We start from the raw sequence: 115343 nt of genomic DNA on the forward strand, positions 1-115343 counted from the left end.
CCAGGCCACAATAGGCCACACCGACACCGGCCAGAACCCAGGCCACCGGGTAACCGGTGAACAGCAGCGCGATGAAGGTCAGGAACATCGCGATGACCAGCTTTTCCTCGGTCGTTTCGACCAGGAAGGTCAGGCCGACGCAGACGGCGGCAAACACGGCCAGCACCAGCAGGATACGGCGCAGCGGAGCGCCTTCGCGCTCGGACTCCGGTCCGTACAGCAACGCGTGTCCGTCGTGGATCAACCGCGCCAGCGCAGCCAGTGCCAGCAGGATGAAGCTGATCGGAATGACCGCCTTAAAGGCCCAGCGTGCAGGCAGACCGGTGGGGCTGTCCGACCGTTCGTTGACGCGGAAACTTTCGTAGAAATAGTCATATCCCTGATCCACCATCAGATAGATGAACGGGGTCAGCAGGGTCAGGATACCGATCACCTCGATAACCCGCTGCGCGCGGCGTGAAAGCTGCATATGCAGCACGTCAACGCGCACATGGCTGTCCGTGATCAAAGCATAGGAAATACCGATCATCGTAACGATGCCGTAGAAGTGCCACTGGATCTCATCCAGCTTTGGATAGTTCTGGCTGAACAGGTAGCGCAGCGAGACCTGAGAGAAAATCGCTCCCATCAGGAGCACATTTGCCCACATGACCACATGGCCTACCGCCTTGACGCCAGTGTCGATGGCGACAGCAATCTTCTGGCGGTCTGTCTCGGGGTGCTCCAGGATGCCTTCATAGGCTTCGACCGGATCGTTGAGGTTCTTTTGGCTGTCCATGGTCATTCCTCGCTCAGCAGCCCGGAGTGCGGGCAGTGATTGGTTAGAAATTCCGAGTAATAAGGATAAGGGCCGGAGCAGCGGTCAAAGCCGCCCCGGCATCGTCAGTGAGGGAGATTACTGACGAGGGAGGAAGGCGTTGGTCTTCCAAAGATCATAGCCGTCACGGAACTCGTTCATGTCGGCCAGAACCTGTGCAAAGAAGGCGTCATTGGCGGCTTCTTCAGCAGCAACCTCTTCCCAGGTTGTGCGGAACGTGTCCAGCATCTCGGGCGACCACTGCTTGATGGTGACGCCGTTGTTTTCAACGTTGTCGATCAGAGCCGCGTGCTGAATGGCTTCGCCTTCGGCAAAGCTGTCCGCCATCGAGGCCTTACAGGCGTTTTCGATGATCGCTTTGTGCTGATCGGTGGATTCGTTCCAGACGTCCTTGTTGATCAGCAGTTCGAATACGGTCGCTTGCTGGTGCCAGCCGGGGAAGTAGTTGAATTTCACCAGTTTGTGGAAGCCCAGACGCGCGTCGATGGCAGGCATCGAGAACTCGGTCGCATCGATCGCGCCTTTTTCCAGCGCGGGGAAGATTTCACCGCCCGGCAGCAGCGAGGTTGCAACGCCCAGTTTTTGCATGACCTTGCCACCCAGACCGAAGAAACGCATCTTCAGACCGTTCAGGTCTTCGGGCGAGTTGATCTCGGTTGCGAACCAGCCCGAGGTTTCGGGCGCGATGATGGCACAGGGCAGAACTTTAACGTTGTAGCCGGCCTGATCATACATTTCCTGATACAGGGTCATACCGTTGCCGTAATACATCCACGCCATGTATTCGCCAGCCTCGGGGCCAAACGGAACGGCCGAAAACAGCGGCGCGGCCGGGATTTTACCAGCCCAGTAACCGGCAGTGGTGTAGCCCGAATTGATCTTGCCGGTGGAAACGGCGTCCAGAATCTCGAACGGGGGAACCAGTTTGCCCGGCTCGTAGACTTTCATCTTCAGCGTACCGCCCGACATCAGGTCCAGCTGCTCGGCCACGCGCGGGATCGGCGAACCCAGGCCCGGCAGTTCGGTCGAGAAGGCGATCGGGGTTTTCAGCAACAGCTTGTCAGCGGCAACCGCGGGTGCGGCCAGCAGGCTGGCGGCCACGGCGAGGCTCGTCAGGGTCTTTTTCATAAAATCTCCTCCAGGTTGGTCAGGGCGTCTACCCCAATCAGTGGCGCAGGCTCTTCCAGCGCCTCTCCGGTGGTAAACTAACTTTACCAGTCCAAACCAGTCAACAATTTTATTTACCACTGGCTTTTTTCACCTTCACCCATTTCTGAACTAAATTCGCGCCATTCCGGGACATTTCAACGACATCAGGTTTCAGGAATTGCTCATTAATCGTTCAAATACATAAGGCTGCGCTCAATTATCCTGCCCAATACGGTCGCTTGAATTTTTGCCTGATATGGTTATATTTATTTACCAGTAACTCCTAATCTGACACTTAGCGGAGGCACAGCGCCATGAGCCCCACAGCGATTTTTGAACCGGTCGGACACGAATCGCTGGCCGAAGCCGTCGTTGCCCAGATTGAGGATCTGATTGCGTCCGGCATCCTGAAACAGGGCCGCAAACTGCCTTCAGAACGGGATCTTGCCGAGATGCTGCGGGTATCGCGGCCAAAACTGCGCGAGGCTCTGGCGGTTCTCGAAGAACGCGGTCTGGTCACCACGCAGCATGGTGAAGGCACGTTTGTGGCCGCTCTGACCGGTCAAGCAATGATGCCCGCTTTGCTTGCGCTCTACGAACGGCACGAACCTGCCTTTTTTGATTATCTCGAATACCGGCGCGAACAAGAGGCCTTTGCCGCCCGCCTTGCGGCACGACGCGCGACCAAGGCGGATAAAGAGCGGATCGCAGAAATTCTGGCCGAGAATGAACGGGCCTGGCAGGCAAAGGACACCAAGGCCTCGCAAGAGGCGGATTTCGCGCTGCATTCGGCAATCGTGGATGCCAGTCAGAATGCGACTCTGATCCACATGATGGCGTCGATCTATGAACTCACGCGCAAGGGCGTTTTTTATAACCGCGATTTTCTGAAAACAATTGACGGCACCGGAGAGAAACTGCTGGCCCAGCATCTGGAACTGGGCAAGGCCGTGATCGACGGAGATGAGGCGCGCGCCGCAAAAGCCGCAACAGACCATATCGATTTTGTCGAAGCGTCCTTCAGATTGGGGATCGAACGCAATCGCCGCGAGGCAATGGCTGAAAAACGCAGGATGCTGTCAGGGCAGTAACGGCCATACTTGCGCGGGACCGTGTCTGGTCGTCATCCCGGTTGCGGTATGACTCGGAATATCTCGATCTCCTGCCCCAACCCATTGACCTGATGCTTTCCGATTGTCTGGACCAACGGCCGGACATGTCCTGCTACGTTTGACGACACCAGAAGGGACTCACCCGGTTCCTTGCACAGACCCTGCACACGGCTGGCGATGTTGACAGCGGTGCCGACAACGGTGAAGTCCAGTCGGTCGGGGCTGCCGATATTGCAAAAAGTCACCGCGCCATAGTCGATACCGATGACAAACTCGATTGCGTCCTTACCCCTGCCGCCAGCGGCAGCGTTATAGTCCCGCAAATTGTCCAGCGACTGTGTTGCCGCCCTCAGCACGTTCGGTATAGACCTCATGCTGCGATTTCAGGTCCAGATCCGATATCCGTTTGCGCAGGCAGGTTCTGGTATCGACAACATGTTCAAACGGGCTGCTTTAGCAGGAGCTTGTAGTCGAAACCGCTGCGGGCACGGTGTATTTCCGTGCCCCGTCCGGTATCCAGATCATCCCCCAGCGCTGATCAAAGGGTTGGCGTAGCTTTGCCCGATCCGAACCCTGGACAAGGGCACGTCCAGTTCCGTCAAGGCAGGGCAATAGCGTGAGATGATCCGGGTATTGTCACCCAGCATCCTTCCGTCCGAAACCAACCACGCGGTCAGCTGCGCGACATTGGGCATGGGTTACCCTCTGGCACAGACACCAGCCCGGATCACGCGCTCCGCAAATGACCGGCCCATCAGGGTAGAAGATCAGACACTTTGCTGAATCCGGCCAGATCAAACCCGAAGGAAATCGGGTCTCCGACCCTGTTTTTGCCTTCGATCGTCAACTGATCACCGGCCCGCATTGCTGACATCCAGTCCGATGAGACAGGAGAGCGGGCAAAGCAGCCTTGCGCTTCGCAGGTCAGGAATTCTAGGCGCGCAACCTCGGCACCATCGACCTTGGCGACCAACCCTTCGGAAAACAGCAGACCAAACGGCAGGGTCAGTACGGTTTCAGCCTCGTCTTTCCCCGCCGGTTTCACGAAAGCGATAGAGGTAAGCCTTTGGTTGTTCTCGGTCAAAACAATGCTTTGGGTCATTTCGCAGATCAGCTCGGTGCCGTTGACCAGATTGCTGCAATTGACCGACCAAAGCGGCGCGTCGTTTTCCTGCGCGGCAAGTGGAAGTGCCAGGCCCAGTGCGGCCCCCAATGCGCAAATCCAAGTTTTCATACTGCTGTCCCTCATTGATTAGAATTGTACACCAAGACCAAGACCGACCTGCAGGGCCTCGGTCGAGTCTCCGAACATATGATCAAGGCTCAGGTTGATAAAGCTGCTGTCGTCCAGTGCGAACAGTCCCAGCCGGGCCGAGACCAGCCCATGGGTGTCGCCGATATAGCTGGTGTTCGAGAACCCTCCGTCCGCGGCGCTGGCCCCTGCAAACCCGGCGCTGACCGACACGGTGGCATCGGATGAGATGATGGCACCGGCCCGCAAGCTTGCGCGCAGTTTCTGCTTGGCGCTCAGGACCTGTTCCGTTCCGATCTCCAGCGACGGGGTCAGCGCATAGATCATTTCGCTGTCGTCCTGCAGGACAATCCCCGACAAGGTCGCGTCGCCGTTGGCGTCGGTCGCCAGACGCATGGCATCTACGGCGATCTCGGGCCGCAGATAAGAGCTGCCACCGGCAAACCTGTGGTCATAAGCAAAGCTCAGCCGCAGGTTCTGGTGGTTCATCTTGTGCTTGATCGCGCTGACGCCAGCGGTGTCAACGATGCCGCCACCGGGCAACATGCCAATGATCCCGCCCGCCCGGAGCGTGTCATAGTCGGACCATCCGGCAGACAGCATGGCGGCAAACTCCCACGCGCCGGTGTATTTGGTCAGCGACGCGCCCAGATTGAACCGGTCGCCGGTCGCATTGTACTGCGATCCGTTCCGCAGGCTGATCCGGTCATGGCCCACCGCGAACCCGGCATAAAGCTCATCCCCGACCGGCAGACGGACACCGGCAGTGAGGTTTGTGGCGTTGATGTCCAGCTCATCGTAGATGCCGGTCTGATCCCGGTCGTAGAAGGACCTTCCTCCGGTAAACCAGATACAATTGCGCGGATCATCACCCGCCTGATAGTCGGTAAAGCGCTCGCAATTGTGCAGAGTGTCAGCGAATACCCGAGTGCCATAATAAGCGTCCACCGCATCCGAGGCGTAGTCCCCTACGGTGAGGCTGTCGATTGCGGCGATGACATCAGCCTCGGACATCATGTTGCCGATCAACGCGAACAACTCGCCTTGCGCGGCAGACCCCTGCCCGTTCAACACCTGGTTGATGTAATCCCCAACGGCTGCCTGGTTCGCGTTCATATTGGTGGTCGAGTAATCCGGCGTGATCACCAAATCAATCGAGCTGCCGTCCGAGGTCGAACCGTTCAGGCCAATCGAGTAATCCAGCACCACGGTGTCCTGAATCGTTGTTCCCGCATCCGCCGCCACGCCATCGGGGTTGACGATAACCAGCGGCAAGGCCCGTTCCAGCGTGTTCAGTTGCGGTAACAGGGTGCCTCCCATCGTGGCATCGCCGGTAACATTGATCAGATCGCTGTCACCACCCGCAGCCCCCGAGGTCAGGAAATACACGTCAAAGACCGAGCTTGCCGTTGTGCCAAAGGCCAGGCTGCCGGTCAGGTTCGTGGTCTGGCTGACGTTTCCGGCAAAGACAAAGTCACCCGCCTGAACATTCGACGTAAACTCCGTGTTCAAGCCCCAGTTCGCCCCCAGAACGAAGTCGCCATTCACCTGCATCACCCCGGCCGCGCCCAGATTGATCGTATCCAGCGCATAGAAGGCGCCGCCATCCTCGACCGTCAGGCCATTGGTGCCCGCGCCCAGATCGATGTTGCCAAGGGCTGCGCCCGCAAGCGAGACCTGCTCATTGCCGTCGCCGCCGTTCACCAGTTGGTTGTTCCCGGCAAGCACCACCGTGTTTTCCGACAGCGTCAGCACATTGTTCGCGCCACCGTCCACAACGATTGAGGCAACAGAGTCCGCCTGCCCTGTGCCACCCATGACGACACCATCGAACCCCAACGTAATGGCCCCCGCCCCGTCGCGCCCTTCGGATTGCGCCAGAACACCGATACCGCCTTCGCCGACCGACAGGATATTGCCGGTCAGGGCCATATCGATGGCACCGCCGGACCCCGCTCCACCCGCAGTCCCGCGGAAGACCGAGTCCACCATGCCGCCACCGCCGCCCAGCGACTGCGCGACAACGCCAATCGCGTTCTCTCCGGTGGTGACGATTGTCCCGGTTTGGGTAAAGCCAATATCTCCGCCGTCACCGCCATTGTTGGTCGACAGATCCACGGTGACCCGGCTGGCCTCCATGTCGGTCGAAACCAGACCGCCGCCGCCGCCGATGCTCTGAATGACGAAGCCGTGCGATCCGGTGCCGCTGGTGGTCACGTCACCGACATTGGCGAAATCGACATCACCACCGTCACCGGTCGAGCCGTCCTGCGCGCCCAACGTCACGTCAGCCTGTCCAAGGCCCGAGATGACGACCTCGCCACCGCCTGCGCCGATGCTTTGGATGCTCTGGCCAAAGGAGCGGTCACCGCTGGTGAACACGTCGCCGTCCAGCGACAGGGTGATATTGCCACCGTCATTGTCAAAGCTGGGGTCCGACCCCAGGATCACCGACGCGACCTTGTTCGTATCGACGGCTCCGGTGCTGTTCAGCACCAGTTTTCCGCCGCCGCCGCCGATGGATTGCGCCGAGCCCGCAGACGAGAACGCGCCATCGGTACCCACATCGCCCGTGCGGCTGCCATTCACATCTCCGCCGCCGGCGTCATCGGTGTCAATCGCACCCAGACGCGCGGTGATGTCGATACCGTCGCCGTCCTGCACATCGACATTGGTTGCCGAGGTGCCGCCGCCGCCGCCGACACTCTGCAGCATCATCGCCGTCGATCTGTCACTCGTTGTGGCGATATTGCCCGTATGCGACTGCGCAACCTGACTGCCTGCCATGCCCGAAACGTCGTCACCACCCAGCGCGATATCGCTGCTGACAACGCTGCCGGTTGCGCCACTGGTCGTGGTGGTGAAATCGACGGAGGTATTGGTATTGCCACCGCCGCCGTTCACGGACTGGGCAAAAACCGCTTGGCTGCCTTCACCATTTACAAGGATGTCCCCGGTTGTGTTGACCGTCACGGTTCCCACCGACCCGGTGGAGCCTTCGCGCGCACCAAGCACCTGCGAAATCGTGTAGTCCAGCGCCGAGACCAGCGGAGAGGACACAGAATACCCGGCATTGCCGCCACCGCCGCCAACGGATTGCGCATAGATACCGAACCCGTTTGTGGCATTCACCACAATCGCACCCGTGTGGTTGACCGTGACGTCGCCGCCATCCGCACCATCGCCTCCGGAGCCGCCAATGGCGATCTTGGAATAGGATTTGCCGGTCATGGTGTTCTTGAGGTCATTCACATCCATCGCGACGGCCAGACCGCCATTGCCGCCGCCACCGCCGACGGATTGCGCCATGATGCCATAGGCCCCGGCGCCATCGACCTGGATGTCGCCGCTGTTGGTGACCACCACGTTGCCCGCAACATTGCCGCTGCCGCCCGAGCCGCCGATGTTCAGCTGCGCGGTCGGAGAGCTGCTGTCCCCGGTCTTGAGCCGCACCGTCCCCGTGATCGAGCTGCCGCCATTACCGCCGCCGCCGCCAATGGACTGCGCAAAGATACCGTGCGCTCCGGCGCCGGTGGTCACGATGGTCCCGGCATTGGTCACCGATACGGCGCCGCCAATACCACCAGTTCCACCCGAGCCACCCAGGCCGAATTGCAGCGCCCGCCGTGTGCTGGCCTCGGCCCCGCCATAGCGTCCATCGACCGAAATGGTCGATCCGCCATTGCCGCCACCACCGCCGACCGATTGCGCAAAGATACCATGGCTTTCCGCGCCGGTGGTCAGGATCGTTCCGTCAGTTTCGTTGACAACGGTCACGGTGCTGCCAGCCCCACCAGTGCCGCCGGTGCCTCCGATCAGGATGGCGTTGGTGGTGGACCCGTCAGAGGACCGGCCCAGAATGATGTTGCGCACCTGTTGCGCGTCACCGCCGCCGCCGCCAACCGACTGCGCATAAATACCAATGGATTTGTCGCCCGTGGTCTGGATCAGGTCACGGTTGGTCACGGAAACAGCTGCCGACATTGCCCCGGTGCCACCGTTGCCACCGATAGACAGGGTCGCGGTGTTGCCGATCTCCTTACGCAGGCTGATGATGCGGTTTTCGACCACACCCCCCATACCGCCGCCGCCGCCAACTGACTGGGCGTAGATGCCGTGCGACATGGTGCCTTCGGTCGTGATGATCCCGTTACTGACCACGGTTACGGTGTCCGAGGTCATGCCGTCTCCACCGGTGCCGCCGATATTGATCGATGCGGTCGTGCCCACAGATGAGGGATTGACCACCGCCTTGATCGTGTCGAGGTTCGACTGACCGGCCTGTACCATCCCGCCGGTGCCACCTGCCCCGCCGATGGACTGCGCCATCAGACCGACCGAGCGGTCTCCGAACGTGGCGATCTGTGCAGTGTTGGTCACGTCGACCTTGCCTCCGACGCCGCCGCTGCCGCCGGTACCGCCAATGGACAATGCCACCGAAATACCCTTACCGGCCGAGTTGCTGGCCTTACCACCAGTGCCGCCACCACCGCCAACCGACTGTGCAAACACGCCATGCGCGTCGGTGCCTTGCGTGACAACTGTGCCCGCCACCACCGAGGTCACATCGCCCGCAGCACCGCCGGTGCCGCCTTCCAGACCTACTGACAGGCTGGCTTTGTTGCCTTTGCTGTCTCCGGTTTTTGGCGTGCCGATGCTGACCGAGGTCGAAGACGAGTTGCCGCCGCCATTGCCGATGGACTGCGCGAAGAACCCATAGGACCCATTGCCAGCCGTGCTGATGATCCCGTTCGAGCTGGCATAGACATCACCACCGCTGCCGCCGGTGCCGCCGGTCCGGCCGATCTGAATGTTGACGTTGCCGCCATCCACCGAGGTCGAGGCCGAGTTATAGCCCGCATTACCGCCACCGCCGCCGACGGATTGCGCGAACAGGCCATGAGAATTCGCCCCGACAGTAGTGATGTTCCCGGTATTGCGAACATCGACCGAGCCGCCGATACCGCCTTCACCCGTGCCACCGCCGATGGCCAGACCAAAGCCCTTGTTGGTCGCATCCGAGGCCAACTCATAGGTCATGCCAAGGTTCAGGGCCGCGTTGCCGCCGCCGCCGCCGATGGACTGACCAAAGACGCCGTGACTGCTGTCCTGCAGCGTGACGATATCGCCGTAGTGGTCGATATCCACCGTACCGCCATCGCCTGCGGTTCCGGCATCACCGCCGATGGCGACCACAGCCGACACACCGGTTTTGTTGCCGGAAGAATCCGCCGGGTTGGTTTTGCCTTCCAACTCGTCCAGCACCTTGTTGTAATTGGCGATGACCGAGTCATCGACGCCCGAATTGGTCGGCGTCTTGCGGTCGGTTGAATCGCCGGTGCCGCCATTGCTCTGGTTGCCGGTGGTCTTGCTGATGCCCACAACCGCATTGATCCCGGCGTCGCCGCCGCCGCCGCCAATACTTGACGCCTCGATCCCGTGCGAGCCGACGCCATCGGTCACGATAGTCCCCGCCGCCAGCGCAGCCGTGCCGCGCGCGACGGTCACGTCGCCTGCGTCGCCGCCGCCGCCGCCAAAGCCGCCAATGCCCATGGCAATGGGTGAGCTGTCCTTGGTGCCGACGAATGTCGCATTGATGCCGCCGGTGCCACCACCGCCGCCGATGCTTTGGGCAAAGATCCCGCGGGCGTGATAGCCGTTGGTCGCGATATTGCCGGTTTGTGTGACCGACACGTTCCCCGCATCCGCCCCGATACCGCCGTGGCCACCCAGACCACCGACAATGCTCAGATCGGTCTTGCCGTTGGAATTGTTGGAATCGCCATAGTTCAGTTGCCCGGTCACGTTCAGCGCACCATTGCCGCCGCCACCCGCGATGGATTGGGCCAGAACACCGTGTTTCCAGTTGCCGGCAACCGATACGGTGCCAGCGTGATCCACTGTCACATCGCCCGAGATATTGCCATCGCCACCGAAACCGCCGACCCCGAAAGTGACCGACGGAATCTTGCCGTCCTTGCTGAGCGCAATCCCGCCCGAGACGTTCAGGCCGCCATTGCCGCCACCGCCGCCGATGGACTGCGCCATCAGACCGGCCGAGCCATCGGTGTCCGGTTTTTCTTCGTTGAAGACACCCATGTCGATGAACAGCCGCTCCAACCCGAAGGTCGAGGCCAGTTCTTCGGTCTCATCCACAATCGTGTCGCCAAGGAAGTCGCGCAGCTTGTCCTCGAACGTGGTGGTGTCGGGGATCGAGATATCGTCCGGGTTCGTCGTCACCGTGATATCCGCCTGCGACGTGACCGTGACGTTGCCCGCCTTGCCACCGTCGCCCGCAAACCCTCCGACACCCACGATCAGAGAGCTGTCGGACACGATCCCGCCCGAGACGTTCAGACCACCATTGCCGCCGCCGCCGCCAAGCGATTGCGCCAGCAGGCCGGATTGCCCGGTGCCATGCGCCATGATCGTGCTGCCTGCGCCGATGTTCACATCGACATTCCCGGCATCACCGCCACCGCCACCAAAACCGCCGACACCCACGACCACGGCATAAGACTTGCTGCTGTCTGTCTGACCTGCCCCGGGTTTACCACTGATCGCGATGCCGCCGGACACATTGGTGCCGCCATTGCCGCCGCCGCCACCCAGCGATTGCGCAATAATACCGCTGGCGCCCTTGCTTTCATCCACGGCGAACGAGCCGTCGGATTGCTGCACCATCGGCACCGCCTGCAGGTTGCCGGTGTAATCCAGATCAACGTCGCTGGCGTCTCCGCCCGACCCGCCAAAGCCGCCAACACCCGCCGCAACCGAGAAGATCGTGTCCGAGCCGGATGGCTTGGTCAGCGCCAGAGAGCCCGAGATGTTCACGCCACCGGTGCCTCCACCGCCGCCAAGGCTTTGGGCGAACAGGCCATGCGACCCGTCGCCCGCCGTCACAACGTCGCTTTGAACATCCAGCGTCACCGCCCCGGCATTGCCGCCGCCGCCGCCAAAGCCACCAAGGCCCAAGGCAACCGCCGCACCGGATTTCCCTGTCAGGTTCACTGCGCCCGAGACGTTCAGGCCACCATTACCGCCACCACCGCCAACGGATTGCGCCATGACACCGATACTGTCCGTGCCAGTGGTGACCACCGAGGTCGTGCCGCTGCCATCCGTCGAGGATTGCAACGTGCTGATCACATCACCCGCATTGCCCGCGCCGCCGCCGAAACCGCCAACACCCAGGCTGATCGATCCGCCGTTTTCTTGGCTGATGCCCAGCGAGGCCGAGATATTGGTACCGCCATTGCCGCCACCGCCGCCGAGGCTCTGCGTCAGAATCGCAGTACTGTTGTTGCCACTGGTAGACACACCACCCGTGATGATCGATTGCACCAGCGCCCCGGCATCTGCGCCGCCGCCTCCGAACCCGCCAACGCCAATAGCAACCGCCGCGTTGGCCGACCGGGACAGGGACAGGGCAGCCGAGATGTTCGTGCCGCCATTGCCGCCGCCGCCACCAAGGCTTTGGGTCAGAATGCCGACTGAGTCGTCGCCCGTCGTCGTGACATTGCCGGTGACCTGCTGCGTAACAGTGTCTGCCGCGCCGCCATCGCCGCCGAAACCTCCAACGCCGATCCCCAACGCGCCCGAGTAGTTGCTGGCCACCGAGATCGCTCCGGAGATATTCGTGGCACCATTACCGCCACCACCGCCAAGGCTCTGCGCAATGATCCCGGCCGAACGTGCGCCCGAAGTGCTGACATTGCCGTCAAAGGTATTGTCGACCACGCCGCTGGTGCCGCCATCGCCACCAAAGCCGCCCACACCAATGCCCGCCGCACCGGACCCGGTGCGCGCAATGCTCAGCGCGCCCGAGATGTTGACACCGCCATTGCCGCCGCCACCGCCGACGGACTGAACCAGAACGCCGGTTGCATTGTCACCGCTCGTGGTGACGTCACCCGTCACCGAACCCTTGGCCGCACTTGCATTGCCGCCATCGCCACCGGACCCGCCGATGCCTACGCCAATTGCACCGCCTCCGGTGCCCGAGATGTTCACGGCGGCCGAAACATTCAGCCCTCCGTTACCACCGCCGCCGGCCGCGGATTGCACCAGAACACCGCCCGAATTGTCGCCCGCTGTGGTGACATTGCCCACAACCGTACCTGTGGCCGTGCTCGCGTTGCCTCCGTTGCCGCCGCTGCCGCCAAGGCCGACAGAGGCACCGCCACTGCCTTTTCCGGCAACCGTCACCGTGGCCGAAACGTTCATGCCACCATTGCCGCCGCCGCCGCCAAGGCTCTGTACGATGACGCCACCGGAATCGTCGCCCTGCGTCGAGACATTGCCGGTCAGAGTGGCCTTCGCCGTGCCGCCATTGCCACCGGTGCCGGATGCGCCACCCAGACCCACCGACGCGCCACCCGCGCCGGTGCCCGCCGCAGCAACCGCGACCGAGATATTCATACCGCCATTACCACCGCCGCCACCGACGGATTGCGCCAGCAGACCGGTTGAGGTGTCACCCAGCGTCACAACGTTGCCGGTGACATCTGCGGTGACCGCCGAGGCGCTGCCGCCACCCGTTCCACGGCCACCCAGACCCACGGCGACTGCGCCCGAGCCTGTGCCCGCACCGCCGACCGAGGCCGAAACGTTGAAACCACCGTTGCCACCGCCACCACCGATGGATTGGGCAACAACCGCGCTGGATTGCGCGCCTTCTGTTCTCACACTGTTGGTAACGGTCAGATCGACGATGCCGCCCGTACCGCCGCTACCACCGGACCCGCCCAGACCAACAGTAATTGCGCCCGAGCCCGTTCCAGCCGCCGCCAATGCGGGCGAGACGTTGAAGCCGCCATTCCCACCGCCGCCGCCAACGGATTGCGCCAGAATGCCCACCGAAGCATCACCCTTGGTCACCACATTTGCCGTGGTGATGGCGGTGACCAGGTTACCGTCGCCGCCGCCATCGCCTGAACCGCCCAGCCCGACAGAAAGCGACCCCGCGACGGTGCCCGCGCCCGATACGGTCGGCGAGACATTGAAGCCGCCATTGCCACCACCGCCGCCGAGGGACTGCGCAACAAAACCGCTTGAGGCGAAACCATCGGTCAGAATGGTTCCGTTTGAGGTCAGTGTGACATTACCGCCATTGCCGCCGGTGTCACCCGAACCGCCAAGCCCGACGCTGACAGCGCCACTTGCTGTGCCTGCGCCGGAAAGGACTGGTGCCACGTTGAAGCCGCCATTGCCGCCGCCGCCGCCGATGGATTGCGCCACGACGCCCGAGGACTGGTCGCCGCGGGTTTCAACCGCCTTGTTGGACTTGGCGATAACGGTGTTGCCGTCTCCGCCACCCGCGCCTTTGCCGCCAAGGCCAACCGAAACGCCGGCCCCAGCTGTACCCGACCCCTGCACCGACGCGCTGACGTTGAAGCCGCCGTTACCACCGCCGCCACCGATGGATTGCGCCAGGAAAGCAGTAGACGAGTCGCCTTTCGTCAGGATTGTCCCGTCCGATGTCAGAGTGACTGCGCCGCCGTCACCACCACCTGCGCCGGTGCCGCCCAGCCCGACGCTGACCGCGCCGCTGGCCGTGCCTGCGCCCGCACCAGTGCCGGAAATGTTAAACCCGCCATTGCCGCCACCACCGCCAATGGATTGCGCGACCACGCCCGAGGACCGATCTTTGGCCGTTTCTATAGAATTGGTTGTTGTCAAATTGACTGAACCACCAGTGGCCCCGGTGCCACCATCACCGCCCAGGCCGACCGAGATCGCACCGCTGGCAACACCCGCACCCGCCAGTGAGGCGCTGACGTTGAAACCGCCGTTGCCACCGCCGCCGCCAACGGATTGCGCCAGAACCGCCGTGGAATCCGTCCCGCCTGTGCTGACAGTGCCGGTCACACGGCCGGTGACGGAATTCCCGATCCCGCCGCTATTGCTGCCGCCGCCAAGGCCGACCGTGACAGCCCCGCCACCCGCACCGGCCCCGGCGATCCCGGCTGTGACGTTGAACCCGCCATTGCCACCGCCGCCGCCAATGGACTGGAACACAACACCGCTAGAATTGTCGGACAATGCTGTGACATTGCCGGCAATCTGGCCTTCCACCACACCGCCAGCGCCACCCGCGGCCCCGTCGCCGCCAAGCCCGACGTGGATTGTACCGGCCCCGGCACCTGCCGCGGCAACTCCTGCAGTGACGTTGAATCCACCGTTACCACCGCCGCCGCCGATGGACTGGATTACCACACCCGTGGAGCGCTGCCCCTCAGTCCGAACATCACCATTAACGCGAACGCCCGTGACGGTTCCGCCAACGCCGCCGCTGCCGCCGCTGCCGCCCAGGCCCACTTCGACAGTCCCAGCACCTGCGCCACCAGCCGCCAGGCCCGCCGCTACGCTGAAGCCGCCATTGCCGCCTCCACCACCAATGGATTGTACGACCACCGCTCCGGAATCATCACCGCGCGTGGTGACATCCGCATCGACCTGAGCGGTAACGGTTCCCCCTGCCCCGCCGCCACCAGCTTTGCCACCAAGACCCACGCTGACCGATCCGGCCGCCGCGCCGCCAATATCTGCGCTGGCCCCGACGGCATAACCGCCATTGCCGCCACCGCCACCGACGGACTGCGCCACGACACCGCTTGAAAACGCACCACTGGTCTGGATCGCATTGCCACCTGCGATCAGAGTCACCTTGCCCCCGGTTCCTGCGCCACCGCCATCGCCGCCGACGCTTACATTTATCCCAATCGCTGCAACACCACTTGCGCTAACCCCTGCGGCGATGCTGCCGCCGCCATTGCCGCCGCCGCCGCCAACCGATTGCGCAATAATCGCGCTGGAATTCGTATTCGTCGTGGTAACATCCGCTTTGGTATAGACCTGAACTATCCCACCATTACCTGCACTGCCCGCCTTACCACCAATCCCGACCGAGACATTGCCGGAAAACAGCGCCGAAGCGCCGCCGGTCGCAGCGACCGCCAGTCCGCCATTGCCGCCGCCGCCTCCAACAGACTGGAAAAGCATTCCTGTTGACCGATTACCGGTCGTGACAACTGTGCCCTCGAACCCTGCGACTGTGGCAACGCCACTGCTGTTGAACTGGCCGACCGTTACGTCTCCGCCAGTGCCGCCAGTGCCGCCATCGCCACCGACACCCACAGCCAGAGATCCCGAAATCGGGCCGCCGGATGCCGCAACCGACACAGCATAGCCACCGTTGCCGCCACCGCCGCCAACCGATTGCAGCATGACGCCAATAGAGTCATCCTCACCCGTTTGCACCGAAGCTGAACCGCTGCCGCTTAAGGTTACGTTGCCGCCGTCGCCGCCATTGCCTGCCTTGCCGCCTACGGACACCGACGCCGCGCCAAAGGCCCCCACGGCGACCGAAACCGCACCACCACCATTGCCACCACCGCCGCCTACGGATTGTGCAAAGACGCCTGTCGATCGCTTACCCGAGGTCTGAATCGCCGAAGGCTGGCTGCTGTCCGTATTCGAAAGCGTCACATTGACGTCGCCGCCATCGCCACCGGCACCGCCATCGCCGCCAATGGCAACGCCGACAAACGCACCCACGGACCCGGATGAGCCGCCATTGCCACCACCGCCACCGATGGATTGAGCCAGAATGCCCATCGCATCGTCTCCTGATGTGGTGATGATGCCGTCATTCACGATGGTCACGGTCGAACCACTGCCGCCACCGTTGCCGCTGCCGCCCACGGACACCATGCCTCCGGACGAGCCGCCGTCACCGCCGCCGCCGCCGATGGACTGCGCGATGATACCGCGTGCCCCGTCTTCGTCGGTCACGATGCGCCCGTAGTTGCTGACACTGACCGCAGCACCCGTGCCGCCTTTGGACCCGGTGCCGCCAATGGCGACCAGACCGTAAGAGTTCGCGCCCGTACCGCCGCTGCCGCCGATGGATTGCGCCATGACACCGTCGGCGCCCACGCCCGAGGTCAGGATACTGCCGCTGCCCAGGACCGTGACACTGACCTTATCGCCGCTGCCGCCATTCGAGCCGACACCACCCAGAGACAGCGACACCAAACCGCCCGCCGTTCCGCCCGAGCCACCACCGCCACCGATGGATTGCGCGACGATCCCGCGTGCGAAATCGCCTTGCGTTTCGATCGCGCCTCCATGTGAAACCGTAACCTGACCGCCATTGCCACCATTATCCGCGCCACCAATCAAGGAAACCAAAAGGTTGCCACTGGTCCCCGCAGACCCCCCCGAACCGCCAATGGACTGGGCATAGATTCCGTTCGCAAAATCGCCGGTTGTCAGGATACTGCCGGTAGACGTCGTATTGACGGTCACCGTACCGCCACTGCCGCCGTAACCACCGTCACCGGAGGACCCGACCAATCCCCACTGAGATCCGCCATTTCCGCCATTGTTCGACACACTCAGCGCATAAATGCCGTCGGCTGAATCTCCGGTTGTCGAGATGGTGCCCTGTTGGATTACGGTGACGTTGCCGCCATCGGCCGAATGCCCGCCGGTGCCGCCGCCCGGCGCCGCAAAGCCGCTGCCACCATTCCCTGCCTTGCCGCTGCGGCTGAATGCGAAAATACCGTCATTGCCATCGCCCGACGTCTGGATCGTGCTGGTCGTGGTTTGCGTCGCGGTGACCGTACCACCCTTACCGCCATCGCCACCGTCACGCCCGCTCCAGAAGCTCAGATACGAGTCGCCACCCTGCCCGCCATTGCCGCCGACACTGCCGACCTGCCAACCGATATTGCTGGTGGCATTGACATCGGTGGACAGGGACTTTGTCTGAGTTGGACCGTTTTTCCCGCCGCCGCCCGAGCTTGGCGGCACAACCAGCGCACCATCACGCCCGTTGCTACCGTTCTGGCCATAAACAACCTGATTGACGCCGTTCGGCCCCGAAACATCCTCGGGTGGGGTCACGGTGCCTGCTGTGCCGGAACTGTTGAAGTTGCTGTCGTATTGGGAAACGGTCATCTGCGTCGACAAACTGGCCGTGCCAGACGCACCGGAATTGCTGAGTTGGGCCGTCGTTCCGGTAATGGAAACAATATTAAAAGCTAACGGAGGATTGTCTGAATTGTAAATCGTGTCGCCCGCGCCTTTGACCAGAAAAACATAGCCGTCCGCCGTTTCGACAAAGGCTGTTGTCCCTGCTGTTGGCGTCGAAGCCGGGTCCACGATCAATGCGCTTACGGTGGTATCTTGTCCGGTTACAGGGTTGGTAACCGTATCGCCAACCTTCGAGTCGGACGTGGGTGCGGCAAGCGATGATGTTGAAATCAAAACGAAAAAGGAAATCGCCAATAGCAGATTTGATTTCATTATTACTCTCGAACCTCGCACCCGTTTCAGCCCATACACATGGCAATCGTGTGCAAATCCGAAGAGCAGCACCCTGCAATTCGACAAAACCCCATCGCCATCGCAGGCAGAATATTCGCAAGCTAAAGGAGATTGGATTTTTAGTTTCACCCGTTAACAGTTTCGCAACCATTATTGCTCAAATACAACATTCTCCATGCAGCTATTGTCTGCTATTGAAATGTCGTTCGTGCCGCCACACGCAGATGCAGCAGGACCTCTTCGGTCGGCCAGACACTTAAAGCACCTCCCAAAAGGACCTTCCGCGTTCAAAAGCCCACCAGCTGGCAACCGCTCCGCACCCAATCGCAACCGAGACCCTCAACGACATTTCCGGTGTCGGGCCGAGCTTTGCGAACAGGGACAAGAGCGGCCAGGTCACCAGGACAATTGCAAGTTGCCCGACTTCAACGCCGACATTGAAGGCCAGAAGGCTCTGCCAGATATTCGGCGACGTCACCTGCAGAATTTCATGCAAAACGAAACTGAAGCCGAGGCCGTGAAGTAGGCCCATCAGGACAGTTATGACAAAAACCTTTTTGCCGGAACTGGCCTCGGCACTGTCTTCCAGCACCGCCAGAAAAGCCGCATAGATGATGGAAAGCGCAATACCCGTTTCCACGAACGGGACAAACCACGCACCGGATGGCACGTAGCCAAAGAACCCAAGCGACAGTGTTACGCTGTGGCCGACTGTAAAGCCGGTGACCCGCCATAGCAGGGAATGCAATCCGCGTGCGCCGATGACGAGGCAAATAACAAAAAGAACATGGTCGATGCCCTCAAGGATGTGGCGCACGCCCTCCCAGACGAAGGTTGTGATCCCCGCTATTCTGGATCGGGAAACCTCGACAGGATCCTTCATCAGCCCTCGTGTCCGAAAAACCAATGGGTCACCGGACCCGTAGTCCAGAATGAGGTTCGCGGTCATTTCCTGATCCGGCAGACCGGGGTCCAGCAGGCTTGCGAGAGTATAGGCCGAAGGCGCGTATCCGAACGGATAGTACACGACAATATCTACCACGACATCGCCGACATAAGCGGGCGGGCCACTGTGCAGGGTTGAGCCTTGGGCTACGGACTGTTGGGCTTCTTTCAAAGTTGCAAACCCGGGTTCTTCACCCACCCGATGGACCGAAACGGATTCAACAACACCAGGAACGCGCGTATCCTGAGTTGTCAAAACTGTACCGGATTCAACGATTTGCCCGAGCCCGAGCGGGTTTGTGGCAAACTCGGAGAGATCAACAAAGTGGACGACCTGACCGTCCTCAAAGGCATTTGTGGTAAAAGGTGCCGCTGACGGAAGGCCGTCTTCGCGTGGTGCACCGGTCTTGTCCGCGACAAGATAGGGCATCGGCATGCGCAGAAAGATGCGGAGCGCGTCGCTTGTGTGTTCAACATGAAAGACGCGCACGTTGAGGTTCAGCAGAAAATGCGCCTGGCTTGCGACGGCAGAGAGGACCAGAAACGCAGTTGCACAAATCAACAGGATTTTTCGCATGAGATCAGACATCAGGTGAACGTGCCTCCAGAACTGTGATGGCGGAGAGAAGCCAGTTTCCCCGGTCAGGTCGGAACTCTACCCGGGCGCGATATTCAACGAGCCGACGGTGGTCATGGCCCCAATGCCCTGCCCGCGCGTCGACGCGCCACTGCACGACACCTTCGAACCGTCCTCTACCGGTCATTTCTCCTTGGACGATGGCAACATCCGAGACATCCGTGATTTGCGCCCGGCCGCCACCGGGCACCCGGATCGTCAGGCTGGTTTCCAGCTCAGCCGCCACATCAGTCAGCGATGCATCGAAAACGATTGGTTCAAGCGCCTTTTTCCGCTCTTCAGGAAACACTTCAAGCGCAGCTACATATGTGTTGGTCAGCAGCCGGGATAGTGCGCCAGTCGCGATCTGGGTGTCGGATTGGCCAGAGATCGGGATCAGGACAGGAATTGCATTTTTCCCTGAAAAAGCGATGCCCGCTAAAAGAGACATCGTCGAGAGCGCCACGACGCCTGCCCCTATAAGTTTCCTGGAGGACAGGAACGCGACCATGCCTGCGCCGGCGGACAGGACAACAGCCAACACCGCCCACACCGGTATGACAAACATCCCCGCCGCCTGAACCGGCGCAACTTCGGGGTCGTCATATCGCCTCAGATGATTGGTCCACGTAACGACAGGTTCGCCCGGCGCTGCCCAGGCAAAAAACGGGCCGGCAATATCAGTCAGAGTCATCGGGACCTTCCGGATCGCGTCATCAAACATGTCCCAGTTGATTGACGCTGAGGCTGGCAACTCGGATATCGGATAAGTCAGTATCACGCCGACAAATGTCGTATCGGCCATGAGCGTTGGGGCGCCTTCAACGACCTGAAACCCTCGTTCCCCCAACGTTAGAAATGTTCCACGGGCCGCAGCAGGTACGATCGCCTCACCAGAGATGCTCAGCGGATTGCGGTCTTTGAACTCTTTCAGGGCAGCGGTCAAAATCCGTGACTGAAGCGCGGGGTCCAGCTTGGTGCCCGTGGAAAATTCCTGGCCGATCCATGGCGCAAGGTCCCGAACCCGGATGAGGATTTCGTGACGAAGCTCACGCGGTGCCACGTACAGGAATGACGACGTACCGTCTTTTGCCGAGCGATTGAGATTGGGGTTTGTGAAGGCCGAAAACCACGGATCGGTCCAGTCAATCGTCAGTTGCATATCTGTTTTCAGAAAACTGAACCGCGAAACCGGGACCGAACGGTCAAAAACCATGAACCCAATTGATGCTGCGGGCGACCCATCCTCGGCATATGGCGGGCTCAGGATCAGAGTTTCAGGTCGCGCGCCCTCAAAACTGTAGAAAACCTCAAAAAATATAACGCCCGGGTTTTCAGGCGGGCTGGGGATCGGCTTTCCGGTGAGGGGGTCGGTCATTCCGGCAAAAGGCGAGGCCCGATCAATTCTCTGCCGGCGTTCCACAGTCAGCAGTTCAAACGGCAGCGGTTTCCCGTCAGCCCGCGCAATTCGAATGCTTTCCAGACCCTCGCCGGATGACTGATGAAACTTGGTCGAGGTCGTAAGCGATGCAGACGCAAGCCTTACCTGAAAAGCGAGATCGAATTCAGCCAGGTCCTCGGGGTAGATTTCAAGCTCAAGACGAACGCCCTCGTCTTCTATGCGGAACATCGCAATATTTCTGGCGACTTCCGCCCCGCTGTAGGGGATCACGTCACCCCTTGCAGCGGTCGCAAAGACTGAAACCGCAATTATCGCCAACAGGCATCTGATTTGTGTCGACACTCTCATCATTGGCCGTAGAAACGCTGTCACGTCCTCCCTTCACCTATCTCGGAAACACAAGCGTCGCGGACAGCCGAGCCCCCCACCCATCGGGGCCGGTATCCGGAGAGGTCAGGTAGTAGCGCGCGCCAGCTTGCAGAGACACGCGCTGTTCCCCAAACCTGACCAGTTTTGAAATCATGAGGTTCACAGGGGCGGTCCACTCGTCCGTGGTCCAGTCATAGGTGGATTCGGAATTCACCGTGTATGTCCAGGCGTCTTTGGTGGTGTACGCCAGGAAAGGCTGAAGATAAGTCGAATTGATGTTGTCGCTTTCGAAGGACCAGATGTGGTTCCCCAACCCGCCAATGGTCCAGGGCCCTTCCTGAACCAGAACGACACCCGTGAGACCGCCACCCCATTCGCCCACGCCCAGATCCCGGTCACTCGATGTCGGCAAATAGAAGATGGGTCCGACACCCCACGTAAAGGACGATTTGGCCGGGCTGAACCAAAGGCTTACCGTCGTATCTCCGAACCCCTCGTTGCGTCCGGACGTGCCCGAAACATCGTTCTGCCATTTGTAGGGAATGATCGTCCGTGTAATCAGGTTCAGATTGGCGTTCAGCGAAAAAGGTATGACGGGCTGTATGTTCAGAGTTGTCTGATCGCCGTCGGCGCTACCGTAGCCGGTGTCGTAATTGAACTGGAACGGAACCGAGATCAACGATGCCAGCGGGTTCGACAACTGTTTGGCCAGTTCCGAGTCATCTGCCGCCGATGCGGGGCTCGATGCCAGGGCGTTGAGAGCAACCGACACCAATACGCCTGATCGGGCCGGTTCGGATATCGGGGATTTGGTGGGGGCTGTCATCATTCCGTTCTTTCCTTGGAACACTTTCCCTTATGCAATCGGACAGCGACGTATCGACCTGTGATACCTGGGTTTTAAAGCGCGCCCGGCGGGGGGCGCGCCTTCCAAATGCGGGCTATTTGTCATCCGGCATCTTCGGCGGAGTGTATCCTTTCCATTTTCCGGCCAGAACTTTTTCGGACGGTTCCTTTTCCTTGGACCGCGGCGCGTCGATATATGACTGAGACACGGAAGGGGGCAGTGCGTACTCGTCCACGGACGCTTCGCGCACCACGATTTTGTTCTTGGTCACATTGATGACCGTCAGGTCTCCGGCCAGTGTCAGCTCGCCATCATAGGTCGAACGGATGCCTTCCAGGATCGCCTGGTAGTTTTCCGGCGACAAAACCGAGTGGTATCCCACGGCGTGGCGCGGTTTGACCTCGGCCATGACTTTGCCAAATGCCGCCGGCTCGGTATGGACGCGCGTTGCAACATATGTGGCTTGCCCCAGGCTCCAACCGAAATAGGGTGCCAGTGCCTTAGGTGGCAGGAAGGCCTCATGAGTGGCGAGATCGGCGCCCTTGGCATATTTCACGTACCATTTGTTCGGATATGTATCCCCGCCGAACACATACTTCAGCCCATTCCATTCCAGAGAATAACTCACCGAGCCATCCAGACTGTGAATCGCGGGCCATGACCGGATCGTCACGCCGTTTTCGTCGTAGACGACCTCGTTTTCCTGCATGTAGTCGAATTCGGTCACCTCGATCTTGGCGCCGTCATCCGGCAAGGCTCCGGTACGGCCGTCCAGATCCCAGGCGTATGCGGCTTTACTGCTTTCAACGAAGGCCTTTATGCCCATTTCAGGGGTTGATCCGCTGGGGCCGTAAATCCGCAAAGGAGTGTATCGGCCCGACAGCCAACTACCGATGTGCAACCCCATGAAGTCGCCGACATGGTCGACATGCAGGTGGCTGACGAAAACTTTGTCAATTTTCGAAAAGTCTGGCCGAAGGGAAAACAGATTGCCCATCGATCCCATACCGATGTCGAACAGGAATACATCGCCATTGCCCAGTTCAACGAGGAAAGAAATGGACACCGCGGCCTTTGTCTGGTTCGGCATTCCGGTTCCCAATGCCGTGACCCGCATTTCATCGGTACCCAGAATTTCCGTGTTCGGGAAATAGCTGGCGGGATACTCTTCGTCACTGATCTGCGTTGCGGTTCGCCCGGTCGGCAGGTTTTCGGCGTGAACCGCCGCTGCGCCGAAAGACATGGCCATCGCGGTACAGGCCAAGGCCACATGCCGACATCTTCTACCAATACTTAAGAACATATTCTCCTCCATCGTTTATGCCGCTCACAAGTGGGGCGGTAATGCCGGTTCTCTGGGCTCCGGTAGCTTGTCCGAAACTCCGGTTTGCCCTGTCTCAGTTGCAAACGAGGCCGAGCACAAATGGACACGCAATAAACAGCGTCTTGCAGGTTCGTTTGATCATTCCCGTCTCCTTTCGTGCCGGAACTCAGGTCGCGGTGTCGGGCGACCGTTTTGTTGGCTCATTGGTGCCCTCGCGCCTTGGGTCGGGCCGTGGACTGATCGACGTATTCCATCAATTCGATCCGCAAATCCTCGCAGATCTGTCGATACTCGGCCGCTCGGGCTTGCCCGCGTTCCCCCTGAATTTGAAAACTGCGGTATGCGGCCACCGCCTCGCCGAAATCGCGGCAAATGGCCTGGAACTTTGGATCGCTCCGAGACAAAGACAAGATGGTGAATTCATCGCAGGGCGATTGTTTCACCAGTTCCGAACATCCGGCAGCAAGATAGTTTTCCACTTGCTCCCCTCCCGGCAAAGGCCATTGGCCGTCAGTGAGAAATTGGTTCCAACGGTATGCCCGCTTGGACGTCCGTGGAGACATCAGGCTAACATCCGGGGCTTGGGGATTGGGGTACCGAACATGTTCGGAACGTGTATCGAACGTTAATAATTCTTTTGTTTGAATGTTATACTGGACGTGACCCGATTGAGCCGGGTACTGTTTGACTAGTTTGGATGGAACGAAAACAACCGACAGACACTTCGATGGAAAGTCAGTTATCCGAGCGGAAGTCAGCGCCGCCTCTGGAACAGGCGGCCATAGACGAACAGCTCGACCGTATGTTTGAGAGTTCTCAGTTTGGTGCGAATGACCGCCGACGCGCGTTCCTCAAATACATCGTCGATGAAACACTGGCCGGGCGCGCTGACCGCCTGAAAGGGTAATCGATTGGCGTTTCTGTCCTGGGCCGGTCCGAGGATTTCGACGCGACTTCGGATCCCGTCGTGCGATTGGAAGCGCGCCGGTTGCGGCGGGAACTGGAACATTATTACCTGACGGACGGCAGCAATGACCCTTTGGTGATTACCATTCCCAAAGGGTCATATGTTCCATCGTTCGAATTTCGCGACATTTCTTCGGAGCATTCCATGGCTTCGGGGCGGACAGGAAAGTCCGGCAGAACGGGTTGGCGGGCTCCGAACTGGCTCTTGCTGATTTTATTGATGCTTTTGATGGCCGTAACGGGGGTGATGCTGATCCAAAATGTCGGAACCGAAATCCCGCCAACGGATCAGGCCACCGCGGACAATGACTTGTGGGGAGACTTACCTGTCGTTGCCGTGATGCCGTTCAATCCTTTGGGAAACAGCGCTGTTTCATCCGTGGCGGCCCGAGGCATCGCCGAGGATATCACAACCGATCTGGCGCGTGTGCAGGGGTTGCGCGTGATCTCATACGCATCCACAGCCGGGCTGTCTGATGGGGCCGTTGATCTGATCGACGAAGGGCGCAAACTGGGTGCGACTCATATTTTGCGGGGCAGTCTGCAGACGATGACAGATGGCTATCGGCTCAACATCGGTCTTGTCGATGTGGACAGCCGGGGCGAAATCTGGGCCAAGCGGTTCGATTACATGACGGCGGATCGGTTCGATACGCAGACCGAGATTTCGCGGGAGATCAGCGCCACCTTCTCGATCGAGCTGTTCCCGGAACTGACCTCGCGGATCGAGGATGCACGCTGGACGCGCCGTGACGCCAGAATCCTGTACCAGCAGGCGTTGGACATCATTCACCCCCCAAGCGACCCGGCGCGGTTTGACGCGGCGCACACCTTGCTAGAGCGGGTGGTGAGCCTGGAACCGGATGCCCCTCACGGTCATGCAGGATTGGGGTTCGCGGAATCGCACCGCACCTGGTTCGGCTTGGCTCCGAACACGGATGAAAGCCGTGCTGTAATCAGACAACATGCCGAAATCGCATTGGAAAAAGACCCCGCCAACGTCCGCGCCCTGCTGACGCTGGGCATCCTTGAAGTGTTAATGGGCCAACCGCAGCAGGCGATTGAATTCGGCCAACGCGCCGTAGAGCAGGAGCCGAGCTCCAGTCTTGCGCATGGCTATCTGGGAATGTTCCTGTTATACGCCGGCAAGCCGGAACAGGCGATCACGCCCCTCAAACGGTCGCTGAGCCTGGACCCCCTTAGCATCCGGCGGCCCTACAGAAATATGATGGGTATTTCTCAATTTCACGCGGGCCACTACCGGGACAGCCTGAAAACGTTGCAAGAGAACCTGGACCTCGGCGGACCGTTTGGGCCGCATATGATGGTTTACCAGGCTGCTGGTAATGCAGCTCTTGGGCAGTTCGACGAGGAAGCGGCGATCCTTGAAAGCCTCTCGGCGATGATCGCCGAAGGCGAGACGTTCCCTCTCCGACAGTGGCTGGAAAAGGTGATAAATGATCCGAAGATGATGCAGCCTTTGCTGGACGAATACGAAAAAGCCAAATCTCTGGCCAAGGCGCGATAAAGGCCGGCAGCTCGTCGATTGCATCAACTCTAGCGTCTTACGCTCGTGCAGCATTTAGCCGGGAACCTCATCCTACAGACATGTGAAAGGCAGTCCGGAGAATGCCTGTCTCTTGCGCCAAGGATAGTCAAAACAAGCCGTGTCCCAAACACGAAGATGCGCATTGGTCCGCTGCTTTATCGTGTCTGCACCCGATACGGCGGAATGTTGAACAACCACACCCAACCCGTACGGCAAACGCCTACCTTTACGCTTTTTTCAATTTTTGCATCGACCAGCGAACAACCCCGCCGACCCAGATGAATCCGAGCAATCCGCCAAGGTAGACATTCATTGTACCGCCCGGTGCAATGAACCCGGAATGCCCGAATACCGTGATCGTTTCGATGGCCTGTTCGACACCAAACACGATGCTGAGCCAGGTCAACCAAGGTGGGATAATCCTGTGCTCACCAAACCCTAGCACGGCAATTGCGCCGGCCATGGCAGTCGTAGAGGCGTTCACAACCGGACCCCAAAACGCGGCGATGGCAAAAATCACCTGCGCTGCCCCCTCTGACAGACCGCTCGGATTAAAAGCCAGGCCAGCCCAAATCCACGCCTGAACTTGCGCTGTCAGAGCAAACCCAAAGACGCCCGCAAAAAACACATAACGATGTGGCGCAGGAAGAAGGGCTGAGACCTGACCGGCAAAAATCATCAGGCCCAGAGAAACAAAAGTTGAAGCCCAGGCATAGGTCCGTGCCTGGCCGCCATTTTCCGAGAACCAGGTAACAATTTCTGCCCCTGTGGATTCAATTGTCGGAACCGTACTGCCTAGGGCAACAAAGCTGAACACGTAAAATCCACAGGTCAAAAGAATGTTTATGAGTAACAAATTTCCAGCAGTCATACGCATTGGTCGTCCTCTCATCTATGAACTGGATGTCGGCGGATTATTGGCTGGCACAATGACTAAGGAAGGTCGAATTGAGTGCCGTACGTTGTTTCAGTAGGGCTCCCACTCCAAGTAAAATAAAGGAATCGTAACGAGTTACTCCCATTCATCCCGAATTGCGGCAACCAGATCAAGTGCTTATGGAAAGCTCCAACGTCTCGGAGCATTCGCCGTTACGTATGCGCCCATACCTAGTCGGTGAACGTATACCGTGCCTCATCGTCCGAAGACTGAGCGGTTGTGCGAACGACGTCCTTTGGCTGCCCTTGAAGACGTTGCCTACGTCTGCCCTGCTGGTGAATAACGCAAACATCGGCGCCGAAGCCTGTACAAACGCTAGTCAGGTGCTCCAATCCCCAAAAGCGCTGATTGTGCTACCGTCTTGATTGGCCTTGGCTGAACGTCCAGTTTGGGAAAGTTGCACTTGGGGCTAGCAGCACCGACAAATGCCTCTAGTGGCCATCCTTTTTACGGCCTACGCCAGCTTACCAAAGCTTGTACGTGATTTCCGGTCTTGTTCACTGTCAGCCCAAAGCGGCCATTCACCGGCGGCTGGGCGTTTGGTGCCAGTGCACGGGTGTTCTTCGGACAAAGATGAAACTCAGCACATTTGTTTTATTGTCATCACGGCTATCAAACGAGCCTGGTTTTCATAACAGTCTGCACCCTGGCCCGTGTTCTGTCGGTATTCTTCCAATATTAGCTGATTGCCCCAGAGCCAGCTAACCGTCCTATACGAAATTCAGGTTTCGCGACTAGTTTATTGTCAGAGAATAAATTTCCACCAGCTCGTCTCTGCCGCGAAGCTTGTGTGCGCCGATGCGCTTGAATTCTATTGGCTTGACCAAGGCGCTACGAACAGAGCTGGAAACAAGAATATTCGCTTCAGCTTGGGTATCACCCAATACTTTTCCGGCTTCTTCCAAACGTTGCGCGACATTCACTGCGTCACCAACGACAGTATAGCTCAGCCTCCCTTCACTGCCGATGTTCCCAATAACCACGCGACCGATGTGGAGCCCTATGCGTAATCTGACAGAATAGGGCAAGCCAGCCGCTATTCGTTCATTTTGGTTATATTTCTGAATCCAATGAGCGATCTCAATTGCTGCCTGGCAAGCCAGATCGGCCGCATCGTCCTGATGTTCTAAGGCGCCCCAGACAGCCATAACCGAATCTCCGATGAACTTGTCGATAGTGCCGCAGTTTTTCTGGATGCAGTCCGCCAGCCCAGCAAAGTGGTCATTCAGGAACAATGCCGTTTGAGAAGCCGTAAGATGTTCCGACAGTGTCGTGAACTCAACAATATCCGTAAACATAATGACGACATCTCGGTGAGATGAGTTGATCTGTTTACCTGCGTGGTGGCGCATCAATTGGCGGACCAAACGCTTGGGCACATAGAGTTCAAACCAGCGCAGGCCTTCAAGCATGAAATTGTATGATCGTGCCGCCTCATCCAGTTCTCGGAAGAAGGACCCTTCGATTTCGGCAATATTCGAAATATCCAGATCATGTACACGCTTTGCGCTGTCGGACAGCCGCCGCACGGGTTTGGCAATTTTCTGACCGATCAAAGCCGCCACCCCGGCCGAAATGACCGCCATTATAGCGCAGAACCAAATCGCCCATCTTAATCGAGCTGCTTCCGCAATGATGTCATGGGTTTCAAAATATGTGGCTACGGTAAGTGCTTGATCGCCATAGTTGGTCAGCTCTTCAAAGAATATGACATACTCCCAATCAGCGTAGGATACGAAACGAGTGTTCGCGCCGGTCAGAAAGTACTTTGCGACGCTAAGGTGATCATTCGGCTGCCACATGGCCGAAACGATTGGATCGGAGAAACGGTCTTGCTGCGGAAGTGGTGCCGCACGATTCAAACCAGCATAACCAAATGCCATGAGCGGGTGGGCCAATACGGCATTTCTACCGTACAGCATGAACACATTTGCACCGAACTCCATTTCCTGATCAGCCAAAAATTCAGAAAGTTTCACGACCGAAACCCAAGCTGATAAGACCCCGATTATTCTACCTTTTTGAATGATCGGACTTTGGTAACTCAGCACCGACTGACCGTACTCTTCGCGCCAAAGAATATTGCCCCAACTAGCTTTTCCGGTTTCAACCGCTTCATCGATAAGGTGGCGCAGATCGACATCGTCCCCGAGCTTTAGGAAAATGGGTAGGGTCTCTTCTTGGGTACGTTCAACGCCTGTCAGAATTTGCTTTCTGTCAATGAATTGTATCCGAACAATCTGAGGGGTCGCTGAAACGGCGCCAAGCAACAGGCTAACAAACTCTTCTGATCCGTCCGCCTCCACCTCTCCCGAGGCAATCCTGCTCGCGATAAAATCGACTTGGTCAGAAGCTGCTGTCAGATAGCGCTCTACCTGTTGGCGTTGGGTGCCGATGATAAGCTGCGCCTTCTGTGTCAGCAAATCCGAAGTATTGCGGTAGCCAACAACCAGACCCACACCCAATACACCTGCGACGGAAGTAAGAACAAAGAAGCCCAGCCCAAGCGCCAAGGCGACCGACATCGAGGCATGCCACTCGCTACCCTTCCCCTGGGAAGTATTTGCTTTTTTGCCCCCCATGACGCGCCCCGTGAACGAGACAATCTTTTGGCGTAATTCGGTGGATTATATACATTTTCTTGAATTTTAAAAGTTTTGCTTACTTAGGGTCACTTTCGGACAATCCCAATCCGGCCTCGGCTACGCCAGTAGGTCAGCTATGAATACCATGAGAAGATTGCGCCACTCGGAAAGAGCGGCGGATTTTTGCAAGCTTCGCATCCGCTTGAAAGTCTGCGAGAATCGTTCTCTTCCTCTTCTCGTCGTCAGAACAGGGGCGTGAGCTCCGAACTCGGTTGTTGGATCACCTAGCAGCGCAAGACGACTAAATCTGAAATGGCCCGCTAGCGGTTTTTGAGCGTCCTATTCCGAAAAGATAATTCGCCCTATGCCTGCTCTGCAGCTTTTTGCGGACATCGGATGTATCGCAGCATCAGTGGATATTCCGGCTTGAATTTGCGCAACGGACGGCGCTTGTGCTCTCAATATGGGATGCGCGTTCGACTGATGAATTGGCGCAAAGCAAACCGTGAACGCACCACTCGTAATCCCGGTAGCCGCATGAGTTTCGTTTGTAGGAACGTCTCAAACTCTTCAAGGCTTTCAACCGCAACTTCCAACAGGAAATCCTGTGCGCCGGTCATCAACGTTCCAGTCACCACTTCGTCAAACAGGGCAACCTGACGCTGGAAGTCCACCACTTTTTCGGCGTCCTGCCTCTCCAATTCGACCGAGACGAAAGCTGTGATCGGAAAGCCTGCCGTTTTGCGGTCGATGCGGGCGCTATAGCCCGAAATCAACCCAGATTCTTCAAGGCGCGCCAACCGGCGTTTGCAAGGTGTGGCGGACAGACCAATACGTTCAGACAGTTGGACCAATGACATGCGTCCATCCTCTTGCAACGCGCGAAGAATCTCTCGATCTACTTGATCAGTAGTATAAGGCACCATGAATCCTTTGATTTGTAGTGTATTCCACTCAGATTATTTCAAAATACCTTGGAAAAGCGGTTTTTCAACCCAGCACAGGACCATAGGCTGGAAGTGACGATCCCGACGGATCGAATTGACTACATCCCTGCCATGCAAACCAATGGTGAAACCATGCCCCTCATCATCACGGAAGAAACCCCGCCGCCCGGATATGAACGTCTGATCTTTGCCGAGGATTCCAGCAGCGGGTTGCAGGCTTACATCTGTTTGCATTCGACAGTTTGCGGCCCGGCGGCGGGTGGCTGTCGAATGTGGGCTTACGACAGTCGGGAGGCTGCCCGCGAGGACGTGCTGCGACTAGCACGCGGCATGACGGCCAAGAACGTTATGGCCGGGCTCGGGCTGGGCGGTGGCAAATCGGTGATCATCGGCAATGCCCGCGAAGACAAAACTCCGGCAATGCTGCGCGCCTTTGGCCGCGTGGTCGATGCGCTGGAGGGGCAGTACTATACGGCCGAAGATGTGGGCTTCTCGCCCGAAGACATTCGGATTGTGGCCGAGGAAACGGATTTCGCCGTTGGTCTCGAAGGGGGTGAGCATGGGAACGGTGACCCGTCACCCTTTACCGCCGAAGGGGTATTCCAATGCCTGAAGGTTGGCGCGCAAGACGTTTTCGGAAGCGACGACCTGACCGGGCGCCGCGTGCTTGTTCAGGGTCTGGGACACGTGGGCATGAGCCTGGCGGAAAAACTGTATGCTGCTGGTGCGTCGCTGATCGTATCAGACATCAATCAGGCCGCGCTGGATCTGGCCCGCGACCAGTTGCGTGCGGATATCTGCCCTGTAGATCAGGTCTTTGACGCACAAATGGACATCTTTGCGCCCTGCGCTCTGGGTGGCATTCTGACCCATGACAGCGCGCAGAAACTGTCGGCGCGGCTGGTCTGTGGCGCGGCCAACAACCAATTGGCCGAAGACTCTGTTGCTGAGACCCTTAGCGCGCGGGGAATACGCTATCTGCCCGATTATGTGGTCAATGCAGGCGGCATCATCAGCGTGGCAGGTGAAATCCACAAAGCCGGTGAGGCATATCGCCAAGCCCGGCTCAAGGAGGTCGCGACGCGAATTGCCGAGATTCTGGAAACCTCGAAACGCACCGGCCAATCGACCACACGGGTCGCCGATCAGATTGTCGGTGACATTCTGGATCGTGCACGCGGCCATCAACAGGAGGGGGCAGCATGAGCGAACAATCCAAACCGCTTTCGCTAAACGTACCTGAACCGGGCTGCCGTCCAGGCGATACGCCGGATTTCTCGGATTTCGAAATTCCCCGCGCTGGTGAGGTTCCACGGCCGCCGATCGACGTGGCCGCGGATGACATTCGTGACATGGCTTTTTCGATTGTTCGGGTTCTGAACAAAGAGGGCCAGGCCATCGGCGACTGGGCAGGTGCGTTGACGCCTGATGAGCTGCGTACGGGCTTGCGCCATATGCTGACCCTGCGCGCCTTTGACAAGCGTATGCTGATGGCGCAGCGCCAGGGCAAGACAAGTTTCTATATGCAGCATCTGGGCGAAGAGGCGATCAGCTGTGCCTTTGCGCGTGCGTTGCGCCCCGGTGATATGAACTTCCCGACATATCGTCAGGCCGGTCTGCTGGTTGCAGTGGACTACCCGATGCTGACGATGATGAACCAGATCTATTCCAACGCTGATGACCCGCTGCACGGACGGCAGTTGCCCATCATGTACACCTCGAAAGAACACGGGTTCTTTTCGATCTCAGGCAATCTGGGCACGCAGTTCGTGCAATCGGTGGGCTGGGCCATGGCCTCGGCCATTTCGGGGGATACCAAGATTGCCGCTGGCTGGATTGGTGACGGTTCAACTGCGGAAAGCGATTTTCACGCGGCGATGGTGTTTGCCTCAACCTACAAGGCGCCGGTGGTTCTGAACATCGTCAACAACCAATGGGCTATTTCGACCTTTCAGGGGATTGCCCGAGGCGGCGTCGGTACATTTGCCGCGCGCGGTCATGGGTTCGGCATCCCCTCGCTTCGTGTCGATGGCAACGACTATCTAGCCGTTCATGCGGTCGCCGGATGGGCCGCCGAACGCGCGCGCCGGGGGCTGGGCCCGACCTTGATCGAGTATGTGACTTACCGCGCGGGCGGGCATTCTTCGTCTGACGATCCCTCGGCCTATCGTTCGGGTGAGGAAGCCAGCGCCTGGCCGCTGGGCGATCCGATTGAGCGGCTGAAGCAGCATCTGATAACGATCGGCGAATGGTCAGACGAACGCCATACGCAGGCCGAAGCCGAAATTATGGATGAGGTCATAGCAACGCAGAAACAGGCCGAGAGCGTCGGCACCCTGGGCGACGGTAAGGCACCATCGCCGCGCGACATGTTCGAGGGTGTCTATGAAACGATGCCGCCTCATCTGATCCGGCAACGCCAGCAAGCGGGGTATTGAGAGATGGCCCAAATGACAATGATCGAAGCCATTCGAGATGCCCATGACGTGGCCATGGCGGCCGACGACCGTGTGGTGGTGTTTGGTGAGGATGTAGGGTTCTTCGGCGGGGTATTCCGCTGCACCGCGGGTTTGCAGGAGAAATACGGTAAGAGCCGCTGCTTTGACGCGCCGATCAACGAAAGCGGCATCGTCGGCACCGCAATAGGGATGGCCGCCTATGGACTGAAACCGGTGATCGAGATTCAGTTCGCCGATTATGTCTATCCCGCCTATGACCAGATCGTGAGTGAGGCCGCGCGCCTGCGGCACCGCTCGAACGCCGATTTCACCTGTCCGCTTGTCATCCGCATGCCCACGGGCGGCGGTATCTTCGGCGGCCAGACCCACAGCCAGAGCCCGGAGGCGCTGTTTACCCATGTGTCGGGCCTCAAGGTGGTGATGCCGTCCAACCCCGCGGACGCCAAAGGGCTGTTGCTTGCCTCGATTGCCGACCCTGATCCGGTGATTTTCCTGGAACCTAAACGGCTTTATAATGGGCCCTTTGACGGACATCACGACAAGCCGCTGACAACCTGGAAAAAGCATGCCCAAGGCGATGTCCCCGAAGGCGATGAGCTCGTGCCTCTGGGCAAGGCAAAGATCACCCGCGAGGGGGCGGATGTGACCGTGCTGGCCTACGGAACCATGGTTTACGTGGCCGAGGCCGCCGCGAAGGAAACCGGCATTGACGCCGAGGTGATCGACCTGCGGACACTCATGCCGTTGGATCTGGATACGATCACCGCCTCGGTGAAGAAGACCGGTCGCTGTGTGATCGTGCATGAAGCCACGCGCACCTGCGGCTTTGGCGCCGAGCTGCTGAGCCTTGTGCAAGAGGAATGCTTCTATCACCTCGAAGCACCGATTATCCGGGTAACCGGTTGGGACACACCTTATCCGCATGCCCAGGAATGGCAGTATTTCCCGGGCCCAATGCGGGTGGGTGAAGCCCTCAACACCGTCATGGAGGACTGAGCCATGGGCGTGCACATAATCCGCCTGCCGGACATTGGCGAAGGTATCGCCGAAGCCGAGTTGACCGAATGGCAAGTCAAGCCTGGCGATATTGTCAGAGAAGACGACATTCTGGCTGTGGTGATGACCGACAAGGCCGCAGTCGAGGTGCCATCCTCCGTGAATGGCAAGGTTTTGGAACTGGGTGGAGAGATCGGCGAGCTGATGGCCGTTGGTGCCACACTGATCCGCATCGAGGTCGACGGCGAAGGCAACGAAGGCGACGCGCCTGCTATGGCCGAGGCGCCCGACGTTGAGCCGGAACCTGAGCCAGAGCCAGAGGCCGAGCCCAAGCCTGAACCCGCAAAGGCACCCGAGCGGGCCGCACCTGCCGTGGCACGAGCCCAAGGCACCAAGCCGCTGGCCTCACCCTCGGTACGCGCTCGTGCCCGTGAAGAAGGGATCGACTTGCGCCAGGTACCGGGGTCCGGTCCGGCCTCGCGGATCAGCCACAGCGATCTGGATCAGTGGATTGCTTCGGGCGGCATTCAGCAGGGTCAGATCACCCGTGGCGCCAATACCGGCATCGAAGAGGTGCGTGTCATCGGCATGCGGCGCAAGATCGCCGAAAAGATGCAGCTTTCGAAACGCCAGATTCCGCATATCACCATCGTAGAAGAGGTCGAAATCGAGGCGCTCGACGCCCTGCGGGTGGCGCTGAATGACAAGCACAAGGGCGACAGGCCAAAACTCACCATGCTGCCGTTCCTGATGCGCGCGATTGTTGAAGCGGTGCGCGAACAGCCCGGACTGAACGCGCGTTTCGATGATGAGGCCGGCATCATCCATCGCCATGGCGGGGTGCATGTCGGCATCGCTACCCAGACACCAAACGGGCTGAACGTGCCGGTGATCCGCCATGCCGAAGCGGGTAGCCTGTGGGACAATGCCGCCGAGCTGACCCGCTTGGCCGAAGCCGCCCGCGAGGGCACGATCAAGCGCGAGGAATTGCAGGGTGGCACCATCACCATCACTTCGCTCGGGCCCTTGGGTGCGCTGGCCACCACGCCGATCATCAATCACCCCGAAGTAGCCATTGTGGGCGTCAACAAAATGCAGATCCGCCCGGTCTGGGACGGCCAACAGTTCCAGCCGCGCAAGATGATGAACATCTCGTGCAGCTTCGATCATCGCGTGGTCGACGGCTGGGATGCGGCGGTCTTCGTGCAGAAACTGAAATCCCTGCTGGAAACCCCGGCCATGTTGTTTGTGGAGGGCTGAATGTCGGACCTGAAATGTAAGTTGCTGATCATCGGCGCTGGTCCTGGCGGGTATGTCTGCGCCATTCGTGCGGGTCGGTTGGGAATCGACACGATCGTAGTGGACGAGGCCAAGCCCGGCGGAACCTGTCTGAACGTGGGCTGTATCCCCTCCAAGGCGATGATCCATGCAGCCGACGAGTTTCACCGGATCACAGCGGTCAATGACGGCCCGTTGGGCATCACCGCCCCAGCCCCGAAAATTGACCTCGCCAAGACTGTTGCCTGGAAAGACGGCATCGTCAAACGGCTGAATACCGGTGTCTCAGGCCTGATGAAAAAGACAGGCGTCAGGTTCGTGTCGGGCTGCGCCCGGTTTCTGGATGGAAAGACCGTGTTGGTCAGCGATACTGATGGCGAGAGCCGTGAAATCACTGCTGAATACATCGTCATCGCGTCGGGCTCGGCCCCGGTCGAACTCCCCTTCCTGCCTTTTGGCGGCGATATCCTGTCTTCGACCGAAGCTCTGGCGCTGGGTGACGTACCCGAAAGCCTTGCCGTTGTTGGCGGCGGTTACATAGGGCTGGAACTGGGCACGGCCTTTGCCAAGCTGGGTAGCAAGGTCACGGTGGTCGAGGCCGAAGCCCGCATCCTGCCCACCTATGACAAACAGCTAACCGCACCGGTGTCGAAACGTCTGTCGGCCCTGAATGTCACGGTCATGACCGACACCAAGGTGCAAGGCTTTTCTGATGGTGTTCTGGCCACGGATCAGGGCAATGTTGTGGCCGACAAGGTCCTGGTGACCGTCGGCCGCCGCCCGCGCACCCATGGCATCGGGGTTGAGGAACTGTCGCTAACCATGGACGGGCCGTTCATCCAGATCGATGAGACCTGCCAGAGCTCGATGCGGGGCATTTATGCAATCGGGGACGTCACAGGTGAACCCATGCTCGCCCATCGCGCTATGGCGCAGGGCGAAATGGTAGCCGAACATATCGCGGGTCACATCGTCGAGTGGGACAAACGCGCGATCCCTGCAGTCTGTTTCACCGACCCCGAGATCGTCACCTGTGGCGCAATGCCCGGCGAGATTGACGGCACAAAGACCAGCGATTTTCCGTTGGCGGCCAATGGTCGGGCCATGACATGCGAACGAGAAGACGGATTTGTCCGCGTGGTCTGGCGCGAAAGCGACCATGCTGTCGTGGGCATTCAGGCTGTCGGCGCGCAGATGTCGGAACTCTCGGCGGCTTTCTCGCTCGCCATCGAAATGGGCGCCTGCCTTGAGGACATAGGCGCAACCATCCACGCCCACCCGACACAGTCCGAAGGCCTGCAGGAAGCTTGTCTGAAGGCTCTGGGTCAAGCCCTACATATCTGAAGTTCAGGTTAAAGTTCGGTCAGCCCTGCATCGGTCGGGCTGGTCTTTCCCATGAATACGATCCGGGTGCGCAATGGCGCTATTCCGGGGTCTTATACAGTGGAGTAACCCGAGTTTTGTGGGCAGTGTAAGGCTTTGAATTTTCAGCAATTCAGCGCCGTCCTTGTGTATTTGACAGGCGACTTAGTACCGAACGCGGACTTCGGCATTAGTGAAGCGATGTTCGGGGAATGGAGCTACAAACCGATAGCAAACTACATAGTGAGTGCCTGCGTGGCGCGCAGGATTCGTACAGTTCACCCGGAAACTAAGAGCCTGCATTCCGACCATAGGCGCCAAATACAATCGCAGCACACATGATACCCGGCAAGGGAAGCGGCACTCAGCGAGACAGCACACTGGAAACTGAGTAAGTTTTCCTTCGTGGTTCCATCGCCGGGACTCAGCGCATAACTATGCAGAGTCAAAGAAAGGGCTGGCTTTTCGGCAAGCCCCTCATTTTGACGTCGGTGTGATTTTGTCAGTTACAAGCCGATTGGCCTGCGTACATTCCAAGCCCGGCACCGGCCGCCGTTGCAAGAGTCTTACCTGTGCCTGAACCAATCTGGTTGCCCAACACGCCACCTACAGCGGCACCCCCCAGAATGCCAGCAGCACACCGAGCGTCACTTTGCGCCTGAGCCTGAGTTGGCGATGTCGGGGCTCCGCAAGCTGTCAAGAGCAATGCGCCACCAAGCAGGCAAGCTACGGTTGTCTTCCTCATATCGGTTTCCTTACGTTCACGCGTATGCGATGGTCTCGTGTTGCCAGATATGTAGGCGCAGCCGAACCGCTCTCCAACCCCGCGGCAGTCAAGGCGCAAGAATCCGCCCAGCGGCCGGTAACTTGTCGGCTGAGCAAAATGTCATGCGGTTCTGGGGTGAAACACAGCTTAGGCTCCGGCCTCATAGCCAGTAAATGACGATCGCTGTGAGTGCGGTGGCAGGCAGAAGGACTTTTAGTCAGCGGTCGTAGCGCGTTGCCACATGTCGCCAATCCTTCAATCTGCCGAAACTAATCTCGATACGGTTGCGGCGTTTGCTACGACGCTTGTCGTATCGAACGGGTTTCTTGCGTTGTTTCCGCCCTTAGTTCGCCCCCTCTCGGCAGCATCCTTCGGATGCGGCTGCCGGGCAGTGAATCAGGCGTCCACGCCCCCTTTTTTTTGACGCCCAAGCTGGACTCTGTGCGATGCACTTTCAGGTCGGTCGCGTCCACTGCCCGGCAGGGCATTGCCTGGCAAGGTCCCGAAAGGGGATCATGACCGTCTTCTGCTCGTCGTGTTCGGCGACAAGATCGGCCATCGTCTCGGCAAAGATGCCCTTATCGCTCCAGCGCTCCCAACGATTGCAGAGTGTCTTGTGCGGCCCGTATCCCTTAGGTGCAACCCATTGCGATGGATGAAGATAATGCCACTCAAGACCCGCCGATCATCTATGCGGGGTTTACCGTGGGATTCAGGAAAGACGGGCGCAAGACGCAGCATCTGCGCATCCGTCAGCCGGAAAAGACCAGACATGCTCACCGATCGGTTTTCGAACCGTGAGCCGCCCGGCCTGCCGGAAATCAATGGGTCCTGAGCCTAGTTGCACGAGGGTCAATGGTGAAAAGTCTGCAAGAGAACCCACTTATGTTGGGTTCCCCGCTCAACAGAAATTAATCTTGGCGACCTGTTATATGGCGACCTTTTGGTTACATGCGCAAAATAATAGCATTTTGCGCACTACTAGCCCTAATCGTATCGTCAGGTGCTTTGGTCCAGGCTCAGGTTTCGCTGCGAAACTCTCCGAGGTATCCGGCAAGCTGCTCTACGATGTTCTGCGCGTCTTCGGCAGAGACCTCTTTGCCACGAATACGAATGCGCAGCTCTCCGGCAGAAACCTCGGCGATGACATCGCCTCCCCCAGAAAGGGCGACAGGCGACAGCCGCTGGACCTGCTGTGGACGCCCCCCCCGCGCCTTGTCCTTTGACGGAGCGGGCGACGTTTTCAGCGCGGCTTCCAGCAAAGCCCATTCCGTTTTCGGATCCAGTTCCCCTACCCCGGCCAGTGCCTGACGCAGTTTGGTCTGTGCGCCGTCCCGCAGTGCCGAGGCAAGTTTCAAGCCAGACTTTTCGGACAAAGCAACGGGATGTTGCAACAGGTCACCCAACGCTTCGTGCACCATCGCAAAGCTGCGAACCTTGGATCGTTTTGCCTTGGACGCCGCTGCAAACAGGACATCGACGGCCGCTTCGGTCGACGCAAATACCCCCTGCCCCACAGCCAGCACCGCAATGCGACCGCGTTCATAAGGGCTGAGGTTTGACCTGAGCTCGTTTTCCTCGACCATGGACACATAAGCGCCCTGCCCCGAACCTGCCTCGCGGATGAAGGCCGGGATTTCAGTAAAACGCGGATCCGTTTCCGCAAGGCGCCGAAAGGCGTTCAGGCGACGGAACCCAGAGATCAGACCGTAGCTGCCCCCATCCCGTGTCACCTCGATTGGGGTACGCAGGCCATGGACACGCAGCGATTCCAGTAGCTCGGCCATGGCCTCTTCGTCTTCGACCATCCGGTCGCGGCGAATGAAGTCCGCATCGATCTGATCCAGTGACAGCATTTCCGCCACCAATCCCGCGTCCTGAGCATCGCGCCACCGCGCCGCATCCCCCTGATCCTGAGCCAGTGCCAGACGATCCGTGACAGCGGTCATACCATTCAATGTCGCGGCTTCTGCCGCAACCTGAGCAATCGGGGGCGTCGAGGATTTGGTCTCAAACGGGCTGATTGAGGGTTTCGCGGCGAAACCGGCCTCAAGCTGTTCCAGTTCCGCAGTATCCGGAGCGGTCAATCTTCTGCGCTTAGCCATCTGCTTCTCCTCCCATCTGAGCGTCACGCCACCAGCAGCCGATCAGAACTTGTTTAAATTCGGCATAGGTGCGGTCAAAAGTTTCCCGGCCCCTTACGTACGTGTCCCGGTTGAAATCCCTGTAATCGGCCTCATAGATGCCGTTCACCTGTTCGCCGGCCTGCCCGACCAATGCCGTATAGTCCTGTCGGTACGCGTTCATGAAATCGCCGAAATAGGCCTGGATGACGTTGGCCATATCCGTCTGCTGACTGGCGTCAAACCGGGTAATGATCGCCCGCACTACATCCCATTCAAACTTAAGTTCGGGCAAACCCGCCGCCCGTTGCGCCGCGTTCTCACCGTCCTCAATGCTTGCGAAAGTCGTGTAGAGCATGTCGAAGAACCGACCCGTCGAGTCAAATTCCAGGAATGACGCGCCGAGGGGAACCAACAGAATGTCCGCAGCAGCCAGCGCATTGATCGTTAGGTACCCAAGTGCAGGAGGCGTATCGAGGAATACAATATCGTAATCGTTCAGAACGCCCTCATCGTGCAGGAAATTGGTCAAACCGTCCCACAGCGGCCAACTGCGCAGCCCCATGCGCCAGACCGGGATCTGAAACTCGGCCCAATAAAGGTTCAACTGGGCGCCGATCAGATCGATATTGGGCCAGTGCGTCTTTTGAATGACATCGCGGGGCAGGGTATTCAGTGCCTCCTGCAGGGTCTCATCCAGGGGAATTTCCGGCTGGCCCGCAGCATCCCTTACCCTGTTTTCTTCCTGCACGGCCCGTGCGTAATCCTTCGCAATCAGTGGAAATACCGTTTGCCATTCATCCGCAACATTGCCGCCCAGAATGGAGGTCATCGATCCCTGACTGTCCAGATCGACGACCAACACTTTGTACCCGTCCAACGCAGCAGACATGGCCAGATGCGCCGCGGTCGAGGTTTTGCCGACACCGCCTTTGAAATTGGCAACGGCAACGACTTTGGCGGGCAACCCTTCCGGTCGGTAGGGCAAATATTCCTTGGTGCTGACGCCTTCAGCGGCGAAGTGCTTCCTGAGTGTGAGCACTTCTTCCAACGTGAACCATTTCGATCCGGCCTCACCCTCACCCTGGGGCAGGTCCGGGTTGGCCTTCAGAACGCGGCGCAAATGAGCCGGAGCCACTGGGATCAAGTATTTGGTGATCTCCCAAATCGAGAATCGGCGCAGTCTTTTCTCACCATCCGGGGCATATCCCCGACGGGCCAGATCTTCGCGCCCCTTCGCACAGAAGGTAGCCGCTTTTGCGAATCGAGAGGTCCCGATAGGATCAGGCAGCTTCTCCGCTGAAAGCTCGGGATCCAGGTTCAAATAGGGCGGCAGAGGAGGTTGGGTAGATTTATTCACTGTCGATGCCTCAGATAATGTTCGCCTTACCGGCGTATATTGCTCAACATAGCGAACATTTTGCGTTGAGGCTATCCTTTGAAAATGGGTTTTCCACAGAATATGGCCTTGGCGCCCGGTTTCGCCACGAAACTCAAAGAATAAGGAACACTGAGGGCAACAAAGAGTTTATTATTTTTAGAAGTTTTAGAATCTTTGCGCCAAGAAAACATATATAAAACAATAGGTAAGGGTGTTCTAGGTGCCTGAATACGGGACAAAAGGTACCCGGTTCCGGTACCAAAAGGACCCATATACAGGACAAAAGGCCCCGGTTTCCGGGAAGAAGGGTGCCGATTCGCAGGGTGTTGAATTCTTGGGCAGATTAGACCCTAAATTCGGACCTTTCGGTGTGAGGATTTCGGTGCCAGAGTCCAATTGAGGCGCATTCATGGGTCAGTTCTGTGGATAACTTCTCTGAGTTTGGCGCAAGGTACCCGGATACGGGATTCCTTCATTCCTGTATTTGGGTACCCAAATTGATTTGATCCGCAGGTACTTTTCATGTCAGATATCTAAAAAACGAGCAGTCAGGCAGAATCATGCCGGATACACAATTGGATATGGATCAGCTTTCCGGGGCTTTGCGCCGGGAGACGGTCAAGAAAAACGTCGCCGCGATTCACATCAGCGGCAAACTTACGTTGTTGCAGCGTAAGCTGTCCAATGTCCTGTTGCTAAATGCCTATGACGCGCTGACCTCTGCGCCGACGCACACGATTGACGCCCGCACCCTTGCGATGATGGTAGGCTACAACTCCAACGATTTCGATACGCTGCGCGCCAGCTTGCGAGCACTGGCCGAAACGGTCGCAGAGTGGGATATGCTGGACGAACAGGGTCGGCAGGAATGGGGTGTGTCCTCGCTGCTCAGTTTTGCCAAGCTAAAGAACGGGATTTGCGAGTACGCTTATTCTCCGGCTTTGGCCCAGAAACTCTATGACCCGAAGATCTATGCGCTGATCAATGTCCAGATCCAAAGGAACTTCAGCTCGGGCCATGGTCTGGCGCTTTATGAGAATTGCTATCGTTTTGTTCGGACAGGGTCGACGGGATGGTGGGCGCTGGATGTGTTCCGCAAGCTGATGGGAGTCGATGGCAGCGACTATTACAGCAGCTTCAAGCACCTGAACGCGAAAATCATCAAGCCTGCCGTTGCCGAGGTGAACAAGAGCTCGGACATTCTGATCGAGCCAGAGTTTCAGAAAAAGGGACGCACGGTCACCGATATCCGGTTTCTGATCAAGGGCAACCCGCAAAAGGCGATGTTCGAAATCGACGACAGCGATGGCGTTCGCAACCTGCAGGTCTACAAGACGCTGCGCAAGCAGGGGGTATCGGATCGACTTGCACGCCAATGGATCGCTGAGCATGGCGAGGACTACGTGCAGCAGAAGCTGGATTATGTCAGTGGGCAGGGCGATGTGAAATCTACGGTTGGCTATTTGTCCGCCGCGTTGCGGGACGACTATCAGCCGCCGGAGAAGGAAGCGCCGGCTGAGCCCAGTCCCGAAGCTGTTGAGGCCGCGCGCGTGCGCGACGCCGAAAAGGCGCGGGAAGATCAGGCCTATGCCGCGCGCGCAGCGGAACGGGCCGAGCGGTCACGTAGATTGTCCATCGTCGAAGAGCTGGTTTCGCGGCGAAACCCCACACAGAGGGATGCGGACAAACGGCTGTTTCTTGCAGGGCTCGACAATGATCTGGACCGGGAGCATTTCCGCGCCCATGGTTGGCGTTCGGGTCTGAACGCCAACGCCATCTTCGATTTCTGGGAAGAACTTGAGCCCGACGCATTCACCTAAGCGTCGGAAGTAGGGGCCGTGAACAGCCCCTTAGAACTTCACCGATCCTTCATCGCCGACTTGAGTGCATCCGCGAATGCACTGTTGTGCGCATTACCGTCAGATTTTGCGCGTTGTGCACCTTTGGCATTTGTAGCGCCAAAGCTCTTTTTCGGTCCACGGTTGGCGCGATCCTCACGTGCCGAGGCACCGCCATCTTTGCGCATCGTCAAGCCGATCCGTTTGCGGGGGACATCCACTTCGACCACGGTGACTTTGACAACTTGTCCGGTTTTAATCACCTCATGCGGATCCTTGACGAACCGGTCCGCCAGTTGGCTGACATGCACCAGCCCGTCCTGATGCACGCCGATATCCACGAAGGCACCAAAGGCAGCGACATTGGTGACTGTACCTTCCAGCACCATACTCGGTTTCAGATCGGTGATCTCTTCGACGCCATCGGTGAATGAGGCGGTGACAAAACTCGGTCTTGGATCGCGGCCGGGTTTTTCCAATTCGGCAAAGATATCCCGAACGGTCGGCAGCCCGAAAGTGTCGTTGACGAATTGCTCGGCTCGCAATCCTTTCAAAGCGCCGTCATGCCCCATGATCTGTCGGATATCGCGCCCGCAAGCGGAAACAACCCGACGCGCCACGTCATAGGCTTCGGGGTGAACCGAGGACGCATCCAAAGGTTCCGACCCGTCGCGTATGCGCAAAAAGCCCGCACATTGCTCATAAGCGCGGGGGCCAAGGCGGGCCACTTTCAGCAGTTCCTTGCGCGATTGAAACGCGCCGTTCAGGTCGCGGTGCAGCACTATCGCTTCGGCCAGCCCGGGACCCAGGCCAGAGACGTGAGAGAGCAGGGGGGCTGAGGCCGTGTTCAGATCGACGCCCACAGCGTTCACCACGTCCTCGATTACCGAGGCGAGGGATTGCGACAGGCGGTGCTGATCCACGTCATGTTGATACTGGCCGACGCCAATCGATTTGGGTTCGATCTTGACCAGTTCGGCCAGCGGGTCCTGTAGTCGGCGGGCGATGGATACGGCACCGCGCAAGGAAACGTCGAGATCGGGAAACTCGCGCGCGGCCAGTTCCGAGGCGGAATAGACCGAGGCGCCAGCTTCGGACACAACCACCTTGGTCGGGGCTTTAACAGTTTTGGGCAACAGCTTCAGCGCGTCGGCCACCATCTTCTCGGTTTCGCGGCTGGCGGTGCCGTTGCCGATGGCGATCAGTTCGATCTTGTGCGCGGCAATCAGGTTCAGAATGGTGGCCTGTGCACCGCGCAGGTCATTCTTTGGCTGAAACGGGTAAAGTGTATCGGTTGCGACCACCTTCCCGGTGGCGTCAACAACGGCCGCTTTGACGCCGGTGCGAATTCCGGGGTCCAGACCCAGGGTTGCCCGCGCTCCGGCCGGTGCGGCAAACAGCAAGTCATTGAGATTGCGAGAGAAAACCTGAATGGCCTCGTCTTGTGCCCGGCTGCGCAGGTCGGCCATCAACTCAACCATCATCGACAGGGACAGTTTCACCCGCCAGGTCCATCCGGCCACTTTGCGCAGCCAGACATCACCGGGGCCGTCGCCGCGCGTTTGCAGATGTGCAGCGACGATGGATTCGGCCCGCGCCGCGCCCGTTTCGGGTTCGGGCGCGATGTCCAGCGTTACGATCCCTTCCTTCGAGGCCCGCAGCATCGCCAACGCCCGGTGCGACGGGGTTTTCGACCAAAGCTCTGTGTGGCCGAAATAGTCGCTGAACTTCGCGCCTTCCTGTTCCTTGCCGTCGATCACTTTTGAGGCCAGCAGGGCCTCGCGTTGCATGAAATCGCGCAGCTCGCCCAAAAGGGTGGCGTTTTCCGTCAGCCTCTCGGTGATGATGTCCCGCGCGCCGTTCAGCGCATCTTTTGTGGTCGGGACCGCCTCGGTCATATAACCCTGCGCCAAAACTTCGGGATCGGCGGAGCGGTCGTCCAGAATGGCATCGGCCAACGGCTCGAGCCCGTTTTCCCGTGCAATCATCGCCTTGGTGCGGCGCTTGGGTTTGTAGGGCAGATAGATGTCTTCCAACTGCGCCTTGGTATCGGCCTGCGCGATAGATTTGGCCAGATCGTCGGTCAGCTTGCCCTGATCCTTGATCGAGCCCAGGATTGTCTCACGCCGGGCCTCAAGCTCTCGCAAATAGGTCAGCCGGTCGGATAGCGTCCGCAGTTGGGTATCGTCCAGCCCACCGGTCACCTCTTTTCGGTAGCGGGCGACAAAGGGGACGGTGGCCCCTTCGTCCAGCAGTTTCACCGCTGCCCCCACCTGTTCGGGGCGGGCGTTGATCTCGGTGGCGATGGTGCGGGCGATGCGGTCCAAGGGGGCCTCCTGAAAAAGTCTGGAGGAACTTCTTAGCCAGCCGCATCCCCAAGGGGAAGGGGGATCGGACCAGTTCGGCAAACCCCTGCAGAGGGATTGCCAAGTTGTTTGGGTGTTCTGATCCGGTTAAGCGACCGGCATGAAGATGCCATCCTCGCTGCCGTGCCTGAAAGGGTTCCGTTACTCTATTAAAACAACTATGGCCCAGCTATTCGTTTCTTCGTTCTCGGATACATCCTTCAACGTGTTGAAAAAATACAGTCTCCGGGGGCTTACTTGCATTCATTGCTGGCTAAGATCGAAAAGGGAGAACTGTCTCCAAAGGCAATGCTATCGCGGACCTCCAATGCTTCGTAGGATTTGTGAAGCGGAAATAGATTTACCGTCGTCAGACTACCCTTCTAATCATTTTTCGCATTGAACGGTTCGAAAAAGGTGAGCGATAGGATTGACGCCTATACGTCACAAACGCATAAATAATGAGTTATAGACAGGAATCTTATACCTCACGATGTGGAACTGGCAGAACCCTGACTGGCCGTCATTTCATTATGATGCTGCAATGCTCGAACCGTACGAGCAACAGTTCCTGTTGTCTTCAGGAGAAGTTCTTGGAGCGGTACATCATGTGAACGCATCGGATCGTGACCAATTACGAATCGACTTGCTGAGTGAAGAAGCGATGAAAACCAGCGCGATCGAAGGTGAGATGCTGGATCGGCTCAGCGTGCAATCTTCCTTGCGTCGGCAGCTTGGATTGGCTCCCGACAGCTATCCATCCAAACCGCGTGAGCAGGGCGTTTCCGAAATGATGGTGGATGTCTACTCCACCTACTCAGAGCCGCTATCACACAACACCCTGTTTCGCTGGCATGACATGCTTTTGTCCCATGACAGACATCTGGAAACGATTGGAGCATACAGGAGCCATGAGGATGCGATGCAAATCGTCTCAGGCAGGCTCGACCGCCCAACGGTGCATTTCGAAGCACCACCTTCACATCAGGTTCCGACTGAAATGGACCAGTTCGTAACCTGGTTTAACCGGACTGCACCGGATGGTCCCGAACCATTGCGGGCACTGATCCGAGCCGGATTGAGCCATCTATTTTTCGAGAGCATTCACCCCTTTGAAGACGGCAATGGCCGGTTGGGCAGGGCGCTGGCTGAAAAGTCCCTGGCACAAAACATTGGTCAGCCAAGCCTTATAGCGCTTGCTTTCACGATCGAGCGAGAGCGTAAGGCGTACTACGACCAACTCGAACGCCACCAAAAGACACTGGACGTCACACCATGGCTTATCTGGTTTGCCGAGACAGTCCTTAAAGCACAGCAGGTGACGCTTGAACGGGTCGGCTTCTTTATAGCCAAGACGCATTTCTATGACCGGCATCGTGATCAATTCAACGCCCGCCAAAGCAAGGTAATCGCGCGTTTGTTCAAGGCTGGGCCGGACGGTTTCAAAGGCGGGTTGAGTGCCGAGAACTATATCTCGATCACAGGAACGTCGCGCGCCACCGCGACACGGGATCTGCAGGATCTGGTAGAGAAGGGAGCTCTGACCAGAACGGGTGAACTCCGGTACACGCGCTATTGGCTAAAATTGGGCCGGGAAGGGTAGGGGGCTGAAAAACGGCACGAAGGGCGGGAAGCCGTCATTCGCTTCAACCGTGATATTAACAGCGCGAATTGAAAGAGCCGACATTCAATCAACTGGATTGTAATCAGTAGGTCCGCGGTTGGTTTTCCTGTCATTGAAGACTTAGTCAGGTTCAAATTAGGTTCATTCTAGACACGTCGATCTATTAAACTCGAAGTGAAAAGTATCTGCCTTTTCCAAGCCGCTTACCGTTATGCATTACACGCAGCGGTGACGATGATCTCGACTTTCAGATCCGGCCGAGCGAGCTTTGCCTCGCCGCAAGCGCGAGCCGGGGCGTGCCCGGTGGGAACCCAGCTATCCCAAACGTCGTTCATCTCGCCAAAATCGGCCATGTCGGACAACCAGACTATCGCTTGCAACATTTGTTCCCGCGACGAACCCGCTTTGTCCAGAAGCGCATCGACGCGAGACAGGCACTCTCGGGTCTGTTCGGCCACTGTGGCTCCTTCGCCAACCTGCCCGCAGAGAAATGCGACGCCGTTGTGCTTGACGATCTTGCTCATGCGTTGGCTGGTGTTGATACGTTCGATCATGAAGGCTTCTTTCTTAGTTGGTTGCGCTGTTCACCGAACCGCCCATCGCTGCCAGTTCGCCGAGAGTCACGGGTTTCAACGGTGGCCTGATCCGATAGTATCCGGTTTCGTCCATCGTAGCGCTGTTCGCTTCGGCCAGCAGGCTGCTCACAGTCAGTCCGCAATACCGGCCTTGGCATGGTCCCATTCCGGCACGGCTGAAGGCCTTGGCCTGGTTCGGACCCACACAGCCGATTCCGGCATGGCGACGAATGTCTCCGGCAGTGATTTCCTCGCAACGGCAGATGATAGTCGCGTCGGCGGGCTTTGTGGCTTCGATTGCGGGTGGAAAGACGGCGTCAAGGAAAGGGCGTACCGCCAACTCCCGCGCGATGCGCCGCCGAATTGGTTTGGCGGCGGTGTCCCTCTCGATCGTCGAAATCGCACCCAGATCGGCGGCCGTTTTCAACGCTGCAAGGCGGCCTGCCAATGCGGCTGCCTTCGCGCCGCCGATGCCAGCGCCGTCACCGGCGATATGGACCGTTTCGACATTAGTCCCGCCCCAGTCATCGAGGTTCGGCACGAAGCAATGCTGCCGTGCATCCCAGTGATGCGCCACGTCAATGGAGCGGGCCGCCTGTGTGTTAGGTACGACACCGTGATGCAAGAGCACTGTGTCGCAAGGAATATGTCGGGGCTTTCCCCCCGCAATAAAGCGGATGCCGTCGGCGGAAGTTTCTCCTTCAATCGAAATATTCGTCGCGGAAGTATAGCGGCGTACCCCGGCACGACGGATTTCCGATAGCATCGTCAACCCCTTGAACAGGTATCGCCAACCGCGAAGGGCTCCACCCAAATGCGGAAGAGCCCGCAGAAAATCCGCTCTTGTCTGCGTTTCGACCAGTGCCAGCGGCGGTGTGCCCGCTCGTATCATCTGCGCGGCGATCAGGTAAAGCAGCGGTCCTGATCCGACAAGAACCGCGTTTTTTGACAGGACGCCGGATTGCTTCAACAGAATCTGTGCCGCCCCCGCTGTCATCACGCCAGGCAGGGTCCAGCCCGGCAGTGGCATCGGGCGTTCCAGGGCTCCTGTGGCGATGAGGATGCGTTTCGCTTCGATTGCGCCCCCTCTTCCGTCAGCGGTGTAGAGCACCCGAATTCCCTCTTCGATCGACCAGACCACCGCGCCACTGATATGGGTGATGTTGCCGTGATCCAGCCCGGCTGTGAGGGGCAATCCGTCTATATAGTCCTTACCCAGCAGTTCGCCCCTGATAGGTGCGACCCGATCCACATCGCGGTAGATCTGCCCGCCGGGACGGCGCTGCTCGTCCAGAAGGATAACATGCAGGCCAGCATTTGCGGCGGTTGCGGCCGCGGCCATCCCGGCCGGGCCAGCCCCGATGATGACAAGATCAGTTATCTGCATCGGTCACATCCCTTCCTTTGCGCGGCATCGACAAGCGCAGCCCGTCCGTGACTTCGAGCATGCAGGCTTGACGGGTCACACCGTCAACCTCGACGAGGCAGTCGAAACAGGCCCCCATCATGCAGAATGGCGCGCGTGGAGCGCCCGATACCGGTGTGTACCTGAACGTCCCTACACCGGCGGCCAGCATTGCGGCCGCGAGATTTGAACCTTTGGGCAGCTGCAGTTCCCGGCCCTCGAACCATACTGGAACCAGCGGGCGCCCTTCCTCCAACTCAAGAAACGACGAAGCGGTCTTCACTGAACACCTCCAGATCCGGGGCGGCGTTGGTGCCTTCCAGCCAGTCGGGCAAGAAACGGGCATGAGCCGCCGCAAGGGTGATGCCGCTATGGCACGTGACCAGAAAGGCGCCGGGCATTTCGGGACTTTCCTGATAGATTGGCAGGCCGTCAGGCGACAGAATCCGCAGAGCCCCCCAACTGCGCACGAGCTGCGCCCTGGCAAGCACCGGGTAGGCCGCGATCGCCTCCAAGGCGAGACCGGAGAGGCCAGGCTGGGTGACCCCATCGTTCAGCCCCATCTCTTCGTTGGTGGCACCGATCTGGACGCCGCCTTCATCCACCTGCCGCGCGATCAGCGAGGGGCGGTTGATGAGTTTTGGCAGCTTTTCGGTGATCAAAACCTGGCCGCGTTGTGGCCGGATCGGGGCTTTGAAGCCCAGCCTGGGCCCAAGATCCATCGCGCCCAAACCGGCGGAAAGGATCACCTTGTTGGCCTGCACCCGGGCTCCATCCGCACAGGTGATGGTGAAGACATCAGATTTTTCAACTTCGGTGACAGTTTTTTCGTTCTGCACCTGTCCACCAAGCCGCCTGACGTCGTCGGCGAGAGACCGCAGCAATTTCAATGGATTTACGTGGCCGTCCTGATGATGAAGGATCGCACCGACGACTTTCGGGCCGATCTCTGGCTCCTCCGTCAGGAGCGCCTTCCGATCCAAAACTTCATATGGGTAATTGCCGTCCAGCTTCGCCTTCAGCTCCTCGTATTGAGTGACCGTTTTCGTCAGCGTGTCTTCCGAGAAATGCAAGTCGTAGCCGCCCGCCTGCTCTAGCGACATGTCATATCCGGTCGCGTCGGCAAGCTCATCGGCGAACCCGGCCCATGCTGCAGCGGATTGCTGGCTCCACGTGGCATAACGTGGTTGCTTCATGCCCTTGGACTGCACCCAGACAAGTCCAAAATTTCCCCGACTGGCGCGAAAGCTGCCGTCGCCACCATCAAGAACCAGAACGCGCTTGCCGCGTTTCAAAAGGCCCCATGCGACAGACAGGCCGACAACACCACCGCCTATGATTGCAAAGTCGGATTCCATGATCTCAGTTTCTGAACTTAGGTTTGAGTAGAGCCGGGGCGACCTGAAAAGCTGTCGCCCCGGATTGTATCAGACGAGAGGCCGATTACTCGGAAACCTTGTCAAGGATCGCCTGACCCCATTCCACGCCCACGTCTTCGAGTACGACCGGCCAGACTTCTGCCTGAACCTTGGCCGCCATCGCGGCCAGTTCCGCGTCACTCAGCGAGACGATGGTGGCACCCAGATCGGCCAGTTTCTGTTCGTTGGCTTTCTGGTCGGCTTCCGCCACGGTCCAGCGCGTCGCTTCAAATTCTGCCGCGGCCGCTTTCAGCGCATCCTGATCCTCGGCGTCCAGACCGGCAAGGGATTCATTCGAGATGATCATGTACCAGACTTCGAAATGGGTGTTGGCCGGGATGTAGGTTTTGGTCACGTCGCGGAACGAGGCATAGTATCCTTCGGCACCCGAGCCGATCACACCGTCAACAACGCCGGTCTGTACCGCTGTAAAGGCTTCGGAAAACGGGATGGGCGCGGGGATGTAGCCCAATGCATCGCCGGTCAGCTGGAAGCTCTTGATGCCGGGCACCCGCACTTTGATGCCGTTATCGACCGACGGATCGCCCGGCGACACTGCATCGGTGTTGAGCGCGATGCCACCAAAGTAAACCGGATAGGCGGCCAGCATGGTGATGTCCTGATTGGCGTAAAGCCCATCCATGGTTTCACGCACCACTCCGCCGGGGCCGTAGATCGCGCGGGCTTGTTCCCAGTTTCCGGCGAGGTAGGGGAATGAACTGATCTGCATCTTGCGGTCTGCTGCAGCGGCGGCCGGCTGGGTCGCCATGTCGACCGCGCCGACAGAGATACGTTCCTGCACTGTTGTATAGTCGCCCAATGCTGAGGCGGCATAAATTTTGACGTTGACGTCACCGCCGGTTGCTTCCTCCACGGCGGCGGCAAAGGCGTTCAGCTCGACGTCGATCGTCGTACCTTGCGGGCGCACATGGCTCATCTTCAGGTCAGCTGCCATCGCGGTGGTCGACAGCGCCATCAGCGCTCCGGTTGCGGCAGTTATCATCATGCGTTTCATTGGGTTTCCTCCGTTTGGGTTTAGTTGGTTCAAGATCAGTAGCCAAAGAGTCTGGGCAGGAAGAGCGACAGGTCCGGCCAGAGCGATGTCAGGAACACCACGGGCACATAACCGGTCACGATCAGGATCATCGCGGGCGGGATCACCTTGGTGACCTTCACGTTGCCGATCCGCGCCCCGAGATAGAGGATCGAAGCATAGGGTGGCGTTACGCCCCCCATCGCGGTGTTAACCCCCATGATCGCGGCGAACTGCACCGGGCTGACGCCAATGGCATTCATCAGAGGCAAGAGCAGCGGTGCTATCAGGATGATTGCGGTGACGTCGTTCACGACCATGCCAACCAGAAACAGCATAATGTTGATCAGGATAAGCAGCAGAACCTTGTTGTCAGTGATCTCGAAAATCGAGGCGACCAGTGCCTGCGGGATGCCCTCCATCACATACATCTGGCTCAGGATCATCGAAAACAGGATCATCAGCAGGATGGCACCGACGGCGGTTGCGGATTCCTTACCGGCCATCAGGAAGTTTTCCCACCTGAGCCCCTTGTAGACCAAAAAGCCGACGGGCAGTGCATAGATCACCGCTACTGCTGCAGCTTCGGTCGGGGTCATGATGCCGCCATAGATGCCGCCCAGGATGATTACCGGCATCAACAGTGCGGGGAAGGCGTGAACGCCGCGTTTTGCCACTTCGCTGCTGAGTTCGCTGAACGAGGGCTTTTCATCCAGTATCAGGTTGAACTTGCGCGACATCCACAGGTTCACCATTGAAAAGTTGAACATGATGAACAGACCCGGCCCAAGCGTCGCGAGGAAACAGGCGAGGATCGATGTGTCGGTGACCCAGCCGTAGATGATCATGGTGACCGAGGGTGGGATCAGCAGACCAAGGATCGAGGAATTGGCAATCAGCGCGGTCGCGTATTCGCGGGGATAGCCGCGCTTTTCCATTTCCGGGATCAACAGCGGTCCGATCGCCGCGATACCGGTCAGGCCGGACCCCGAGATCGCCCCGATTACTGCACAGCTGACCGCTGCCACGACACCCAGACCGCCACGCACGTGGCCGATAAAGGCACTGACGAAGCGCAACAGAGAGGCGGCTATACCGCTCTCGCTCATGATGGATCCGGCCAGAACAAATAGCGGAATGGCCAGCAAAATCGGGTTTCCAAGTTGCTGGAATCCCCAGAGCATGTTGCCCTTCATGGTGGCGCCGCCGATGAAATACATCACCATCAGCGCACCGCCGAAGCAATAGGGCAACGGCACCCCGAGGGTCAGCAGGATCACCAGGACAGCGACGGCAAGCAGGGCGACTTCAACCAAGGTGAATCTCCTCGTCAGTATCATATCCAAGAATGTGGCGGACCAGATGGATCGCCGTGTAGATCATCATCAGCGCCAGACCGATGGTCAGAGCCACCTCGGCATAAAATGTGGGAATGTAGAGCGTCGGGCTCTCTTTCCAGACGCGCCAGGAATAGCGGGTGAATTCCCAGGACCAACTCAGCAGCCAGAGCCCGACAATCAGGCTGATCACTTCGCCGATGATCGCCAGAATGACGTGCTGGCGCGGGGTTTTCAGGAAGATCTCAAGCACATTCGCGCGGATATGAGTGTTTTCCCGCGAGGCGTTTACCGCCCCAAGGACATAGAGCCACAGCGCCGGGTAGGCCATGGTTTCCTCAAGCCCCATCACCGGTATTTGCAGAACATAGCGGGTGATGACCTGAACAAACTGGCCCAATGCCACGATGCAAATGATGCTGGTCAGCAGGTATTTTACGAAACGCTCCATTTCCTCCCTCGCGACGTGATTGTCCGTCGTCGCAATACCTACTTTCTCGTCTTCCATAGAAGCAAATTGGAAATTACGTTATATCCATAGTTTGCATCTATGGCCTAACCGGGGATCCAACCAAATGAACCTGACAATCCGTCAACTCACGACATTTCGCGAAGTGCTCCGCACTGGGTCCATTTCCGAAGCCGGGCGCACGCTCGGGCGCACGCAACCATCGGTCAGCGCGATGATTGCGGGCCTGGAGAATGAGATCGGATTTCGACTTTTCGAACGAGAGCATGGCCGGCTGACACCGACGCCCGAAGCTCATTATTTTCTGGAAGAGGCCGAGGCCGTCCTGTCGCGGCTTACACAGTCCACGAACACTTTACAGGAAATATCGAACCTGAAGCGTGGGCGCCTGCGCGTCGCTTGCCACCCAGCCGCATCAGGGTTCTTCATGCCAAGTGTTCTCGGCCAGTTTTTACAAGACAAGCCCGCTATCAAGGCCTCGTTGATGATGCGCTCATCCAAAGTCATCGAGGAACTGATCGCCTCGCAGCAATACGATCTCGGGTTTACCGAAACACCTGAGCCACGAAAATCAATTCATCAGAAAGATTTCGACCTGGAATGCCTTTGTGCCATGCCTTCTTCGGACCCGCTGGCTGCAAAATCCCTGATTTCAACAGAGGACCTGGATGGCGCAAATCTGGCAACACTTTTTTCAGAGCATCCGACATTCCTTCAGACCTCTGCGGCCTTCAAGAACACTGGAAAGAGTTTTGAGCGCAGGTTCGAGTTGCGGACATTCTTACCAGGGTTACAGTTTGTCAAAGCGGGCCTGTGCTATTTGATTTGCGATTTGATTACAGCTTTTAGCTGCAACGATCCCTTGCACGGTACCGGTGGTATCGTATTTCGCCGCTTTAGCCCGAGAATCAGCAGCAGTGTTTCAATTCTCACCCCCGCTCATCGCCCGGCGTCTCTGATAACTCAGAACTTCGGCCAAAAACTGGCTGATGACATACACGCAATGAAAGCAAACATTCTGCCGTGAGTTCGGCTCAGCACCAAAGCAATGGCAAGTTCCACAACCGGGCCTTGGTGCAGCTACAGCGAAAATCTGCTTCGTTGCGCATTCTGTGAGTTCGCCGACCCGTGAGCTTTGCCTGTACCGCGATTGTCTGGAAAGCGGGCTGCGACCGCAGCATCGCGAAAATAGGACGAAAGTCCGGAAAGGACCGCAAATGAAGTGTACAACCTTTCGGCTTGCACTGGTGCCACCGCATAGCACTAAGTCGATTTCGAGCTCATGTGCCGAATGCCGCGTGGAGCGGAATGTCAGCTATATGCAACTCGGAAGTTTCAAACCTGTACGTTGACTTCAGTCTCGGTTCCTGAGTCCGTGTTAACAAAAAACATCGAAACGCTTTCAGCTTGTTCGTCTGAAAGGCGGCGGTAGAGGCTATCGCGTTTGTTTTCGGGCTCACCGGCCAGATAGAATTGCGTTGTGAGCAGTTCGGTATCGCCATCAAGGACTTTTACGTGGATATGGGGTGTACGGCCCGGATATTTACCGGGCTTGATCGTGCGGAAGCTGTAACGGCCGTCCTCGTCAGTAATGTCATGACCGAAACCCTGAAAGCCCTTGTCATAGACCACATTCCGGCTGTCTCCTGGATGGAGGTATTTTCCATTGAGATCGCATTGCCAGATTTCGATCCTATGTCCTGACCGAGGTAGGCCATTTCTGTCTGTGATGCGACCTTTCAGCGTGATCACTTCTCCGCCGGCTTCTTCCACGAGCCCCATGACCTTGACCAGATCGTTGTCTACATCCGGCATCCGCATGGAAGGCGTTGGATAGAATGGCCCTTCGGCGGCGCGGGGTGTCAATCCTGCTGCATCAGCCCGACGCCAAAAGAAAATCCCTCCGGCAAGAGCGGCCAGTCCGGTCAAAAGGCTGCGACGCGTGGATTTACTGGCTTTCATATCTGGCTCCTCTCGGACTGTGGCAGTCAGCATGCCGCCACCTGTCTCTTCAGAACATACCGTTCCCGTGGGCGAAGTCCTCGGCGTCTGGAATTTCTTGCACAATATCCCAATGCTCCACGATCTTGCCTTCGTCATCGTGGCGCACAATCTCGATCACCGCATTGCCCCAATCGGCATATTCCACCAGCGCCATGGTCAGATCACCGTCAGAGATTGTCTGATGCACTGTAACATTGCCAAGTGTGCCGTCACTATCCTTGAAAAAGCCAAAGATGGGTTCAGTTCCGTTCGGGACCCTCGGGTTATGCTGGATGTAATCTGCGCCGAAGAGTCGCTTCAGAGTTTCGATGTCCCCGGCGATCCCCCGGTCAAAGAACTCGATCGCGTTCATCGTGTTGCGCGCAAGATCCATGTTTGAGACGTATTTGTCCACATCTCCGCCACCGTCGATCATGGAATTGCCGTTGGCAGTTTCGGATTGGGGAACTTCTGTTTGGGTCGTGTCCCAGTGTTCGATGATCTGGCCGTTCTCAAAACGGAAGATGTCTCCAACGATGGCGGTCTCATCGCCAATACTCACGCGCGCCTGAACGCCGACGAGATCACCCTGCGCCAGAACACGCGCAATTTCGCGCCGCGGTTTCATGCCGTTTTCCTTCATCCAGATCACGCTTGCCCGGATACCTTCACGCCCATCGGCGATGGATGGAGAATGCTGAATGTAGCGCGGGTGATAGAGCTCATCGATTAATTTACCGCTCTGAGCATCAAACATCTCAGTCAGAGCCCGCAGGGCAATCGCCTTGTTCTCTTCCTCGCCAGCAAAGACAGGAACGCCCATAACAAGTAACGTTGCTGATATTGCAATTAGGTTTTTCATAGGTTCCTCCTAAGCAGCCAGATGAGCGACGCCTGTCGGCGTTTTGTGGGAATCCGACAGATTGATGATTTCGGTTGTTTCGGTATGGAGCAGCACCGTCAGCTCGCTTTGCGTTAAAACCTTCAATTGTTGCAGAGAACCTAGTGACCACATAACGTCACCTAAAGAGACAGTTTGTGGAATGACTGTCAGTTAAAAGGTGACAATTGAAAAACGTGAACTTCAACAGGATCGGCTACTTTGTCGCCGTGGTGGATGCGGGTACGATCACCGGCGCAGCAAAAGCATTGAGCATAAGTAAAGCCGTTGTCAGCAAGCAAATTCTGGCCCTGGAAGAAGAACTAGGCACAGCACTATTGCATCGCAACACGCGCCACATGCACCCGACAGGTGCGGGACTACGGTTTTATGAACAAGCCAAGGCAGCGCTAAACCAAGCCGAAGAAGCCTATGCAGAGGTCCAGTCTGGTAAAGCGATCCCCGAGGGGCATTTTCGAATAACAGCGCCAGTGGATTACGGCACGCTTCATCTCGCCCCGCTTTTGGCGCAGTTTGTTCAGGGTAACGCAGGCGTCACGATTGATCTTCACCTCAGCGATGATCGACTGGACCCCGTTGAACACCACTTTGACTTGGGCTTCCGTGTCGGATGGCCGAGCGACTCATCAAATCAAATGCGCAAAGTCGGGTCGTTCGAGGAATGGGTGGTTGCGTCACCCGGATTGGCTCAAAGTGCCACCGAGCCAAATCACCTGACTGGGCTATCTTTCGTCACCAACGCCTCCCTCAACAATGCGGCCACGTGGCAGTTTTCGAAAGGTAGCGAGGTTCAGGACATTACCGTCACTTCGTCTTTCAAACTCAATGCATCGCCAGCGATAAGCAGAGCCATCGCCGCTGGCGCGTGTTTCTCGGTATTGCCGGACTTTCTTGTCTATGACGATGTCGCCGCGGGCCGACTGGTCCGCTTGCTGTCTGATTGGTCGCTCCGCTCAGGCGGCATCTATGCGATGACTCCCCCAACAAAGCATAAGCCACTGGCCATACGGACCATCATTGAAGTGATTGCGACTTATCATCAGGTAGGTTTGAGACAGACCTCTGGGTAAAAGTTCTCAGTGGTTGCAGACCTTGAGGTGATTGCCGTCAACGGCATTTTTTGTTGCGTAATCCGTGTGTACGCGTGCTCTTTATTTTGCAGCTGCGGCGAATGGCCGGTTTGAAGGGGCCGCAGCGCAGCGCTGGCGACAGCGATGAATGTCTTCTTTGGGCCGGCCTTGCAGTGCCGGTCGGGTCTTAGTCAGGCAGATGCAGCGGTGCCTGCGAGGCCAGGTCTGAGCCCATCCGCCGGATGCTGCGCCTTGAAGGAACGACTTCTAGCGGGCAATAGCTGTTGTTAGGGCAGGTTAAGACCGGTCAAAGCCGCCCTTCATGACAACTGAAAATATGCCACTTAAGCCTCGAAACAATCTTTGGTGCGCGGTGCCGATTCAGCACCTTGGACGATTTGGAATATCGCATAGATCCACAAACCAGCTAGCCCATACGACGCAAGCCCGTATCAATGTCGAATAGATGTGACTTTGTCGGCTGGATCGAAAACCGCATCATGGAGTTCTCGCCGCTCAAGATATGAACACCGGGCAAACTGGCCGTGAAACTTTCGTTTGTATCGATAAGTTCACAATGCAGCAGCGTATTCGCGCCAAGCGGCTCGGCCATTTTGGCATTTACATGGATAGGTCCAGTTTCCTCCGCGATCAAATGCTCTGGGCGGATACCAAATTTTACAGGGCCGTCAGATCCACCGATCTCGACAATGCGTCGATCGCCTAAGGTGACCCAACCTTCCTTAACTTCCGCATCTAATACATTCATCGCCGGGCTGCCGATAAATTGTGCGGCAAAAAGGGTACGTGGAGTCTCGTAGACTTCGAGCGGGGTGCCGATCTGCTCTGCAACACCGCCGTTCATCACGATCATTCGGTCTGCCATAGTCATCGCCTCAACCTGATCATGGGTAACGTAGAGAGCCGTAATACCCAATTTTGACTGAAGTTCCTTGATCTCTAGACGCATCTGAACGCGCAGCTTGGCATCAAGGTTCGACAGAGGTTCATCAAAAAGAAACACCGCCGGTTCACGAACAATGGCGCGCCCCATTGCGACGCGCTGACGTTGACCGCCTGAGAGTTCTCGGGGCTTCCGATCCAACAATGGTTCAAGTTGCAGCAATCTAGCCGCCTCAAGCACCTTGGCGTCAATCTCACCCTTTGGCAGCTTGGCGATCTTTAGGCCGTAGCCCATGTTCTGGCGCACCGACATATGTGGGTAGAGCGCGTAATTCTGAAACACCATTGCAATGTTGCGGTCCATCGGCTCCTTGTCGTTGGCTCGCTCGCCCCCGATTAAGACGTCGCCGGACGTCACCGTTTCCAATCCTGCGACCATGCGCAACAAGGTGGATTTACCGCAGCCCGACGGCCCGACAATGACGATAAATTCGCCGTCGGCGATGTCTGTAGAGACGTCGTGGATCACCTCGGTGTCGCCAAAGCTCTTCTTGATATCTTGCAGGGAAACCGTTGCCATCTGTTACTTCTCACTATCGACAAGGCCGCGAATAAACAGCCTTTGCATGCCCACCACAACGATCACTGGTGGGATCATCGCCAGAATTGAGGTCGCCATGATCGTTGGCCAGTGGGCAAAGTCATCCCCACTTGGGAACATCTGTTTGATACCCATCACGATTGTGTTCATTTCCGGCTCCGTCGTGATCAATAGCGGCCAGAGGTATTGGTTCCAGCCGTAGATAAAGAGGATCACAAAAAGAGCGGCGATGTTTGTGCGGCTCATCGGGACAACGATATCCCAAAAGAACTGCATAGGGCGGGCGCCGTCAACGCGGGCCGCCTCTGCCAGTTCATCCGGGATTGTCAGAAAGAACTGCCGGAACAAAAACGTCGCCGTGGCAGAGGCGATCAAGGGAAAGATCAAGCCGGAGTATGAGTTTAGCATGCCAAAGCCGGCCACCACCTCGTAGGTGGGTACGATACGCACCTCGACCGGAAGCATCAGTGTCAGGAAGATCAGCCAGAAAAAGATGCTCCGACCGGGAAACTTGAAATAGACAATGGCAAATGCCGACAGAAGGGAAATGATGATTTTGCCCACTGCGATCCCGATCGCCATGACAAGGCTGTTGAACAGCATTGTTCCGACCGGCACATTGATGCCCGAGAACAGCGCATTCTTATAGTTGATCCAAAGCTGATCACCCGGCCATACCGGCATGGGCGGGCGAATGATGTCCGACTGGGTCACAGTTGAGGCCACGAAGGCCAGCCAGATCGGGAAGAAGATCACCAGCACGCCAAGAATCATGAACACATGGGTCAGCCACAGCCCCGTGCCTCGCTTTTCGACCATGCCGTGAGTTTCGCGTGCCATCAGTAATGCACCCGTTTCTCAATGAACTTGAATTGCAGGATGGTCAGCAGCCCAACCACAATCAACAAGATGACCGATTGCGCGGATGATGATCCAAGATCCTGGCTGACGAATCCGTCCGAGTAAACTTTGTAGACGAGGATTGTTGTTGCCTGCTGCGGGCCCCCTCCGGTGATTGTGTGGATCACACCGAAAGTTTCGAAGAACGAATAGACGACATTGACTACAAGCAGGAAAAAGGTCGTGGGTGACAAGAGCGGTAACACAATTGTCCAGAACCGCCGCCAGAAATGCGCGCCATCAATGGCTGCTGCCTCAATAACCGATTTTGGAACCGCCTGCAGGGCAGCGAAGAAAAACAGGAAGTTATAGCTGATCCGCCCCCAGGCGGATGCAACGACAACAAGTCCCATAGCCTCTGTCCCGTTCAAAACGTGGTTCCAGTCATACCCCAGTTGCCCCAGATACCACGACACCACGCCGACGCGGGTGTTGAACATGAACAGCCAGAGCACGCCTGCAACGGCAGGGGCCACGGCATAGGGCCAGATCAATAAGGTGCGGTAAACGCCAGACCCCTTGATCAAACGATCCGCGACTACGGCAAGAAACAGTGCGGGGATCATTGAGCACAGCGTGACAAGGATCGAGAAAACCGCAGTGGTCGCAAACGACGCGCGGTAGAATTTGTCGGAGAGAAGGAATTCAAAATTTCCAAGGCCCACATATTGCATCGACAGGCCAAAGGGGTCAGGGATGAACAGCGATTGCCATATCGCCTGTCCGGCGGGATAGAAAAAGAAAATCGCCGAGATCACGACTTGCGGCGCAATCAGCAGAAGCGGCAACAACCAACCGCGGAACTTGACCCGTTTTTCCATCAGACCTCTGGGCAAAAAAGGCAGGCCGTCTGGCCCACCTTTTTCATTGCCTTAGTTGTTGGCGGATTCGAACCGGCGCAAAAGCGCATCGCCGCGCTCTTTTGCGCTGTCCATCGCTTCCTGAGCAGTTTTGTCTCCCGCCCAAATCGCCTCCAGTTCCTCGTCGATAATCCCACGAATCTGGTCGAAAGAACCCAGACGCAGACCCTTGGAGTTCGCAGTCGGCTCATTCGCGGTCATCTGTATAACAGCTATGTCGGTACCGGGGTTGTCTTCATAAAAACCGGCAGCACGAGTTGCTTCACCTGCTTCTGCGGTAATGGGCAGATACCCGGTGTCCTGATGCCATTTGGCCTGCACGTCACTGGAAGACAGGAAACTCAGGAATTCGCCAACACCTGCGTATTCGGCATCTTCATGACCTTCCATTACCCAAAGCGATGCACCACCGATGATGGTATTCTGCGGGCCGTTTCCGACGCCCTCCCAATAGGGCAGTGGCCGGACGTCGAAATCAAACTCGGCTTCTGCCTTGATCCCTGCATAGCCAGCCGAGCTTTCGGTGAACAAAGCACATTCGCCAGAGCGGAAATTTGCGCCACCTTCATTTCGACGCCCCGTATAGATGAATTTACCGTCCTTTGCCCATTCGCCCATGGCGGTCAGATGTGCGACCTGCGCCGCGCCGTTTAGCATCAACTCTGTATCAAGCCCGGCAAAGCCGTTGTCCTGACTTGCAAATGGCACGTCATGATAGGCCGAGAAGTTCTCAAGGTGAATCCAGCTTTGCCACGCTGTCACTAAGGGGCATTGGGATCCGCCAGCCTTGAGGGCATCGAGCGTTTCACCCACTTTCTGCCATGTCGACAGATCGGTATCCGGGTCGACCCCAGCGGCTTCAAATGCGTCCCGGTTCACCCACAAGACAGGTGTGGAGGAATTAAACGGCAGCGACAGCATTTCGCCCTCGGTGGTTGTGTAATACCCTTTGACAGCGCCAATATAGGCGTTCGGATCAAATGCAGCACCGCTTTCGGCCATCACTTCAAAAACTGGCCTTGTCGCACCCTTTGCGGACATCATAGTCGCGGTTCCGACTTCAAACACCATTAGGATGTGCGGCTGCTCTCCTGCGCGAAACGCCGCGATCCCAGAGTTGAGTGTTTCAGAATAATTGCCCTTGTGGCTTTGCACGACGACATAGTCACTTTGACTTGCATTGAACTCTTCAACTTGTGCCGCGACCAGTTCACCCAGACGGCCGGTGAATGCGTGCCAGAATTGCACCTCGGTTTGCGCAATGGCCGCGACTGGTGACAGCACTGTGGATACGGCCAAAGCGCCGAGAATTGATTTTTGCATAGTTCCTCCCTTGCACCGCAGCGGTGCGTCCCTTGAAACTCCGTGATTTAGGTTCCGCGCAACTTGTTGGATATCAAAACGATACACCCCTTCGGGAATTTATCAAGAATGGACTATCCGGCCTTGGGAGACTTCAAATTCCACCCCTTACGCTTAGTGCAATGATCGCTTTACGACGGTCCATCAGATCAACTTGGACTGCGCGGAATTTGCTTGAGCAGTTATTCACATAATAACTGCTCGCAAGCAGTATAACTGAAATCAGTCCTCAACGAGTGAAGCGTATGCCAATTGGCAACGCACCCGCATCGAAATTCCGGCTTACTGCCCTTGCTGCTCTTCGCAACAGTGGCAATACGCTGAAAGCGGGCGTTGATTGAAGGGAAGTGAAGGACGGGTTTTTCCACAGGCTGTCAGTTCGTCACGCTCTTCATACTACCTCTGCAGCGAATGACCGCAAAGCAGGCTGTAACTGCAGCATCCGTTAGCAGTGCTGAGTGTTCGGTTTGGGCCGTCCTGATCCGCGCGCAGCGTGTCAGATCACCCGATGCCGCGATGGCTCCGGCGTCAGCAACGAGCCCAAATTGCAAAGTGCTGCGGCCTCCACTAACGTCCGCTTCAGGAAAATCGGAGGTCCTTTTGCACGGTGTATGGCGGCCAGAGCGTCGAAACAGAAAGATCGGTACCAAGAGTTCCGGCTTCTCTAAATCAAACGATATGCGCATTCCTGAAAGCTGGTTGGACAAATATGGGAACTGCTCGCTTTACTATGAACGGCTTGAGAGGCCCGAAGTTGAGCAAGTAGCCATTGCGGGTCGTCAGTTGACCCTGCTTTATGAAGCGCCGCACAATGGTTTCTCGTTTGGTTGTTCTCCCTCAGATGTCATTAAATTGCTTGCTTCGTTGTCGAAGCTCGTACCTGCGCTACCGAGCATAATCGCCTTTCGGCAACCCACGCGAAAGCAACGCCAGCAGAACCCCGTTTGGGGTCGTTTCTTGTATTTCGCAGAGTTTGGAGGCTATTGCGGCACTGCAATAGTACTGGAGGCGCAAGAGCTAGGCGCACCGCTAAAGTGGTCCAAGCGAATGACGCTAGAAGACCGCGCGGAATATGATCTCCTTATTCGAGATGGGCACCCATTTTTGGAGACAAAGCGGTACTACGTAGCAGAGCTAACCGAAGAAGCAGTGCGGAACACAAAACTCTACCGTACTTTCCTGCACGAGCTTGGGCACCTGGCTGACTTTCATCAGAAGGTTCTAGATAACCGAACGGCGCTTGATCCCGATCAGGATGTCGCGGACAGTCTCTACTTTTCGAGGCCAACGTCAGAACGTGAAGCCTTTGCGCACAGGTTCGCAGAGGAACTCAGGGAAACACTACTTGAAAACGGTGCAATACCATTCGCACCTCAGCCGTTCGCAAAAGCAGACTTCTGATCTTGGGATTCCAAAGTCAGCTTCGTCCGCGTTGTGTGAGTTCGAACGCCCTCAGTTTTTGCACTCGCAGCGAATGGCAGGTCTGACGGGCCGCACCGCAGCATCCGGCATCCCTATTGGGCGGCAGCTCTGGGCCGCAGTCGAATGCGGCCCGTACGCATTAGATTTCAATAGCTTCAGCTATGGCTAAAGCGTCCTCAAGCCTAACACCGAGATACCGAACCGCGCTGTCCATCTTAGTATGACCGAGTAAGAGTTGCACGGCGCGCAGATTGCCCGTCTCCTTGTAAACCTGCGTGACTTTGGTTCGGCGCATTGGCTGTGTGCCGTAAGCGCTTGCCTCCGACCCAATTGAAGTCACCCAATCACGAACGATCCGCGCATATTGACGGGTGGAGATATGCAGGCGCTCATGAAACCGTCCCGGCCAAAGGTATTCTGAGCCGACCATCAGTTCATCCTCCATCCACTTTTCGACAGAAACACGCGTGCCTTCGAAAATCTCGAAGCGTAAAGGTTTCTGAGTTTTGCTTTGCAGGATGGAGGCGCGTTCTTTGATCTGACCTGACGCCATGACGTTGACGACGTTCATCTTCACTAGGTCACAGCCGCGGAGCTTGCTGTCGTTCGCCATATTGAACAGCGCGAGGTCGCGATGGTTCTCGGCCAATTCAAGTCGAACCCAGATTGCCCAAACATGTTTGGGTTTCAACGGACGTTTCCGACCGACGATGCGTCCCTTGTTCCAGGCTGGGCGAAGGGCACGAATGGCGGGTAAGTTTGGCGTTTCCATGGCTGATACTCCGATCCGCCATGCCCTGCCAGAACGACAACCCGACGTTGACCGGCCCAATGTACCATAGATGCTGCATTGCATCTGATGGCAGGAGAGAGCCCTGACCAAATGTTGCTGCGCGAAGCTCGAATGGCAGCAATGCGCAGAAAGCCGACTTTGCAAAGTCGAGCGGACGGCGCTAGACATTTGGTCAAAGCGCGGTCTTGTCGAATATGCGAACGATCCAATCGAGGAAAACCCGGACGCGCGGTGAGAGTTGTCGATTTTGTGGGTAAAACGCAGCCAGCGGGGTTGGGGATGGCGGTGCATCCGGTAAGACTTCCACAAGACGACCATCTTCCAAGTCTTCCAGAAAACGATATTTCGGCGCTTGAGTCATCCCGAACCCGTTTCGGGTCAAATGATGCACAGTGTCAGCGTCGTTTGCGGTGACCAAGGCCGGTAACGTTACATCCTTAACCTTGTCTCCGATCTTGAACTCCAGCGGCATTACTGTGCCTGTTCGCGAGGACAGAAAACCAACCATCTGATGACCTTTCAGATCGTTTACCGACGTTGGAGTGCCATACTTGGCCAGATACTCTGGACTCGCACAGGTGATTTCAGGGAGATCGATCAGGTGCCGTGTGATCATTCCACTGTCATCAGGAATGCCTGCTCGGATGGCGCAATCAACGCCTTCTCGCACCAGGTCCACCAGGCGCTCTGTCTGACCGAGTTGAATGGTGATCTTGGGGTACGTCGCAAAAAAATCAGCCAGGTGCGGCAGCAGGAAGACCCGCGTCAGAGTGCCGGGAGCATCGACGCGCAGCAATCCTGATGGTTCGTGCCCACGCAGTGCTCCTTCAGCTTCTTCCAGATCAGCCAGAATTGACGCGCATCTATGGTGATAGGCCTGCCCGTCTGGCGTTGGGGCCACGTGGCGAGTTGTGCGATCCAGCAGCCGACAACCAAGGTCACGCTCCAGCCTTTGGATGGCTTCACTTGCGGTAGACCGCGGAATGTTCAGGTCAGAAGCTGCCTTTGTGAAGCTCCCGCGCTCCAGGACGCGAACAAACAGGCGCATGGTTTCAAGTCTATCGATCATTGTTCGCTTTTACCGAATTGTCATTCCAGCTCAAGACTGATTATCTGGCCTGTCTCCGTGCCTATCTTCGCGGCAAGCAGAAAGGAGATTGGCATGGTACACGGACAACGAACTGCAATTGTAACCGGCGCAAGCAAGGGGATTGGTGCAGCCATTGCACTCCGCCTCGCTCAGGATGGTCATGCAATCATTGCCAATTATGCGAGTGATGAAGCCGGAGCGAACGAGGTTGTAGACGCTATCAAGAAAGCTGGCGGCCAAGCAGTCGCGGTCCAGGGTGACATCTCCGAAGCATCCTGCATGCCGCGATTGTTCGATGCGGCTGAACAAGAATTCGGTTCTGCCGATGTTCTGGTTAACAACGCGGGAATTATGCGCCTGAGCGCGGTTGCTTCTACAACTGATGCCGATTTCGAGGCGCACTGCGCCGTCAACATTGGGGGTGTGTTTCGCGGCATGCGGGAGGCAGCCAAACGTATTAACGCAGGCGGCGCGATTGTAAGCCTGTCCTCCAGCGTGGTGGGTCTCTATCAGCCAACATATGGAATCTACGCGGCGACAAAAGCCGCAGTGGAAGCATTGACTCATGTGTTGGCCAAAGAATTGGGCCCACGTGGCATCACGGTGAATGCTGTAGCGCCTGGGCCGGTCGGGACCGACCTATTCATGACTGGCAAGCCCGAGGCGGTGATCGAGAACATCAAAAAGATGAACCCGTTTGGGCGGCTCGGAACACCCGAAGACATCGCTGCCGCTGTTTCGCTTCTGGCCGGACCTGATGGCCGTTGGATTAGCGGGCAAACACTTCGCGCCAATGGAGGCGTCATCTGACAAGCTCAGCCCGAAGCTTCCAGCAGATTTGCCTTTGAGTAACGCGCGGGCGGGCATCCAACATAGCGCGAAAATGCCGTACTGAAGGCACTGGACGACCCATACCCGATCTGGGCAGAGATTTCGGCAATGCTGAGGTCGCCCGCTCGGAGCATATGCTTTGCCAATGTCATCCGCCAGTTCTGCAAATAGCTCATTGGGGGCATTCCCATGACCCCTTCAAACCGTGTGAAGAATGCAGAACGAGATAATCCGGCTTCGGTTGCAAGAGCTTGAACAGTCCAGCTGTGAGCCGGGGCCGCGTGCATGGCTCGCAAACTGGGTCCAACCCGCATGTCTGCCAATCCACGCAAAAGGCCCGCGGCTGGAGTTGTATCCGCGCCGGATCGGAAGGCTTCAATTAACAACACCTGTAATAGGTTCTCGACGATTACGTCCCGTGCTGGCCTGTTTGCACGAGCCTCGTCGCGAACAAGCCCCGTGAGGGCAGCCAACCGACCCTCACTACGAACAAAAATCAGGTCTGGTAGCAGTGAGACCAAGAGATCGGCATCCGGGCTGGCAAAGGTGCAATGGCCTACCAGCTGTTGAACCTCCGGATCCGCATCAGTTGACCCAAGCCTGAATACTCCGTCTTCACCCTCTATGGGATAGTTGACCAACCCATCGGGCGGTGGAGGGGCCACACTGGAAAAGGTGAATGACTTGACCGCAGGGATCAGCACAAAGTCACCCGCATTCAAAACGAGTGGTTCTTTCCCTTCGATCTCTAGGCATGCACGTCCCGAAAGTAGAGAACAGTAGAAGGCCTCATTTACATCTTCACGATGCACCCGAAATGGCCCCGATGCATGTACCAGTTTTGAATAGGATGCTTTGGGTTGAAGGAGCGCGATGATTTCAGAGAATGGATCTGCCATATTGGACTATCAATAACAAATAATGGATGATCGATTATATATAATACCGACTGCGTTGATTATTTTCAATGCATCAACGAACAGGAGATAACGTCATGAAGACTGTATTGATCACAGGATGTTCTTCGGGATTTGGACTGGAGACAGCGCGCTTCTTTCTCGAAAAGGGATGGTCGGTAATCGCAACAATGCGCAAGCCAGATGAAGCACTATGCCCGGCCTCGGATCGTTTGACGATCCTGCCATTGGATATCTCGGACAGCGAGAATATCACAAAGGCAGTGGAAGTTGCTGGCCCTATCGACGCTTTGGTGAACAATGCAGGCGTGGGCTGGCTTTCCCCTTTTGAGGGCACATCAGAAGATAACCTGCGTCGGATTTTTGAGACCAACACGTTCGGCACCATGGAAATGGTCCGTGCCGTGCTGCCGCAAATGCGCGCAGAGGGATCAGGGGTGATCGTGAATGTTTCTTCCAGCGTCACACTCAAACCGCTACCGCTGGCTTCGGTCTACACGGCCAGCAAAGCCGCGGTGAACGCTTTCACCGAATGCCTTGCCCTTGAACTGGCTCCTCTGGGCATTCGCGCCCATATCGTGTTGCCGGGTCAGGCCCCAACGACGAATTTTGGCAAGAACGCAATGGCACTGATGTCAGAAGCCAATGACACCCCTGGGGACTACAAGCCTTTCGCCGAGCAGACCATGGCGGCTTTCATGAACACGGAAGGGAAAGAATTCACCTTCTCCGAGGATGTCGTCCAGGCAATCTGGAGAGCCGTCACCGACAGCACGTGCCCACTTCGGATCCCTGCCGGAAAGGACTCGGTCGCTCTGGCGGCGTGATACCCTCAACAATATGAAGAAACCCTCCCGAAAAACCAGAATGGCCGACCTCAATGGGCCGGCCTTTTTTGCATCTGGTAAGGCCTCACGCCAACATTTTGCTCGAAGTATCCCGTGTTTGTCGCGCCTTAACCGCAGTAAGCCACTCAACGGCAGTCTTCGTGCCACCAAAAGGATAAAGGTGAACCGCAACATCAGCTAAATTGCGTCGTTGTAGCCCTTGTTCGATCAAGCAGACCAGACGGGAGAAATCAACGATCCCGTCCACGGTGTCACTCACGTTGTTAAGTCCGCCACCCGAAACCCCAAATGAGCGTGCAAACCTGAGCAGGCGATCCTTTTTAGTCGGCCCAGGTAATCCAATTTGGATGGTCTGGCTAACACCAACGTTTCGAAGCTGGCTTATCCAGTTGAGAATTCTGGTTGGATCAAAGGCAAGTTGAGTGGTTATGCTCACGTTGCACCCGTGGGACTCTAGAAGTTTAACTTTTTCCTCTAGTAAGGCCACGTCCGAACGATAACCTATGGCGGCGTTCCCCTCAGGAAAACCTGGCAAGGTAACCCTCTTGATCGCGTATTTTTCAATCCACTCCGTTCGAAGGAGATCTATCGCGCTGTTGAATGGACCCGACGCCAAGGATGGATCACCGCCAACGACCATGACTTGTCCTTGTGCGCCGGCAAACCGGAGTTTTTCGGTCAGGTCAAACAAGTGTTTTTTTGATTGAAGGCGTCGAGCTGCAAATATCGGCACTGGCAATAGTCCGGCATCGTCGATCCGGCGCACCGTTCGCAGCCTGTCATAATCATCCTCATCGTTCAGCCAGGCCACATTGACAGCGGTTCTCGCAGGAATAAGTGACGCGGCTGATGTGAGATCCGCAATTGTCTTTCCTGTCGCTTCAAGTGAAAGAAAATCGAAATCCATCAAGGAATCCTTCCTTTGAAAGGGCTGAGAATTCATTGGGAGGGTCGGCTCGCCTAACCGATAACGTTCAGAGCCTGACCGGGAACATTCCAGCTTCGATTGCCAAATTCGTTCGACATGACCTCGAAGCTTGGCAGCAGAAGCAAGCCACAGGCGCATGGCCAGTCTGCAAAAGTAGGCTGGCTAGAACCCGTGCATTCTTTTGGCCCATTGGTATCCGACAATCAGGCCCTTCATGACCGGCAGCAGTGCCAACGCGCCAACGACTGCAATGACCGACATGCTAAGTGCCAGTACCCAGGGCTCCGGCCGCCATGTCACCCAGGCGATGTGCAACGCAAATCCCATAAGGTGGCCAACGATCAGGATCGTAAGATAAGCCGGACCATCATCAGCCCGCTGATAGCTCAGATCCAAACCGCAATTCGAGCACTCATCGTTCACTTTGATGTAGCTATGCAGCAGTTTGCCTTCCCCGCATTTGGGGCACTTGAGGCGCATCCCATTCATGATCGCGGGTTTGATGGGGCGCTCTTCACTGTCGTCGTGGCCGTCAATTGCAAGTTCGGACATCTTTGATCTCCTTCTGTTGCGCCTCAGATAGTTCATCTTCAGACAAAATGCAATCAATAGCCAATCAATGTGTTGGCGAGTGCGACAACTTGTTGATAAATGCTCGGAAAAAGGTAAAGGTGACAGGCACAATCTCCTATATTGAATGGAGCGAAGCCTTGAAGTCATGGACACCGAATCTGCGCGGCGACGGAAAGCCACTCTATGTCCAGATCGCCGAAGCGATCAGACATGATGTAGAAACAGGTGTGCTTGATGCAGGTGACAGGCTTCCGCCTCAACGCAGCGTCGCCAAGCTGGTTGGCTTAGACTTCACGACGGTGTCCCGCGGATACTCTGAAGCCGCAAAGCGAGGGTACATCGATACTTTTGTTGGGCGAGGATCGTTTATCCGAAAGCCAGAAGAAACATCAGAAAAAGCAGACCCGCGACGCGCGCTTGAAGAAGATCCGAACATGAACATGCCCCCGGAACCAGACGATCCGGCTCTTGTGGCCCGCATGGAGCAAGGCCTCACGCATGTTGCTGCAAACCTTGTTCCTCTGCTTCGTTATCAGTCCATAATCGGCAGCCGGCAGGACCGGGAAACCGCGGCGCGCTGGATGAACATCAATGGTATCGACGTTACCGCTGACCATTTGGCAATCACTCCTGGCGCGCATGCCAGCCTATTGTCGATCCTGACGCTGCTCACCAAACCCGGAGACACCGTGATCTGTGAGCGTGTGACCTATCCCGGTATTCGTGCCATAGGCGCTCAACTTGGCATCCGGCTTGTTGGCGTGAGATCAGACGGCAGCGGTATTCTCCCTGATGAACTGGATGCGGCCATTCGAGAATATGCGCCCACTGCTCTGTATCTGAACCCAACGTTGCAAAACCCCCTGACGCTTACAATTCCAATCGAGAGGCGTGAACAGATCGCATCCGTATTGCGAAAGCATGGCGTGCCTTTGATTGAAGACGACGCATGTCGCTTTGTGTCTTCGGATGCGCCGCCAGCTGTCTCACAGCAGATTCCAGAACTGGGGTGGTACATCGCGGGTCTTTCGAAATGCCTTGGCGCTGGTTTGAGGCTGGCACTCACGGTGGTTCCATCAGGTCTGTCGAGAACGCACTTCACTCGGGCCTTGCAGGCATCGAATGTCATGGTGTCACCGATCACAACAGCTTTGATGGCGCGATGGATCGAGGATGGTACAGCCGCGGCGGTACAGAAGTTCGTCCGCGAGGAGGCGAGCCGCAGACAGAACTTGGCGGCCAAGATTATGCGGAGCCAAGACTTTGAGGGCGGTCGGGAGGCATTCAATATCTGGCTGACACTGCCCGAAGGATCCAGCCGAGCAGACGTGATGAGTCACATGGCCAATCGCCAAATCGGGATTATGCCGAGCAATGCCTTTACGGTGACAGGAACGCCCGATGAAGCGGTCAGGGTATGCCTGGGAGGACCAATCTCATTCAGCCAACTGACTGAAGATCTCGAAGCATTAAACTATGCGATCACCCACCAAAATTGGGTTCCCTAAGCTGATAGGCGGTGCCGAAAAACCGAAACGACCTTCGTCTCAGTTCTTCAATTTGCTTTACGGTTATTGTTTATTTTTATACACTTAGCACCAGATTGGTAAATCGTTGAATGTCTGCTGATCTGACAGGTCGATGCTGAACAATGACGTGCCAGTAAAGCGGTGCGATAAACATATCCAGGATCATTTGCCGATCTGTGTCTTTTGTCAGCTCACCACGCTCAATAGCTCTGTCCAACATGACCATAGCTTGGGCTCGGCGATCTCGCGTCACACTCTCAAGTAATTCTGCCAATTCATCAGAACGGGCGTGCTCAGCATGCAGGTCGGGTAGAATCCGCCTAACAAGCGGATGACGCAGAGTTGCAGCCATCCTGCGCATAAGCCTGGCAACGTCCTTCTCAAAGGATCCTGTGTCCGGAATTGGAGTGATATTCGTAGCCGCTGATTTCACCGCTTCGGTCACCAGTTCAAACTTGGATTTGCTCCGTCGATAGAGCGCCGCCTTTCCGACGCCTGCACGTGCCGCAATGCGCTCCATTCGAAGAGCCGAGTAACCCGTTTCCGCCCATTCCTCGAACAAGGCGCGCTGGATTGCTTCCGTCACCGTGTCTTGCAAAACGGCGGCCCCGGCTGGCTTCCGACGCGGCCGATCAGAATTTATTTCGTCGGAACTCTTGCGTTCCATCGTGATTCTCCCCTATATAGGACGAAACAGTATCGTTCCGACGAAGTTTGAGGCAAACTCCTGGATACTGCAACACATTTTTGGCACTTGCGGAAAGGGCGCGAAGATGGACCCGAAAATTGCACTCCTGTGGTTTGCACCTCTGCTTTGCGGGGCCTTGATACCCATCCATGCCGGAATGAACGCAGAGCTCAGCCGCGCGGTTGGTCACCCGCTCTGGGCAACCCTGTTGTCATTTGGAATTTCATTCGTTTGCCTGATGGCCGGGGTCGCTTGGCTCCGTCCGACATTGCCAAGCTTTTCTTCTCTATATGCGGCTCCTCCCTGGGCGTGGGTAGGAGGTGTGATCGGTGTCATTTACGTGATGGCGACCATGGTTCTGATCCCACGCTTTGGGGCCGCGGCTTTTATTGCCGCAGTCGTCGCCGGACAAATGATGATGGCACTCATCCTGGACCAGAACGGGCTTCTTGGGAACGCACCTAGACCAGCAGACTTCTATCGCATCGCTGGTGCTGTGTTGTCGATCTCGGGTGTTCTGATCATGCAGTTTGGAAAAGCAACATAAACCAAACCACCACTCACAGAACAACCCTCCCGTTAAGGGAACAACAAGAGGTAATGAGATCATGTCTGACACAAACAACATTCCCAGCTTTGGCGCGATGCTGCGCGGTGCCCTCGGAGATGCAATCATCGCAGAAGCAGGCGAGAACTTCTTGGACATGTGTGACGAAGGCATCGTGTTCGAGTTCCCGTTTTCTCCAGAAGGCTCAGTACGAGAACTCCGCGGTCGAGACACTATGGCAGCCTATCTGCCAAAAGCCGGAGGCCTCATCAGCTTTGAATCCATGAGCCCGGCAGTCACCCATGTTGCCAAAGACGGTGAAACATTTGTGTTGGAGTTCTCCTGCAAAGGTGAAGGCAAAGCCGGACGCTACGATCAAAACTATATTTCTGTGATCAAAGTGAAAAACGGCCGCATCGTTCACTACCGGGATTACTGGAACCCACAGGTGCTGCTGAATGCCGTCGGCGGCGTTGAAACACTAAAATCCGAACTCGGGAGCTTTATCGATGCCTAAGAATATTCTCGTCACCGGCGGCACCGGCAAGACTGGTAGCCGCGTCGTAAAAAAGCTAATTGCAAAAGGGCTGGCTCCCCGCGTGGGAACACGCAGGCCTCGAAACAAAGATGAATTTCGGTTCGATTGGAGCGATCCGTCCACGTTCACGGATGCTTTCGAAGGTGTCAGGGCTGTCTACCTCGTGGCACCCACAGACACTGTGGATTCGCTGGGAGCAATGCAGCCCGGTCTTGAGGCGGCACTTGCCGCGGGCGTCCAACGTCTCGTGCTACTCAGTGCCTCTTCTTTGGAAGAAGGCGGACCCATGATGGGCGCAGTCCACGCCTGGCTGCGCGCGAACGCTCCAGAATGGGCCGTTCTGCGTCCAACCTGGTTCATGCAGAACTTCTCAGAGCTTCATCACCGAGATCCCATTCGCGATGAGTCAGCCATCTACACAGCGACAGATGACGGCCGAGTTGGCTTTATCGATGCTGGCGATATAGCAGCCTGTGCAACGGTGCTGCTGGTCACTCCATCAGTCGAAAACACTGACTATATACTCACTGGCCCGGAAGCGATTTCTTATGATGTGGTTGCTGAGGCGCTAAGCAGTCAATTAGGGCGGCAGATCGTCCACCATCATCTAACCGTAGAAGAACTGGCGGAGCGTCATCAGAGCCTCGGATTGCCAGAAGACTACGCGAAGACATTGGCTGCTATGGACGGCGCAATCGCTGGCGGATCTGAGGATCGTGTCACCAACAATGTGCTCAAATTGACAGGCTCGTTGCCAACTTCCATCGATCAATTCGTTCAACAGAACCTCGAAGCTTGGAAGCAGAGCAAAAGATATCAAGATGCGAGTAGCTGAGTCAGCGAACTTGTGAGATGTGTGTGTTCTTGGCTGACCTTCGTGTTGGCTTCTGGAACTGTAGCAATGTTGCGCATGTCGGAGTTTGCAAAACTCGGCGATGACTGTCCGGATTGGGCTGCGACCAGCCAATCGAACTAGTTGCAGAGAATGGCAACTCTGAGCCCAAACTGCGTTATGCTGCAGGGCGATTGAACGGCAGCTTCAGCTACTCCCAGATTTCCCTCCCATCTAAATCTGCTCATACGCCCAAAAAAGACCCGACGCTTGGCCGGGCCAGTTTGTGACGACGGGGATCGTCACTCTGTAACGTGCGTGGTCAGAGGGTCCCCCAAATACACCTCATTCAGCTTGTTGGGGCTTGCGCTTAGATATGTAGGAAAAGAGTCGACCGTCGGTCACGGCAAAGCCCAGAGCAATGATGGCAAACCCAATCCAAGCGCTCGGCTCCATCCTTTCACCAAGGAATGTAACACCAAGGCCGATAGCAAATGGCGGGATCAGCAGTGTCACCAACAGAAGGTTGGCGGCACCAGCTCGCGCAAGAATTGCAAAGTAAAGAACGTAGGCCAGTGCTGTCGATAGCGCGGCCATACCTAGCAGGGCGGCCCATACGCCAGCGGACAGAGCAAAGTTTGGAGGGCCATCCATCACGAGAACGATTGGGATCATAAGCACTGTGCTTCCGGCCAGCATGCCAAGTGCGTTCACAAGTGGTGGTTGGCCCGAAAGCGCAGTTCTGCCCCAGACACCGGCAAAAGCATAAGAGAGTGTCGCTCCAAGGATGGCTAACTGTGCCAGATTACTCGGATTGAACTCATTCAATGCGCTTGGCCCCATTATGAAGGCCACGCCCAAAATACCTAGTGAAGCACCAGCTATCTTTTTGGGCGTCAACGGTTCGTCCTTAAGAAGCAAGCCAGCCACGACGGCTGCAAACATTGCCGTCGTGGCGTTAAGGATTGAGGCCAGCCCGCTGTCGATTTGCGTTTGCCCCCAAAAGATCAACGAGAATGGGATGGCGTTGTTTAGCGCCCCCATGACGAGGTAAGCGCCCCATATCCGCGGGGTATTTGGAACACTCAACCCTTTGAATTTGACGATGAGGGCCAGAATTGGAACTGCCCAGATCACCCTGTGCAATGTAATTGTCAGTGGCGGCACTTCGGACAGAGCAACTTCGCCAAAGAAGAACGATCCGCCCCAAACCGCAGCAAGTAGAAGCAGCATTATACCGGCTTTCAAGTCCATCGTTGGCATGGGTTGCTTTGTCATATCTTGAGGTTCCACCAATATCGTTTCGTCAAACAAATTAGCTGGCGCGACCCCAACACCGCGACCCGTTTCTTGCGGAAAGCACTCCTGGTTCACGCTGTTTTGGAATGACAGTGAAGCCAAAGAAAACATTGGCGCATTTTGAGCGAAGGATCGCTTTGTCCGCACAGTGCGAGTTCGAACGGCTCTCGATATCGCGTTCGCAGCGAATGGCCGGTCTGGTGAATGCTGCGGTGCGGCGCGTGGTTGATCGACGAATGTCGGCTCTGGGCCGTCCCAAGCCAAACTGTAAGGGCCCAGTTAAACGGATGTGTGATGTACTGAGACGACCCGCCGGTTTCCATTCTGAAACATACTCTATTGATGCGGAGCCTTGTCTTTTCTCACGTTTTTGGCCCTAATTGCCTCGACGTCCTTACCAGACGGCGGCAACCAACCGGAATCCGTACGATCTCCATAGGCTCGGCCTTTGCCGAAAATCTGTGCGTCGCGTTCCTCCATCAGGACCCGTGATTTCTCGATGTAAACGGCGTTTTCGTGCAACGGGATATTTGGGTCATAGACTTCAGCCATTTCCTGAAGAATGTGCCGGTCATCCTCCGAAAACTTACGAGCCAAAAGTTCAGCGTCAAAGGGATGCATCCCCATCAATTCAAACGCTGATCGCCCTGATCGCACAGAAGAATCGAAGGTTTCGCGGATGATTTCATGAACGCCGGCCGCATAGAGGTCGTAGACATGCTCACGGTCTATCGCCCGCGCGATGATTATTACATTCGGATAGTTATGGCGTACGTGGAGGACCAGAGAATTGATCTGCTCTTTTTCGTCAATCGCGACCACCAGCAACCGTGCTTTAGATATTCCGGCCGCATGCAACAAGTCAGGCCTAGTGGCATCACCGAAAAACACTTTGAAGCCAAACGAACGGAGCAGTTCGAGATGTGACGCGCTGTAGTCGAGAACGGTTGTGGTATACCCCGCCGCTCGCAGCATTCGATTGACAACACCACCAAAACGCCCGTGACCGACAATGATCACCTCTCCGTCCTCATCAATTGCGTCTGCTTCTCGTTCCTGTTCCTGGGCTGAACGGGGTAGGATGAGTTTGTCGTAGATGATGAACAAAGCCGGAGTAAGCAGCATGGACAGCGCGACAACCAACAGCAGTTGATCTGCGATTGATTTCGGGATGACGTGGCTTGCGACGGTGAAGGACAGCAAAACGAACCCGAATTCTCCAGCTTGAGCAAGCCCCAATCCAAAGAGCCACTTGTCGGTTCCTTTGATCCGGAAGGTGTGAGCCAGAGCAAACAGAACCCCGGCTTTCAAAAGGATCACGCCAAGCGTCAATGCCAAGATGATCACAAAGTTTTCACCAAGCAGCGCGAAATCAATTCCCGCGCCGACGGTGATAAAGAACAACCCCAGAAGCAGCCCTCGGAATGGGTCGATGTTCGATTCCAACTCGTGTCTGTATTCGCTGTTCGCAAGAACCACACCGGCTAAGAAGGTCCCAAGCGCTGGGGACAAGCCGACGACGATCATCAAAAGCGCAATTCCGATAACGAAGAGAAGAGCGGTTGCCACAAAAAGCTCACGCAGGCCAGCCATCGCGATGAAGCGAAAGATCGGACGGGTCAGGAATGTGCCACCGAGAACGATGGCGACCACTGCTCCGATGGTTATGGATGCAACTTGCCAACCGGCCAGACCGTCCACGAGGCTGAGGCTTGCGTGATCACCGTCCCCGTGCCCATCGGATGCGTGCGCGTCTCCAGTATGTGCCACTTCAGCCCCGTGACCTGTGGTGGAGACGACACCGTGTGAAACATCCGTGAGTTCCGGCAATGCCAGAAGAGGGATAAATGCCAACATCGGAATGACCGCGATGTCCTGAAAAAGTAGGACGGAGAAGCTTGACTGGCCTCCTTCCGTTTTCATCAACCCTTTTTCGTTCAGGGTTTGCAAGACAATCGCCGTCGACGACAAAGCGAGGACCATGCCGATAGCAAGAGAAACCGTCCAAGGCTGCCCAAAGAACAGCGCGACGACCATCACAAGACCGGTTGTCGTAGCAACCTGAAGTCCGCCTAAACCAATCAGCTTGGATCGCATGGCCCAGAGCATTTTTGGCTCAAGCTCCAACCCGACAAGGAACAGCATCATCACGACACCGAATTCAGCGAAATGCTGGATCGAGATTACATCCACGCCGAGTGCAGCCAGCAAAGGGCTGATCGCAATGCCAGCGATCAGATAACCCAAGACTGACCCCAGACCCAAACGTGTAGCAACGGGGACTGCGACAACACCAGCTGTCAGAAAGACGAACGCTAGGAACAAAAAATCGTTCATGGGTCAGGCCTTCTCTCGGATGGGCAGATCGGAAAATGTCATGGTGTCTTGCTGCTCAGCCCTTGCGAAATCAAAGGTCTCGTCCTGAAGCGCGTTCAACAGTTTCGTGTAACCGCTTGTGTGTTTTGCGATGGCACCTTCCTCATCCGCTTGCAGAGCGGAATACAGCACATAAGGCGGCACAAAAGTCATCCCGCACAGCCGGGCGGTTTGCTCGAGGGGGTACAGAAATGAGCGAAGAGGATAGTTTTGATATCCCACAGCGGTATAGGCTTCATCAGAACCGCCTGTGGTAATCGCAAGCACCATCAACTTGCCTGTCAGCTTGTCGCCGCCGTGACCATACGCAAACCCGTGTTGCAGGACGAGATCCTGCCACTCTTTCAGAAGGCTCGGCGTTGAGTACCAATACAATGGGAACTGAAACAGGATCACATCGTGATTCAGCAGGCGATGTTGCTCCTTCTCGACGTCTATGTCGTGGCGGGGGTATTCAGCGTACAGATCGACGAAGGTTATACCCTCGACGGCCTTTGCCGTTTTTGCCATGACCGTATTTGCCCGGCTATGGCGCTGCCCAGGATGGGCAAAATACACGATCACTCTGGACATATCGGCCCCTTTTTCGGTTGCGGTTTCGGCAGGTGAAACGGAGATAAGTCTGGTTGTCGCGGCTCGTCAGCCGCGCCGAAACCAGGCACAGTTTTGTAACTTGGCAACGATGTGCAGACGGACGAAGTGCTTTTCTGTATCGATGAAGGTGACTCAACTGCTCCGTTAAAACGGTGCAAAAGTGTCGGATGAGGCCGCTGGCACAGTCCATCGCTGACGCGCGTCTATTTCCTTGTTCTCCGCTCCTTGAGGTGGAATTCGACCGTTTTCACCGTAGAGCCAGAGCACAAAGTTGTAGCGCTCACCGCTCGTGATCGGTTCGGAAGCATGGGGAACACTGCCATGGTGTATCAATGCAGTGCCCGGCTCAAATGTAAGCTTGTTAACTTGACGCGTTTGATTGTCGAAAAAGCTGACAGCCGACCCTGAAAAATCCTCGCCCGGCAGGTTCAGATTGATGTTGAGTGTTACCGAGGACGCATCGGTATGCGGACGCAGCGAGGTATCTTTGTTTTCTTGCCAGCGAATGGAGAAACCAAAGGTCTGCGTGTCATAGCCGACAACGTCGGGGAACAGCAGGCGAGAAATCGGCCTCATATAGCTGTCCATTAGCCCTTGGTAAAACGCCTGAAAACTCGGGGCCGCAAGATACCCTTCCGAGCGCGGATCAAGCAGCGCGCCGCCCCGGTTCAGCACGATCCCATACGGAGGGCGCAGCGGAATATCCGCCCTGGATACCTCGTCAAGGTAGTCCCTGAGAACGGCAAGACGTTGCGGGTCGAAGAACTGTGTCGCGTAAACACCGGGAAAAACTTCTTTCCACAGGTCCCGAACCGTTGCCTCTTTGGTTGGGTCATCCCATGCTTGCTCGACAGCTGATCGCAATTGTGGATCAAAAAGGGACGGGTCAAGCGCGTGCTTTCGTCCCTCTGCATTTTCCCAATCAGTCCAGGCGTCTTTGAACAAGTCCCGGTTCTTGGTCCAGAATTGTTGAACAGAAGGTGCGCGTTGCAGCATCTCTTCTCGCGTAGGGCGCTCAATTGTACGAGAGCGTTCCAGTGAAGTGACCGACATGATTTCATTAGTCTCCGTTTGGGGGAGCTGCGCCGCCCTCGGCGCCGCAGCGGCAAGTGAAATTGTACAAAACTGTGGGCACCGGGTCCGCGGCCTATCGACGTCTGTATTTCAAGAGTACCCAGCAGATGCACTGCTCAGTCAGACGTCGTCGATTAGAACTTGTTTGAGATGCAGTGTGTCCATGTATTCGCGGATTGCAGTGATCTTGCCGTCCTTCAACATCACCAAAAAATGGTAGAAGTTGTTGTAGACAGTCCCGTTCACTTTGGTTCCATAGGATTCCATTTCCATCGCGACCCGATCACCCTCGACAGTCCAGCCTGTTGGCGTAAGCTGAAGGCCATCGGGCATTCTTTCACGCATCTTTTTGATAAGCTCTGCTATTCCTTCTCGATCCATCCGTGTATCCACAGGTGGGTTGCTTTTGAGGCCCATCGCTTGCCAAACGACGTCTGCGTCCAGCAAGGCCAGTGCGCCCTCCACATCGGTTTCGGAAAACCGCTCAAAAAAACTTTGAACGGTTTCCTTGTTCTGGGTGACAGACATCAGTTGATGTCCTGAACCTTCATCACCAGTTCGCCCCAGTTGCGCTGGTTTTCGATGTCATGTTCCAGTCCCTGCTCATCCGCGATTGCAAAGCGTTTGACCGCAGGGGTTTTGCTGGTTGCCTGATACAGCCAATAGGCTTCGGCTTTCAGAGCTTCATCAATCGGCTTGTCGATGGACTCGTAGACCATTTGTTTGCAGGCATTGATCGACTCTGCTGGGAACTGTGCGATTCGTTTGGCCAGCGCGTCGACAAATGGTCCGATCTCGTCGGGTTCCAGCGCCTTGTTGATGGTGCCGAACCGTTCCGCGTCATCCGCATCATAGTCCTGCGCGCTGAGGATGATTTCCAGTGCGCGACCCAGACCGGTTTGACGGGCCATGCGTGATGCACCACCGCCGCAAGGCAGGATGCCCATGCCCACTTCCATCTGCATAAACTTGAACTTACCGCGTGCTGCAAATCGCATATCCAGCGCCAAGGCCAGTTCGTGGCCGCCGCCACGGGCGAAGCCTTCCAGTTTCGCGATCGTTGCCTGCGGTACACGGCTGATCCTTTCACAGACGGCTTGCAAGTCCAGCAACTGGGCTTCATCGCGCGACACAGCCTCGGTCGACATGTCTTTCAGAAGTTCAGTGTCGTAGTGGCAAACCCAGATTTCCGGATTGGCAGATTCAAACACCACAACTTTTATGCTGCGGTCCCTCTCCAGCCGCATAGCGAGACTGTTCAAGTCAGCCAGCATTTTCTGACCCTGAACGTTGACGGATCCGAAATCAAACGTGACGGTGGCGATTGCGTTCTCAACCTTCACATTGAACGTGGTGAAGTTCTCATACTTCATTTTGGTTCCTCATTTGCTGTTTCGAACCGTTCGGACAAGAACGGTTTTGGAGGTTGGCGTTTCCTCCAGGCGAAGCGGTTCTTGAGAAGCACCTCACCCGAAGCGCAATTTATTGGATTGAAATAATTTATAAATGCGCGCAAATAGATTTCAGTTTTTAGTTTTTTTATATATACAACTTGAAAATACGACCCTAACCCAGCTTCAAACCATTGAACGCAATGAATACAGTTGCTCGGGTTTGTTCATTCCTTTGAGGCATTGAGTGCCCAGAGACTCGACTTCATCATCAAGAAGGCAAGCGATCTCTGAGGAGAACAGCAGGTTCCGTTTCAGTTTTTTACAACACCCCTCGATGCGGCTCGCCACATTTACAGCCTCGCCAATGACGGTGAAGTCCAAGCGCTGCGCCGCTCCGATGTTTCCAAAGAAAACCTTGCCCAAGTGTAGGCCAATGCCGGCGTGTAGAGGAAACCAACTCGCTTCATTGCGCATGCGCTCGTTAAGCAAATCCAACTCGGATAGTGCTTGCCGCGCGGCTTGAATAGCGGCCTGAGCAGCGCTGTGAGGCGTTTCAAATGAAGCAATTGGAAACACTGCGAGCATACCGTCACCGATGAATTTCAGGACGTCGCCACCATGCTGATTCACTGCGTCTGCCATTGCTGAGAAGTAGTGATCGAGCACCGTCGCGACGGTTTGGGTATCCATGTTTTCCGAGAGCGTAGAAAAACCTCGCATGTCAGAGCTCCATACAACCGCCCTGATCGGAACGCCCGTTCCCCGCTTGATCGTCCCGCTTGCAACGCGCTCGCCTGCTTCCCATCCAAGATAGGTATGGGAAATGTTCTTCGTAATCCGCTCTGCGACGTGTCGATCTACATGCAAACCGAACAGCTTGATCAGGAGGGTCAAGCTTTCCAGTTGTTTCCTTTCGAACCCGCCTCGCTGTCGCGTGGCCAGTGTGATTGCGTTAAATCTGCCGCAACTCGCAGACATCGGAAGCGCCACATATTCCGAGAAGCCCTCCTTACCAAGATTTTTCATGAGGGGGCTTGCCGCTTCGCCTTCATCGTTTTCAAGAGCCACCCGAACCGTTCGGCCGTACTCCATCACGTTGAAAAGAGGGTTTTTTCTGTAGCCATCAGAATGAAGGGCTTCCTCGCCAATTTGAATCTCATCGCATAACCCGTCGGTTGTGCTCCAGTTCCACGCATACCCAAAGGCTTGCGGATGCAGTGTTCCAACATTGAGGCTTAGGCGACGAACCCCCAACCCAGCCTGCGCCAACCGTTCCGCAAACTCCTTTGTGAGGTCGATGGTGTCCTTAGTCAGAATTGCTGTGTTCAACAGCCAATCCCTGACGTCTTTCGGGGTGCATTGTTGATTGAGATTCAGGTCGAACTGGCTGCGCCTTAGCAGACTAACACCAGAAGCATATTTCCTCGGTGCAGGATCCAGTTCGTTGAGCCGAGCGTCAGAATTTTGTCGGGTCGCCGCATGCATCGCAATTTAGTTCCTTGAGTTCTCAAGCTGGGTTAGTGGAAAGAAAAGCGGGCAGCGACGCATATGGAATGCGCGCTGCCCGACAGGTTAGTTTTGGTACAGTGATTCAGAGTTCGACAACGACCTTGCCGATGGCTTGACCACTGGTCAGGCGATCATAGGCATCACCGACCTGTTCAAACCCGAAGCGCTGGTCATCAAGCAGTGGCTTCAATGCGCCTGCGTCTACGATTTCGGCCAACTTGGCCAGGACCGCGCCATGTTCCTCGCGCTTGTAGTTGTGGATCATCGGGATCAGCATGAAGATGATGTGCAGTGAAAGACCTTTGAAATGTGCTGGAGCAAGGTCCAGTTCGACCAGAGCAACGGTTGAGGCGATGCTGCCGTTCAGCGCTGCTGCCTCGAAGGAGTTAGTCATGTTTGGCCCGCCAACCGAGTCAAAGATGGTTTCGAAACCTGCACCGGCAGTGTGTTCCGCGACATAGTCTGCGACCTTCTCTTTCATGAAATCGATTGCCGTCGCACCGTAGCTTTCGATCACTTCAAGTTGCGACGCACCGGTCCCGGTTGCGAAGACGTCTGCACCAATATGCCTGGCAAGTTGCACGGCCAAGTGACCGACCCCACCGGCACCACCTTGCACTAGAACCTTCTGACCGGCTTGAGCACCTGCGCGTGTCAGCCCCTCAAAGGCAGTAATGCCAACCAGCGGGATCGCAGCAGCTTCTCGCATCGAAAGTGACTTGGGTTTGTGTGCAATAAGACGCGCATCAACGACCATGTATTCAGCCAGTGCACCCTGCAGCTCCAGTAGGCCGCCAGCACATCCGTAAACCTCGTCGCCAACCTCGAAGCTTCTCACGTCGCCCCCGACAGCCTCTACAGTTCCGGCAAAGTCCATACCCAGAACAGCGGGTAATTCGGGCGAGAGAGGGAGATCCTTGCCCATCGCGCGGATCATAGTATCCACTGTGTTCACGCTGGTGGCTGCAATGCGCACGACAACGTGGCCAGGTTTAGCAGTCGGCGTCTCAATCTCGGCGAGTTCGAACTTTGCATTCTCGCCGTATTCAACAAGGGTCATTGCTTTCATTGGGCATCTCCGGATGGATGTTTGATGGCTCATAAGTAGATTGAACACCCATTGGGATAAATTGGCCCAAATCGGAGTTCAGTTTTCCGATTCTGAGAATAATCTGGATGAAGCTCCAATATCGGTTTTAGTAAGCAACCACATGCGGTGGTCGCGATTGCTTGAGGGTCTTTGTCTCAAACTGTCTCAAACTGTCTCGCGATGAGACAGTTAAGCAATTGGCGAGATTTAGGGCTAACGGGTTCCTTGCCGCATTCAGCGCTTCTTGCCAGCTTTCCCAAAGAAACATGAGCGACATCACGATCGCATGCTTGGGAGGAGCACATGACGCCAACTCGTGAAGAACAGCATTGGATGTATCGCAATATGGTCACGAGCCGCCGGTTCGAAGAGACCATTGCCGGTATCTATTTCGAGGGTAAAACGCCCGTTTTTAATATGGCTAACGGGCCGATTCCTGGGGAAATGCATCTCAGTGACGGTCAGGAACCGGTCGCCGTCGGCGTATGTGCGCACCTCAATCCTCATGACGTCGTTACAGCGACGCATCGCCCCCACCATCAAGCGATCGCCAAGGGTGTCGACCTCGACAAAATGGCAGCAGAAATCTTCGGGAAAAAGACGGGCCTGTCCGGTGGGCGCGGCGGCCACATGCACATCTTTGATGCCGACGTAAACTTTGCTTGCTCGGGGATCATCGCGCAAGGCATGGGGCCAGCTGTAGGTGCGGCTCTTTCCCGAAAAATGCAAAACAAACCCGGAGTTGCGGTTGCGTTTGTTGGCGAAGGCGCAGTCAACCAGGGCGGATGGCATGAAGCCATGAACTTGGCCGCCGTTTGGAACCTGCCCTTTGTCTGCGTGATCGAGGACAATGCATGGGGCATCTCCGTTTCCAAAGAAGCCTCAACAGCGGTTACGAACAACGCAGATCGCGCTGCGGCTTACGGCATTCCCGGAAAACGCATCGACGGTAATGATCCTTACGCGATCTATGACGCAGCCGGAGAAGCCATAACGCGCGCACGCGCTGGCGAAGGTCCGACCCTTTTGGAAATCGAGACATATCGCCTGGCGGGACACTTCATGGGGGATGCCGAAGGGTATCGGCCAGAAGGCGAAAAGGACGCGCTTTTCGAAAAGGATCCTATTCCGAAAATGCGGACCAAAATGCTCGCCGATGGCACAGCCAGCGAAGCTGAACTCGACGCAATCGAAGCCGAAAGCGCGGCACGCGTCGAGGCTGCAATCAAATTCGCCCGGGAGAGCGAAGAACCAGCACCTGAAGATGCGCTGAAAGCAGTCTTTGCCTGAGCTTGAGGGAGGAAAAAAATGAACAAACCAAACGAAAGAAAGCTGACCATCGCCCGAGCTATGGCCGAGGCGATGCAGCAGGAAATGCAGATTGACCCTTCCGTATTCGTGATGGGTGAAGATATCGGTGCACTGGGCGGAGTTTACGGCAATACTCGCGGCCTCTTGGACGAGTTTGGTGCCGAACGGGTTCGCGACACTCCGATCTCGGAAACAGCCTTTATTGGCGCCGCAGTTGGCGCAGCCCAGGACGGGATGCGGCCGGTTGTCGAACTGATGTTCGTGGACTTTTTCGGCGTTTGCTTCGATGCGATCTACAATCTAATGGCCAAGAACATCTACTTCTCGGGTGGTAATTTCAAAGTACCGATGGTGCTGATGACTTCGACCGGCGGTGGTTACTCGGACGCTGGACAGCACTCGCAATGTGTCTACGGCACTTTTGCCCACTTACCGGGTATGAAAGTCGTGGCCCCTTCCAACGCCTACGATGCTAAGGGGCTGATGACGGCAGCAATGCGCGACGATAGCCCCGTGGTCTACATGTACCACAAGAGCCTTCAAGGCATGGGGTGGTTGGGCACCGAAGCCGGTGCAACCGTTCATGTACCCGAGGAAAGCTACACTGTGGAAATCGGCAAGGCCAAAGTGGTGCGCGAAGGTTCAGATGTCACAATTGTCAGCCTTGGCATGGGCGTTCACAATGCGCTTAAGGCCGCTGCCACGCTGGAAGCACAGGGCGTCAGCGCCGAAGTTGTGGACCTCGTCAGCCTCGTGCCGCTGGACCGCGAAACGATCCGAGCCTCAGTGGCCAAAACCGGCCGACTGATCGTCGTTGACGAAGATTACATGAGCTACGGCGTCTCGGGTGAAATCATCGCGACGGTTACAGAGCATAACATCTCGGTGCTGAAAGCCGCACCCAAAAGGATTGCTTTCCCGGATGTTCCGATCCCGTTCTCTCGCGTCATGGAGCAACACTGCTTGCCGAACCCGGACAAGATCGTCGCAGCCTGGAACGACATGAAAGCCGCCTGAGCCACACACCAGTGAAAACATCAAGCACGGGGCAGCAATTTGCCGCCCCGAACAAGGAAGGAGTGCCTAAATGGCAACTGATATCGTTATCCCTTCGGATCTATGGGAAGAGGACGAGGAAACCGTCATCACAAGCTGGCTGGTTGATGATGGGTCTACCGTCGAAGAAGGTGCCCTGATTGCCGAAATTATGACGGCTAAGGTTCAGTATGAAATCCTTGCCCCGGCATCCGGTACCGTAAGCATCAAAGAAGAGGCCGATGCTGTCGTCGCCAAAGGCGCCGTGATCGGATCGATAGAATGAGCGGCGGAGTGAGGAATGTCCCGCTCAAGGGTGTGCGCGGGATGATCGCGGACGCGATGGTGAAAAGCCTGCAGACAGCCGCTCAGCTGACGCATCAGGGCAGCGCCGACGCGACCGCTCTTTTGGCGGAAAAGGCCCGGTTGGCCGAAGCAGGAACCAAGGCTTCGGTTGAGGATCTTTTGATGTCAGCGGTCATCCGCGCTTTGAAAAAGAACCCGGACGCCAATGGCCGAGTGGAAGGAAAAGACGTCAAGCTTTCCAGCGGGATTGATCTGTCGGTTGCCATTGCCTTGCCGGGCAACTTGTTGGTCGCACCAGCGATCTTTGGCGCGGGTGAGATGGATGTTTCTGAACTTAGGGCGGCGCGACAAGACCTTGCCGCTCGGGCAAAGACCAACAAGCTCAGCGTTACAGAAATGACTGGCGGCACGTTCACTGTCAGTAATCTTGGATTGACCAGGGTCGAGCACTTCACACCAATCATCAATGCCCCGCAAATCTGCATTCTGGGTATCGGGCGCCTTACTGACAGGGCGGTTCGAAGCGAAGATGGCGGCATCGAGCTGCGTCCGCATGTGGGCCTGTCATTAACTTTTGACCATCGTGCCCTCGACGGGGCCCCGGCGGGCGACCTTCTGACTTCGATATGTGAAGAAATTGAAGGAATGGGCAAGTGACCGGCCTTCTACGGTGGTTTTCAAGCCCGGCCGAGGGTTTGGCTTTTGAAGCCAAGCTTTTTTCCGCACGGGAATCTGCCGTGGGCCTCTGGGCCAGCGAAAACGATGCACTGGTCTGTCCGGCTTCGTATCGTAAATACCACGGTTTCAAGGATGCTTCATCGCATTCGCTGAAGCGCGGTTGGCCGGTCTTTACTCGGCCAACCGGGGGCGGCGCTGTTCCGCAAGGGTCGGGGGTTGTCAATTTGGCAATCGCTTTCACCGCGCCGCGCGGTTTCACGATCAATGATGGCTATAGGCTTATTACTGGCATCATCCGCAACGGGCTGGGTTCCACAGGAGTTAGGCTGGCCACAGGTCCAACGCCCACCAGTTTCTGCGACGGCGACTGGAATCTCTCCATTCAGGGGAAAAAGGTCGTGGGTACGGCGCAGCGCTGGAAACCACTTGGCGAAACTAAAACCCGGGTTTTGGCCCATGCCCTGATCCTGACCGAGGGCTCAGTTGGACCCGGTACTCGGGCGGTTGACGCCTTTAATGCCGATCTCGGATTGGGCGCAGTCTCTTGTGACGCTCACACGAGTTTGGAGCTTGCCACCGACAAAGCTATGCGGGCTCCTGGCACCCTCGTTCAAGACCTACACGCAGCTTCAGTTTCAGCTCTGCGATCCATTCACTTCGAAGCACAGAACTCTGTCGCGGCATGAACAAAGACATGAGCCGCAAGAGGAGAGCGGCTTTTAAGTAAAGGGAGGAAACCATGTCTAACGAAACGATCCACATTCACCTGAAAGTTGGTGTGCCCTCAGAAAACGGCAGCAAGTTCGAAGACCTCATGACTGAGCTCGTCACGAGAACTCAAAACGAACCGGGCACGCTGGTTTATGAATGGTATCGCACGGACGACGGCGCCACCTGGCACGTTATTGAACGATATGCGGACGCTGAGAATGGCGATCTGCATGTGAGAGGGTTTGCCGAAAACTACGCAGGTCGGTTCTTCGAATTGATCGACGGGTGCGAAGCCATCGTTTCGGAGAATGCGACGCCATACATCCGCGGCATCCTGGAGGGGATCGCGCCCCTCTACGTCTCTCAGAAGGGCGGGTTTCACCGCTTCTGATCCACGCAGGATCGCCTCGATGGGCCCTCACCCAGACGTCATCAGGCCGTTTAGCAGGTCCGAAAGAACGGGCTCAAAATCCAAAAAGGAGGAGAATATGGATTTCGAAACCAAGAATCCCAAACCGCTAAAAGCGCAAAAAGATCGGCTAAGTCGCCGAAGCTTTCTGGTCAAATCAATCTTGGCTGGGACAAGTGCAACAGCGATTGTCGGGGCCGCGGGCAACGTCTTTGCAGCAACGTTGAACGAGGATCAGGCAATCACAATGCTGCAGATCGTTCAAGATATCTTCCCTCACCCGGATTTTCTGCCGCTGAGCATCTATCAGGACGTTTTGACGGGTGTCCTGACCGAGGCGGATACTTCGGAGGAAACCGCGAAACTTCTGTCTGATGGGTTGCAGGATCTCAATGCGCGATCTGTCGAGCTCCATGGCACTCCCTATGCAGATGTGGATGCCTACGTAAAACGGGAAGCACTTCTGCGCATCGTTCAGGACAGCGATTTTTTTCAGAAACTCCGATGGGCCACCTGGAGCGGCATCTACATCAATCCAAAAGCTTGGCCGCAATTCGGCTATGAGGGCTCCTCTTGGGAAGAAGGCGGCTACATCGACCGTGGATTCAGCGATGCGACTTGGATTCCGCCGGGCCCGACGCTCGAGGAGCGTTTGAAGGCTGTTGGCAGATAAAGAAAGCGGGAGGAAGCAAAATGGCTAACCAATTTGACTTGGACGACGACAGCGTTGTCGTCATCGTTGGTTCGGGGGCTGGCGGCGGAACGCTGGCCAATGAACTTGCTCAAAAAGGTATCTCTTCGGTTGTTCTGGAGGCCGGCGGCGTTTTCGAGTTTGACGACATCGAAAACGATGAATGGGGCATGTTTCTCAAGCTGACCGATTTCGACAAGCGATATTCGGCCGGGGGCTGGCACGGGGCTCAGAACCACCCGACATTGCCGAACTGGCTGGTCAAGGGTCTTGGCGGCTCGACGGTTCATTGGGCGGGTGTTTCGCTGCGCTTTTATGAGCACGAGTTCAAAATGCGCACCGTGAACGGCGATATTCAGAACGCCAATGTAGAAGACTGGCCGATCACATTGGAAGAGCTGGAGCCGTACTACGATCGCGCCGAAGTCAAGATGGGCGTGACAGGTAAGGCTACGGGCATGCCGCATCTGCCTTGGAGCAACGACTTCCGTGTTCTTGCCGAAGGTGCACGCCGTGTTGGCTATACGAAAATCCAGTCCGGACCGATGGCGATCAATTCAGAAGACTATGGAGGCCGACCCGCTTGTCAACAAATTGGGTTCTGTATGCAGGGCTGCAAGATCGGTGCTAAATGGTCGACAAACATCACTGAAATTCCGGCCGCCGAGGAAACGGGCAAATGTGAAGTTCGCACCAATTGTATGGTGTTGAAGATCGAGCACGACGAAGCCGGAAAAGCCACAGGTGTGATTTATGCCGATAAAGACGGCAACCACCATGTTCAAAAGGCCCGTATCGTCGCGGTCGCTGGCAACTCGATTGAGACCCCGCGCCTGCTTTTGAACTCGGCATCATCGATGTTCCCGGACGGCTTGGCTAACTCTTCCGGCCAGGTAGGAAAAAACTACATGGTTCACGTTAATGGTGGCGTCTACAGCGAGATGCCGGAACGTGTACACATCCACCGCGGGACCCAGGTGGCTGGTATCGTTGCTGACGAAGTCCCCAACAATCCCGATCGTGGTTTCACAGGAGGGTATCACCTCGAGAAACTGACTCTTGGTCTTCCGGTTATGTCGCTCTTTCTGAAACGCGGGAACGGAGCCTGGGGCAAGGATTTGGCTGAAGCCTTGGAGAAATATGACTATCTGTCCGGCGTGTACATTGTGGGTGAAGATCTGGCGCAAGAGCAGAACCGCATCACGCTGCATGACAGTGAAAAAGACCAGCATGGTCTTCCAGTGCCAATCGTAAACCGCACGCCACATAACAACGATGAACGTATGCTGAAGCATGCTTATGGAGTGATGGATAAAATCCATGATGCCGTTGGCGCGAAGGTGACACACCATTTGGCCAAATACCCGGCAAGCCACAACATGGGCACGGCCCGGATGCATGAGGACCCTGACAAGGGTGTCGTGAACAAATGGGGTCAGGCCCACGATGTTCCGAACCTGTTCATTTCGGACGGCAGCGTATTCACCTCATCCGGCGCGGCCAACCCCACATTGACCATCGTCGCACTGGTCATCCGCCAGGCAGAGTACATCGCGCAAGAGATGAACGCTCAAAACATCTGACGCCACAAGCGCCTCTCCCCGGTGCGGTCAGGCTTTTCGGCCTGGCTGCATTGGAGGCGCTCGGCCTGCGTGAAAACGGGGTTCGCTTGCCCCAAAACAGCATCAATCCGAAGGAGGAGAAAATGTTCAAAAAACTTAGCAATCTCGCGTGCACCACAACACTGGCACTTGGCCTACCGGCAGTCGCACTTGCCGAACTACCAGGCATGCGCGGAACTCAGCACATCGGGATCACCGTACCCGACGTGGATGAAGCCGTTGAATTCCTTGTCGACGTCCTGGGATGCGAGTCCTTTTTTTCCTTCGGTCCATTCGGTCCGTTTGAAGATGACTGGATGACCGAAAACCTGAACGTCAATCCGCGCGCGGTCATTGATGTCATTACCATGGTACGCTGCGGCAATGGCCCAGCCTATGAAGTATTCAAATACACCTCGCCGGATCAGAACCCCAACCCGCCAAAGAACAGCGACATCGGCGGCTATCACTTGGCGTTCTATGTCGACGACATGCAGGCTGCCGTTCAGTACCTGCGTGACAACGGCGTGCGTGTATTGGCGGAGCCCCACGACCTTCCCGGTATTCCGTTGGAAGGCGAACAATGGGTGTACTTCATGTCGCCTTGGGGAGCACAAATGGAACTCGTCAGCTTCCCCGACGACATAGCCTTCCACAAGGACCAGACAGCTCAGCGCTTCTGGGATCCGCGCGATTGATTTTCTAAACGACAATCCAAGGGCTCCGTTGCTTGACGTGTCGGAGTCCTATTCTGAGGGTGATCAGCCATGGACAACTCCGTACGTACAGCGCGAAGCTGTTTCGCAACTTGGGCAATCCACACGGTGATGGCTTTGCTGATGCTGTATGGTTTACCGCAGGGCGCGGATGCCCATTTCAGTTATTCCGATCCTCGAATTATCCATATTGCTGAAAAGGGTGGGGACCAGTCTATTGTTCTAATTCGTATGCCCGCGCCGTTGGCTCTACTTCCGGATGACTGGCAAGGGCAGAACGACACACGTTTGCCGCCGTTTAGTGTCAGAAAAGGCGCTGACATATTTTTGGATGAGCAAGCGGTTGAAAACACCGGTTCAGAGCTCCGTAACCTATTGAACCAATCGGTGTCCGTTTGGATTGATGGTCGTAAATCGACTACGAAGGTTGAGCAATTTCGGTTCTGGGCCGATACCGAGAGACCCTCATTTGGCACCGTCAAATCTGCGAAAGCATCATTTGAAAAGGTCGCCCGATTTGATCCGACAGCGTTGCCGTATTTCGATCTTACTGTAGACGTCGCGCTTTCGATGCCGTCTGCATCTCTCAACCGAGATCTTCGTCTCGCATCAGACCTTGGTAACAATTTTCAGGTGATGGACAGGTTTGGAACTGTCGTGAAGCTGCATCGCAGCGACTCTGTCGAGACACAAGCGGTGATTGGTGTGCTGGATGTTTCGTATCCGGCGGCCTCAAACAAATGGATCGTTATGCGCGATGCAGCCTTAATCGGCGCAGAACACATTTACTTTGGGCTTGATCACCTGGCGATAATTATCCTGATCGCCATCGCTGCACAAAGCTGGCGCCAAGCTCTGGGGCTGGCGTCGGCCTTCACTATCGGACATATGACCACTCTTGCTGCCGGCCTCTATGGAATCGCGCCCGCAACGATCTGGTTCATACCGTTGGTGGAATTTAGCATTGCGCTTTCGATCGTTGTCGCTGGCGCATTTATTTGCTTTCAGATCAGGCATCCGCTGAGTTGGTTGGCGCTGTTCGTAATTGGACTGATCCATGGCTACGGGTTTGCCGCTTCTGCGTCTCAGGCGATGTTCGCAGGTCAGTTTGATTTCCTCGAACTGTTAGCATTCGCCTTCGGGTTGGAAGCTTGCCAATTCGCGATCTATGCCATGATCTTACCGATCATCCTGCTGGCAGATCGCCAATTTCCAATGGTGCATGACACGTGGCGCAGAGGTGTTGCTCTGTTCATCGCGGTGTTTGCCACGTCGGCTACGTTCACTCGCTTTACCGAAACAGCAGATGCTTTTGGCCTGGTTTAGGCCGCTCACCACGGAGATCCAAAATGACTGAAACCAAATTCGATATGATCGTAATCGGAGCAGGGCCAGGTGGTTATGTTGCCGCAATCCGTGCAGCCCAACTGGGGTTGGATGTCGTTTGTATCGAGCGTGAACACCTCGGTGGCATTTGTCTTAACTGGGGCTGCATTCCCACAAAGGCACTTCTACGCTCAAGCGAAGTGCTACACTTGGCTCAGAATGCAAAAGACTTTGGGCTGAAGATTGAAGATCCGGAACACGACCTCGAAGCAATTGTCGCGCGATCGCGGAGAGTTGCCAAACAGCTTTCAAACGGCGTTGGCTATTTGTTCAAGAAGAACAAAGTCACATCCATTATGGGTGAAGCACGCTTGGCAGGGAATGGCGAAGTTGTTGTGAAATCCAACGAGGAAGAGCAGAAATTGCGTGCGGACAATATTGTTCTGGCAACCGGTGCCCGCGCGAGAGATCTTCCTGGACTTGAAGCTGATGGGAACCGCGTGTGGTCCTACAAACATGCTTTGCAGCCGCCGCACGAACCGAAAAAGTTGCTGGTCATCGGTTCCGGTGCGATCGGTATCGAATTTGCAAGTTTTTACAACGCGATCGGAGCAGAAACGACCGTTGTGGAAGTAATGGATCGCATATTGCCTGTCGAAGACGCCGAGATATCGACCTATGCTAAGAAGAGCTTCAGCAAACAGGGTATGAAATTCTTCGAGGGCTCGAAAGTTACGCAGCTTGAACGTCTCAGCGACCGAGTTGTTGCTCATATCGAAAAGGACGGCGAGGTTACGGTTCAGGAGTTTGACACCGTGATTTCAGCTGTAGGTATCACCGGCAACGTTGAGAACCTTGGCCTCGAAGAGATGGGTATTGAGATCGACCGAAATCACGTCGTCACAGACGAGTATTGCCGCACCAATATACCTGGACTCTATGCTATCGGAGATGTCGCAGGGGCTCCTTGGCTTGCCCACAAGGCAAGTCACGAGGGCGTCATGGTCGCGGAACTCATCGCTGGACTTGAAGGTCACCCTGTCAAGCCGGAGAGTATTGCAGGTTGCACGTATTGCCACCCTCAGATCGCGAGCGTTGGCATGACTGAAGCGCAAGCAATCGAAGCCGGTTTTGAAATAAAAGTCGGGCGGTTTCCTTACCAGGGCAACGGCAAAGCCATTGCCTTGGGCGACGCGCAGGGGATGATCAAAACCATCTTTGATGCCAAGACCGAACGACTGCTTGGCGCGCATATGGTCGGGGCCGAAGTGACCGAACTTATACAAGGATACGTCGTTGGGCAAAAGCTCAATGCAACGGGTTCAGATTTGATGGAAACTGTATTCCCACACCCAACGCTTAGCGAAATGATGCATGAAAGCGCGCTCGACGCTTTCGGTAAAGTCATCCACAAGTAGTTTCGCTCAACCGCTTGTCGGCAACACTATTTGTAGCCGACCATGTTGATGCTAACGGGGTCGTGCGATGCCATATTGTTTCATTTTCCGATGAATGGTTGCGCGGCCCATCCCTATATTGCGCGCTGCTCTTGAGACGTTCCATCGGGCACCAATCAGCGCATCCTGAATGAGAGTCCGCTCATCATAGGACTGGTCGGAATAACTCTGTCTTGTTTCTATGGCCCTGTGTTTTTCGGACAAGGGTATGGTGCGTTCCGGCAAGTCCAGTCGTGAGATACGCCGACCGTCCCCTTCCATAAGCGCTTGCTGCAGGGCGTTTTTTAGCTCTCGGACATTACCCGGCCAATCAGAACAGGAAATCATACATTTGGCTTCTTCTGTTATTTGAACTGCCTCTCCTGCCAATTGTCGAGCGATCTCACCAGCCAAGGCCTCAACCCGTTCACGCTGCCGAAGAGGAGGAAGTTGAACAATCGTATTTGCCAGCAGGAAATAGAGATCATCACGGAACTTTCCGTCCTGTACCGCAATGTGAAGTGGCTGACGGCATGTCGCGATAATCTTGGGCGTCTGCTCCGAATTCTGCTCTGCGAGCAGCAACCCGTTTGCCTCAATTTCACCCATTAGCATCCTGAGGCGAGCCTGCGCGAATTTTGGCAGTTCGTCTACGTTCTCAAAAACCAGCACGATTTGTTCTTGGTCTGCTACTCCAAAGGAACCCGCAATACGCGCTTGCTCAAGCAAGGTCTGAAAGTAAAGTTTGTCCTGTTCAGTTTCTCCCAGCGACGCGCAATCCACTTTCGTTATGCGTCCCGAATTAGACTTGTCAGCTTCGAGGATCGCAGCAATGAGGGCAGTTTTTCCGGTTCCGGACTCTCCTTCGATCAAGAACGGCAATCCCTTCCGGTAGTGTGCCAGCGCTCTCGTGCAGAGCGCAGCCATTCGATCGCTTCCAATTGAAAGCTGGCGCAACGAAGCGGCCAGTCGGATACGCTTCGGTTTTTGCGAAGCGACTGCCTTAAGGCTCCGCCCTGACGCTGGAGAAGTACGCTTACCCCTATTAGGCCGCGCCGAGAAATTGAGAACAGGCCCTTCTTTCGACCGAACACTCATGACTCTTTCGGGGACGCTTTCCATCGCCTTTGCATCAGTGCCGAACACCAGCTCAAAAGCCTTCCCTTTCAGGGCCGCGGGCGTCTTGTCACCTACAAGGCGATGCGCTCCTGCGGTGGTACCCAGGATGATCCCAGCTTCATTCAGTGCCACAAGTTCATCCCGCTTCAGCAAGTCGCGCCCATTAACTGAGGAAACAGATATGATCAAACTGTCTGCAAACCGCTTTTCGAATAGGATACGTTGAATGCGGTCTGCTGCAGTACCGAGAAGCTGAGACGCAAACAGATAATCTGCAGAGTTATTGCGATCCAACATAGCCAAGCTGATTGCACCGAGAGTTTGGTTCTCTGCGTTAAATAGCGGGGCGGCTGTACAAGCAAATGGGTGCAATGACGAAAAGTAGTGGTTTCTTCCGCTTACGGTGAAGGCATCTCTCTCAGATAACGCCATGCTCACACCATTGGTTCCAGCAATGCGCTCATCCCAACAGGAGCCGATGGCAATTCCGTTTTCTTCAAAGATTGAACGGCCTTGTTCAGTGCCTTCCAAACGCACCGACACGCCCTCTGTATCTGTGACTACAAGACAATGACCAGCATTGGCAGCTAATTGAGCGAGTTGGCTGATTATCCCTTGGCGTCCACCCGAACGTTCTACCAATTCCTCTAACCGAGGAGCCACTTCAGATGATTGCAGGCGAAGGATGGGGCGAGCTGCATCCCGAACAAGCTTGTATTTAAGCTCGCAGCGCTCCCAAGACTCACTAATGGCATTCCCAAAGTGTAAGGAATTATCGGTTTCCACCATATGTCCTCCCCGTGCCACCAGCCTACAGCATTGAACGCTATTTCAACAAATAAACGTCAATGCTCTCACAGCTCCCCTCTTTGCGAGCTTACCGCACGGTAGCCGTGACCTCGTGGATGGCTTCCATCACAGATTTTCTATGATCTTCATCCATTGCTGCAGCGTGGGGTCGCGCCAACTGACCTGAATCGTTGTCGAAGTATTTGCCGGAGGCATTGGCAAACTCAGAATCCAGCGCGGCACGGCACAGGATGTCCGCACCTATTCTCATATCATTTCCTGCGACGCCAAATCCCTCTTTCACCATCTTAGAGGCAAGCAGTGAACCAGGGTTCACCGCAATGACAGACGGGCCCTTTGGTAGCGCTTTTGCCAGTTCCTGAGACCAGATAGTGATCGCCAGTTTGCTTTGAGCATAGGCCCCGAAGTCGTCCAGCGAACCATGGCCGGTCATCGCCTTTGCATCGACCGGAGCTTGTGCGGCAGAAGACAGGTTAACTATGCGGCCATCCTGTGGGATGATCGGCAGCAGCCGCTGCGTCAACACCCACGGTGCGAGAGTATTGACCACAAAGCGAACGTCGAAGCCATCCGGGGTTCGAGTGTTGGGCGTCTTGTAGACGCCAGCATTGTTGATCAGGACATCGATGCGGTCATTTCGGCCAAGAATCTCCGCCGATAGTGCTTCGACATCACTTAGCTTTGAAAAGTCGGCGACATAGCTTTCTGTCTGGCCACCGAGTTCCGTCGCCGCCACCTCAAGCTTAGCTGGGTTTCGGCCATGTAGCAGAATTCTGTGTCCCATTGCCGAGAGGGTTTTGGCAGTCAAGAGACCGAGGCCGTCGGTTGATCCGGTGATGAGAATTGTCTTGGACATGGTTCATTCCTTTGTTCACAAGCCAGGCTTCAGATGGTTGAGGACGGACTGCCCTTTGAACTTAGTATTCATCCGATCTCTAATAGCCGAGCGTTTTTGAAGCTCGCTTTAGGTATCTGTCTGGCTTTGCGCCAACTTGTCAGAAGCGAACAACAGTTCTGCTTTCAAGGCTCTTTCGAATTGAATGGACACTTGGATCCTCGACCAAATCGACTGCGCTGTGACCCACTGAAGGCAAGCCTTGATTGTCGTAGATATTGAATAGGACAATCTCATCCGGGGTCATGTGTGACTGATAAACCCATTCATGTGCGTCGCTCGCCGCCAGCCCCATGATATGGCCGCGCCGATCAGGGTAAATCAGGTCGATCAGAATCCAATCTTCATTTGTGACGCTGGATGGGCGAACAAAACCAAGCGGTGCGCTATTGATCTGGTTTTCGACAGGGCGCCAGATATTGATGAAGGCATAATGCCCCGTGTTCCACTCTACAGCTTTGTCTGACCCGAGAATGTCTACCAGTCGCTTTTCCGCCCCCTCAGTGCTGTAGTCGCTATGAACATTGCGGGCAGGTTTGCGATTGGAGTCAGGGTCATCGACTCTTAATGTGTGGTCGAAAACAACGACCTCTTTGGCACCCAGATGCTGAATAAGCAACTCTGTCAATTCGCGGTCGTAAACCTGTTGCCAATCGTTTCCATCGTCGAACGAGGTTACATTGCTGGGTGATGTGACAAACGAAACGCCGTCCGTAGAGAACGAAACTGCATCCTCAGACCCCCGCAGGTCCCGAAGTGGAATTTCCGTCGCAACAAGTTCTGGCGAGATCAGATTTCCTGCGACACCACCAGCATCAATTTGAAATGCCTGCCTCGACGCGCTGTGGACGTGGTAATTGACGGTTGCAGCACCCGGCATAGCCTTCTCCTTCTTTACACCGATTTCGGTTCGCGATTTGGGAAGCAAAATGCGTTCGCATCGCGCCCGCTTTTGGCTTGCCTCGAAGATACGCATTGAAGAATGAATAAAAATGGGCCATTCAAAGATAGATAATTCGGATTTTGGATATAATGTGATGGATACCGAAAGCCTTCGCCTGTTTGTACTTGCAGCTGAAAAGCTCAACATTAGCGCAGCAGGGCGCGAACTCGGTTTTGCACCGGCTGTAGCAAGCGCCCGGCTTGCCAAGCTCGAACACACATTGGGTGCTGACTTGCTGCACCGCTCGACCCGTAAAGTTGCTTTATCCCTGGAAGGCGCTGAATTTCTGCCCTATGCCCGCGAAATTCTGGCGCAAGAGAGTGCTGGACGCGCCGCATTGGGGCAGGGACAAACTCAGCCCACAGGAACGCTGCGCTTTACCGCGCCCAGCACTTTTGCCCAGCTTTACATCGCGCCTATCCTGCCAGAATTCGTCGTGCAATACCCGGGGGTTAATCTCGACCTTCGACTGTCCGACAGCCAATTCAACCTGATTGAGGGCAGCTACGACTTGGCTATTCGGAACTCAGCGCTTGAAGATACCAGCCTCAAGGGCCGCAAGCTCGCTGACGACACTCGCGTACTTTGTGCCTCTCCCCGGTATTTGGCCGAGCGTGGGGCACCGGCAGTGCCATCCGATCTGGTGGATCATGATTTGATCGCATTCAGAGATCAGGAGCCGCGTCCTCTCACCGGTACTGACGGTTCCTCCGGAGAATTTGATCCTCGCGCGGCCCGCTGTCAGCTAACTTTTGACGATGGCCTAAGCCAAAAACTTGCCACGATAGCTGGAGCAGGTATTTCAATGAATTCGCTCTGGAGCGTCCACCGTGAACTGTCGGAAGGCAGTCTTGTTCAGGTCTTGCCAAACTATCGGGTGACTGACGCATCTGTGTTGTGGCTTGTCTATCCGAAAGCAAACGTCTTGTCCGCTAAGGTTCGGGTTCTCATGGATTTCTTGTTGGACCGGATCGGAAAGCAGCCAAGTTGGGAAATGTCCTGAGTTTTGGATTAGTGTCTTGTCTGACCTGGAAGTTGGACGCGGGCTGCCGATCGGCGAAATCGCCACCATTGCCCTGATCTAAACTACGGGAAGATTGTTTGATGCCCGCGACATAGCCTGCTCTGATCCTTGGTGGCCGCATGATCGATACTCCGCTGCTTAGAAGAGCGCGGAACACTCTTCGTCTCGCCGGTAGGAACTTCTGACGTCGGTTTGGATCGCGTTTTGGCAGTGCGAACAACGTTCAATTTGGGGTAACTCAATGTCTGCTTCGGGGAAGCTGCACTGTGGCGATGAACGTTATGACGAACGTCAGCTAAGGGCCGTCTTTTTCGGTGCCGGATGTTTCCTCTGATTTGGATGCTGCAACGCCTGCGAAGCGCGGAAAGAGCCCGAAGCAGACTCTAGTTCGTGACATCAGACGACCTCAGGTTCAGAGAATTGTTCGCGTGCCGAGATGGTCTGCAAGCTGATCGAATACCAACCTGATCCTTCGCGCTGTTTGTAACTCAGAGTGTGTGGCCAACCAGATAGGAAACTTGAACGGCTCGCGTTCGGGCAGAACACGCTCCACACCGGGTGTCAGGGCCGCCACATCGTCTGACATAACACTAATGCCGAAGCCTTGGCGCACAAGCTCCCATGATACTATCCCGCTCTGCGACCCAATCCGGAAATTCTTGCGGGTTACTTCGATGCCGGCCGGATTGAGAAATCCAATCATCGTGTCAATGTCTCCAAAACCGACGAAATCCAACTTGGCAATTTCTTCTTCATTTCTTGGTCGTCCAACCTGTTCTAGGTACGAAGGGGCGGCGTAAAAATGTGCCGTCGCTTCTGCCACCAGCTTTGCAATCAGGTCCGGCTGTGTTGGGCGAACATGCCGAACTGCAATATCTGCCTCACGCCGCTGTATGTCTCGTATATCATTTGCCGCAATGACGTCGATCTCAAGCCGCGGTGCCGCGAGCCTGATTTGCTTAAGAATGGGCGGCAGCTGATAGGCTGACATCACGTCGGACGCAGTGATCCTGACTTGCCCTTCAATGGCTTGTGACTGGCTTGTTGCAGTCAGAGAAATCCTATTCGCAACATTTGCCATTTCACTGACATGTACCAACAGCTCAGCACCAGCGGTTGTCAGATTAAGCGACTTGCCAACCCTTTCAAACAAGGTGACGCCGAGCGCCTGTTCCAGCGCGGCGACTTGCCGACCGACAGTTGGCTGGGTCTGCCCAAGCACGCGCGCCGCTGCGGAAAACGAACCTTCTTCTGCCGTTGCAAGAAAGGACCGTGCCTGGTTCCAATCGAAATTGATAGCGTTCCAATTCATGCATTAATGCATAACAGTTCTGCAATATCTGGCAATTCCATAAAATCGTGTTTTAATTTACTAGCTGCTGTGAAAATTTTGAAAGAGAGAAAAAAAGATGGCCGCATTGTCCAAAGATGCCGCGTTCTGGAGCAAGATTTCGCGCAAATATGCGGCTGATCCTATCCGGAACATGGAAGGGTATCTGAACACGCTCGAACGTACAAAGTCCTACCTGCAAGCCGAAGACAGTGTGTTGGAAATCGGGTGTGGGACGGGGTCAACCGCGTTGCTACTGGCACCGCATGTGGCTCAAGTCACTGCCTCCGATCTCGCACCGGGGATGATCGAAATCGCCAACGAGAAACTCGCTGAAGAAGAGCTGGAGAATGTCACGTTCAAAGTGGCCGAGGTTCTGCAGCACGATCCTGACGACGGTTCTTACGACGCTGTCCTCGCGCATAATCTACTGCACCTTGTACCTGACATGGGTCATGCACTCGAACACATTGCGACCCTTACAAAACCCGGTGGGGTATTCATTTCCAAGACCGTCTGCGCTCCAGAGAGTGGAGGGTTCAAATATGGCATAATCAGCCGAATAGCGATCCCGATTATGCAGGTGCTCGGGAAAGCTCCGTTCGTAAATTTTGTATCCGTAGCTGAACTCCAGCACGCTGTTGAACGTGCGGGCTTCGATATCGTTGAGACAGCGGATCAAGCCGGGTTATTGCCGAGCCGGTACATTGTCGCGAGAAAGCTGTGAAGCAGTATTCGCGCCATAATTACTTTGCATGCAAGGGACAGCTCGGGCCATCAAATGAGTACAATGATGAAAGATGGGATTTCATTTGCACGCCTTTCGGAAATCGATCCGAATGACATTGCGGTTCATATGTCCGACCCCCGGGTAGCAGAGCATATGCCGCTTTTGACGTTCAAATGGAATGTTGAGGTCGCAAGAAAATTTATAGCCAAAAAGGAAGGCTACTGGGCGAGGGACGGTCTTGGACATTGGGCGTTTTTGTCAAGCGGTCGGTATGTTGGTTGGGGGGGCTTTCAAAAAGAAGGTGACGAGTGGGATTTTGGGTTGGTTTTGCGGCCCGACGCCTTTGGACTTGGGAAACGGATTTCCAAAATGGCAATCGACTTTGCGATCGCTGATAAACGTATCCCCTTTGTCACGTTTCTGCTGCCACCAAGTAGAAAGAATCTGGGTGCACTCCGGAAACTCGGTGCCAAACACATCGGCGAGATCGAATACGAAGATGCTCAGTTTCTCAAGTTTCGCCTGGATACGGAGTGAACTCCGTTCTTCCTGATTTTTCCCGGTGGTGCGCCAAATACCCGTTTGAAGGCTTTGTTGAACGCAGGCTCTGACAAGTATCCGATGTCAGCGGCAATCTGCGAGATTGGTTGATCGGTAGACACCAACCTTTCGCTGGCCAGGTGCATACGCCACGTTGCAAGATACTGGATTGCTGGAACGCCTACCAACCCAGTAAACCGCGCCGCGAACGCGGATCTGGACATACCAGCAACCTCCGCGAGAGCCTCGACTGTCCAAGCCGCAGCAGGCGTACGGTGAATGGCGACTATCGTGCGCCCGATCTGCGGGTCTCGCGCCGCTTTCAGCCAGCCGCGGTTTGCGTCTGGTGCGCTGTTCAGCCAACGACGAATGGCCTCGATGACAACGACATCTGCCAGGCGCGTAATCACGGTTTCGCCACCCGGTCTCAATTCCCGCGCCTCTTTTGCGATGAATTGCAAAGTTGCCTGTAGCCAGCTTCCGGCATCCTCTTCCCACGGGTCGATTTTGAGCACATCCGGAAGCAAGCCCATCAACATACCACTGGCGGCGTGATCGATCCGGACGAGGCCGTACATGATGCCCGTCTCCGCTCCACCACCACCGTATTCCAGCGTTTCATAGAGCTCGGTCACCTTGCGAATGGGCAACTCTTCCAGCGTCAAAAGCGGCGTGTCTTCCGAGCTGAAAAAACCGATGGGCGCACCGTTGGTCATCAAGACCAGGTCGCCTTTTTCGACCTCAAAGGGGTCGTCTTGTCCGACTTTCATGAAGCAACGCCCGTGCGTAATGACCGCAAAGCTCAGTATGTCGGGAAAGCCTGGTATGGACACGCCCCAAGGAGCGGACATGCGCGACTGGCAGTAGAATGTGCCGGTGAGCTTCAGAAGATGAAGGATTTCCCCCAGCGGATCGCCAATCGGCTGCGCCAGTGCATCGGGGTCGGGGACATGAGGGTTAAACTGGTTCATGTCATGAGATTGGACGAAATTCACCTGTTCGTCTATTCATATTGGACGATTGGATAAGAATGCGGGATTTTGAAGAATAGAACATCTCTTTTGATTGCCTAATTTCGGGCCATCAACTGAACTCATGGAGATGACCAATGACACAGCAATCCATTCTCGTACTTGGCGCAACAGGCAAAACCGGATCGCGGATCGCGACACGTCTGGAAGAAAAAGGGAAGACAGTCCGGCGCGGATCGCGGAACAGTGAAACGCCATTTGACTGGGAACAACCGCAGAACTGGCCCGCAATCCTGGAAGGCGTTTCGGCTGCCTATATTTCTTACTTTCCTGACATCGCTTTTCCTGGCGCGGTTGAGCAAGTCGAAGCCTTCACAGCATTGGCTCGTGAAAAGGGATTACAGCGTCTTGTGCTGCTGACCGGGCGTGGCGAGTTTCATGCGGAACGAGCGGAAGCAGTCGTACGCAATTCCGGAGTTCCGTTCACTATCGTTCGTGCAGCATGGTTTGCACAAAACTTCTCTGAAGGGGCATTGCTTGGTCCGGTCATGGCAGGTGTCTTGCCGATGCCCGCCGGCGATGTACGCGAACCGATCATCGACGTGGACGACATCGCCGATGTTGCCGTAGCTGCTTTGACAGAAGAAGGACACGACGGCGAACTGTACGAGGTCACGGGACCACGTCTCATGACGTTTGCCGACATGGCCGCAGAGCTTTCGCGCGCCATGGGCAGGACTGTGCAATACCTGCCAATTTCATTCGAAGACTTTCACGCGGAAATCGCGCACGCGAATGGCGAGATGATTGCTGATGTGATCACGGACATCGCGCGTGAAACGCTGGACGGGCGCAATGCGAACCTCGCGGACGGTGTCCAGCGTGCGCTTGGACGCGCACCACGCGACTTCGCCGACTTCGCGAATAAAGCTGCAATGTCTGGTGCGTGGACCAGAGCCGCTTGAGCCAGGCCAAAGGACATTGGAGACAATCATGAAACTTGAACTTAGACGCAGACTTATCTTGGGCATGTCCGGATTAACGGCATTCGCCATAGGTCTGGCCATCACACTGGACCCACAGTCTTTCTACGCCAACTACGGCATCGTACTCTCGCCGCAGCCAAACCTGATGAGCGAGTTGCGCGCACCTGCTACCAATCTCGCGGTTCTTGGCCTGATCATCTTGTGCGGAGCATGTTACCAAAAGTTGGTCCAGACCTCAGCCTTGCTTGGAGTCACGGTATTTTCTGCTTTTGCCCTCGGTAGGACAATTAGTTTCGTCCTCGATGGCTTGCCATCTGACAGCATTCTTGCCGCATTTGCGATAGAGGTTTTTCTTGCTTTGCTTTGCCTGTGGGTTGTCGGTGGTAATGCGAAATCTGCAGCGCCGGCCTGAGGCGGCTTTGTCCGCATTTCGCGAATTCTGGCAGCCTTTGGATTTTGCGCTCGCAGCGAACGGCAGGTTCGACGGGCCGCGCCGCAGCATGGAGACTATGGGGTGAAGGTCAGGAAAGGGCCGGCCTTGAATGCTGAGTGACAGACGCTGACGAGGATTACTGCGTCGCCACTGAGGTCGGCTTCGAGCCCATACTGCCGAATGCTGCGTTGAGATTTAATGCCTGCGAAGCACAGTAAAGTCGGGTCTGCAAATTCTCAGGTTTGGTCTTTGGCGGGTCTTTTAGGCAATCATCGTTACTGCCTTGCGTTTTCTTGATACAGCCCTTGTGTACTTGCTTGGCATTCAAAAAGCGCAACCTAGGGCTCTTTGCCAAACTGATCCCATGCCTCAATTAAATTTTTAGCAGGATCTGCGTTGCGCCTGCCGTCATTGTGTTGCAACCGAGCTTGAAGAAGTTGCCGCATATTTCGTGCGCTAATCTTTGGTGGAATGCATCAGTACCTGTCCAGTGCGTTCAGTATTCTTTCTCGCGTTTCTTTTTCGCGGTGGAAAATCCGCTCCACAAGGAACTCAGATGGAAAATCTGGCCAAGTATCGCGCAATTCATCGATAAGTTTCTGAGCTTCTTGAGAGTTACCCAATTGATCGTGAGCAACTGCTTGAAACAGGAGTGAGGGTGCGCTTACCGGTGCACCTGCGGCCGGCGCTCCTTCAAAGGCTTGGACAACGCTCTGATAGTTCCCAAGCATAAGCTGGGATACCCCCCAGATATTCCGCGCACCAAACCGGCCAGACCCTATTCGGGATCTTTCTGGATTGCTAACATCCGCTGCGAATTCAGGAGAGTTGGTCAGGATAGCGGTCATCCCGACAAGGTCGAGAACATGGCCATCCGTAGGTGCAAGCTCAGAAGATATTTTTGCATGTTTCAATGCATCGTCCGGTCGATCTGAAACAGCAAGTACCCAACCTTGTGCCGCGTTCGCCCAAGCGTCTGCCGGGGACAAATCAAGTGCTTTATCCGCCAGAATCGAAGCTTGTCTTAGAAGATCATCCTTTTGTATCGCATCCGCTGAAAGCAGCGCCAGCGTCGCCGAGACTTGAGCCGATCCGGCGTACCCGTCAGACAAGGCCGGGTCGAGCTCGGTCGCATGCTGAAACATACTCAGCGCCATTTGCTGGCGTTTGACATCAAAAACAGGAAACAACAGTCCGCGGGCTTGCTCGGCAATGTTTGCCGCTTGGAGTCTCACCAAAGACTGTTCACCGAGAGCAGTGCGCTCTGCCTGCTTTTTGGAGGGAGTTGTCGCCAGCGGCACTGCGCTTTCCTTAACCACCCACAGGCCAAAAGCAGCACAGGCTGCCAAAACACCCAAGCCAGCAAAGAGCGGCAGCCGCGATTTGCCAGCAGGCTTATTCTGGTCAGGCGTCTCTGAAGATTGCTGTTCAACCGAGGGCTCGAATGAGAATCGTGGCTTGTACCCGCCCGGATCGACAAAGATGTGGACACCTTCGCCATCACCAAAGTCTTCGTAGAACTCTCGCAACAGCCGACGTAACCGTCGCGCCTCTACGCGAACGAGGTTTTGACCGCCCGTGCCATCAATGCGTCTTTGATAGACTTCAACGGCGATTGCCTTGCCTCGGATCTGCGCACCGCGACCTGCCAGGGTTTCCTCGACCACATAGGTAAGAAACTGCTGAAGGCGGGGTGAAGATTGAAACGCCTCGCTTGTTACAATGCGCTGTAGAGCCTGTCGGACAAGTTCCGGTGACGGTTGCCCAACGGGTTGATCTACCGGCAAATCACTAGCTTTGTTCAAGGCAAACTCACCCCCAACTAACGGTGACTCACTTGGTCGTCATGGTCAACCGCACTTATCCTGATCTTGGAATGGGTAGTGGGCACCGGAAATTTTTCAGTGGTAACAGACCTGCACGATGAGATCCCTGAACTTGCAGATGCGCTGTCTGAGCGTGTTGAACCAGATGTGTTTCTGAGCGAAGCCGTCGAAGATTTCAGGAAGGTTTGCACGCTGATGGACGACACGTCGATCACAGCGTCCGAGCGCGCCGAATGGGCTCACATCAAATCTGAACTTTTGAACGAGCTGCGCCGAATGGTTCAGCGAAAACTCCGCAACACTTCTGAGTAAGGACGAGGCATGACCAAGGAAGACAATGGAAGAGACCTGGCGAACAAACAGGTCAGGGAAACCGAGCAAATTCAGGACCCGTCACGTCGGAGTGTTCTGAAAGGTCTTGCAACTGGTGCCGCTGCAACCGGAGCGGCAGGGTTCGCAGCGGGAAGCGCCGAAGCCCATGAAGGTAGCGGCCCATTGGGTGAATCGCTCAAGAACCCTTATGGTGGCCGACCCGCCGGCGGTATCTCTCTTCCAGAGTACTTCCGTCCGACAAAGTATATGACCGGCTCCAATGCCAACTATTTCCCTCTGAGCGAAGAGCTGGGCCGGGATGAGATGCGCATCTCATTCTGCGGCTCAACACCATACCCACCGCGCGAAGATCAGGCCGGCACTTGCATCATGGTCGAATTAGGTAACGGAAAACGTTTCTTCTTCGACTTCGGATCGGGTTGTGTTCGCAACATCATTGGCATGCAAGTGCCAGGTCAGTTGATTAACGACATCTTTATTTCGCACTTACATGTCGATCACTACGCAGACATCCCCTACATCTACCCGTTCCGGGCGTGGTCCGGTGGCTATACACCGCTGCGCATCCATGGCCCATCTGGCCGTACTCCCGAGCTGGGCACAAAAGGTATGGTCGATGGGATGAAGCAGATGCTGCGCTGGCATCTGGAAGCGTTCGATGTTTTCCCAATCGGTGATGGCTATGAAATTGAGGTGAACGAGTTCGATTTCCGGCAGGAGGGCGACATTGTCTATGATCAGGACGGAGTGACCGTGCGTTCGTGGCCTCGAAGCCATGCGAAAGACGGCGCAGTGGGTTATCGTCTCGACTGGAACGGACTTAGCTTTGTCTGGACCGGTGATGGCCGCCCGGATGAGCTTTCACGCAAATATGGCGAAGGCGCCGATGTATTCGTGACCGAGATGTCAGGACAGGATATCGGTCAGTTAATGACCTATAAATACGGTATCCCGCAGCAGCTGTTCAACTACACAATCGATACGCACCACACGTCGCATTACGCGGTCGGTAAACTGTTTGCGGATGCGCGTCCTCGGCTGGGCATGGTGACGCACTACACCCAGGATGAAGACATTGATGCGGAGATGCTGGCTGGTATCCGCGCGCATTATGATGGGTTGTTCCAGTGGGGGCTCGATGTGGCGGTGGTGAACGTCACCAAGGATGCAATTTGGTACCGCAAGGCTGTTCTGCCTGGAAAATCGGGCACGGTTCCACCATTCCGCGAGTTGCAGGCCGAGGTGGATGCCGGACGGCTTGAATTGCCCGACGAAGTCACATTGCCGAACCCCCGTTTGACCCGCGCCGAGCAACAGGATCAAAAATATCGCGACATGGAGATCGACCCCAAAGAGTACTATCCGGAAGACGTTTATCGTGAACCCGATGGAAACTGGCCGAAAGATTTCACGATCAAGGTCTCAGACGTCATGGGTCCCCGTGAAGACTGATCGCAGAGGATTAAACCATGATTGAATTCGGCTCGACCTCGGCGGTCCCCGTCACCATCCTTACCGGTTTCCTCGGGGCCGGTAAGACAACTCTTTTGAACCGTATATTAACGGGCAATCACGGGCTGCGTGTCGCCGTTTTGGTCAATGACTTCGGTTCCATCAACGTTGACGCCGATCTTGTGGTCGGCGTTGAGGATGACGTCATGAGCCTAGCCAACGGCTGCGTCTGCTGCTCGATCAGGGACGACTTGATCGAAACAGTGGAAGCCGTCCTCAAGAGGCCGGAGAGGCCTGAATACATCCTGCTTGAGGCAAGTGGAGTTTCTGACCCGTCGTCGATTGCGATGACCTTCACCGATCAACGGTTCCGCGACATGATCCGATTAGACAGCATCATGTGCCTTGTGGATGCCGAGCAGGTGTTCGCTGCACCGGAACAGATGGAACTGAAACTGCGCCAGATCGCTTTTTCTGACATGGTGATCCTCAACAAGGTTGATCTGGTTGACCGCGCAACTGTTCAAAAGGTGCACGACTGGCTCGGATCGAGATTCCGTCGCTACCGGCTTGTCGAAGCAGTCAATGCTGACGTACCGCTCGACATCCTTCTATCGGTGGGGCGCTTCGCCGCCGAGCAGCTGGATGCCGAACTGCCAGATCATCAAGAACATGGCCCCGGCTGTGGATGTATCGATCACGACCATGCGGCTCAGTTTTCGACCACCATGATGCAGTCCGAACGACCCGTCCCCTTGTCCGGGCTACGCGCGGCGATCAAACGCTTGCCAGGCGAAGTCTATAGGGTAAAGGGTTTTGTGCTGTCTGAAGAGGACCCGGACCATCGCGTTGTGGTGCAGGTCGTTGGCAAACGCATCGACATTGCGCGCGAGGAGAGGTGGGGGGCACGTAAACCCGAAACCCGCCTGATCGCTATCGGAGCACCTGGAGCAGTTTCAGAGCGCATGCTGGAGGACGTGTTTCTAGAGCCCGTTTGATTGGGCGTTGGCTCAATGTGGGTTGATATGATGTAAGTTCGGCGCATAGGCAACCAAAGTTGGCCTGCTGTCATAGGTGGTTCGCTATCAGCACACACTCATGCGCAGGCTGACTCGCAATTGTGCAGAATGAAGCACCATGACGGAGTACTCGAATGCAGACGTCGGGGCCGCTTCCCTGCAACGGTGCGAAAGTCTGCAAAGTTGCGCACAGTGTGAGTTAGCCGATCGCGTGATTGTGGCTTTGCGGCGAGTGTCTCTTCTGACGGGTCGCGCCGCAGCGAAAATAGCCTAAGGTGGATGGCAGGTAAGTTTGGTGTTTCCATGATTGATCCTCTGATCCGCCATGCCCTCCCAAAACGACAACCCGACGTTGATGCGAGGCTATATCACATGATGCTGTGTTGCCTCTGAGGTCGGCGGCGAGCCCAAGCTGCTTGATGCCGTATTTTTCCTGAAGCTAGACTATAGGTGCTGCGTAGTCGTAGGGCTCTTTCCGCAATATTCTGTCAATCTTCTCGCGCCTAAAGGATGCCATGCGATCACTTTCGACCCCCTATGCCGTAATCAACTGCAGATGTGCTTGACGACAAGGGTATCTCGACCTAATTAGTTAGTAACTAATCACTAACAAACAGGTGCGCAATGCCTACTCGTAAGCCTGCAGATGAACGCAAGACTGAGATCGTACAGGCAATGCTGCGTCTCGCGGACGAGTTGGGCCCGGATCGTCTGACCACGCAGTCGGTTGCTGATGCAGTAGGGTTGACGCAGCCCGCAATCTTCCGGCACTTCGCGACCAAGCAGGATTTATGGCAGGCGGTGGCTGCGGTGATTTCTGACCGCCTCAAGACTGCGTGGGCTGACGCGCTGAAGACATCCGACGATCCGACAGCCCGGATAAAAGCGTTGATCTTGGCGCAATTGCACCAGATCGAGACAATGCCGGCCATCCCGTCCATCCTATTCTCGCGTGAGTTACAGGTAGAAAACGACGATCTGCGCCAATCCGTTCTTGCGCTGATGACCGAATTGGTCGCCTTGCTGGCCATTGAATTGACCAAGGGACAGAAAGCGGGCCTGTTCGACACAGACCTACGGCCAGAAGACGGGGCGCTATTGTTGGTCTCGCTGGTGCAGGGGCTGGCGATCCGTTGGACTTTGGGGAAGCGCAGTTTCGCATTGGAATCCGAAGGACGCCGATTGCTCGACGCTCAGATGCGGCTGTTCCGAAAAGCAAGTACGGAGGTTTCGCCATGAACCGCCGTATCATTCTGGGAGTAACCCTTGTTGTCGTCCTCGCAGTCTTTGGCTGGTTTGTCCTAACAGAGCGCCCGATCAGTGTTTCCACCGCCGCCATTGAAAAGAGTGTCCCTGTGCGCGTTTATGGGTTGGGTACGGTCGAAGCACGGATCGTCTCGGATGTCGGATTTGAAGTTGGTGCCGCACTGACCGAACTTTCGGTCGACAGCGGCGATGCGATCAAAGCGGGGCAGGTCCTTGCCCGACTTCATCCTACGGAACAACAAGCAAAAGTCGCGCGCGCCAAGGCGGGGTTTGCCGCCGCAGAGGCCACCCTAGGCAAGGCCGAGGCAAACGTGATTCGCGCCCGCGCCATTCTGGCGCAGCGGCAATCGACAAATGCGCGCCAGCAGGAACTTGCCGGACGCAATGCCGTCTCGACTCAGTCTGCAGAAGAGGCGCAGCGTGATGTCGATGTTGCAGCGGCCGATCTGGCCGTCGCAGAAAGCGATGTTGAAGTAGCCAAGTCCATGCACAAGGACGCCGAGGCAGCCCTGCAATACGAACGCGTATTGCTCGATCATCATGTGTTGCGGGCACCATTTGACGCGGTCGTCGTTGAGCGCCATGTCGAAGCAGGTACCGTTGTTATCGCTGGTGAACCTATCTTTACCCTTATAGATCCGAACACTGTCTGGGCATTGGCCTATATTGATGAAGAGCGTGCCGGGCCTCTGCGACTCGGACAAACTGCCGAAGTGCGGTTGCGGTCTCTGCCGCATCAGGTCTTCACGGGTAAGATCGCGCGGATCGGTATTGAAAGCGACCGGGTGAACGAAGAGCGCCGGGTCTGGATTGCATGCAATCGGTGCCCGGAACAGGTTTTTCTTGGTGAACAGGCCGAAGTTTGGATCACGGTGACAGAGCTGGCCGATACGGTGTTGGTTCCAGAGATCGCCATAACCGGGTTTGATGGGCATGAAGGTCGTATCTGGGTCGCACAGGATGGACGCGCGCATCAGGTGCCCGCAGTCTTCGGTCACCGGACCGAGGATGCGCGGGTCGAACTGGTCAGTGGTATTGCCGACGGCGCGCAGCTCATTGTGGCACCCGTTAAAGGGTTGTCTGAGGGACGCATGGTTCGGGTTGCCGAGAGGGATGCGCCATGAACCTCGCTTACCGCGATGTGCGCCATAATCTGTTCCGCTTCGTGCTGACTTGCCTCGGCCTCAGCCTTCTGATGGCGGTCGTGCTGGCAATGATCGGTATTTACAATGGGCTGGTCGCGGACGCGCTGAACATCGTCAAAGCACCGCAGGCAGATCTTTGGATTGTTGAATCAGGTACACAGGGGCCGTTTGCAGAAGCCTCAAAAATTCCCGACGGCACCCGTGATGCCGTGGTGCGATTGCATGGTGTGGCCGAAGCGGGCAGCATCAGCTACCAGACCGTCGAGGCGCCCTTTCGCGGTGAAACGCTACGCCTCTACGTGATCGGATACGAGCCCGGTCATCCCGGTGGACCCGAAGCAATCTCGGCTGGGCGCGGGATCAGCCAGTCCCATTTCGAGATCGTGGCCGATGCCAAATCCGGATTGTCCGTAGGCGATGTGATCCGACTGGGCCGCGATCCTTTCACTGTGGTCGGGTTGGTCGAGGATACGATGAATTCCGCCGGTGATCCGGCAGCGTTCATCACCCTGCGCGATGCGCAGGTGCTGCAGACGCAACTGGCCCCGTCGGCGCAACGCGTTCAGGAGGCGCGAGGCGCAGGGTTGCTCGAAAGTCAGGACAGTGTTGCAGCTGTGATCGCAAGGCTTGCGCCGAACGCTGACCCGCATGCAGTGGCGCAGACGGTGCGGCAGTGGAAACACCTTGGGGCCCTGACACAAGCCGATCAGGAGTCTATCTTGCTGATGTCTGTGGTGGACCGTGCAAAGCGTCAGATAGGTTTGTTTCTGGGCATCCTATTGTCCGTTTCAGCCGTTGTGATCGCGCTGATTATCTACACAATGACCATGGAAAAGCTGAAGCAGATCGCCACACTCAAACTGATCGGCGCGCCCGACCGCACGATCGTCGGGCTGATCGTGCAGCAATCCATTGCACTTGGTGCGGTTGGCTGGAGTTTTGGTCTGATCCTTATCCTGCTCGTCAAGGACTACTTCCCCCGTCGGGTGGTGTTGGAGCCGATCAACGCCGCCGCGCTAGCAGGGATCATCCTCTTAGTCTGCATCGTCGCCAGCGGCCTTGGTGTGCGTGCCGCACTCAAGGTCGATCCAGCCACGGCAATCGGAGGGTGACGTCATGCTCAATGATCCGCGCCGCGTGATTGTAGATGTTGCTGATGTCTCCAAGCACTTTGGCGAGGGCGATACTCGCGTCGACGCTCTGAAGGATGTTGATCTGTCAGTCCGGGCGGGCGAAGTGGTGGCGCTACTTGGTCCGTCTGGATCGGGTAAAACGACGCTTCTGAATGCCATTGGCTGCATCATTGCTCCGAGTGCGGGCAAGGTTACGCTGGACGATGAGGTGGTTTACGACAACCAATGGCTGCGAGACGATCTGCGTAAGCTCCGGCTCGACAAGATCGGGTTTATCTTTCAGTTCCATAATCTTCTGCCATTTCTCGACGCCAAAGATAATGTTGCGCTGGTGCTGAAACTGGCTGGAAAATCGACGGCTGAGGCGCAAAGGCGCGCTATCGAACTGCTGGACTATCTGGAGGTCGGCCACCGCAAGGATGCGATGCCCGCGCTTCTGTCTGGAGGTGAGGCGCAGCGTGTAGCCATCGCACGCGCCCTTGCCAACAGCCCGCGCATTATTCTGGCAGATGAGCCAACTGCGGCGCTCGACAGCAAGCGGGCCGGGATTGTGATGGACCTGATGCGCAAGCTCGCCGCAGAACAGGATGCCTGCATCATCGCGGTCACCCATGACGAAAAGATCTATGACCGGTTTGACAAGCTGTTCCATCTTCGCGACGGCAAGCTTGATGGAGAGGGAGGGGACGTGACATGAAAAATGCAAACTCTGGCAACCGCGCCCTGAACATTGCGGCAAGCGTGGCAATAGTGTTCGGCGCATTGACCGTTTTTTCAGGCGGGCGGGCCTTGTTTGGTAGCGAGGAAGCGCGCGCCGCTGTCGGCAATGCGGTGCCCTTCGTGCTGTGGTTCAACTTTCTGGCGGGATTCGCCTATGTCGTGGCCGGCATAGGGCTGTTTCTGCGGCATCGGCCAGCAGTTTGGATTTCGACAGGCATTCTGGTTGCCACCGTTCTGGTTTTCCTGGCCTTCGGAGCTCACGTGCTGCAAGGCAACGCCTATGAGATGCGCACTGTTGGTGCGATGACCCTGCGCGCGGGTGTCTGGTTGGTCATTTCTGTGGTGGCTTGGATGCATATCTGGCGGGCGCGTCGATCCTGATAGGACAGCCTGCGAAATAGCGCTTCACCCGTAGGCAACACCAAAACCGCCTGAAGCTCTTCCTTATGACATGCCACTGGGGAATTCACCGCTTAGGACAAACGCACATCACGCGAAGGTCCAAGATGTCCGTCTGCCCGGAAAATTGGGTTTAACCCAATTTGACCTGCGGACGGCTTTGAGACTGATGTCAGTAATTGAATCCAAGACCAATCCACTATTTTGCGTGGAGTTTGTCCCCCGGTGCATTTGCTTCAAGCGGCTGATGGCTTTTCGCCACCTCACCCGTGGAAAAGTCGCCCGACATCAATTCTTCCATGAACAGACTGACGAATTGGGCCCGACCATGCGTGTCGGATTTTGAGTAGATACTGGTGGCCTGAGCACGAACGGTGCCAGGCGCTGTGTTTCTGACTTTTGCGATGGCTTCATTGTCGAGCCCTTTGAGGATCATCGTCGCGATGTCGCGCTCTGCCTGCGTCAGATTCCAGTCCTCGAAGAAACCCTCCATCACCTCGGCCATCTGCCCGCGCGCAACCCTCAGACCGGCATCCATGTCGTTCACCCGTACCAATAGCCGTCGCAATTCCACCATCAGGAACACGACGCCACCGACAAGTGCGAGTGCTGCCAGCGCTTCGAGTCCGAGATGGAGGTCTTCAAGATGTCCGCCGCCGCTCAGATCGGCAATCACGTCGCCGATGAAAAACAGCGCGCAAAGCGCTTGCAGGATGATGATACCCGCAAGCACTGTCGCGCGTCGTTCCTTTGTAATCGGCGTCATTGTGCGACGTTTCATTCCACCTCTGTTCCGTCCGGAATGCGTTTGTGCCCATTTATCATAGCGCGCACCAGATTTACACCGGAACGCCAGCTATCGAACGCCACACCGGCAACATGAAGCGCAACCGACAGCATGAGCCAGTTGAAGGCGAACTCATGTGCCTCTTCCACCCAATCGATGCCAAAGAACCGGATCGTCGTCATCATGTACCCGGTTACGCCGAGGGCTATCACTGTTAGCCAGAGGTTGTAGGCCATGAAGGCGCCCAGCGGGTTGTGCGACAGATGAACCGTGCGGTCGCCGTGCAGAACCGCCCGCATATGTCGGATCGCTCTTGCCGGGTTTGGCGGGAAAGCGGAAAAGCGCGCGTGCCTTGGACCGATGACGGCCCAGACCAGACGAAGGGCGACAAGCCCCAGAGCAGCATAACCCACCCACTCGTGCAGCTTGCTTTCTTCTTCGGTTATTGCGCCGTTCAGCAGGATAGTCAGGGCAAGCGACCAGTGGATCAGCCTTACCAGTGGATCCCATACCGCGATGTCACGGGCGTTGTCGCGCCCGCTTGCAGGATCTGTAACAATCGACATCGTCAGCTCACTTCGTCTCGAGCTTGATGATCTTGCCTGTTTCGGGGCTCACATAAACCTCGCCCATGGTTTTGTCCTTGACGAAGTAGACCTCGATCTTGCCCTCTTCCATTTCGGCCTTGCGGACCTCGTAGCCCATTTCGGTCAAGTTGGAGGTTACTTGTTCCATCGTGGTGCCAAGTACCGTGTCTGTGCTGAGGTCCTGTGCTAGAGCAGGGGTGGCCATCGCGATAAGTGTGATAAGAGCCAATTTGCGCATTTTCTTTTCCTTTTCAGATATCTCAAAGGCGGCAACGATTGTTGTCGCTAGACTTCGACTTGAGCCTTATGAAAGGGTCGCGCAATTGGCAGTCGGCTTACGTACCTTCGATTAAGCGTGCGCTTAGAGCAAGAGATCGCCGCTCAGGACGATCTTGCAACCGAGTCCAAGCAAGTCACACCGATATCCCTTCCGCTCCAATCTACGTACAGCAACACCGACCGCTGAAGAACCCCGCGCTGCATTTAGGGGCAACGCAGAATTGATACGCATTACCCAATCACCGTCATCAACGACGACGATGACGAAAAGCTTGAAATGGGGCTTAGCGCTATATCATTTGCTTGGTTTATGGCCAAACGTGCCGCGATAAACTCGGGCGTCGAAAGGAATCCATCGCTGTCTTCGTCTGAAGACGTGAGTTTACCCCCCTGTCGGCAAGGAACTGGACCTGAGACACAAGGCCGTCGCCATCTGCATCCATCTGGTAAACGATGCGTCTTTTTCGGCTTGCTTTTCAGCATAGCGCGGGCCGCGTTGTTATGGATCAGCACCGGCGCCCAACTGGATCGCCATGTACGCCTCGCGTGTGAGATGCCCGCAGAGCATCATGTCGGCGGTCACAATAATCTGTATCGACCTACTGCCGCATATGCTTTGACGAAGATCATTAAATCTCGCCCAAAGCCGCCAATCGAGTGCAGCAAAAGCCTGCTTAGAGGTTGACCCTTCTCAAGGTTGATTGCTTCGATGTCGTTTATACTGATCGCTGGTCTTCCGTCGTACAGCATGGAGCTTTGAACATGAAACAGCTTGTGAAAATTGGCTTAGCAATCAGCGTCGTTTTCTGGGCAGTTTCCCTGAACGCCCAGCAGTCTGATCCGCATCTGATTTACGAACAGAACTGCGCAGCCTGTCACGTCCCGCATGCCGGAGATTTTGTTTCCGAAAATTTGGTTGCGACTGAGAATGGCCTTGTCGGAAAAGCCTCTGGGCGCCTTGTCCTCGATTTTCTGGAGGCAGGCCACGGCAGGTTATCCGACAAGGAAATCGACGACCTGATTGACCAGTTCGAATTTATCCACGAATCTGGACGCCTGTTCCAAGAGAAGTGCATTATCTGCCATGACAATGCTGCCAAATTTGCGCGTCTCAAGTTAATTTTGCGCGACGACATACTTACAGGTCGTTACACGGATCGAAATGTCGCAGAGTTTCTGTTGCATCACGGAAGACTCGACGCAACTGAGGCTCAAAAGATGGTAGAGATTCTTACGCACCAACTTCAGGTAGAGTAGTCGAGCAGTGAATTCGCTTTCGGTGTAGGTCGGCTGACAACCCCAGGTAGGACCTTTGGCCCTATTCGCAAAAAGTTAGAATTGTCCATCGCGTGTAAATTCATCTGGCACCAGATTTTGCGTCCGCGGCGAATGTCGGTAATGCGGGCCGCGACTGCAGCATCACCTCTGGGTGGTGAATGTCTCTTATGGGCCGCCTTCGAGTTTCGAGGTCGAAGCAGTGCAAGTCTTTCTAGGACAGTGTTCACGCAAACGGCGCATCGATTGATGCTATGTTTCAAAAGCCGGTCATGCTCTGATGTAATCATGAAGTTGAATAAAACTGCGCTGGCCTATGGGGCATTGTTGCTTGCAATGCTGATCAGCGCTGGGAACTTCTTGTTCGGCAATCTGGCAGTTAGTGAAGTACACCCGGTTGCACTGACATTTTGGCGCTGCCTGATTGCAGCAATGTTTGTTTTTCCTCTTGTTATGAGAGGGCGGAGCAACCCGCTTAAGCAATTCAAAGGCAGTTGGCTCCGCTATACAATCCTTGCCTGCATTGGTGTGGTGGCGACGCCCTGGTTTGTATATTCAGCGCTCCGATCCAACGACCTTATAGATCTTGGCGCGGGGTACACCAGTGTGCCTTTGTTGACGATCTTGTTTTCTGCATTGCTGCTTAACGAACGCTTGCGTTCTGTCCAGTATTTGGGCGTAGCGGTTGCACTCATTGGAGCGCTGATTTTTGCGTTTCGTGGAAATCTAGAAAATCTAATCAATTTCAACCCGCATCTCGCCTTCTTATTGATGATAACGTCCAATGCTTGCCGCGGGCTATATTTGGTTCTTCTCAAAAAATGGGACATGCACCCTAGGCCTGACGAAGGTTTGTTTGTGATTTTCATTGTTGGAATTGTCGTATTGCTGCCGTTTGTCGTGATTCACGAAGCTGGCACGCTTCAACCGTTAGACTATTCCTGGCAGGTCTGGGGCTCGATCTTGTTCATTGGAGTTGGCATGGGTGCTATCTATCTCCATTTGCTCAATTTCGGGACAAACGAAGTTGGCGCATCGACTGCTTCCCTGTTTGCATATCTCGTACCGATACTCGTTGCGGTCGAAGCCGTTGCTCTAAAGGGTATGG

At 56.2% G+C, this 115343-nt stretch carries 100 protein-coding genes and 1 pseudogene (2 of these 101 running past the window's edge); 45 read left to right on the top strand and 56 right to left on the bottom strand.

Going from position 1 to position 115343, the window contains the following annotated elements:
* Together GOX88_RS12275 and GOX88_RS12280 are read right to left on the bottom strand one after the other, a co-directional pair.
* Positions 1-784 carry the start of a TRAP transporter large permease subunit gene (locus GOX88_RS12275; protein ID WP_170401935.1) on the bottom strand. Its footprint begins 1286 nt before the window's first position, so 784 of the gene's 2070 nt are visible here — the first part of the coding sequence; its start codon is at positions 782-784; its stop codon lies off the left edge, out of view.
* 111 nt (positions 785-895) lie between these two features.
* Positions 896-1945 (bottom strand): TRAP transporter substrate-binding protein, encoded by a 1050-nt coding sequence (locus GOX88_RS12280; protein ID WP_170401938.1) that lies wholly within the window; start codon positions 1943-1945, stop codon positions 896-898.
* Between the two features lie 335 nt (positions 1946-2280).
* On the opposite strand from GOX88_RS12280, the gene GOX88_RS12285 reads away from it, so the two are divergent.
* Complete coding sequence (locus tag GOX88_RS12285; protein WP_170401941.1) at positions 2281-3057, top strand: FadR/GntR family transcriptional regulator; 777 nt, start codon at positions 2281-2283, stop codon at positions 3055-3057.
* A 32-nt stretch (positions 3058-3089) separates the two neighbouring features.
* Here the strand turns inward: GOX88_RS12285 and GOX88_RS12290 are convergent, their stop codons facing one another.
* From GOX88_RS12290 to GOX88_RS23300, 10 genes are all read right to left on the bottom strand, one after another.
* Positions 3090-3452: an adenylate/guanylate cyclase domain-containing protein gene (locus GOX88_RS12290; protein WP_170401944.1), complete on the bottom strand. Its 363-nt coding sequence runs from the start codon at positions 3450-3452 to the stop codon at positions 3090-3092.
* A 147-nt stretch (positions 3453-3599) separates the two neighbouring features.
* Positions 3600-3773 (bottom strand): hypothetical protein, encoded by a 174-nt coding sequence (locus GOX88_RS12295; protein WP_170401947.1) that lies wholly within the window; start codon positions 3771-3773, stop codon positions 3600-3602.
* Positions 3774-3832: 59 nt separating this feature from the next.
* Positions 3833-4312: an invasion associated locus B family protein gene (locus tag GOX88_RS12300; protein ID WP_170401951.1), complete on the bottom strand. Its 480-nt coding sequence runs from the start codon at positions 4310-4312 to the stop codon at positions 3833-3835.
* Positions 4313-4330: 18 nt separating this feature from the next.
* Positions 4331-17644, bottom strand: coding sequence for a hypothetical protein (locus GOX88_RS12305; protein ID WP_170401954.1), 13314 nt, complete (start codon positions 17642-17644; stop codon positions 4331-4333).
* Positions 17645-17921: 277 nt separating this feature from the next.
* Positions 17922-19199, bottom strand: a complete 1278-nt coding sequence (locus GOX88_RS12310; protein ID WP_170401957.1) for a HupE/UreJ family protein — start codon at positions 19197-19199, stop codon at positions 17922-17924.
* Complete coding sequence (locus GOX88_RS12315) at positions 19192-20856, bottom strand: hypothetical protein (RefSeq protein ID WP_170401959.1); 1665 nt, start codon at positions 20854-20856, stop codon at positions 19192-19194. Before GOX88_RS12315 ends, GOX88_RS12310 begins: the two co-directional genes overlap by 8 nt.
* A 157-nt stretch (positions 20857-21013) precedes the next feature.
* Positions 21014-21826 carry a transporter gene (locus tag GOX88_RS12320; protein WP_170401962.1) on the bottom strand — a complete coding sequence of 271 codons (813 nt, stop codon included), beginning with the start codon at positions 21824-21826 and terminating at the stop codon, positions 21014-21016.
* A gap of 112 nt (positions 21827-21938) precedes the next feature.
* A complete protein-coding gene (gene gntH, locus GOX88_RS12325) occupies positions 21939-23147 on the bottom strand; it encodes a guanitoxin biosynthesis MBL fold metallo-hydrolase GntH (protein ID WP_170401965.1) in 1209 nt (402 codons plus the stop codon).
* Positions 23148-23368: 221 nt separating this feature from the next.
* The gene (locus GOX88_RS12330) at positions 23369-23647 is read right to left on the bottom strand and encodes a hypothetical protein (RefSeq protein WP_170401968.1); all 279 of its coding nucleotides are present in this window, start codon (positions 23645-23647) and stop codon (positions 23369-23371) included.
* A gap of 275 nt (positions 23648-23922) precedes the next feature.
* Positions 23923-24177 carry a hypothetical protein gene (locus GOX88_RS23300; RefSeq protein ID WP_217354220.1) on the bottom strand — a complete coding sequence of 85 codons (255 nt, stop codon included), beginning with the start codon at positions 24175-24177 and terminating at the stop codon, positions 23923-23925.
* Positions 24178-24363: 186 nt separating this feature from the next.
* Here GOX88_RS23300 and GOX88_RS12340 point away from each other — a divergent pair, with 186 nt between their 5' ends.
* Entirely contained in the window at positions 24364-25662 is a 1299-nt protein-coding gene (locus tag GOX88_RS12340) for a tetratricopeptide repeat protein (protein ID WP_217354221.1), read from the top strand.
* Positions 25663-25909: 247 nt separating this feature from the next.
* Here the strand turns inward: GOX88_RS12340 and GOX88_RS12345 are convergent, their stop codons facing one another.
* From GOX88_RS12345 to GOX88_RS12355, 3 genes are all read right to left on the bottom strand, one after another.
* Positions 25910-26560: a hypothetical protein gene (locus GOX88_RS12345; protein ID WP_170401977.1), complete on the bottom strand. Its 651-nt coding sequence runs from the start codon at positions 26558-26560 to the stop codon at positions 25910-25912.
* Between the two features lie 794 nt (positions 26561-27354).
* Complete coding sequence (locus tag GOX88_RS12350) at positions 27355-29202, bottom strand: adenylate/guanylate cyclase domain-containing protein (protein WP_170401980.1); 1848 nt, start codon at positions 29200-29202, stop codon at positions 27355-27357.
* 461 nt (positions 29203-29663) lie between these two features.
* Positions 29664-30131 carry an Lrp/AsnC family transcriptional regulator gene (locus tag GOX88_RS12355; protein WP_170401983.1) on the bottom strand — a complete coding sequence of 156 codons (468 nt, stop codon included), beginning with the start codon at positions 30129-30131 and terminating at the stop codon, positions 29664-29666.
* Between the two features lie 153 nt (positions 30132-30284).
* Between GOX88_RS12355 and GOX88_RS12360 the strand changes: the two genes are divergently transcribed.
* Genes GOX88_RS12360 through lpdA (GOX88_RS12380) form a run of 5 tightly spaced genes read left to right on the top strand, consistent with a single transcriptional unit; the run spans position 30285 to position 36229 of the window.
* Positions 30285-31358 carry a Leu/Phe/Val dehydrogenase gene (locus GOX88_RS12360; RefSeq protein WP_170402236.1) on the top strand — a complete coding sequence of 358 codons (1074 nt, stop codon included), beginning with the start codon at positions 30285-30287 and terminating at the stop codon, positions 31356-31358.
* Positions 31355-32590: a 3-methyl-2-oxobutanoate dehydrogenase (2-methylpropanoyl-transferring) subunit alpha gene (locus GOX88_RS12365; RefSeq protein WP_170401986.1), complete on the top strand. Its 1236-nt coding sequence runs from the start codon at positions 31355-31357 to the stop codon at positions 32588-32590. Before GOX88_RS12360 ends, GOX88_RS12365 begins: the two co-directional genes overlap by 4 nt.
* Before the next feature lie 3 nt (positions 32591-32593).
* Positions 32594-33607, top strand: coding sequence for an alpha-ketoacid dehydrogenase subunit beta (locus GOX88_RS12370; protein WP_170401989.1), 1014 nt, complete (start codon positions 32594-32596; stop codon positions 33605-33607).
* A 3-nt stretch (positions 33608-33610) separates the two neighbouring features.
* Positions 33611-34867 (top strand): dihydrolipoamide acetyltransferase family protein, encoded by a 1257-nt coding sequence (locus GOX88_RS12375; RefSeq protein WP_170401992.1) that lies wholly within the window; start codon positions 33611-33613, stop codon positions 34865-34867.
* Complete coding sequence (lpdA, locus tag GOX88_RS12380) at positions 34868-36229, top strand: dihydrolipoyl dehydrogenase (protein WP_170401995.1); 1362 nt, start codon at positions 34868-34870, stop codon at positions 36227-36229. It abuts the gene before it with no gap.
* Positions 36230-36749: 520 nt separating this feature from the next.
* Here the strand turns inward: lpdA (GOX88_RS12380) and GOX88_RS23655 are convergent.
* The 4 genes and pseudogenes from GOX88_RS23655 to GOX88_RS12400 all read right to left on the bottom strand — a co-directional run bounded on the left by GOX88_RS23655 (position 36750) and on the right by GOX88_RS12400 (position 40496).
* Complete coding sequence (locus GOX88_RS23655) at positions 36750-36992, bottom strand: glycine zipper 2TM domain-containing protein (RefSeq protein ID WP_170401998.1); 243 nt, start codon at positions 36990-36992, stop codon at positions 36750-36752.
* A 238-nt stretch (positions 36993-37230) separates the two neighbouring features.
* Positions 37231-37787 (bottom strand): annotated as a pseudogene (locus tag GOX88_RS12390) (transposase).
* 245 nt (positions 37788-38032) lie between these two features.
* Entirely contained in the window at positions 38033-39118 is a 1086-nt protein-coding gene (locus GOX88_RS12395) for a ParB/RepB/Spo0J family partition protein (protein ID WP_170402001.1), read from the bottom strand.
* A complete protein-coding gene (locus tag GOX88_RS12400; protein WP_170402004.1) occupies positions 39111-40496 on the bottom strand; it encodes an AAA family ATPase in 1386 nt (461 codons plus the stop codon). Before GOX88_RS12400 ends, GOX88_RS12395 begins: the two co-directional genes overlap by 8 nt.
* Before the next feature lie 581 nt (positions 40497-41077).
* On the opposite strand from GOX88_RS12400, the gene GOX88_RS12405 reads away from it, so the two are divergent.
* Positions 41078-42337: a replication initiation protein gene (locus GOX88_RS12405; protein WP_170402006.1), complete on the top strand. Its 1260-nt coding sequence runs from the start codon at positions 41078-41080 to the stop codon at positions 42335-42337.
* Between the two features lie 38 nt (positions 42338-42375).
* Here the strand turns inward: GOX88_RS12405 and GOX88_RS12410 are convergent, their stop codons facing one another.
* Entirely contained in the window at positions 42376-44682 is a 2307-nt protein-coding gene (locus GOX88_RS12410) for a Tex family protein (protein ID WP_217354222.1), read from the bottom strand.
* A gap of 210 nt (positions 44683-44892) precedes the next feature.
* On the opposite strand from GOX88_RS12410, the gene repC reads away from it, so the two are divergent.
* Both repC and GOX88_RS12420 read left to right on the top strand, forming a co-directional pair.
* Positions 44893-45039: a replication initiation protein RepC gene (repC, locus tag GOX88_RS23445; protein ID WP_170402238.1), complete on the top strand. Its 147-nt coding sequence runs from the start codon at positions 44893-44895 to the stop codon at positions 45037-45039.
* A 154-nt stretch (positions 45040-45193) separates the two neighbouring features.
* On the top strand, positions 45194-46303 hold the full coding sequence (locus tag GOX88_RS12420) for a Fic family protein (protein WP_170402009.1): 1110 nt from the start codon (positions 45194-45196) through the stop codon (positions 46301-46303).
* 230 nt (positions 46304-46533) lie between these two features.
* Here GOX88_RS12420 and GOX88_RS12425 read toward each other — a convergent pair whose 3' ends face one another.
* The 7 genes from GOX88_RS12425 to GOX88_RS12455 all read right to left on the bottom strand — a co-directional run bounded on the left by GOX88_RS12425 (position 46534) and on the right by GOX88_RS12455 (position 52543).
* Entirely contained in the window at positions 46534-46878 is a 345-nt protein-coding gene (locus GOX88_RS12425) for a RidA family protein (protein WP_170402012.1), read from the bottom strand.
* Positions 46879-46891: 13 nt separating this feature from the next.
* Positions 46892-48286 carry an NAD(P)/FAD-dependent oxidoreductase gene (locus GOX88_RS12430; RefSeq protein WP_170402015.1) on the bottom strand — a complete coding sequence of 465 codons (1395 nt, stop codon included), beginning with the start codon at positions 48284-48286 and terminating at the stop codon, positions 46892-46894.
* Complete coding sequence (locus GOX88_RS12435; protein WP_367647785.1) at positions 48273-48587, bottom strand: (2Fe-2S)-binding protein; 315 nt, start codon at positions 48585-48587, stop codon at positions 48273-48275. Before GOX88_RS12435 ends, GOX88_RS12430 begins: the two co-directional genes overlap by 14 nt.
* Positions 48562-49662, bottom strand: a complete 1101-nt coding sequence (locus GOX88_RS12440) for an NAD(P)/FAD-dependent oxidoreductase (RefSeq protein WP_170402021.1) — start codon at positions 49660-49662, stop codon at positions 48562-48564. Before GOX88_RS12440 ends, GOX88_RS12435 begins: the two co-directional genes overlap by 26 nt.
* 85 nt (positions 49663-49747) lie before the next feature.
* Positions 49748-50737 carry a TRAP transporter substrate-binding protein DctP gene (dctP, locus tag GOX88_RS12445; RefSeq protein ID WP_170402023.1) on the bottom strand — a complete coding sequence of 330 codons (990 nt, stop codon included), beginning with the start codon at positions 50735-50737 and terminating at the stop codon, positions 49748-49750.
* 35 nt (positions 50738-50772) lie between these two features.
* On the bottom strand, positions 50773-52071 hold the full coding sequence (locus tag GOX88_RS12450; RefSeq protein ID WP_170402026.1) for a TRAP transporter large permease: 1299 nt from the start codon (positions 52069-52071) through the stop codon (positions 50773-50775).
* Positions 52064-52543: a TRAP transporter small permease gene (locus GOX88_RS12455; protein WP_170402240.1), complete on the bottom strand. Its 480-nt coding sequence runs from the start codon at positions 52541-52543 to the stop codon at positions 52064-52066. Before GOX88_RS12455 ends, GOX88_RS12450 begins: the two co-directional genes overlap by 8 nt.
* 124 nt (positions 52544-52667) lie before the next feature.
* Here GOX88_RS12455 and GOX88_RS12460 point away from each other — a divergent pair, with 124 nt between their 5' ends.
* Positions 52668-53588 (top strand): LysR substrate-binding domain-containing protein, encoded by a 921-nt coding sequence (locus GOX88_RS12460; RefSeq protein ID WP_170402029.1) that lies wholly within the window; start codon positions 52668-52670, stop codon positions 53586-53588.
* Positions 53589-53896: 308 nt separating this feature from the next.
* Here the strand turns inward: GOX88_RS12460 and GOX88_RS12465 are convergent, their stop codons facing one another.
* Together GOX88_RS12465 and GOX88_RS12470 are read right to left on the bottom strand one after the other, a co-directional pair.
* Positions 53897-54523, bottom strand: coding sequence for a protocatechuate 3,4-dioxygenase (locus tag GOX88_RS12465; protein ID WP_170402032.1), 627 nt, complete (start codon positions 54521-54523; stop codon positions 53897-53899).
* Positions 54524-54572: 49 nt separating this feature from the next.
* Positions 54573-55406 carry a nuclear transport factor 2 family protein gene (locus GOX88_RS12470; RefSeq protein ID WP_170402034.1) on the bottom strand — a complete coding sequence of 278 codons (834 nt, stop codon included), beginning with the start codon at positions 55404-55406 and terminating at the stop codon, positions 54573-54575.
* 215 nt (positions 55407-55621) lie between these two features.
* Here GOX88_RS12470 and GOX88_RS12475 point away from each other — a divergent pair, with 215 nt between their 5' ends.
* Positions 55622-56515: a LysR family transcriptional regulator gene (locus tag GOX88_RS12475; RefSeq protein ID WP_367647789.1), complete on the top strand. Its 894-nt coding sequence runs from the start codon at positions 55622-55624 to the stop codon at positions 56513-56515.
* A 427-nt stretch (positions 56516-56942) separates the two neighbouring features.
* Here the strand turns inward: GOX88_RS12475 and GOX88_RS12480 are convergent, their stop codons facing one another.
* Genes GOX88_RS12480 through ugpB form a run of 4 tightly spaced genes read right to left on the bottom strand, consistent with a single transcriptional unit; the run spans position 56943 to position 61102 of the window.
* Positions 56943-57998: an ABC transporter ATP-binding protein gene (locus GOX88_RS12480; RefSeq protein ID WP_170402038.1), complete on the bottom strand. Its 1056-nt coding sequence runs from the start codon at positions 57996-57998 to the stop codon at positions 56943-56945.
* 3 nt (positions 57999-58001) lie between these two features.
* On the bottom strand, positions 58002-58838 hold the full coding sequence (gene ugpE / locus GOX88_RS12485) for a sn-glycerol-3-phosphate ABC transporter permease UgpE (protein ID WP_170402243.1): 837 nt from the start codon (positions 58836-58838) through the stop codon (positions 58002-58004).
* Positions 58839-58858: 20 nt separating this feature from the next.
* Positions 58859-59740, bottom strand: coding sequence for a sn-glycerol-3-phosphate ABC transporter permease UgpA (gene ugpA / locus GOX88_RS12490; protein WP_170402041.1), 882 nt, complete (start codon positions 59738-59740; stop codon positions 58859-58861).
* Positions 59741-59791: 51 nt separating this feature from the next.
* The gene (ugpB, locus tag GOX88_RS12495; RefSeq protein ID WP_170402044.1) at positions 59792-61102 is read right to left on the bottom strand and encodes a sn-glycerol-3-phosphate ABC transporter substrate-binding protein UgpB; all 1311 of its coding nucleotides are present in this window, start codon (positions 61100-61102) and stop codon (positions 59792-59794) included.
* A 639-nt stretch (positions 61103-61741) separates the two neighbouring features.
* Here ugpB and GOX88_RS12500 point away from each other — a divergent pair.
* The gene (locus GOX88_RS12500) at positions 61742-62542 is read left to right on the top strand and encodes a hypothetical protein (RefSeq protein ID WP_217354223.1); all 801 of its coding nucleotides are present in this window, start codon (positions 61742-61744) and stop codon (positions 62540-62542) included.
* Positions 62543-62702: 160 nt separating this feature from the next.
* On the opposite strand, the gene GOX88_RS12505 is transcribed toward GOX88_RS12500, so the two are convergent.
* Together GOX88_RS12505 and GOX88_RS12510 are read right to left on the bottom strand one after the other, a co-directional pair.
* Complete coding sequence (locus tag GOX88_RS12505) at positions 62703-63335, bottom strand: tyrosine-type recombinase/integrase (RefSeq protein ID WP_170402050.1); 633 nt, start codon at positions 63333-63335, stop codon at positions 62703-62705.
* Between the two features lie 193 nt (positions 63336-63528).
* A complete protein-coding gene (locus GOX88_RS12510) occupies positions 63529-64425 on the bottom strand; it encodes a LysR family transcriptional regulator (RefSeq protein WP_174826119.1) in 897 nt (298 codons plus the stop codon).
* Positions 64426-64518: 93 nt separating this feature from the next.
* Here GOX88_RS12510 and GOX88_RS12515 point away from each other — a divergent pair, with 93 nt between their 5' ends.
* Entirely contained in the window at positions 64519-65256 is a 738-nt protein-coding gene (locus GOX88_RS12515; RefSeq protein ID WP_170402053.1) for an SDR family oxidoreductase, read from the top strand.
* 5 nt (positions 65257-65261) lie between these two features.
* Here the strand turns inward: GOX88_RS12515 and GOX88_RS12520 are convergent, their stop codons facing one another.
* The gene (locus GOX88_RS12520) at positions 65262-66176 is read right to left on the bottom strand and encodes an AraC family transcriptional regulator (RefSeq protein WP_170402056.1); all 915 of its coding nucleotides are present in this window, start codon (positions 66174-66176) and stop codon (positions 65262-65264) included.
* 95 nt (positions 66177-66271) lie between these two features.
* Between GOX88_RS12520 and GOX88_RS12525 the strand changes: the two genes are divergently transcribed.
* Positions 66272-67021: an SDR family oxidoreductase gene (locus GOX88_RS12525; RefSeq protein WP_170402059.1), complete on the top strand. Its 750-nt coding sequence runs from the start codon at positions 66272-66274 to the stop codon at positions 67019-67021.
* 85 nt (positions 67022-67106) lie between these two features.
* Here the strand turns inward: GOX88_RS12525 and GOX88_RS12530 are convergent, their stop codons facing one another.
* Together GOX88_RS12530 and GOX88_RS12535 are read right to left on the bottom strand one after the other, a co-directional pair.
* Positions 67107-67949: a hypothetical protein gene (locus GOX88_RS12530; protein WP_170402062.1), complete on the bottom strand. Its 843-nt coding sequence runs from the start codon at positions 67947-67949 to the stop codon at positions 67107-67109.
* A 183-nt stretch (positions 67950-68132) separates the two neighbouring features.
* Positions 68133-68522: a DUF983 domain-containing protein gene (locus GOX88_RS12535; RefSeq protein ID WP_170402065.1), complete on the bottom strand. Its 390-nt coding sequence runs from the start codon at positions 68520-68522 to the stop codon at positions 68133-68135.
* 119 nt (positions 68523-68641) lie between these two features.
* Between GOX88_RS12535 and GOX88_RS12540 the strand changes: the two genes are divergently transcribed.
* Positions 68642-70051 carry a PLP-dependent aminotransferase family protein gene (locus GOX88_RS12540; protein WP_367648073.1) on the top strand — a complete coding sequence of 470 codons (1410 nt, stop codon included), beginning with the start codon at positions 68642-68644 and terminating at the stop codon, positions 70049-70051.
* A gap of 76 nt (positions 70052-70127) precedes the next feature.
* Here the strand turns inward: GOX88_RS12540 and GOX88_RS12545 are convergent, their stop codons facing one another.
* The gene (locus tag GOX88_RS12545; RefSeq protein WP_170402068.1) at positions 70128-70739 is read right to left on the bottom strand and encodes a TetR/AcrR family transcriptional regulator; all 612 of its coding nucleotides are present in this window, start codon (positions 70737-70739) and stop codon (positions 70128-70130) included.
* 106 nt (positions 70740-70845) lie between these two features.
* On the opposite strand from GOX88_RS12545, the gene GOX88_RS12550 reads away from it, so the two are divergent.
* The 3 genes from GOX88_RS12550 to GOX88_RS12560 all read left to right on the top strand — a co-directional run bounded on the left by GOX88_RS12550 (position 70846) and on the right by GOX88_RS12560 (position 72680).
* Positions 70846-71307: a DMT family transporter gene (locus GOX88_RS12550; RefSeq protein ID WP_170402071.1), complete on the top strand. Its 462-nt coding sequence runs from the start codon at positions 70846-70848 to the stop codon at positions 71305-71307.
* Between the two features lie 61 nt (positions 71308-71368).
* A complete protein-coding gene (locus tag GOX88_RS12555) occupies positions 71369-71824 on the top strand; it encodes a nuclear transport factor 2 family protein (RefSeq protein ID WP_170402074.1) in 456 nt (151 codons plus the stop codon).
* Positions 71817-72680: an ergot alkaloid biosynthesis protein gene (locus GOX88_RS12560; RefSeq protein ID WP_170402077.1), complete on the top strand. Its 864-nt coding sequence runs from the start codon at positions 71817-71819 to the stop codon at positions 72678-72680. Before GOX88_RS12555 ends, GOX88_RS12560 begins: the two co-directional genes overlap by 8 nt.
* A 342-nt stretch (positions 72681-73022) precedes the next feature.
* Here the strand turns inward: GOX88_RS12560 and GOX88_RS12565 are convergent, their stop codons facing one another.
* The 8 genes from GOX88_RS12565 to GOX88_RS12600 form a co-directional block, all read right to left on the bottom strand.
* Positions 73023-74087, bottom strand: a complete 1065-nt coding sequence (locus GOX88_RS12565; protein WP_254443331.1) for a DMT family transporter — start codon at positions 74085-74087, stop codon at positions 73023-73025.
* Positions 74088-74312: 225 nt separating this feature from the next.
* The gene (locus GOX88_RS12570; RefSeq protein ID WP_170402080.1) at positions 74313-76313 is read right to left on the bottom strand and encodes a cation:proton antiporter domain-containing protein; all 2001 of its coding nucleotides are present in this window, start codon (positions 76311-76313) and stop codon (positions 74313-74315) included.
* A 3-nt stretch (positions 76314-76316) separates the two neighbouring features.
* Positions 76317-76925: an NAD(P)H-dependent oxidoreductase gene (locus GOX88_RS12575; protein ID WP_170402083.1), complete on the bottom strand. Its 609-nt coding sequence runs from the start codon at positions 76923-76925 to the stop codon at positions 76317-76319.
* Positions 76926-77090: 165 nt separating this feature from the next.
* Positions 77091-77999: a 2OG-Fe(II) oxygenase family protein gene (locus GOX88_RS12580; protein ID WP_170402088.1), complete on the bottom strand. Its 909-nt coding sequence runs from the start codon at positions 77997-77999 to the stop codon at positions 77091-77093.
* A 141-nt stretch (positions 78000-78140) separates the two neighbouring features.
* On the bottom strand, positions 78141-78548 hold the full coding sequence (locus GOX88_RS12585) for a nuclear transport factor 2 family protein (protein WP_170402090.1): 408 nt from the start codon (positions 78546-78548) through the stop codon (positions 78141-78143).
* Entirely contained in the window at positions 78548-79393 is an 846-nt protein-coding gene (locus tag GOX88_RS12590) for an enoyl-CoA hydratase/isomerase family protein (RefSeq protein WP_170402093.1), read from the bottom strand. The genes GOX88_RS12585 and GOX88_RS12590 overlap by 1 nt, the downstream gene beginning before the upstream one ends.
* A gap of 204 nt (positions 79394-79597) precedes the next feature.
* Positions 79598-80899, bottom strand: a complete 1302-nt coding sequence (locus tag GOX88_RS12595) for an adenylate/guanylate cyclase domain-containing protein (protein WP_170402096.1) — start codon at positions 80897-80899, stop codon at positions 79598-79600.
* Between the two features lie 106 nt (positions 80900-81005).
* Positions 81006-81992, bottom strand: coding sequence for a zinc-dependent alcohol dehydrogenase family protein (locus GOX88_RS12600; protein WP_170402099.1), 987 nt, complete (start codon positions 81990-81992; stop codon positions 81006-81008).
* A gap of 324 nt (positions 81993-82316) precedes the next feature.
* Here GOX88_RS12600 and GOX88_RS12605 point away from each other — a divergent pair, with 324 nt between their 5' ends.
* The 11 genes from GOX88_RS12605 (at position 82317) to lpdA (GOX88_RS12655) (ending at position 92215) form a co-directional block, all read left to right on the top strand.
* Positions 82317-83303, top strand: a complete 987-nt coding sequence (locus tag GOX88_RS12605) for a thiamine pyrophosphate-dependent dehydrogenase E1 component subunit alpha (RefSeq protein ID WP_170402102.1) — start codon at positions 82317-82319, stop codon at positions 83301-83303.
* An 18-nt stretch (positions 83304-83321) separates the two neighbouring features.
* Positions 83322-84341: an alpha-ketoacid dehydrogenase subunit beta gene (locus GOX88_RS12610; protein WP_170402105.1), complete on the top strand. Its 1020-nt coding sequence runs from the start codon at positions 83322-83324 to the stop codon at positions 84339-84341.
* Between the two features lie 70 nt (positions 84342-84411).
* Positions 84412-84645 carry a biotin/lipoyl-containing protein gene (locus GOX88_RS12615; protein ID WP_170402107.1) on the top strand — a complete coding sequence of 78 codons (234 nt, stop codon included), beginning with the start codon at positions 84412-84414 and terminating at the stop codon, positions 84643-84645.
* Positions 84642-85322 (top strand): 2-oxo acid dehydrogenase subunit E2, encoded by a 681-nt coding sequence (locus tag GOX88_RS12620; protein WP_170402110.1) that lies wholly within the window; start codon positions 84642-84644, stop codon positions 85320-85322. The genes GOX88_RS12615 and GOX88_RS12620 overlap by 4 nt, the downstream gene beginning before the upstream one ends.
* Complete coding sequence (locus GOX88_RS12625) at positions 85319-86029, top strand: lipoyl protein ligase domain-containing protein (RefSeq protein ID WP_170402113.1); 711 nt, start codon at positions 85319-85321, stop codon at positions 86027-86029. The genes GOX88_RS12620 and GOX88_RS12625 overlap by 4 nt, the downstream gene beginning before the upstream one ends.
* A gap of 53 nt (positions 86030-86082) precedes the next feature.
* The gene (locus tag GOX88_RS12630; protein ID WP_170402116.1) at positions 86083-86445 is read left to right on the top strand and encodes a putative quinol monooxygenase; all 363 of its coding nucleotides are present in this window, start codon (positions 86083-86085) and stop codon (positions 86443-86445) included.
* Positions 86446-86542: 97 nt separating this feature from the next.
* Positions 86543-87136 carry a gluconate 2-dehydrogenase subunit 3 family protein gene (locus GOX88_RS12635; RefSeq protein WP_170402119.1) on the top strand — a complete coding sequence of 198 codons (594 nt, stop codon included), beginning with the start codon at positions 86543-86545 and terminating at the stop codon, positions 87134-87136.
* A gap of 20 nt (positions 87137-87156) precedes the next feature.
* The gene (locus tag GOX88_RS12640) at positions 87157-88737 is read left to right on the top strand and encodes a GMC family oxidoreductase (RefSeq protein ID WP_170402122.1); all 1581 of its coding nucleotides are present in this window, start codon (positions 87157-87159) and stop codon (positions 88735-88737) included.
* Between the two features lie 122 nt (positions 88738-88859).
* A complete protein-coding gene (locus GOX88_RS12645; RefSeq protein WP_170402125.1) occupies positions 88860-89453 on the top strand; it encodes a VOC family protein in 594 nt (197 codons plus the stop codon).
* Between the two features lie 69 nt (positions 89454-89522).
* Positions 89523-90797: a HupE/UreJ family protein gene (locus tag GOX88_RS12650; protein WP_170402127.1), complete on the top strand. Its 1275-nt coding sequence runs from the start codon at positions 89523-89525 to the stop codon at positions 90795-90797.
* A 23-nt stretch (positions 90798-90820) separates the two neighbouring features.
* Positions 90821-92215, top strand: coding sequence for a dihydrolipoyl dehydrogenase (gene lpdA, locus GOX88_RS12655; protein ID WP_170402132.1), 1395 nt, complete (start codon positions 90821-90823; stop codon positions 92213-92215).
* A 51-nt stretch (positions 92216-92266) separates the two neighbouring features.
* Here the strand turns inward: lpdA (GOX88_RS12655) and GOX88_RS12660 are convergent, their stop codons facing one another.
* The 3 genes from GOX88_RS12660 to GOX88_RS12670 form a co-directional block, all read right to left on the bottom strand.
* Positions 92267-94141 carry a sigma-54-dependent Fis family transcriptional regulator gene (locus GOX88_RS12660; RefSeq protein WP_170402135.1) on the bottom strand — a complete coding sequence of 625 codons (1875 nt, stop codon included), beginning with the start codon at positions 94139-94141 and terminating at the stop codon, positions 92267-92269.
* A gap of 88 nt (positions 94142-94229) precedes the next feature.
* The gene (locus tag GOX88_RS12665) at positions 94230-95018 is read right to left on the bottom strand and encodes an SDR family NAD(P)-dependent oxidoreductase (protein ID WP_170402138.1); all 789 of its coding nucleotides are present in this window, start codon (positions 95016-95018) and stop codon (positions 94230-94232) included.
* A 139-nt stretch (positions 95019-95157) separates the two neighbouring features.
* Positions 95158-95937: a CmcJ/NvfI family oxidoreductase gene (locus GOX88_RS12670; protein ID WP_170402256.1), complete on the bottom strand. Its 780-nt coding sequence runs from the start codon at positions 95935-95937 to the stop codon at positions 95158-95160.
* Positions 95938-96094: 157 nt separating this feature from the next.
* On the opposite strand from GOX88_RS12670, the gene GOX88_RS12675 reads away from it, so the two are divergent.
* Positions 96095-97003 (top strand): LysR family transcriptional regulator, encoded by a 909-nt coding sequence (locus tag GOX88_RS12675; protein ID WP_170402140.1) that lies wholly within the window; start codon positions 96095-96097, stop codon positions 97001-97003.
* Between the two features lie 433 nt (positions 97004-97436).
* Here the strand turns inward: GOX88_RS12675 and GOX88_RS12680 are convergent, their stop codons facing one another.
* Positions 97437-98336 carry a LysR family transcriptional regulator gene (locus GOX88_RS12680; protein ID WP_170402143.1) on the bottom strand — a complete coding sequence of 300 codons (900 nt, stop codon included), beginning with the start codon at positions 98334-98336 and terminating at the stop codon, positions 97437-97439.
* 97 nt (positions 98337-98433) lie between these two features.
* On the opposite strand from GOX88_RS12680, the gene GOX88_RS12685 reads away from it, so the two are divergent.
* Together GOX88_RS12685 and GOX88_RS12690 are read left to right on the top strand one after the other, a co-directional pair.
* Positions 98434-99081: a class I SAM-dependent methyltransferase gene (locus GOX88_RS12685; RefSeq protein WP_170402145.1), complete on the top strand. Its 648-nt coding sequence runs from the start codon at positions 98434-98436 to the stop codon at positions 99079-99081.
* A 66-nt stretch (positions 99082-99147) separates the two neighbouring features.
* Complete coding sequence (locus GOX88_RS12690; protein WP_170402147.1) at positions 99148-99621, top strand: GNAT family N-acetyltransferase; 474 nt, start codon at positions 99148-99150, stop codon at positions 99619-99621.
* Here the strand turns inward: GOX88_RS12690 and GOX88_RS12695 are convergent.
* On the bottom strand, positions 99588-100619 hold the full coding sequence (locus tag GOX88_RS12695; protein WP_217354224.1) for an AraC family transcriptional regulator: 1032 nt from the start codon (positions 100617-100619) through the stop codon (positions 99588-99590). The genes GOX88_RS12690 and GOX88_RS12695 overlap by 34 nt on opposite strands.
* A 113-nt stretch (positions 100620-100732) precedes the next feature.
* On the opposite strand from GOX88_RS12695, the gene GOX88_RS12700 reads away from it, so the two are divergent.
* Positions 100733-101560: an NmrA family NAD(P)-binding protein gene (locus tag GOX88_RS12700; RefSeq protein ID WP_170402153.1), complete on the top strand. Its 828-nt coding sequence runs from the start codon at positions 100733-100735 to the stop codon at positions 101558-101560.
* 28 nt (positions 101561-101588) lie between these two features.
* Positions 101589-101993, top strand: coding sequence for a DUF4345 domain-containing protein (locus tag GOX88_RS12705; protein WP_170402155.1), 405 nt, complete (start codon positions 101589-101591; stop codon positions 101991-101993).
* 497 nt (positions 101994-102490) lie between these two features.
* Here GOX88_RS12705 and GOX88_RS12710 read toward each other — a convergent pair whose 3' ends face one another.
* Complete coding sequence (locus GOX88_RS12710) at positions 102491-103819, bottom strand: tetratricopeptide repeat protein (protein WP_170402158.1); 1329 nt, start codon at positions 103817-103819, stop codon at positions 102491-102493.
* A gap of 78 nt (positions 103820-103897) precedes the next feature.
* Here GOX88_RS12710 and GOX88_RS12715 point away from each other — a divergent pair, with 78 nt between their 5' ends.
* The 8 genes from GOX88_RS12715 (at position 103898) to GOX88_RS12750 (ending at position 111289) form a co-directional block, all read left to right on the top strand.
* Entirely contained in the window at positions 103898-104152 is a 255-nt protein-coding gene (locus GOX88_RS12715; RefSeq protein ID WP_217354225.1) for a hypothetical protein, read from the top strand.
* A gap of 9 nt (positions 104153-104161) precedes the next feature.
* On the top strand, positions 104162-105625 hold the full coding sequence (gntH, locus tag GOX88_RS12720; RefSeq protein ID WP_217354226.1) for a guanitoxin biosynthesis MBL fold metallo-hydrolase GntH: 1464 nt from the start codon (positions 104162-104164) through the stop codon (positions 105623-105625).
* A 17-nt stretch (positions 105626-105642) separates the two neighbouring features.
* Entirely contained in the window at positions 105643-106623 is a 981-nt protein-coding gene (locus GOX88_RS12725; RefSeq protein WP_170402164.1) for a CobW family GTP-binding protein, read from the top strand.
* Between the two features lie 645 nt (positions 106624-107268).
* Positions 107269-107883, top strand: a complete 615-nt coding sequence (locus tag GOX88_RS12730; RefSeq protein WP_170402169.1) for a TetR/AcrR family transcriptional regulator — start codon at positions 107269-107271, stop codon at positions 107881-107883.
* Positions 107880-109034 carry an efflux RND transporter periplasmic adaptor subunit gene (locus tag GOX88_RS12735; RefSeq protein ID WP_170402171.1) on the top strand — a complete coding sequence of 385 codons (1155 nt, stop codon included), beginning with the start codon at positions 107880-107882 and terminating at the stop codon, positions 109032-109034. Before GOX88_RS12730 ends, GOX88_RS12735 begins: the two co-directional genes overlap by 4 nt.
* Positions 109031-110167, top strand: coding sequence for an ABC transporter permease (locus GOX88_RS12740; RefSeq protein ID WP_170402174.1), 1137 nt, complete (start codon positions 109031-109033; stop codon positions 110165-110167). Before GOX88_RS12735 ends, GOX88_RS12740 begins: the two co-directional genes overlap by 4 nt.
* A gap of 4 nt (positions 110168-110171) precedes the next feature.
* Positions 110172-110885, top strand: coding sequence for an ABC transporter ATP-binding protein (locus tag GOX88_RS12745; protein WP_170402177.1), 714 nt, complete (start codon positions 110172-110174; stop codon positions 110883-110885).
* Positions 110882-111289: a hypothetical protein gene (locus GOX88_RS12750; RefSeq protein ID WP_170402180.1), complete on the top strand. Its 408-nt coding sequence runs from the start codon at positions 110882-110884 to the stop codon at positions 111287-111289. The genes GOX88_RS12745 and GOX88_RS12750 overlap by 4 nt, the downstream gene beginning before the upstream one ends.
* A gap of 217 nt (positions 111290-111506) precedes the next feature.
* Here GOX88_RS12750 and GOX88_RS12755 read toward each other — a convergent pair whose 3' ends face one another.
* The 3 genes from GOX88_RS12755 to GOX88_RS12765 are packed head-to-tail and all read right to left on the bottom strand — an operon-like array spanning position 111507 to position 112919.
* Complete coding sequence (locus GOX88_RS12755; protein ID WP_170402184.1) at positions 111507-112088, bottom strand: helix-turn-helix transcriptional regulator; 582 nt, start codon at positions 112086-112088, stop codon at positions 111507-111509.
* Positions 112085-112660: a cytochrome b/b6 domain-containing protein gene (locus GOX88_RS12760; RefSeq protein WP_170402187.1), complete on the bottom strand. Its 576-nt coding sequence runs from the start codon at positions 112658-112660 to the stop codon at positions 112085-112087. Before GOX88_RS12760 ends, GOX88_RS12755 begins: the two co-directional genes overlap by 4 nt.
* A 7-nt stretch (positions 112661-112667) precedes the next feature.
* Positions 112668-112919, bottom strand: a complete 252-nt coding sequence (locus tag GOX88_RS12765; protein ID WP_217354227.1) for a PepSY domain-containing protein — start codon at positions 112917-112919, stop codon at positions 112668-112670.
* 803 nt (positions 112920-113722) lie between these two features.
* Between GOX88_RS12765 and GOX88_RS12770 the strand changes: the two genes are divergently transcribed.
* The gene (locus tag GOX88_RS12770; protein WP_170402192.1) at positions 113723-114217 is read left to right on the top strand and encodes a c-type cytochrome; all 495 of its coding nucleotides are present in this window, start codon (positions 113723-113725) and stop codon (positions 114215-114217) included.
* Between the two features lie 306 nt (positions 114218-114523).
* Positions 114524-115343, top strand: partial view of a DMT family transporter gene (locus GOX88_RS12775; protein WP_170402195.1) — the 5' portion only. The gene runs 107 nt beyond the window's last position; the window shows 820 of its 927 coding nt (coding positions 1-820); the start codon lies at positions 114524-114526; its stop codon lies off the right edge, out of view.

It is taken from the genome of Ruegeria arenilitoris (assembly GCF_013030985.1).
GTDB lineage: Bacteria > Pseudomonadota > Alphaproteobacteria > Rhodobacterales > Rhodobacteraceae > Ruegeria > Ruegeria arenilitoris_B.

Bases quoted from the DNA above. Each gene is read 5' to 3' on its own strand.
- GOX88_RS12340 (WP_217354221.1), top strand. From the start codon at position 24,364: ATGGCCGTAACGGGGGTGATGCTGATCCAAAATGTCGGAACCGAAATC.
- GOX88_RS12660 (WP_170402135.1), bottom strand. From the start codon at position 94,141: ATGGTGGAAACCGATAATTCCTTACACTTTGGGAATGCCATTAGTGAG.
- GOX88_RS12375 (WP_170401992.1), top strand. From the start codon at position 33,611: ATGGGCGTGCACATAATCCGCCTGCCGGACATTGGCGAAGGTATCGCC.
- GOX88_RS12640 (WP_170402122.1), top strand. From the start codon at position 87,157: ATGGCTAACCAATTTGACTTGGACGACGACAGCGTTGTCGTCATCGTT.
- GOX88_RS12685 (WP_170402145.1), top strand. From the start codon at position 98,434: ATGGCCGCATTGTCCAAAGATGCCGCGTTCTGGAGCAAGATTTCGCGC.
- GOX88_RS12300 (WP_170401951.1), bottom strand. From the start codon at position 4,312: ATGAAAACTTGGATTTGCGCATTGGGGGCCGCACTGGGCCTGGCACTT.
- GOX88_RS12560 (WP_170402077.1), top strand. From the start codon at position 71,817: ATGCCTAAGAATATTCTCGTCACCGGCGGCACCGGCAAGACTGGTAGC.
- dctP (WP_170402023.1), bottom strand. From the start codon at position 50,737: ATGAAACGCATGATGATAACTGCCGCAACCGGAGCGCTGATGGCGCTG.
- GOX88_RS12395 (WP_170402001.1), bottom strand. From the start codon at position 39,118: ATGGCTAAGCGCAGAAGATTGACCGCTCCGGATACTGCGGAACTGGAA.
- GOX88_RS12470 (WP_170402034.1), bottom strand. From the start codon at position 55,406: ATGAAAAACCTAATTGCAATATCAGCAACGTTACTTGTTATGGGCGTT.
- GOX88_RS12725 (WP_170402164.1), top strand. From the start codon at position 105,643: ATGATTGAATTCGGCTCGACCTCGGCGGTCCCCGTCACCATCCTTACC.
- GOX88_RS12700 (WP_170402153.1), top strand. From the start codon at position 100,733: ATGACACAGCAATCCATTCTCGTACTTGGCGCAACAGGCAAAACCGGA.
- GOX88_RS12280 (WP_170401938.1), bottom strand. From the start codon at position 1,945: ATGAAAAAGACCCTGACGAGCCTCGCCGTGGCCGCCAGCCTGCTGGCC.
- GOX88_RS12740 (WP_170402174.1), top strand. From the start codon at position 109,031: ATGAACCTCGCTTACCGCGATGTGCGCCATAATCTGTTCCGCTTCGTG.
- ugpB (WP_170402044.1), bottom strand. From the start codon at position 61,102: ATGCAAAAATCAATTCTCGGCGCTTTGGCCGTATCCACAGTGCTGTCA.
- GOX88_RS12290 (WP_170401944.1), bottom strand. From the start codon at position 3,452: ATGAGGTCTATACCGAACGTGCTGAGGGCGGCAACACAGTCGCTGGAC.
- GOX88_RS12675 (WP_170402140.1), top strand. From the start codon at position 96,095: ATGGATACCGAAAGCCTTCGCCTGTTTGTACTTGCAGCTGAAAAGCTC.
- GOX88_RS12295 (WP_170401947.1), bottom strand. From the start codon at position 3,773: ATGCCCAATGTCGCGCAGCTGACCGCGTGGTTGGTTTCGGACGGAAGG.
- GOX88_RS12455 (WP_170402240.1), bottom strand. From the start codon at position 52,543: ATGGAGCGTTTCGTAAAATACCTGCTGACCAGCATCATTTGCATCGTG.
- GOX88_RS12705 (WP_170402155.1), top strand. From the start codon at position 101,589: ATGAAACTTGAACTTAGACGCAGACTTATCTTGGGCATGTCCGGATTA.
- GOX88_RS12465 (WP_170402032.1), bottom strand. From the start codon at position 54,523: ATGAAAGCCAGTAAATCCACGCGTCGCAGCCTTTTGACCGGACTGGCC.
- GOX88_RS12440 (WP_170402021.1), bottom strand. From the start codon at position 49,662: ATGGAATCCGACTTTGCAATCATAGGCGGTGGTGTTGTCGGCCTGTCT.
- GOX88_RS12730 (WP_170402169.1), top strand. From the start codon at position 107,269: ATGCCTACTCGTAAGCCTGCAGATGAACGCAAGACTGAGATCGTACAG.
- GOX88_RS12545 (WP_170402068.1), bottom strand. From the start codon at position 70,739: ATGGAACGCAAGAGTTCCGACGAAATAAATTCTGATCGGCCGCGTCGG.
- GOX88_RS12735 (WP_170402171.1), top strand. From the start codon at position 107,880: ATGAACCGCCGTATCATTCTGGGAGTAACCCTTGTTGTCGTCCTCGCA.
- GOX88_RS12365 (WP_170401986.1), top strand. From the start codon at position 31,355: ATGAGCGAACAATCCAAACCGCTTTCGCTAAACGTACCTGAACCGGGC.
- GOX88_RS12645 (WP_170402125.1), top strand. From the start codon at position 88,860: ATGTTCAAAAAACTTAGCAATCTCGCGTGCACCACAACACTGGCACTT.
- GOX88_RS12580 (WP_170402088.1), bottom strand. From the start codon at position 77,999: ATGTCGGTCACTTCACTGGAACGCTCTCGTACAATTGAGCGCCCTACG.
- gntH (WP_217354226.1), top strand. From the start codon at position 104,162: ATGACCAAGGAAGACAATGGAAGAGACCTGGCGAACAAACAGGTCAGG.
- GOX88_RS12590 (WP_170402093.1), bottom strand. From the start codon at position 79,393: ATGAAGTATGAGAACTTCACCACGTTCAATGTGAAGGTTGAGAACGCA.
- GOX88_RS12530 (WP_170402062.1), bottom strand. From the start codon at position 67,949: ATGGATTTCGATTTTCTTTCACTTGAAGCGACAGGAAAGACAATTGCG.
- GOX88_RS12630 (WP_170402116.1), top strand. From the start codon at position 86,083: ATGTCTAACGAAACGATCCACATTCACCTGAAAGTTGGTGTGCCCTCA.
- gntH (WP_170401965.1), bottom strand. From the start codon at position 23,147: ATGTTCTTAAGTATTGGTAGAAGATGTCGGCATGTGGCCTTGGCCTGT.
- GOX88_RS12760 (WP_170402187.1), bottom strand. From the start codon at position 112,660: ATGTCGATTGTTACAGATCCTGCAAGCGGGCGCGACAACGCCCGTGAC.
- GOX88_RS12345 (WP_170401977.1), bottom strand. From the start codon at position 26,560: ATGCGTATGACTGCTGGAAATTTGTTACTCATAAACATTCTTTTGACC.
- GOX88_RS12610 (WP_170402105.1), top strand. From the start codon at position 83,322: ATGAACAAACCAAACGAAAGAAAGCTGACCATCGCCCGAGCTATGGCC.
- GOX88_RS12555 (WP_170402074.1), top strand. From the start codon at position 71,369: ATGTCTGACACAAACAACATTCCCAGCTTTGGCGCGATGCTGCGCGGT.
- GOX88_RS12420 (WP_170402009.1), top strand. From the start codon at position 45,194: ATGTGGAACTGGCAGAACCCTGACTGGCCGTCATTTCATTATGATGCT.
- GOX88_RS12405 (WP_170402006.1), top strand. From the start codon at position 41,078: ATGCCGGATACACAATTGGATATGGATCAGCTTTCCGGGGCTTTGCGC.
- GOX88_RS12745 (WP_170402177.1), top strand. From the start codon at position 110,172: ATGCTCAATGATCCGCGCCGCGTGATTGTAGATGTTGCTGATGTCTCC.
- lpdA (WP_170401995.1), top strand. From the start codon at position 34,868: ATGTCGGACCTGAAATGTAAGTTGCTGATCATCGGCGCTGGTCCTGGC.
- GOX88_RS12425 (WP_170402012.1), bottom strand. From the start codon at position 46,878: ATGATCGAACGTATCAACACCAGCCAACGCATGAGCAAGATCGTCAAG.
- GOX88_RS12460 (WP_170402029.1), top strand. From the start codon at position 52,668: ATGAACCTGACAATCCGTCAACTCACGACATTTCGCGAAGTGCTCCGC.
- GOX88_RS12370 (WP_170401989.1), top strand. From the start codon at position 32,594: ATGGCCCAAATGACAATGATCGAAGCCATTCGAGATGCCCATGACGTG.
- GOX88_RS12550 (WP_170402071.1), top strand. From the start codon at position 70,846: ATGGACCCGAAAATTGCACTCCTGTGGTTTGCACCTCTGCTTTGCGGG.
- lpdA (WP_170402132.1), top strand. From the start codon at position 90,821: ATGACTGAAACCAAATTCGATATGATCGTAATCGGAGCAGGGCCAGGT.
- GOX88_RS12670 (WP_170402256.1), bottom strand. From the start codon at position 95,937: ATGCCGGGTGCTGCAACCGTCAATTACCACGTCCACAGCGCGTCGAGG.
- GOX88_RS12310 (WP_170401957.1), bottom strand. From the start codon at position 19,199: ATGTCTGATCTCATGCGAAAAATCCTGTTGATTTGTGCAACTGCGTTT.
- GOX88_RS12515 (WP_170402053.1), top strand. From the start codon at position 64,519: ATGGTACACGGACAACGAACTGCAATTGTAACCGGCGCAAGCAAGGGG.
- GOX88_RS12315 (WP_170401959.1), bottom strand. From the start codon at position 20,856: ATGTTCCGCATAGAAGACGAGGGCGTTCGTCTTGAGCTTGAAATCTAC.
- GOX88_RS12510 (WP_174826119.1), bottom strand. From the start codon at position 64,425: ATGATCGATAGACTTGAAACCATGCGCCTGTTTGTTCGCGTCCTGGAG.
- GOX88_RS12650 (WP_170402127.1), top strand. From the start codon at position 89,523: ATGGACAACTCCGTACGTACAGCGCGAAGCTGTTTCGCAACTTGGGCA.
- GOX88_RS12585 (WP_170402090.1), bottom strand. From the start codon at position 78,548: ATGTCTGTCACCCAGAACAAGGAAACCGTTCAAAGTTTTTTTGAGCGG.
- GOX88_RS12285 (WP_170401941.1), top strand. From the start codon at position 2,281: ATGAGCCCCACAGCGATTTTTGAACCGGTCGGACACGAATCGCTGGCC.
- GOX88_RS12565 (WP_254443331.1), bottom strand. From the start codon at position 74,087: ATGTTTTCTTTGGCTTCACTGTCATTCCAAAACAGCGTGAACCAGGAG.
- GOX88_RS12595 (WP_170402096.1), bottom strand. From the start codon at position 80,899: ATGCATGCGGCGACCCGACAAAATTCTGACGCTCGGCTCAACGAACTG.
- GOX88_RS12765 (WP_217354227.1), bottom strand. From the start codon at position 112,919: ATGCGCAAATTGGCTCTTATCACACTTATCGCGATGGCCACCCCTGCT.
- GOX88_RS12570 (WP_170402080.1), bottom strand. From the start codon at position 76,313: ATGAACGATTTTTTGTTCCTAGCGTTCGTCTTTCTGACAGCTGGTGTT.
- GOX88_RS23300 (WP_217354220.1), bottom strand. From the start codon at position 24,177: ATGTTCCAGTTCCCGCCGCAACCGGCGCGCTTCCAATCGCACGACGGG.
- GOX88_RS12505 (WP_170402050.1), bottom strand. From the start codon at position 63,335: ATGGAAACGCCAAACTTACCCGCCATTCGTGCCCTTCGCCCAGCCTGG.
- GOX88_RS12770 (WP_170402192.1), top strand. From the start codon at position 113,723: ATGAAACAGCTTGTGAAAATTGGCTTAGCAATCAGCGTCGTTTTCTGG.
- GOX88_RS12635 (WP_170402119.1), top strand. From the start codon at position 86,543: ATGGATTTCGAAACCAAGAATCCCAAACCGCTAAAAGCGCAAAAAGAT.
- GOX88_RS23655 (WP_170401998.1), bottom strand. From the start codon at position 36,992: ATGAGGAAGACAACCGTAGCTTGCCTGCTTGGTGGCGCATTGCTCTTG.
- GOX88_RS12430 (WP_170402015.1), bottom strand. From the start codon at position 48,286: ATGCAGATAACTGATCTTGTCATCATCGGGGCTGGCCCGGCCGGGATG.
- GOX88_RS12305 (WP_170401954.1), bottom strand. From the start codon at position 17,644: ATGAAATCAAATCTGCTATTGGCGATTTCCTTTTTCGTTTTGATTTCA.
- GOX88_RS12755 (WP_170402184.1), bottom strand. From the start codon at position 112,088: ATGAAACGTCGCACAATGACGCCGATTACAAAGGAACGACGCGCGACA.
- ugpE (WP_170402243.1), bottom strand. From the start codon at position 58,838: ATGGTCGAAAAGCGAGGCACGGGGCTGTGGCTGACCCATGTGTTCATG.
- GOX88_RS12750 (WP_170402180.1), top strand. From the start codon at position 110,882: ATGAAAAATGCAAACTCTGGCAACCGCGCCCTGAACATTGCGGCAAGC.
- GOX88_RS12360 (WP_170402236.1), top strand. From the start codon at position 30,285: ATGCCCCTCATCATCACGGAAGAAACCCCGCCGCCCGGATATGAACGT.
- GOX88_RS12680 (WP_170402143.1), bottom strand. From the start codon at position 98,336: ATGAATTGGAACGCTATCAATTTCGATTGGAACCAGGCACGGTCCTTT.
- GOX88_RS12350 (WP_170401980.1), bottom strand. From the start codon at position 29,202: ATGGGGGGCAAAAAAGCAAATACTTCCCAGGGGAAGGGTAGCGAGTGG.
- GOX88_RS12605 (WP_170402102.1), top strand. From the start codon at position 82,317: ATGACGCCAACTCGTGAAGAACAGCATTGGATGTATCGCAATATGGTC.
- GOX88_RS12575 (WP_170402083.1), bottom strand. From the start codon at position 76,925: ATGTCCAGAGTGATCGTGTATTTTGCCCATCCTGGGCAGCGCCATAGC.
- GOX88_RS12480 (WP_170402038.1), bottom strand. From the start codon at position 57,998: ATGGCAACGGTTTCCCTGCAAGATATCAAGAAGAGCTTTGGCGACACC.
- GOX88_RS12615 (WP_170402107.1), top strand. From the start codon at position 84,412: ATGGCAACTGATATCGTTATCCCTTCGGATCTATGGGAAGAGGACGAG.
- GOX88_RS12525 (WP_170402059.1), top strand. From the start codon at position 66,272: ATGAAGACTGTATTGATCACAGGATGTTCTTCGGGATTTGGACTGGAG.
- ugpA (WP_170402041.1), bottom strand. From the start codon at position 59,740: ATGGAAAAACGGGTCAAGTTCCGCGGTTGGTTGTTGCCGCTTCTGCTG.
- GOX88_RS12600 (WP_170402099.1), bottom strand. From the start codon at position 81,992: ATGAAAGCAATGACCCTTGTTGAATACGGCGAGAATGCAAAGTTCGAA.
- GOX88_RS12320 (WP_170401962.1), bottom strand. From the start codon at position 21,826: ATGATGACAGCCCCCACCAAATCCCCGATATCCGAACCGGCCCGATCA.
- GOX88_RS12355 (WP_170401983.1), bottom strand. From the start codon at position 30,131: ATGGTGCCTTATACTACTGATCAAGTAGATCGAGAGATTCTTCGCGCG.
- GOX88_RS12620 (WP_170402110.1), top strand. From the start codon at position 84,642: ATGAGCGGCGGAGTGAGGAATGTCCCGCTCAAGGGTGTGCGCGGGATG.
- GOX88_RS12690 (WP_170402147.1), top strand. From the start codon at position 99,148: ATGAAAGATGGGATTTCATTTGCACGCCTTTCGGAAATCGATCCGAAT.
- GOX88_RS12520 (WP_170402056.1), bottom strand. From the start codon at position 66,176: ATGGCAGATCCATTCTCTGAAATCATCGCGCTCCTTCAACCCAAAGCA.
- GOX88_RS12665 (WP_170402138.1), bottom strand. From the start codon at position 95,018: ATGTCCAAGACAATTCTCATCACCGGATCAACCGACGGCCTCGGTCTC.
- GOX88_RS12535 (WP_170402065.1), bottom strand. From the start codon at position 68,522: ATGTCCGAACTTGCAATTGACGGCCACGACGACAGTGAAGAGCGCCCC.